This window comes from Myceligenerans salitolerans (genome assembly GCF_017349295.1).
GTDB lineage: Bacteria > Actinomycetota > Actinomycetes > Actinomycetales > Cellulomonadaceae > Myceligenerans > Myceligenerans salitolerans.
Genome location: NZ_JAFMPK010000045.1, coordinates 1 through 84758, shown reverse-complemented (window position 1 = coordinate 84758; position 84758 = coordinate 1). Strand labels below are relative to the sequence as shown.

The 84758-nt window shown below is 66.4% G+C and carries 75 protein-coding genes and 2 pseudogenes; 50 read left to right on the top strand and 27 right to left on the bottom strand.

The genetic code is table 11. From position 1 onward, the window contains the following. The first annotated feature begins 73 nt into the window (after positions 1–73). The 5 genes and pseudogenes from J0911_RS12810 to J0911_RS20455 all read left to right on the top strand — a co-directional run bounded on the left by J0911_RS12810 (position 74) and on the right by J0911_RS20455 (position 2799). A protein-coding gene (locus J0911_RS12810) for an IS3 family transposase (RefSeq protein ID WP_372434853.1) occupies positions 74–1308 on the top strand; the annotation gives its coding sequence in 2 pieces (ribosomal slippage) (positions 74–401 and positions 401–1308; 1236 coding nt in all). Between the two features lie 9 nt (positions 1309–1317). Further along, positions 1318–1974, top strand: a pseudogene (locus tag J0911_RS21355) (NsdA family TPR-like regulatory protein); the annotation flags it as partial. Between the two features lie 4 nt (positions 1975–1978). Beyond that, on the top strand, positions 1979–2296 hold the full coding sequence (locus tag J0911_RS12805) for a hypothetical protein (protein ID WP_207275855.1): 318 nt from the start codon (positions 1979–1981) through the stop codon (positions 2294–2296). Between the two features lie 176 nt (positions 2297–2472). Further along, a pseudogene (locus tag J0911_RS21315) lies at positions 2473–2625 on the top strand (NUDIX hydrolase); the annotation flags it as partial. A 9-nt stretch (positions 2626–2634) separates the two neighbouring features. Next, the gene (locus tag J0911_RS20455) at positions 2635–2799 is read left to right on the top strand and encodes a hypothetical protein (RefSeq protein ID WP_242636687.1); all 165 of its coding nucleotides are present in this window, start codon (positions 2635–2637) and stop codon (positions 2797–2799) included. A gap of 203 nt (positions 2800–3002) precedes the next feature. Here J0911_RS20455 and J0911_RS12795 read toward each other — a convergent pair whose 3' ends face one another. Further along, positions 3003–3350, bottom strand: a complete 348-nt coding sequence (locus J0911_RS12795) for a hypothetical protein (protein WP_207275853.1) — start codon at positions 3348–3350, stop codon at positions 3003–3005. A 78-nt stretch (positions 3351–3428) separates the two neighbouring features. Beyond that, positions 3429–3749 carry a hypothetical protein gene (locus J0911_RS12790; RefSeq protein WP_207275852.1) on the bottom strand — a complete coding sequence of 107 codons (321 nt, stop codon included), beginning with the start codon at positions 3747–3749 and terminating at the stop codon, positions 3429–3431. Positions 3750–3948: 199 nt separating this feature from the next. On the opposite strand from J0911_RS12790, the gene J0911_RS12785 reads away from it, so the two are divergent. The 7 genes from J0911_RS12785 (at position 3949) to J0911_RS12755 (ending at position 10029) form a co-directional block, all read left to right on the top strand. Next, positions 3949–5220 (top strand): HAD family hydrolase, encoded by a 1272-nt coding sequence (locus J0911_RS12785; RefSeq protein WP_307865064.1) that lies wholly within the window; start codon positions 3949–3951, stop codon positions 5218–5220. Then, the gene (locus tag J0911_RS12780; protein ID WP_207275850.1) at positions 5217–5624 is read left to right on the top strand and encodes a hypothetical protein; all 408 of its coding nucleotides are present in this window, start codon (positions 5217–5219) and stop codon (positions 5622–5624) included. Before J0911_RS12785 ends, J0911_RS12780 begins: the two co-directional genes overlap by 4 nt. Positions 5625–6092: 468 nt before the next feature. Continuing rightward, on the top strand, positions 6093–7319 hold the full coding sequence (locus J0911_RS12775; protein ID WP_207275849.1) for a cytochrome P450 family protein: 1227 nt from the start codon (positions 6093–6095) through the stop codon (positions 7317–7319). Between the two features lie 122 nt (positions 7320–7441). After that, a complete protein-coding gene (locus J0911_RS12770) occupies positions 7442–8716 on the top strand; it encodes a cytochrome P450 family protein (RefSeq protein WP_207275848.1) in 1275 nt (424 codons plus the stop codon). After that, the gene (locus J0911_RS12765) at positions 8713–8970 is read left to right on the top strand and encodes an HAD family hydrolase (protein WP_207275847.1); all 258 of its coding nucleotides are present in this window, start codon (positions 8713–8715) and stop codon (positions 8968–8970) included. Before J0911_RS12770 ends, J0911_RS12765 begins: the two co-directional genes overlap by 4 nt. A gap of 139 nt (positions 8971–9109) precedes the next feature. Then, a complete protein-coding gene (locus J0911_RS12760) occupies positions 9110–9640 on the top strand; it encodes a hypothetical protein (protein ID WP_207275846.1) in 531 nt (176 codons plus the stop codon). Beyond that, positions 9637–10029, top strand: a complete 393-nt coding sequence (locus J0911_RS12755; RefSeq protein WP_207275845.1) for a hypothetical protein — start codon at positions 9637–9639, stop codon at positions 10027–10029. Before J0911_RS12760 ends, J0911_RS12755 begins: the two co-directional genes overlap by 4 nt. Positions 10030–10571: 542 nt before the next feature. Here J0911_RS12755 and J0911_RS21310 read toward each other — a convergent pair. The 3 genes from J0911_RS21310 to J0911_RS12740 are packed head-to-tail and all read right to left on the bottom strand — an operon-like array spanning position 10572 to position 12319. Continuing rightward, positions 10572–11141: a DNA-methyltransferase gene (locus J0911_RS21310; protein ID WP_372434879.1), complete on the bottom strand. Its 570-nt coding sequence runs from the start codon at positions 11139–11141 to the stop codon at positions 10572–10574. 3 nt (positions 11142–11144) lie between these two features. Then, entirely contained in the window at positions 11145–11591 is a 447-nt protein-coding gene (locus J0911_RS21305) for a DNA methyltransferase (RefSeq protein ID WP_207275843.1), read from the bottom strand. A gap of 26 nt (positions 11592–11617) precedes the next feature. Next, positions 11618–12319 (bottom strand): hypothetical protein, encoded by a 702-nt coding sequence (locus J0911_RS12740; protein WP_207275842.1) that lies wholly within the window; start codon positions 12317–12319, stop codon positions 11618–11620. Positions 12320–12616: 297 nt separating this feature from the next. On the opposite strand from J0911_RS12740, the gene J0911_RS21155 reads away from it, so the two are divergent. Both J0911_RS21155 and J0911_RS12730 read left to right on the top strand, forming a co-directional pair. Further along, on the top strand, positions 12617–13540 hold the full coding sequence (locus J0911_RS21155) for a toll/interleukin-1 receptor domain-containing protein (RefSeq protein ID WP_207275841.1): 924 nt from the start codon (positions 12617–12619) through the stop codon (positions 13538–13540). A gap of 372 nt (positions 13541–13912) precedes the next feature. Then, entirely contained in the window at positions 13913–14575 is a 663-nt protein-coding gene (locus J0911_RS12730; protein WP_207275840.1) for a hypothetical protein, read from the top strand. Positions 14576–14725: 150 nt separating this feature from the next. Here the strand turns inward: J0911_RS12730 and J0911_RS12725 are convergent, their stop codons facing one another. Both J0911_RS12725 and J0911_RS21300 read right to left on the bottom strand, forming a co-directional pair. Further along, positions 14726–16738 carry an SIR2 family protein gene (locus J0911_RS12725; RefSeq protein ID WP_207275839.1) on the bottom strand — a complete coding sequence of 671 codons (2013 nt, stop codon included), beginning with the start codon at positions 16736–16738 and terminating at the stop codon, positions 14726–14728. Between the two features lie 696 nt (positions 16739–17434). Continuing rightward, positions 17435–18205: a TIR domain-containing protein gene (locus J0911_RS21300; protein ID WP_372434877.1), complete on the bottom strand. Its 771-nt coding sequence runs from the start codon at positions 18203–18205 to the stop codon at positions 17435–17437. Between the two features lie 850 nt (positions 18206–19055). On the opposite strand from J0911_RS21300, the gene J0911_RS12715 reads away from it, so the two are divergent. After that, the gene (locus tag J0911_RS12715) at positions 19056–19835 is read left to right on the top strand and encodes a hypothetical protein (protein ID WP_207275837.1); all 780 of its coding nucleotides are present in this window, start codon (positions 19056–19058) and stop codon (positions 19833–19835) included. An 82-nt stretch (positions 19836–19917) separates the two neighbouring features. Here J0911_RS12715 and J0911_RS12710 read toward each other — a convergent pair whose 3' ends face one another. After that, on the bottom strand, positions 19918–20358 hold the full coding sequence (locus tag J0911_RS12710) for an HNH endonuclease signature motif containing protein (RefSeq protein WP_372434878.1): 441 nt from the start codon (positions 20356–20358) through the stop codon (positions 19918–19920). A 284-nt stretch (positions 20359–20642) separates the two neighbouring features. Beyond that, positions 20643–21062, bottom strand: coding sequence for a DUF4259 domain-containing protein (locus J0911_RS12705; protein WP_278186807.1), 420 nt, complete (start codon positions 21060–21062; stop codon positions 20643–20645). Between the two features lie 506 nt (positions 21063–21568). Between J0911_RS12705 and J0911_RS12700 the strand changes: the two genes are divergently transcribed. Further along, the gene (locus J0911_RS12700; protein ID WP_207275834.1) at positions 21569–28279 is read left to right on the top strand and encodes a DNRLRE domain-containing protein; all 6711 of its coding nucleotides are present in this window, start codon (positions 21569–21571) and stop codon (positions 28277–28279) included. A 26-nt stretch (positions 28280–28305) separates the two neighbouring features. Then, positions 28306–28791: a hypothetical protein gene (locus J0911_RS12695; RefSeq protein ID WP_207275833.1), complete on the top strand. Its 486-nt coding sequence runs from the start codon at positions 28306–28308 to the stop codon at positions 28789–28791. A gap of 120 nt (positions 28792–28911) precedes the next feature. Here J0911_RS12695 and J0911_RS12690 read toward each other — a convergent pair whose 3' ends face one another. Continuing rightward, positions 28912–29466, bottom strand: a complete 555-nt coding sequence (locus tag J0911_RS12690; RefSeq protein WP_207275832.1) for a hypothetical protein — start codon at positions 29464–29466, stop codon at positions 28912–28914. Between the two features lie 1060 nt (positions 29467–30526). On the opposite strand from J0911_RS12690, the gene J0911_RS12685 reads away from it, so the two are divergent. The 3 genes from J0911_RS12685 to J0911_RS12675 all read left to right on the top strand — a co-directional run bounded on the left by J0911_RS12685 (position 30527) and on the right by J0911_RS12675 (position 32915). Further along, positions 30527–31393 carry a hypothetical protein gene (locus J0911_RS12685; RefSeq protein WP_207275831.1) on the top strand — a complete coding sequence of 289 codons (867 nt, stop codon included), beginning with the start codon at positions 30527–30529 and terminating at the stop codon, positions 31391–31393. Between the two features lie 11 nt (positions 31394–31404). After that, positions 31405–31872: a hypothetical protein gene (locus tag J0911_RS12680; protein ID WP_207275830.1), complete on the top strand. Its 468-nt coding sequence runs from the start codon at positions 31405–31407 to the stop codon at positions 31870–31872. 326 nt (positions 31873–32198) lie between these two features. Then, on the top strand, positions 32199–32915 hold the full coding sequence (locus J0911_RS12675) for a hypothetical protein (protein ID WP_207275829.1): 717 nt from the start codon (positions 32199–32201) through the stop codon (positions 32913–32915). Between the two features lie 46 nt (positions 32916–32961). Here J0911_RS12675 and J0911_RS12670 read toward each other — a convergent pair whose 3' ends face one another. The 6 genes from J0911_RS12670 to J0911_RS12645 all read right to left on the bottom strand — a co-directional run bounded on the left by J0911_RS12670 (position 32962) and on the right by J0911_RS12645 (position 37766). Then, positions 32962–33174, bottom strand: a complete 213-nt coding sequence (locus tag J0911_RS12670; protein WP_207275828.1) for a hypothetical protein — start codon at positions 33172–33174, stop codon at positions 32962–32964. Next, positions 33165–34151: a hypothetical protein gene (locus tag J0911_RS12665; RefSeq protein ID WP_207275827.1), complete on the bottom strand. Its 987-nt coding sequence runs from the start codon at positions 34149–34151 to the stop codon at positions 33165–33167. Before J0911_RS12665 ends, J0911_RS12670 begins: the two co-directional genes overlap by 10 nt. 119 nt (positions 34152–34270) lie before the next feature. Then, positions 34271–35455: a hypothetical protein gene (locus tag J0911_RS12660; RefSeq protein WP_207275826.1), complete on the bottom strand. Its 1185-nt coding sequence runs from the start codon at positions 35453–35455 to the stop codon at positions 34271–34273. Positions 35456–35712: 257 nt separating this feature from the next. Further along, a complete protein-coding gene (locus tag J0911_RS12655; RefSeq protein ID WP_207275825.1) occupies positions 35713–35940 on the bottom strand; it encodes an integrase core domain-containing protein in 228 nt (75 codons plus the stop codon). A gap of 273 nt (positions 35941–36213) precedes the next feature. Further along, positions 36214–37446, bottom strand: coding sequence for a type II toxin-antitoxin system HipA family toxin (locus tag J0911_RS12650; protein WP_207275824.1), 1233 nt, complete (start codon positions 37444–37446; stop codon positions 36214–36216). After that, the gene (locus tag J0911_RS12645; protein WP_372434876.1) at positions 37443–37766 is read right to left on the bottom strand and encodes a helix-turn-helix domain-containing protein; all 324 of its coding nucleotides are present in this window, start codon (positions 37764–37766) and stop codon (positions 37443–37445) included. Before J0911_RS12645 ends, J0911_RS12650 begins: the two co-directional genes overlap by 4 nt. A 174-nt stretch (positions 37767–37940) precedes the next feature. Between J0911_RS12645 and J0911_RS12640 the strand changes: the two genes are divergently transcribed. Continuing rightward, on the top strand, positions 37941–38663 hold the full coding sequence (locus tag J0911_RS12640) for a hypothetical protein (protein ID WP_207275823.1): 723 nt from the start codon (positions 37941–37943) through the stop codon (positions 38661–38663). 449 nt (positions 38664–39112) lie between these two features. Continuing rightward, a complete protein-coding gene (locus J0911_RS12635) occupies positions 39113–39658 on the top strand; it encodes a hypothetical protein (RefSeq protein ID WP_207275822.1) in 546 nt (181 codons plus the stop codon). Between the two features lie 431 nt (positions 39659–40089). On the opposite strand, the gene J0911_RS12630 is transcribed toward J0911_RS12635, so the two are convergent. The 3 genes from J0911_RS12630 to J0911_RS21350 all read right to left on the bottom strand — a co-directional run bounded on the left by J0911_RS12630 (position 40090) and on the right by J0911_RS21350 (position 43475). Further along, complete coding sequence (locus tag J0911_RS12630) at positions 40090–41184, bottom strand: hypothetical protein (RefSeq protein WP_207275821.1); 1095 nt, start codon at positions 41182–41184, stop codon at positions 40090–40092. A 357-nt stretch (positions 41185–41541) separates the two neighbouring features. Further along, complete coding sequence (locus J0911_RS12625; RefSeq protein WP_207275820.1) at positions 41542–42765, bottom strand: DUF6236 family protein; 1224 nt, start codon at positions 42763–42765, stop codon at positions 41542–41544. 407 nt (positions 42766–43172) lie between these two features. After that, positions 43173–43475, bottom strand: coding sequence for a protein NO VEIN domain-containing protein (locus tag J0911_RS21350; RefSeq protein ID WP_504739185.1), 303 nt, complete (start codon positions 43473–43475; stop codon positions 43173–43175). A 558-nt stretch (positions 43476–44033) separates the two neighbouring features. Between J0911_RS21350 and J0911_RS12615 the strand changes: the two genes are divergently transcribed. From J0911_RS12615 to J0911_RS12595, 5 genes are all read left to right on the top strand, one after another. After that, complete coding sequence (locus tag J0911_RS12615; RefSeq protein WP_207275819.1) at positions 44034–45272, top strand: histidine phosphatase family protein; 1239 nt, start codon at positions 44034–44036, stop codon at positions 45270–45272. A gap of 77 nt (positions 45273–45349) precedes the next feature. Then, positions 45350–45691: a hypothetical protein gene (locus J0911_RS12610; protein ID WP_207275818.1), complete on the top strand. Its 342-nt coding sequence runs from the start codon at positions 45350–45352 to the stop codon at positions 45689–45691. Positions 45692–45726: 35 nt separating this feature from the next. Further along, positions 45727–46212, top strand: coding sequence for a CPCC family cysteine-rich protein (locus J0911_RS12605; RefSeq protein WP_372434875.1), 486 nt, complete (start codon positions 45727–45729; stop codon positions 46210–46212). Between the two features lie 872 nt (positions 46213–47084). Then, on the top strand, positions 47085–48113 hold the full coding sequence (locus J0911_RS12600) for a hypothetical protein (protein ID WP_207275817.1): 1029 nt from the start codon (positions 47085–47087) through the stop codon (positions 48111–48113). A gap of 894 nt (positions 48114–49007) precedes the next feature. After that, complete coding sequence (locus tag J0911_RS12595) at positions 49008–50027, top strand: hypothetical protein (RefSeq protein WP_207275816.1); 1020 nt, start codon at positions 49008–49010, stop codon at positions 50025–50027. A 108-nt stretch (positions 50028–50135) separates the two neighbouring features. On the opposite strand, the gene J0911_RS12590 is transcribed toward J0911_RS12595, so the two are convergent. Continuing rightward, a complete protein-coding gene (locus J0911_RS12590) occupies positions 50136–50678 on the bottom strand; it encodes a hypothetical protein (RefSeq protein ID WP_207275815.1) in 543 nt (180 codons plus the stop codon). A gap of 750 nt (positions 50679–51428) precedes the next feature. Here J0911_RS12590 and J0911_RS12585 point away from each other — a divergent pair. From J0911_RS12585 to J0911_RS12575, 3 genes are all read left to right on the top strand, one after another. Beyond that, on the top strand, positions 51429–52529 hold the full coding sequence (locus J0911_RS12585) for a PIN domain-containing protein (RefSeq protein WP_207275814.1): 1101 nt from the start codon (positions 51429–51431) through the stop codon (positions 52527–52529). A gap of 868 nt (positions 52530–53397) precedes the next feature. Beyond that, complete coding sequence (locus tag J0911_RS12580; protein WP_207275813.1) at positions 53398–54126, top strand: hypothetical protein; 729 nt, start codon at positions 53398–53400, stop codon at positions 54124–54126. A gap of 212 nt (positions 54127–54338) precedes the next feature. Then, positions 54339–54956: a hypothetical protein gene (locus tag J0911_RS12575; RefSeq protein ID WP_207275812.1), complete on the top strand. Its 618-nt coding sequence runs from the start codon at positions 54339–54341 to the stop codon at positions 54954–54956. 556 nt (positions 54957–55512) lie between these two features. Here J0911_RS12575 and J0911_RS12570 read toward each other — a convergent pair. From J0911_RS12570 to J0911_RS12555, 4 genes are all read right to left on the bottom strand, one after another. Further along, complete coding sequence (locus J0911_RS12570; protein WP_207275811.1) at positions 55513–56079, bottom strand: hypothetical protein; 567 nt, start codon at positions 56077–56079, stop codon at positions 55513–55515. A gap of 1 nt (position 56080) precedes the next feature. After that, on the bottom strand, positions 56081–57175 hold the full coding sequence (locus J0911_RS12565; protein ID WP_207275810.1) for an ADP-ribosylglycohydrolase family protein: 1095 nt from the start codon (positions 57173–57175) through the stop codon (positions 56081–56083). 273 nt (positions 57176–57448) lie between these two features. Further along, a complete protein-coding gene (locus J0911_RS21150) occupies positions 57449–58384 on the bottom strand; it encodes a cold-shock protein (RefSeq protein ID WP_207275809.1) in 936 nt (311 codons plus the stop codon). 959 nt (positions 58385–59343) lie between these two features. Continuing rightward, positions 59344–60132 carry a hypothetical protein gene (locus tag J0911_RS12555; RefSeq protein ID WP_207275808.1) on the bottom strand — a complete coding sequence of 263 codons (789 nt, stop codon included), beginning with the start codon at positions 60130–60132 and terminating at the stop codon, positions 59344–59346. A 10-nt stretch (positions 60133–60142) separates the two neighbouring features. On the opposite strand from J0911_RS12555, the gene J0911_RS21145 reads away from it, so the two are divergent. The 12 genes from J0911_RS21145 to J0911_RS12500 all read left to right on the top strand — a co-directional run bounded on the left by J0911_RS21145 (position 60143) and on the right by J0911_RS12500 (position 75942). Further along, on the top strand, positions 60143–62020 hold the full coding sequence (locus tag J0911_RS21145; protein ID WP_207275807.1) for an RHS repeat-associated core domain-containing protein: 1878 nt from the start codon (positions 60143–60145) through the stop codon (positions 62018–62020). Between the two features lie 207 nt (positions 62021–62227). Beyond that, entirely contained in the window at positions 62228–62458 is a 231-nt protein-coding gene (locus tag J0911_RS12545) for a hypothetical protein (RefSeq protein WP_207275806.1), read from the top strand. Positions 62459–62468: 10 nt separating this feature from the next. Continuing rightward, a complete protein-coding gene (locus J0911_RS12540) occupies positions 62469–62912 on the top strand; it encodes a hypothetical protein (protein WP_207275805.1) in 444 nt (147 codons plus the stop codon). After that, on the top strand, positions 62899–63030 hold the full coding sequence (locus J0911_RS20830; protein ID WP_278186806.1) for a hypothetical protein: 132 nt from the start codon (positions 62899–62901) through the stop codon (positions 63028–63030). The genes J0911_RS12540 and J0911_RS20830 overlap by 14 nt, the downstream gene beginning before the upstream one ends. Positions 63031–63199: 169 nt before the next feature. Further along, positions 63200–64990 (top strand): RHS repeat-associated core domain-containing protein, encoded by a 1791-nt coding sequence (locus J0911_RS21140; protein ID WP_207275804.1) that lies wholly within the window; start codon positions 63200–63202, stop codon positions 64988–64990. Between the two features lie 3168 nt (positions 64991–68158). Beyond that, positions 68159–68395 (top strand): hypothetical protein, encoded by a 237-nt coding sequence (locus tag J0911_RS12530; protein WP_207275803.1) that lies wholly within the window; start codon positions 68159–68161, stop codon positions 68393–68395. Positions 68396–68627: 232 nt separating this feature from the next. After that, positions 68628–69926, top strand: a complete 1299-nt coding sequence (locus J0911_RS12525; protein ID WP_207275802.1) for an MFS transporter — start codon at positions 68628–68630, stop codon at positions 69924–69926. A gap of 270 nt (positions 69927–70196) precedes the next feature. Next, positions 70197–71582 (top strand): threonine/serine exporter family protein, encoded by a 1386-nt coding sequence (locus J0911_RS12520; RefSeq protein WP_207275801.1) that lies wholly within the window; start codon positions 70197–70199, stop codon positions 71580–71582. A 95-nt stretch (positions 71583–71677) separates the two neighbouring features. After that, positions 71678–72376 carry a FadR/GntR family transcriptional regulator gene (locus tag J0911_RS12515; RefSeq protein ID WP_207275800.1) on the top strand — a complete coding sequence of 233 codons (699 nt, stop codon included), beginning with the start codon at positions 71678–71680 and terminating at the stop codon, positions 72374–72376. Between the two features lie 23 nt (positions 72377–72399). Beyond that, a complete protein-coding gene (locus tag J0911_RS12510; protein WP_242636683.1) occupies positions 72400–73140 on the top strand; it encodes a creatininase family protein in 741 nt (246 codons plus the stop codon). Between the two features lie 106 nt (positions 73141–73246). After that, entirely contained in the window at positions 73247–74392 is a 1146-nt protein-coding gene (locus J0911_RS12505; protein WP_242636682.1) for an alpha/beta hydrolase family protein, read from the top strand. Beyond that, a complete protein-coding gene (locus tag J0911_RS12500) occupies positions 74389–75942 on the top strand; it encodes an AbgT family transporter (RefSeq protein ID WP_207275798.1) in 1554 nt (517 codons plus the stop codon). The genes J0911_RS12505 and J0911_RS12500 overlap by 4 nt, the downstream gene beginning before the upstream one ends. A gap of 157 nt (positions 75943–76099) precedes the next feature. Here the strand turns inward: J0911_RS12500 and J0911_RS12495 are convergent, their stop codons facing one another. Continuing rightward, positions 76100–76570 (bottom strand): MarR family winged helix-turn-helix transcriptional regulator, encoded by a 471-nt coding sequence (locus J0911_RS12495; protein ID WP_207275797.1) that lies wholly within the window; start codon positions 76568–76570, stop codon positions 76100–76102. 97 nt (positions 76571–76667) lie between these two features. On the opposite strand from J0911_RS12495, the gene J0911_RS12490 reads away from it, so the two are divergent. From J0911_RS12490 to J0911_RS12480, 3 genes are all read left to right on the top strand, one after another. Beyond that, positions 76668–77738 carry an LLM class flavin-dependent oxidoreductase gene (locus J0911_RS12490; RefSeq protein ID WP_207275796.1) on the top strand — a complete coding sequence of 357 codons (1071 nt, stop codon included), beginning with the start codon at positions 76668–76670 and terminating at the stop codon, positions 77736–77738. Beyond that, positions 77735–78394: an NADPH-dependent F420 reductase gene (locus tag J0911_RS12485; protein WP_207275795.1), complete on the top strand. Its 660-nt coding sequence runs from the start codon at positions 77735–77737 to the stop codon at positions 78392–78394. Before J0911_RS12490 ends, J0911_RS12485 begins: the two co-directional genes overlap by 4 nt. Positions 78395–78632: 238 nt before the next feature. Continuing rightward, positions 78633–79151 carry a hypothetical protein gene (locus tag J0911_RS12480; RefSeq protein WP_207275794.1) on the top strand — a complete coding sequence of 173 codons (519 nt, stop codon included), beginning with the start codon at positions 78633–78635 and terminating at the stop codon, positions 79149–79151. A 10-nt stretch (positions 79152–79161) separates the two neighbouring features. Here the strand turns inward: J0911_RS12480 and J0911_RS20825 are convergent, their stop codons facing one another. Both J0911_RS20825 and J0911_RS12470 read right to left on the bottom strand, forming a co-directional pair. Next, positions 79162–79788 (bottom strand): helix-turn-helix transcriptional regulator, encoded by a 627-nt coding sequence (locus J0911_RS20825; RefSeq protein WP_207275793.1) that lies wholly within the window; start codon positions 79786–79788, stop codon positions 79162–79164. 298 nt (positions 79789–80086) lie between these two features. Further along, entirely contained in the window at positions 80087–80710 is a 624-nt protein-coding gene (locus J0911_RS12470; RefSeq protein WP_207275792.1) for a helix-turn-helix transcriptional regulator, read from the bottom strand. A gap of 285 nt (positions 80711–80995) precedes the next feature. On the opposite strand from J0911_RS12470, the gene J0911_RS12465 reads away from it, so the two are divergent. The 5 genes from J0911_RS12465 to J0911_RS12445 all read left to right on the top strand — a co-directional run bounded on the left by J0911_RS12465 (position 80996) and on the right by J0911_RS12445 (position 84753). After that, a complete protein-coding gene (locus J0911_RS12465; protein ID WP_207275791.1) occupies positions 80996–81325 on the top strand; it encodes a hypothetical protein in 330 nt (109 codons plus the stop codon). A gap of 169 nt (positions 81326–81494) precedes the next feature. Beyond that, the gene (locus J0911_RS20395; RefSeq protein WP_207275790.1) at positions 81495–82046 is read left to right on the top strand and encodes a MarR family winged helix-turn-helix transcriptional regulator; all 552 of its coding nucleotides are present in this window, start codon (positions 81495–81497) and stop codon (positions 82044–82046) included. A 155-nt stretch (positions 82047–82201) separates the two neighbouring features. Then, positions 82202–82540 carry a nuclear transport factor 2 family protein gene (locus tag J0911_RS12455; RefSeq protein WP_207275789.1) on the top strand — a complete coding sequence of 113 codons (339 nt, stop codon included), beginning with the start codon at positions 82202–82204 and terminating at the stop codon, positions 82538–82540. Positions 82541–82899: 359 nt separating this feature from the next. Beyond that, positions 82900–83538, top strand: a complete 639-nt coding sequence (gene eda / locus J0911_RS12450; protein WP_307865063.1) for a bifunctional 4-hydroxy-2-oxoglutarate aldolase/2-dehydro-3-deoxy-phosphogluconate aldolase — start codon at positions 82900–82902, stop codon at positions 83536–83538. 108 nt (positions 83539–83646) lie between these two features. Continuing rightward, positions 83647–84753 carry a sugar kinase gene (locus tag J0911_RS12445; protein ID WP_207274452.1) on the top strand — a complete coding sequence of 369 codons (1107 nt, stop codon included), beginning with the start codon at positions 83647–83649 and terminating at the stop codon, positions 84751–84753. Positions 84754–84758: the final 5 nt, after the last annotated feature.

The window sequence follows — 84758 nt, the reverse complement described above, 5'->3', positions numbered from 1 at the left end:
GGGGCTTCCCCCTGAGTAGTGGACACGCGAGAGACTGGACCTGGTTTGGTCCGGAGGAAGCGAGTTCACCGTCATGGTGCGGAAGTTCTATCCGGAGGAGTTCAAGGCCGACGCTGTCGAGCTGTACTCCTCCACGCCGGGGGCGACGATCAAGGAGATCGCTGCTGACCTGGGAGTTCACGAGGGAACCCTGTCGAGGTGGTTGCAGGCCGCTGGTGTGACGTCGCCGACGGCGGCTGGTCGGGCCGATGACGGCGGTGGGTCGAGCGGGGCGGGGGTGCCTGAGACGGCGGCTGAGGAGCTGGAGCGGCTGCGCGCGGAGGTCAAGCGGTTGCGGGCGGACAAGTCACTGCTGGAGACCGAGCGGGAGATCCTGCGCAAGGCGGCGAAGTATTTCGCGGGCGAGACGACCTGGTGAGCCGTTTCCAGTTCGTCGCCGAGTTCCATGACACCTACGGGGTGAAGCGGCTGTGTGAGGTCCTGCAGATCGGCAGGTCTTCCTACTACAAGTGGCGTGATGGCGCTGATCGTCGGGCCGAGCGTGTGGCGGCGGACGCCGATCTGGCCGCGAAGGCGTCCGCGATCACCGCGCAGTTCGATGGGACCTATGGGTCCCCGCGGGTGACCGCTGAGCTGCGCGACGCCGGGGTCGTGGTGAACGCCAAGCGCGTGGCCCGGGTGATGCGCGAGCACGGGGTTGTGGGGGTCCACCTGCGCAAGAAGGTCCGCACCACGGTCCCGGCCAAGGACGCCCCGAAGGTCCCTGACCTGCTAGAACGCGACTTCACGGCCGACGCGCCGAACCGGAAGTACGTCGGTGACATCACCTACCTGCCGATCGGGGATGGGCAGTTCCTCTACTTGGCCACGGTGATCGACTGCTTCAACCGGCGCCTGGTCGGCTGGCAGATCGCCGACCACATGCGCGACACCCTGGTCATCGAGGCCCTCGATGCGGCCGCCCGCGAACGAGGCTCGTTGGCTGGGGCGATTTTCCACTCCGACAACGGCCGTCAGTACTGCTCGGACGACTTCCTCGCCGCGGCCGGGCGGCACGGGTTGACCCTGTCACGCGGCGCGGTCGGGACCAGCGCCGACAACGCGCTGGCCGAGAGCTTCAACGCCGCGCTCAAGCGCGAGACTCTCCAGGGTGAACGCCGCTGGAACGGGGCCCGGGAGTGCAGGAAGTCCGTGTTCCGGTGGGTCACCCGCTACAACACGCGACGACGACACTCCTACTGCGACTACATGAGCCCAATCGATTTCGAGAATACTCACCTCGCCACTACAATGCCGATTGCTGGTTAACACACCGAGGTGTCCACCATTCGGGGGGAAGCCCCGCTGTTCGATCCTCGCGATCACGACACGTCGCATCATGGTGCGCGGCGTGTCACGCCGGCCGAGGTCGAAGAACTACGCATACGGCAGGTGCAGTTCCTGGAACTCGATCGCCGTCACGGCGGAAGCCAGTTCAGGCATTCTTTGGCGGGGTGGCTGCACCGTAAGGTCGAGCCGATGCTCCACGGCACCTACGACGATCGCACTGGACGGCAGCTGTTCGCGGCTGCCGCCGAGCTGACCGGGCAGTTAGCCTTCATGAGTTACGACGCTGGTGAACACGGTCTGGCTCAGCGGCAGTTCGTCCAGGCGTTGCGCCTGGCCAAGGCGGGAGACCATACGGGATTCGGCGCGCATGTCCTGGCGAACATGTCGACGCAAGCCGTCTACCTCCAGCATCCCGGGGAGGCAGTACGGCTCGCGAGAGCGGCGGTCGACAGCTGCCGCGTCCTACCCGTCGTGATGGCTCGCCTCCACACCGCCGAGGCTGCTGCACACGCTGACGCCCGCGCCTGCATCGATGCGCTCACCAGAGCAGAGGACGCCATCGAGCGAACCTCCGACATTGATGACAGGCCAGCCTGGGCCGGCTACTTCACCCGCGGGCACCTCGCCGGGACCGCGATACGCAGTCTGCGTGACCTGGGCCGCACCAAGGATGCCCTCAATTACGCGGACCAAGCCCCTGGACCTGCGCGAAGACAGTGTGCGTACCAACGCCCTGCACACCGCGCTGATCGCCAGCGTCCACGCGACCGGAGCATCTACCGACCCCGAACGCGCCAGCCAGCTCGGCCACCATGCCCTCGACATCGCCGGAAACCTTCGCTCGCGCCGGGTCGGCGACCGGATCACCGATCTCGCACGCCGCCTGTCCAGCTACCGCAGTTCTTCTCCCGTGGCTGGCTTCCTCGCCCGCGCCCACGACTATGTCTCGCTGTCCGCCCATCGGTAGAGTCGCCACGATGACGTGGGTCGAGCCGGAGAAGTGGTACGCGCAGTTGGCGAGCTTCCATGCGGCCGCAGCGCTCTTCTTCACCGACGACGCCGGGCGCATCCTCCTGGTCAAACCCAACTACCAGTGACCACTGGGCGTTCCCCGGCGGATACGTCGAACAGGGCGAGACGCCACACCTGGCCGCAGTCCGCGAACTGTCCGAAGAACTCGGCCTGACGCTGCCCATCGGCGACCTCCTGGTCATCGACTGGGCCTCACCGGCAGGGCCACGCCCCCGGGCTCTGATCAACTTCGTCTTCGACGGCGGTCGGCTCCCCGACGCGCACCACATCCGCATGGACACCGACGAGCTGGAGACCTTCGGGGTCCACGACCCGGAGCACTGCAAGCGTCTGCTGCCGGCCCGCGTCGCACCACGTATCGATGCCGCGCTCGACGCCCGAGCGAAGAACGCGACCGCCTACCTCATCGACGGGGAGCCAACTCCGCCTAAGGGCTGATCGCCCGCCAACAACGTCGTCACTTCGCCGCTGCGCGACATCGTTGTGGCGGCGCTCGTCGGGCGTCACCGTCCGACGTCAGCCGGAGCTGGATGAGCGGGCGCATCTCGCCGAGTACCGCCCGACGTCGTGCTCCGGGACAGGCCTACTCATCGCGCGGCAACCGGTCCATGCTGCGCCGCCGTGGGATCAAGGCCGTGATCCTAGGCGAGGAAGTCCGTGACCTCGTTGATCACCGCACGGTAGGCCCCGTCGACGTCCCTGAACTCGGGGCAGAAGGCGTAGATCTCTCCGTCAAGCAGGCAGTCCACGTCTGCCCAACCGCCCGCCCAAACAACCATCTCGAACTCGTCGTCGAGGGCGTGTTTGCGCAGTCTGAGCCCCAGCGATTCCGGAACGATGACGTGTGAGCGATCTGCCGTGATCGGTTTTGGCCAGCCCGGCGCTTCGTCACGCCAGGTCAGCGGCCCCACGAAGGTCGTGCGTTTCCACTCCTCGACGACCGGTAGCAGCCGGTCAGCGAGGACATCGAGGTCGACGAGGTGCTCCACGGGCAACATCCTGCCCTGTCAGTGTCTGGGAGATATCGCTTGACGGAGCCGGGCCTCCATGAGGGTCGTCGTTGGCGCTCATCGCCACTGCTCCCACATCGCAACTGCCTCTGAGGCGGCTACCGCATCGCCCAGGCGAGTCGTCTCCGGCCACGGTGGCGACTCCACGCGGCTTGTCCATGTCGGGTGGACCAGCGCAAATGTGCCATCGATCAGGCTGACGATGACGTCATCCGATGGCCCGAATCGCGCTTCAACGCGCACGATCTGCCCCGCCAACTCGTGGTCGGGACTCAGCTTCAACTCGATCTCGTGAAGCATTACCGCGAAATTGTCATCAGCGTGCGGGTCCGAACCATCACGACTCCACCACTCGTCCGAGAGCTTGAGGAAAACCACGCGCCGATCATGCCATGGCAACGGTTGGGAGAAATGCTATGGAGCACTTCCCGCTCAAACGGCGGGCAACAGATTGCCGCGCACCGGTGCGTTGAATGCCCTCCTCGCACGCATCAGGCCGGGCAAGAGTGGAACGCATCAATCAGGCGTGCCGCTCTGACCTGAGCCACGGGTGCGGGCCGCGCCGAGAGGAGGAGCCATGAGGAAGCTCAAGCGGAGCTCCGAGTCGCTGGTTCGTGCGTTGGACGTCGTCGGTGAAGCGCTGGCGAAGGTCGGTCTGGATCGCGTCGAGGCGGTCACGTTGACCCGGAGCCGGATCAGTCTGTCCCCGGTCGACCTGGCCGACGGCGAGCAGATCGCGCGACTGCTGGGGTGCCCGTCCCCGCTGGACAACCGCTGCTCACTCCGGGCTTCACCAACTGGTCCGGCGACGTGGCCGGGTTCGAGGTCCACGTTCGCGCGCGGCTGCGCCGGCCGGGCGGGGCGCCAGCATGAACCGCGCCCACCGGCCTGGCCTCCTGATCCGGCTGTACCGGCGTCGTCCCCGACACGTCGCCGGTACAGCCCTGAGCTATCGCTACGACGACTGGAGTTCGACATGCTGACCAGCCCGCGTGAGTCCATCCCCCGCCGCCCGGTCAAGGTGGTGTTCCTCGACATTGACGGCACCTTGCTCCCGGCCGGGACGAGTAGCGTGCCGGATCGGACTCGTCGGGCGGTGGCCGACGTGATGGCCCGGGGGATCAAGGTGGTGCTGACCACGGGCAGGCCGGTACACAACGTGCTGCCCGTCGCCGAGCAGTTCGGCATGGGTCGGGGATGCTTCTTCATTGCATCGAACGGAGCGGTTACCGGGGTCATCACCGGCAACCGGCGGAACCCGTTCGAGCTCCTGGATCAGCGCACGTTCGACGCGCGTGGCGCATTCAGCGTCGCGATGGCTGCGCACCGCGAGGTGTGTATGGCTGTCGAGGTTCCCGGCGTCGGATGGCGGGTCAACACGCGCTTTGCGCCCGGGCAGCTCTCCGGTGAACAGGAGCTTGTGCCTGCGAAGCAGCTCTGGTCGGACGGTGAGGTCACCCGGGCGGTCGTCCGGGCACCGGGCGCCGCGGGCCTGGTACCTGACCTCGTGGACGCCGGATACACGGCGTATGCCGCGGGTCTGGACCACGTGGATGTTACCCGACGCAACGTGTCCAAGTGGACTGACGCCGACCGGCTGAGCAGGCGGTGGAGGATCGACAGATTCGACACCGCCGCCGCGGGGGACGGCGAGAACGATCTGCCCCTGATTCGTCAGGCCGGCTGGAGCTGTGCCATGTGGCACGCGCCCCGGCAGGTGCAGGAAGCCGCGAACTACGTGGCCGGGCCGGTTCAGGAGGAAGGCGTCGTTTCGTGGCTCGACTCCCTGGTCCTGTCCAACCGGGTTGCTCGCCCGCTGCCGGTCCGAGCGGGAGCAGGGGCATCATGAGCGTCGTCGAAGGCGAAGAGGACGTCGCGGCCGAGACCGCCGCTACCACGTCCGGTGAGAACGGCGCGGCGACGTCGGACCCGTGGACGCGACTGGTGGAGACGCTCTCGGCCCGCGTGGACGGATGGATGCTGCGCGGAGGCGTGGTGGCCGTGCGCGTCACGCTGGCCGACACCCGCTCGACCTTGGCCTCCTGCGAGATCTGGGCCACGTCCTCACCATGCACGGCGTGGGAACCACGCGGACCGATCGACGTGGCGGCCGGCTTCGCGATGCCCGACCTGGAACGTGCCGTCGTCGCGGCCGGGTTCATCTACCCCCAGACCGACGACTCCCGGCCCAAGTGGCGGGTGGACGGCAACGACAACAGCTACACGTTGGACGTGATGCGCCCATGCGAATGAACCGGAAGGTCGCGAGGCAGGTCGGGGACCTGAACGAGCAGATCCGTCTCGGTATGAGTGGGCTTTCGGCCAACAAGAACGCTCCGAGGATCCTTGTCCGTCGCGGCCGTAGTGCGGCGCTGGACGCGTGCGAGCTGTGGGGAATGGCCGGGCAGCCTCCGAGCCTGCGGCGACTGTGCGAGTTGCCCGCCGGGGTGGGCTTGGACATGCAGTTGATCGAACAAGCCGCAGCGAACGCCGGTTTCGCCTTTCCCACGATCGATCCGGGTCCCCGCGGACGCTGGCGCCGCATTCAGCCGCCCGGTTCGCCGACCGTCTGGTTCGAGCTGGACCTGCTGCCCTTCGACCCGCCGCATGCATCAGCCCGGGAAGCCAGGATGGACGGTGGCCGCGTTCCCTCTGGCCGTACGGAGCCGTACATGCCGAGTCCGCTCACACGACGTCGAACCCACAGAAGGTGACCCTCTGATGACCCCTTCACCTGCTCTCACCCTGGACCCGACCGGTGGCGACATTCACGGCGAGATCGAGCGCGTGCGCGCCCAGGGCCCGCTGGTCCAGGTCGCGTTGCCCGGCGGTCTCGCGGCGTGGATGGCCACGGACTACGCGGTGATCACCAGCCTGCTGACCGATCAGCGTGTCTCCAAGGACGCCGCCCAGCATTGGGCCGACCTGCGCGCAGGAAACGTGCCGCCCGACTGGCCGCTCATGCCGTGGATTGCGAAGTCGGGCATGTTCACCGCGCACGGCCGCGAGCACCGACGGCTACGACGGCTGGCGGGCGGTGCGTTCACCCAGCACCGCGTCAACGCGCTGAAGCCGATGATCCAGGACATCGTGACCGGCACCCTCGACGACGTCGCCTGCCGCCTCGACCAGCCCGGCAGCCCGACGGCGGACCTGCGCGAGACGTTCTGCTTCCCCATCCCGATCGAGACGATCGGTGCCCTGCTGGGCGTGCCGGACGACCTGCTAGCTCCGATCCGCTCGGGCGCCGACGCGCTGTTCGATACCGCGATCACGCCCGACCAGCTCGCTGAACGGTTCGGCGACCTCAACATGGCGGTCGCCGAACTGATCACCCGCCGACGGCACAAGCCCACCAGCGACCTGACCAGCGCCCTGATCCGCGCCACCCACGACGGCGCCGGCTACAGCGACGACGAACTGATCGAGACCGTGCGCGTCTTGGTGGTCGCAGGCTACGAGACGACAGTCAACCTGCTCGACCAGGCCGCCGTCGCGCTCCTGGCCCATCCGGAACATCTTGTTGCTGCCCGCGAGGGCTGCATCTCGTGGGAGGACGTGATCGACGAGACTCTGCGCTGGCGCAGCCCCGCTGCCAACCTTCCGCTGCGTTACGCCACCGAGGACATCGTCATCGACGGCCTCACCATCGCCGCCGGAGAGGCGATCCTCACCTCGTTCGCCGGCGCCGGCCGCGACCCGCAGGTGCACGAGAACTCGCACGTGTTCGACCCGACCCGAACCACCCGACAAGACCATCTCGGGTTCGGACACGGGGCACACCGCTGCCTGGGCGCACCCTTGGCCGTCCTGGAAGCCGCGATCGCGCTACCCGCTCTCTTCGACAGGTTCCCGAACCTGACCCTGGCCGAGCCCGCAGCCGATCTGCTCGCGAACCCCGGATTCATCACCGACGGGCACGCACGTGTCCCGGTCCGCCTCGGCTGACCAACCCCAACACACCGAAGATCCGCACCCCCAACCGCCTGCCCGAGTACTCCCTATCGAGCGCCCGGGCAGGTGCCCCCTGCCCGAAACCTCACCGATCGACCTTGCGAGGACGACGACTCGTGCACGCATCTCCCTGGACCGGCGTCCGCCTGGACGACCTGACCGGTCTGACGCCCCTGGCCGCCACCACCGCCTCCCACGACCCCGGGCCGATCTACGCTACCCTGCGCGAGGCATGGGGGCCGGTCGCCCCCGTCGAGCTATCCGACGGCGTCCCCGCGTGGCTGGTCCTGGACTACGCCGACGTCGTACGGGTCCTGCGCGACCCGGCCACGTTCACCCGCAACGTCGCCCGCTGGCGCGCGTTCAGCGATGGCCGCGTCCGGCCCGGGACGGGTCTACACGCCTTCTTCTCACCCCGCTCCAACGCCTACTACACCGACGGCGACCAACACACCAGACTGCGCGCCGTGGTCGACGACACCTTCGAGCGCGTCGACGAACGCCTCCTGGCACGCGAAGTCCGGCGCGCCTGCGATCGCATCCTTGACGACGTCGCCCCGCACGGCACCGCAGACCTGGTCCCCAGCTACACCGCACTCGTGCCGGCCCTCACCGTCGCCGCAATGTACGGACTCGGCCCCGAACGCGCGGCCGACATGCTCCACTGGGCCAGCGACATCTTCTCCGGCACCGAACGCGCCATGCCCGCGTTCCTCGCGCTCAACACCATGCTGCAGACCGAGATCGACTGCCGCAGGGTCCACCCCACCGGCGACGTGCTGTCCACGATCGTGCACCACCCGGCCGGCCTGAACGCCACTGAACTGCTCGACACCGCGCAGATGATCCAGTCCGCCGGGCACGAGATGTCGGTGGCCTGGACCACTACGACACTGGCCCACCTGCTTGCCGACGCGAACTTCGCCGGACGTGTGGCCGGTGGACGGCTCGGCGTCGACGAAGCACTCAACGCCGTCCTGGTCCATGTCTCACCCACATGGAACACCCCATGCCGGTTCGCCACCGCAGACGCCGAGATCGCCGGACGAACCATCCGTCGCGGCGACGCTGTCGTGACCGCCGTCGCCGAAGCGACGCACTCGGTGCATCGTGACGCCGACCAGATCTGGAGCGCCGACAGCCGAGCACACCTCGCATTCGGTGCCGGGCCGCACCGCTGCCCGGCCGACCGGCTCTCGAGGATCATCGTCAAAGTCGCCGTCGAGCAAGTGCTGATCCGGTTGCCCGGACTGCGGCTCACCGTCCCAGCAGACGAACTCGGCTACGGCACCTCACTGTGGTCACGATCCGCACCCCAACTCCCCGTCACCTTCCAACCCACCAGGTCGTACATGCACCCTCGTCGGTCGGAAGGCCTCTTCCAGCAATGACACGGCCTACCGCGAAGAACACCTCGAAAGCCGCCGCGCTGGAGCAGGGATGCCTCACAATCGGTATCGACCGCGACGCCACCATCGGGGTCGGCGACGGCCTGAACGACCTGCCCGCGTTCGCGTGGGCCGCCACCGCCGTGGCCATGGGGCAAGCAAGCGATCAGCTCCTCGCCGCCGCCGACCTCGTGACCGCGCCTGTCGACCAGCACGGCGCCGCCCACGTCCTTCACGCCCTGGCGGTCACCCGATGAGCACTCCACCCACGGGCGCCCCGACGCCCCGGACACCCGGCCGCTGCCTTCCTCTACCCTGGCGGCTCTGTCTGAGGACGGGCATCTGGTCACCCGGTCCACGCTGGCCGGGCTCCCTGCCACCGAGGTACGCGTCATCGTGACCCGAACCTGCGGCCGCTTCGACGTGGTCGCCTACGCCGACCTGTACGAGGCCGAGCCCGTCACCACGACAGGGACATGCACCGTGCAGGTCCAAGACGACCTCTACGCTCTTGCCACCCACGCCCGCCCGGCCCCAGCTCGCGCGTGGCTGACAGCGCTACGTACCGGGCAGGTCACCACCTGGACCAACGACGTCAGCGAGTACCCCCACCTGAAGAACTGGATCCTGGCCACCAACCCCGATGGCCTGTTCACCGCGACCACCGAGATCGGTACCGGGATCGGCCTCGGCGCCACCGCAAACGACGGCGACGGCGACGGGGCAGCGGACGTGGCAATGCTCTGCGGCACGCGACTGATCACACGGCCCCAGGCCACAGCCACCGTCGACCGTCTTCGGGCGCTCGAGACGGCATGGCGGGCCGCAGGAGCCCCACGGGCCCAGGACCTGACAGCCGTCCTAGTCCGCGACCGTGACAGCTTCCACGTTCGGCTCGACCTCCCCGACACGGGAACGACCCGATGACCCGGCCGGTCGACCTCCATGCGCTGATCGCTCAGATCCGCGCCGCCATCACCCAGATCCCACCCGGGCCCGACGTCGTCGTCCATGCCATCCACGGCGACGGGCATGCGCTGACGGCGTGCCACCTGTTGGCCGTCTCCAGCGGTGAGCGGCCGACCGCACGCCTGGCCGCGCGCCTTCCGGCGGCCATCGGGACAACGATGCGGCAGGTCGAACACGCACTGACCGCGTCCGAATACACCTACGCCACCACCGACCTCGGGCTCCGCGGCGCCTGGAGAGCCACCCGGTCAGGCACACACATCCTCCGGGTACACCGCGACGCTCCCGACGAGCCCCGCACAGCACCAACGGCCCACCGAGACGCGGAGCCGAACCCCGACATGTGAAGCCGTGGTACTCCGACCGCCGAACAGACGAACACCGAAGGAAGGAGACAAGAACCATGACACCCGAGTGGGCCAGATACACCGCAACGCATCCCGGGGGCGGACCGGCGGTCCTGCCGCCGTCAACCTTCCTGACCTACCAGACACGTTCGAACGTTGAGCCCGGCCAAACCGGTAGAGCAGGCCACAGCAGATCCGTGGGTCTACCGATGGTCTGGATGCCGTCCAGCCTGCTAATCCGGTGGATGTTCCGACGTCCCAACCGCGCCTGGGGCATGCCCGCCGCAGCCCTCGCGAGAACGTTCCACGCGTTGTGTGTCGTGCTTTTCGAGCATGCGACCAGCGGCAACGACATCTATATCCTCGGGATGCTCTGGGGGTTGTGGAACATGACCAAGTTCGCCATTGCCGGGCCTCTCAGTGTCGTCGCGCTGGTCGTCGGGCGTCTGATCGCACGATGGCGCCGACCGCGAACGGGCGCAGCCCGTGTGTGGGCTAGGCGCCCTGGCGGGGCGCAGCCAGATTCAAGAGACCTCCTGCCGTCACCACGTGCTCGTCCCCAGATCCAGTACTCCTTGCTGCAGCCGCGTACGCAGCGACAGCTTGAGGTAGTCCCGGTTCAGATCGATACCGACGAAGCGTCGGCCGCTCTCGGTCGCGGCCAGACCCGTGGTGCCTGAGCCGGAGAACGGGTCCAACACCGTGCCACCGGGTTGACAACTGGCGAGGATGCACCGCCTGGCCAGCGCCGGCGGCATCGTGGCGAAGTGAGCCTCCCCGTACGACTGGGTGGCTATGGTCCACACGTCGCCGGGATTGCGTCCGCGCTCGTGGACCGCGGTGTGCGCGACACCCGTCGCCTCCATGAGAGGCTGAGGCGCGGCGACGCCGCCCCAGGGACGAGCGATCGTGTTCGGCTTGTTCGCGTGACCGCTGCGGGCTCGCCGCGACGGCGCGCGGCCTCCGTCGTACTTCTCGCGGATCGCGTCGAGGTCGAACCAGTAGCGCGGCGCCTTGGAGAACAGGAAGACGTGCTCGTGCCGGTTGTTGAGCCGGTCGGTCACGCTGTGCGGCATGCCGTTGGGCTTGGACCAGATGACGTCGTTGCGCAGAATTCAGCCGTCATCCTGGAGCGCGAGCGCGACGCGCCACGGAATGCCGATCAAGTTCTTCGCCGACGGCATACCCGCCCGGATCGAGCCCGTGCCCGAAGCGCGCAGACGGTTCCCGCCACGCTCAGTGACCGTGCCGTGCAGACCCTGTCCAGCCTTGCCCTGCGCGCCCCAGGAGCCGGCGTACGAATCACCCAAGTTAAGCCACAATGTGCCATCATCGGCTAGCACTCGCCGCGCCTCGCGGAAGACGCTGACGAGCGCTGTAACGAACTCGGCCGGCGAGTCCTCGGCACCTAGCTGTCCCTCTACCTCATAGTTTTTCAACCCGAAATAGGGCGGCGACGTCACGATGCAGGCGGCCGATTGCGACTTCAGGCGGGCGAGTGTCGCTGCCGCGTCTCCGTGGTACAAGATCACGGTCGCGTCGGCATAGTACGGCTCGAGCATTCGCGGCCCCTTCGGTGCGAGTGAGTTCACAACTCCAGGCCGTCCGGACTCGGCTCGTCGGGCAGCTCGAAGAGGAACGCAGGTGTGCCGTCCACAGCCAGGGCCGCGGGGTGCTGGGCGGGCGCCGGGTCAGGTAGAGGTCGTTGTGTGCGCTCTGTGAGGCAGGAGGCTTTGGTTCCGGTGGCGGCGTAGGCGCAGGGCACGGGCTCCCCGTGGTGCATGCCGGAGCAGGAGATCTCACCGACGACGCGGTCCTTGCGTGCCAGAGTTCGCCTGCTGGTGGCTTCCAGGGCATCGATCGAGGAACCTTCGAGTGCCTCGTGGTGCTGGGTCAGGTCACTGGCCGGCGGCATGTCGGGAAACGCGGCCTCCCACATCCGGAAGTAGAGGCCAGCAGCGGGCGAGCTCAACGGAGTGGCCAGACTGGCTTCGCAGCACGCGCAGCACACCTCGGCCGCCGTACCGGGTCGGGTGTCCTGACCGGTCGCGAGCCGGTCCAGGAGCTCCCGGTAGTGCGAACGGCTCACGAACTCGGTCGCCATCAACCGATGCGTGGGTATCAGGAGCCCGAACCCGTGATACAGGAGATCACTCTGGTCCGGGTGTCGTCTGATCGCAGCGTCGATCTCGTCCTCGGCCCACTCGATCTGCTCCAGCGTGGTGCTGATCAGGTCGGCGGACGCCTGCAAGATCGCGGACAATGGATCGGTCGGACGAGCATCGGACATGACAGATCGACCTCTCGGAGCAGCGTCAGGGTGACGGCTGTGCCGGTCCGGTCCTGGCGCAGGGCGGGCATTGTTATCCCAGAGGTGTCCGCCCTGCCCCGCCGACCCGATCCGCGCTCTGGCCGAGCAGGACGAGCGCGTCGCGCCCCATCCGTGGATCGTCGAGATCTCGGCCCTTCGCGCGTTGCTGCAAGCCTTCGGGGGCGAGCGCGGCGCGGACGACGCGGTCCCTGCGGCAGTGTCAGTGTCCTCGCCTACCGTTGGAGCGGATCGTGACCCGGCGTAGGGAGGTCTGGCGTGGAAGACGGCAGTGTAGAGATGGCATCGGCGGGTGTTCCGCCCCTGGATACGTCGCAGGTGCCACGAGGCGAACGGGTTACTCGCGTGCTCGTCGATGCCATCGCCGCTGGCGACGATCGACTTGAACGCCACTACCTCGAAATCAAGGGCACGATCGACCTGACGGGTGCGCGGGATCGTGCCAAGCTCGCGGAATCACCCACAGAGAACTTCAAAGACGAGCCATTAGGAAAATTCATGCCAGTAAGGCGAGTTAGGGGCACGAGAACAGTTCGCGTCCAGGCGAAGGTTCGAGTGAGTCAAAGGCGAGTTCCCGCCCCACCCACGCCCGCGCAGCGTCGAGCGATCACGCAGGTTGATCAGGGCGTGAAGAAGTTGGAAAGCGCCAGCAGGGCACTGGAGGCAGCCGCTCGTCGCGCGCGTCCGAGGGTGACGTACACGCCGTCGGAACAGATGTCGCTAGCGCCGATCGCGCTGCAAGCTGAACAACAGGCGTCCAGGCACCCAGACCGTCGGGATGTATTCCTGTGCCATGCCTGGGATGACCGCGAGGGCGTCGCCAAGACCCTCCATGACCTTCTTGAGAGTTTTGATGTCGCGGTTTGGTTCTCCGAGAAGGACGTTGCTCTGGGGACGAGCCTGATCCGGGAGATCGACCGAGGCCTCAAGATGTCGCACATTGGCGTAGTCCTCGTCACACCCAACATGCTGAATCGTCTCGATTCCCAGGGCATCGCGGACAAGGAGCTCTCAGCCCTATTGGCGACCGACCGCGTGATTCCAGTCGTAGACGGGACATCGTTCGAAGCGCTCCGCGACGAGAGCCCTCTCCTTGCGTCGCGCTCCGGCCTCTCGACGGAAGAGAACACACTCGAACAGATCGCCATCAAGATCGCGGACGCGGTTCGACCTAGAATCTAGTGTGGTTGTGCACCTGAGCCTGTGCCGCTGGGCTGCAGCGCGGCCCTCCCGGCCTCCAGGAAGCTAGCCTTTCACCGTCTGATCGACTGCTCGGACACCTGCTCCTACGAGCGGCCTCCGCGATCGACACCTCACCGGCCAGTACCCACAACACGATCCGCTGTGCCTCGGCGAACCAAGAGGGGTGGTGGCCCTGGCCCGTGATGGATACGCCCGGCATCACGGGCTAGGGAACTTTCGTTGCGTCATCGCAGGTGTTCCGGAAGAGTCGGACCTCCAACGTCGATGGCCGAGGGAAGGGAGCAGATGGCGAGGTCTCGATCGGCGATGAGGCGGCTGTGGCGCGAGGTGCGGGGAATATGGGATGTCATCATGCGACCCAACTGGACCCTGTCGCTCGTAATCGTCGGACTCGCTGCGATCCTGGGACTCGGGGCACACATCGCTCTCATAATTCTGGGACTACTCGCCGCGATCGGCTGTTTCCTCGTCAGCTCCTCGGCACTGGGAGTGAACCCCTTCAACCCGATCACGGTATTCACCAGCATGTTCAAGAAGACGACCGTGACGCACTACGTCGTGTCGCTCGTCGCCCTTGCTTGCGGCATTGCGCTCATGCTTTTCGCGATGAGACTGCCCGGCGTGGCGCAATGGATTGCCAGCCGTGTTGACGGTGACCCTGATCTGATGACCTGCCTGCTCGTGTGCGGGGCAGCGCTGATCCTCTGCTCGCTCCAGTGGGCCTACTGCGGTCTCCAGGTACGCGTCCTGTGCCAGGCGCCGGCCGAGATGCTCGAAGAGTTTGAGGTCGACGCGAACGAGGGCTGGGAAGTCCGGCGCCGCTTCCGCTACTGGGCCTCCGCCGTCGAATTCCTCGCAGTCACCTTCGTGACTTTAATCCCGGCAGCCGTGCTGTCGAACTGGGCTTGGAACATGCTCGCGTCTGTCATCTTCCCGCTCTTCCTCCTGTCGCTCAAACACGCTCGGACTGAGCAAGCGAGTCGAGGCGAGACTCGGCTCAGCGCCCAGGGATGAGGGAGTTGGGTCTGCCCCCTGGTTCGAGATGCTGGGGAGGCACGTGGGTGGCATTTACATTCCAGCACCGGATTTGACTCAAAGCTCTTTGTGGTAGCAGCGCAGTCTTATCGAGCGTTCGTGATCTCGCGCCGAGCCGATGCGTGGGTCTCAAAGGGCTGGCACCTGTTGTGTGTCGACCCAGAGGTATCCGGGAATGGCACCGCCTCCCGGTGGTAGAGATTGCCACGCCCGCTCAGTACCGAGTCGTCCCACTGCCAAGGAGACGGCCTCCAACACGACGTTCAGGCCCTCGGGGGTGCCGTCGCCGAACTTTGCCTGTACCAGGGGATGCTGCAGGCCTTCGCGTCGCACCTCGGAGAGCAGCCATTCCACGGCGGGGGCGACACCGTGATCTCCGAGGCGCGAGGTGTACCGCACATGAGCGCCGATCACGTTTGCGAGGTAGGCCAACTTCTCCAGTGCACGGGCTTCGTCCTCCAGTGCCTCACGGAGCCGCTGTCGCGCATGCTCTACGTGATCGTTGTCGGCTTCCGCGATCTCTCGCCGTGCGTCGGCCACCTTGCGCCGCTCCGCCGCGAGCGTGTTTCGTCGGGCATCCAGTGATGCGTCGGCGCCCAGGCCTTCGACCATCGCGAGAACGTCGGCCAGTTCCCACGCTTCTTCGTAGGCGCGTTCACCCAGGCTGAGGTGCTCGACGAAGATCGGATACAGCGCCTTGAGTGCCCGCGCGGAGGGGGCATTGTTGCCGGCATGGTTCCTTGCCGCCAGCAGTTGCTGGCTCAGCGTCTTGTCCTGATCAGAGTGTCGTTCGGCTGTCGCATGCAGCAGTTGCCTCGACAACGCGAATCGGCCAGCAGCGACCGAGCCGACGAGAGCAGCCTGGTACAGCATCGTCCCGCACAGGCGAGGCAACGCCAGCAAACGCACAACGCCGTCCTCGGACCGGTCGGCGGAGAATCGGCGCATGTCGTCGAACCACCATCGGTCCGTCCGCTCATCTCCCCAGTACACCGCCGCTGCGACCAAGCCTGCTGGGATCAGGCTCGCCTCGATCAGTCGGCCGACAATCTGGGGATAGCTCTCTCGGCCCAACTCAGTGATCGGCCGGTGCAGGTCTGGATGCTCGCGCAGGCGGGTGAGTTCCTCGCGTAGCCGGTCGTGAGCGCTGATCGCGACCCGGTTGCCGCCCAGTTCGCGCTTCGCGGTCGTGACAGCCTCCGTCAGGCTCAGCGGGTGTCGCGCTTGCCGGTCGGCGATCGCAGCGACGGCATCTGCCAGGCGGCCGACCTTGCCATCAGCCGTCCCACGGATTCGGACGAACTTCTTGCGGTCTGCCAGCGCAGATGCTTCGTGCTGTAGCTCGGCGTAGTCGATCCAGTAGGACGTATATCGCTCCAGCAGGTGGGCATCGACCAATGCACGCAACGCCTTGTCGTACTCAGCGGACCAGCCGACGGCGAGTAGCGCGTGGTCGCGTAGGACGCGTGCGATGAAGTCGTCGAGGCCGTCACCGTAGACGGCGAGCTCGCTGTCAGTGTTGCGCATCGCCAGCGGCGAGAGGTAGTCGCCATGCAGGTGCACCACAACGGCTCGCAGCGTATGCAGCGGCGGCAGGCCGGCGAGGTCTTCGACCGTGCGCGCGACGACCGGTTCGATGCCCACCTCGCGCAGCGCCTTCTCCATCAGGTGGTCGAAGTTCAGGGTCAGGAATATGCGAAGCTTGCCGGTCTTGGCCAGACGTGCCAGGGAGCGGTGCGCCGAACTTGGCTTGGGCGCTGGCGCCTCTGGGTCGACGGACTCGGGCTCGAAGAACTCGCGCATGAGTGCCTGACGGGCATCCGGAGTCGACGCCAACATCTCCAGTAGCGGGCCATACTCTGCCTCGACACCGAACCGCTTCTCATACCACTGGTGCGGCTCTTCCAGCAGCTCGGCAGCCTCGGCGCGGGCGATGCGCCGGATCAGCTCCTGCTGCACCCCCCAGGCCGACGGCACGCCCGCCGAGATCGAAATCCCGGCCCCGAGCAACACAGCGTGAGAGCCGGGCGTCGCGTCCAGGACGCTCGCCAGAGTCAGGATCGAATCGAAACTCGTGCCACGCGCGGCCTCTTGCCCAGGCGCGGTTCTCTCGTCGCTGGCCGCGGCGGCGTGAGTCGTCATGGCCAACAGATAGCAGGTCACGCCCCGTGATGGCTGCCGACACTCTCAGCGTGCACAGGCCCGCCGAAACATCTTCGCGCTGGCGAGACCCTACTGAGACTCAACTGACTGTCCCGAGCACGCCCCCCATCTATGCGGCGGACGAGGGGTTACGCCAGTCTTCCCTGCCTCGGCGCGCTTCCCCTCGCGTCGTTCGTAGAGCGTTCCTTCCAGCTCCAATGCACGCCATTTCGCAGCCATGAACTCGGTCGGGGAAGGCTCAGCCAGCTGAGCGTCTCGGTCAAGACGATCCGTCGGCGTATCGCAGATGGATCCGTGCGCGCATAGCGCGTCGGCAGGTTGATCTCGATCGACCTGAACGAACTCCGCAGGGCACTGCTCGTCGTGATCGACAACCGACGGCGAGCAGGCTGACATTGGGCAGGGCCACCGGGTGGTCCCGCCCAGTCTCGCGGCGCGCCGGACAACGGTGATTCGCGTCGATCACGTAGGCTGGCTCCGTCGCAGAGCCATAGGTGGGCTTCACCGCCCAGGTGGCGGGTTACGGGGCAAGCGCCCTCACCACCTTCGGTGACAGCGAACGAGGCGCAGCATTCCCCTCAGGGGCTCTCGGTGGAGCCCGAGTTGGAGCGCCGTCCCCCTGCAGGCCAGGGCCGCCATGGCACAGCCAGCGCAGGGGGACACGCCGCCTCGGCGCTAGTGCGGCGACTCGTCCACGGGCCTGCGAACGCTGTCGTTCACTCGCAGGCCGTCCGCCCGTACTTCCCTTGCGAAGCGCCGCAGTGCTACGCGGGTAGCGTGCGGCTTCCCTTTCGTTAGCGTGTGAGCACGTCCCCGCGGGCTGCGGAGCCTCAGGGTCGTCGGACTGTTGGTCCGCACTGTCCAGCCCTGCGCCACGGCGCTGGCGCAGAGTAGGTCTACCTCCAGATCGAGAGCAACGGCGTCAGCTGTTCTGCTGGTACCACTGGCTCCACGGCTGGATCGCGTGCGAGGTCCTTGGACTTGGATCTGCTGCTCGATCTGTAGCACTGCAGCGTTGACAGCGGCGCGCTCGTTTCCGTCGCTCCGATTCTGGTAGGGCAAGTTCGTGAGTCCCAGAAGGTCCGAAGGGATTTTAAGGTCCCTGCTCGTCGCCAGTAGATATGCGCGCTTCCTACCAAGGGCCCCGAGGAAGATGCCTAGCTCCAGCAAGACGTTGTCCCGCATGGATGGCTCCTCAAGCCCGCGACTCTGCACCTTGTCGTCAGCCGTGGCAACAAGCACGGCGAAGTCAGCCGATTGGGCTTCTCGTGTTAGCGAATCCAGGGCGTACCCGCCTGGCTCGAACACGTTCACGTCCCAGCGAGTGACCTCGCAGGCGGAGTGGCTCTCCAACTCGGCTTGAAGGTTGCGTGCGATTGAACGCCCTTCGCTCGACGAACCGATGAAGAGACGGACAGGCTCATTGGTAGGCACAACACATACCATAGGGCCTCATTTCAGAACGACCGGGCACGGAGCTCGCGCCAGGAGATCACGGCGCTGGCCAGGTGCACGAGTCCGTGGTGGAGGTCGGCGGGGATGTCGCAGCGGGTGGGCACGCGTTTGAACTGGTGGGGCGGGCGAAGGCGCGTTCGACGCCCCAGCGTTTGGTGCCCAGTCCGGAGCCGTGGGCGACATCACGGGGGGCGATACGTGGGGTGCGGGCGCGCTGGCGGATCTGTGGCTGTACTTGTCGTAGTCATAGCCGCGGTCGGCGTACAGGATCTGGGGCATGCGCCAGGGCCCGCCGACCTTGTCCCGGATCGCGGGCAGGGAGTTGATCAGGGTCAGCAATTGGGTCACGTCGCGCCGGGGATGCCCCGTAATCGAAATGGTCGTCGAGCGGCTGAGGGTTGCGGTTCGAGTCGATCCACCATCCGTCCACACGGGCGGTCGCGGATGCCTGAGTCCACGGCAGATCCACACGGTCGTTGATCGACAACGCCAGTAATTGACGGCCAATGCCCGGTACGAAAGAATGGCTCTTGGAAGACCGAGATCCGCAGCATTCCGCGCTTCTGACGCTCTCACCAGAGACACCGTACCAACATGCCGTGATCCCGCCGGAAGGCGTGGAGATTCGACCCGGCCTGAGAAGGCTGGCGGTTCGAGGCACTGTGGAGCCCCGTCAACGGTTGACTTATGCGCACGATGCCCGTTTTACGTGGGCGCAGCGCCCCGCCGAAGCGCTCATCGGGTCACCCGGTGAACCGGGCCGGCCGCACCGGGTGCGCTGGCTCCAGCGTGCATCGGCGTCATGTCGGCAATGGGGTAGAACGGGCACATGTACTTTACGTTGGACGCGGAGACGTTTGAGCTCACCCCTGACATGGTTCGAGCCAGCCTCGATGGGCACGTACCCGGGCCGATCAGTGAGTACTGGGTCCAGATCGACGGTATGCGCTGGCCGGTCAAGGAGGTCATCTCGATCGCGACCGGTGTCGCCCGCACGCGGTTCAACTCCCAGGCAGCACGCCGCTGGCTTCCCCAACTCGGATTCACCGTCGGTAGCGACGTAAGGAGCACAGACACAAGGGGTGCGGCGCCGCGAATGCGGTCGGCGCGACGGGTGGGCGTCGATGTTGCTGCGCTGGAACCGCTGGACCAGGTCGACGTCGCGGCTCGGTTCACCTGGCTGCTGGCCGGAGAGGTAACGCTCGATGAGGACGGGATCCCTGCGTTCCCCATGCTCCCCGACCGGCCAGGGCTCTACCGCTTCGACTTCGGGCGGGACGAAGAAGGCACCCGGGTGATCTATGTCGGTGAGTCCGTCTCCATCCGCCGTCGCGCGAGCAACTACCGCAACGCGAAGACCGACCGAAGCCAGGAGCGTACGAGCCGCCGCATCCATAAGGAAATCGTGAGCCACCTCGGTCGCGGCGGAACGATCACCTTCGCGATCGCGGACGAGGTAGTGCTCGTCTACGGCGGGCCCGTCGATCTTCGCCTTCGATCCGGACGACGGCTGGCGGAGAACGCCGCGGTGCTGGCCTCCCAGCTCGACCCCGCCGTGGCGGTGCTCAACATCGACACCGACCTGACTGAGGACGACGGCCTGGTGGGCGAGACCCGTTGAGAGGACTCCGATGCTGTGCCGGTTGTCGGCATCGCCGACCTGTCGGCATGCTGAAATGGCCAAGCGCCAGCCCGCTGAGGACTCAACTGCTGCCGAGCGGCTCGGCGGCAAGCCAGCGTTGCACGAATACGCGGCCTTCGGCCGTAAGTCGGTATGGCTGTTCCAGCATCCCCGGGGTTACGAACATCGCGGATTTTCTGGGCAACGGCTCAAGGAGCGCGTCCTGGATGAGGTACATGAGCAGGATTTCTAGGTTGCCGAGTAGGTTGATCGTGTCCTCGTCAGGTCGATCCGCGAAGTGGAGCAGTACGCGGCGTTCCAGGTCTCCGTATCGTTGGTTGATGACGCTGAGGTTCGCCTTGTACTGCTTCATTGCTTGCCGATCGATCGGCGACTTGGGGGCGTCGTAGCGGGCGTGGCATGTGGGGCAGAGCGCAATGAGGTTGTCGAACGAGTGGTTATTGACGACTGACCACGGCACGATGTGTGCGAGCTCGATGGGCACCTGTCGGCAGGTGGGGATCGCGCATCGATGACCGGCCTCGACGAGGACGTCGCGGCGGAGCTGCGCGGGGATGTCGTCGCGACCGATCCGAAGGTATCCCGAGGTTCGGGCGCATGCGGCTGAGCACGGCATCGATCCCGCGCGGGTCGCCGTCGGGGTGAGAGTCTTCCCGGACGAGCGCGGAGTCCAGGCCGCCGAGGGCAACCTGGCAACCTGCAAGCGGGGCAGGTCCGCGTGCCTTCCGTCTCGCCACCTGAGCCCGGTCCGACGCCAGCCTGACGACCACCGCGTGGAGCACCTGATCAGAGCAGCGAGCCCTGGCCTTCGACGGCCGTCAGGATGTTGCGGAGTTCTGCCACCGACCTGATAGCTCGTTCGGCCCACCCGTTGAAGCTGTCCGACTCGGACCACAGCTCGAACTCCTCCGAACCAGGCCCGAGGACGCGCGGGGCGTGTTCGACGAGCCAAGCTGCCCTTGTGTCGTCGACCACCGCGCTGATCGACTCGGCCGTCAGCCCTTCGGTCACAGGCAGCTCGCGCAGGCCTCGGGTCGCGAGTGTGGCCTCTACGAGCATGAGGGCTTCGGCGCCGGCGTCGTGCTCGATGTAGTCGTCGTCGAACATCTCGACCAGGTCGTCGAACGAGTACTGGCCGTCGGCCAGTAGGGCGGCTGCGTCCATCGCGGTGTCGTTGTCATACGGTCCTGTTCCCCAAGCTCCCATGCCGCAGAACCTAGCGCGGCTGTCGGACAGGCAAGCCCTGCGACAGCGGCCGCCGGAGCTGTCCCGGCTGTGACCGTTCGGCGGGCGAGACCCTGGGAGAGGCAGGCCGAGCCGGTCCTTCCCCTCGGGCGAACGACCAGATCAGACCCAAGAATGCTGCGTACAACGGAAGAGTGCCTATCGGAAGTTGCTCCCGCCCAGGCTCCTGACCCGTTCAGTGTCACGCATCCGGCCGATTGTGATGGAGACCCTGCCCGGGTGGGTGATCTTTCGACACAGAATCGTTGAAAACTCTCGACTGGCGATCGTGCTGGCCGGGAATGTGAGTCATGGGGTGGTCTGGAGCCGGTAGGTTACGGCTCGCCAGCGCGATCCGCAGTTGGGCTCCCGGGCTGGCCCGCTCATGCGAGGTCTTTGTCGGGTCCGGCGTGTGGTGCCGGCCGGTGATCGGAGTCGTGCTGGTGTTCCTGACGCATGCTTTCGGTAGTCCTGACGGTTGGCGCCGTATGGCGCTGAGTACCGCGTTCATCGCCGTGGTCGCGGTGGGCGGCGGAACGGAGCTGGTCGCGACCCCGCGCGCGGTAGCCGCGGAGTCAGGCCCAGACTGCACCGGCATTGAGCGCACGGCAGCCGACGGAGTCTCGGCGATGCTGAACGCTCGGTTGTCGGGTTGCCGCATCGAGGACCTGTCCCAGCGCACCGAGACGTCGGCGACGTATGCGCGCCCGGATGGTGACTGGGATGTGGCGATGTCGATGTCACCAGTCTGGGTGCGCACCGGCGGGGATGGGACGCATGCGTCGGACTGGGCCGAGTTCGACGCCGACCTGCGCGAAGACGATCACGGCGTGTTCGTCCCACAGGCGCATCCTGCCCGGGTCGAGATTTCGGGTACGCAGCAGGCCGGGGCTGACGGTGTCTCGGTGGTGGCGTCGTTGACGGATCCGGCCACGTCGATCGTGTCGGAGCTGACGTTTCCGGGTGACCTTCCGGCCCCTGAGGTGACCGGTCCTCGGGCGCGGTACCGGTCGGTGAGCCCGGGTATCGACATGGTGATCGACGTGACCGGTGGCGGTGTGGAGCAGTACTACGTGTTGCACGAGCTCCCGGCTGACGGCGAGGATCTGCCGGTGGGGTTGCAAGTCAGCGGCGAGGGCGCCCAGGTCATCGACCCCGCCACCGAGGGCCCCGGGCCCGGGGCCTTGGTGGAGGTGCTGGATAGCACCGAGGATGTCGTGGCGAGTGTGGGCACGCCGGTGATGTGGGATGCGACCTACGACGCCCAGCTGGCCCACCCGGTCGCCGAGGACTACGACGGCAGCGCCGAGCCGGCGACGTGGGCCGGATCGGTCCAGGCGTTGGACGAGTCCGACAATGCCTCGGACGAGGTTGAGCGTGCGGGGCTGGGTAAGATGGCGCAGAGCGCGGGTCGGGCGATCTCGGACGCCTTCTCGGGTGGCCCGGAGCCGCTGGATCTGGGTGTCGCTGCAGAGGTTCCGGCGCAGGTGGATGTCCGGGAGGCGGGGGCGGACATCGCGATGGACGCTGACGCCGGGCTCGAGGATGCCGGTGTCGCGCCCGAGGACGTGGTGCTGCCGCTGGTGGTGGATCCAAGTGTCTCGCTGGCGTTGCCGTGGGACACGTACGTGCAGTCGGACTCGTCGGTGGAGAAGTCGAACGAGACCGAGCTACGGCTGGGGACGTTCGACGGTGGCACGACCAAGGCGCGCACGTACATGAACGTGTCCACGTCTTCCATCCTGGGCAAGTCGGTGCGGTCGGCGAGCTTGAAGTTGTGGGAGTGGCACTCCTACTCGTGTAATGCGCGTGAGTGGGTGGCCTACCCCGCGGGTCTGGCCGATGGTGGCACGGTGTGGTCGGATCAGCCGAACATCAACACCTCGTACTCGGGTTCCTCCACCGAGACCACGGGGCACTCGGCGTCGTGCGGGGACGGCTGGGTGAACATGGATGTCACCGACATCCTGCGCTACTTCTCCCGCGGCGCGGCGTCCGAGCGGGGGATCTCGCTGCGGGCGGCTAACGAGTCCGACTCTTACGGCTGGAAGCGGTTCAACTCCACGAACGCGTCCTCGGGCAAGCCCACGCTCACGGTCACGCTGAACACCGCGCCGGCCAAGCCCGGTTCGACGACGCTGGCGTCGGGTCAGTACGCCTGGTACCCGAGTAGCACTGATGCGAACAAGGAGTTGTACGTCAAGACGCTGACACCTACGTTCCGGGCGGTGGTCTCCGACCCGGACGGTGACCGGGTGCGCTCCAGCGTGAAGATCCTGGAGGGTTCCACCGAGGTCCTCACCGATGGTGTCGGCTCGTATGTGGCCTCGGGCGGCACCTCGAAGTACACCACCAAGACCAGCGTGGGCCTGGCCAACGGTCACACCTACTCGGCGAACGTGCGCGCCTATGACGGGCTGCTGATGTCGGCGACCAAGAGCCTGTGGAACTTCAAGGTCGACACCACCAAGCCCGCTACACCGGCGGTGACCGCGACCGGCTACACGAATGGTGAATGGAAGGACACCAAGCCGTCCTCCAACACGTTCACCTTCACCTCCACCAGTTCCGATGTGACCAGGTTCGAGTACTCCGCCGACGGCGGCCCCTGGACTTCCAAGACCGCTTCCGGCACCACGACCAAGACCGCGACCCACACATGGAACCCGGCCGAGGGCGCGCACACGCTCAAGGTCCGTGCCGTGGACAAGGCCGCGTGGACCAGCGCAGTCACCACGTTCACGTTCGGCGCGGGCGGCGCGGACATCACTGCTCCCACCTCGAATGGTACGAAATCGACCTCGACCGTCCCGGTCAGCGCCACCGCCCCCGCACCAGCATCCGGATCGGTCACAGCGGAGGTCCTGTGGCGGGTCGGCGGTGGGCAGGAACCGGCCGACTTCTCCCCGACGAACGGGTCTCGCACCGGCTGGACCGCCGTTGAGGGCGAACTCCCGGTCACCACGGCTGCCGGCGCGGTCACCGCGACAGGGCTGTTGGACGTGGCAGGCATTGCGTCCGAACTGGGCCGTGATCGGCAGGCGACCATGGTGAACGTGCAGGTCTGCTTCACTTACACCAGCCCGGCGACGACCCGCTGCTCCTGGACGAGCACCCCCAGCTCGCATGCCACGGCGACCTACGTGCCGCATGCGTTTGATGATGACTTCCCGACGGCCGCCGCCGGGCCGGGGCAGGTGGCGTTGTGGACCGGTGAGTACGCGATGCACGAGCACGACGCGGCGGTTGCAGATCTGGCGGTGGGACGGTCGTATGCCAGTTACGACAATCCGGCGGCGTCTGCAGGTGTGTTCGGGCCGGGCTGGACTTCGAGCTTTATCGGTGATCCCGTGGGAACGTCCGGACTGACGGCCAAGGATGACACGACGTTCGACGGCACGATCTCCTTCACGGACGGGTATGGATCGCCGATGGTGTTCATGCAGCCGGGAACCGGACGGGCGCCTCGCCAGCTGGGCGTGTATGCGGCCGCGGACGACGACACGGCTGCGCTCGGCGTGAGAATCGAGGTCCTCGCGCCGGATGCGCAGGACCGTGGCACGCGTCTGACGTGGACTGATTCTGATGGGTCCGTGACCACGTGGGCGTGGCAGAACGGCACGTGGCAGGCGATCTCGGTGGACGGCGTGGATTCGCCCGGCATCATGCGTCTGGATTATGACGGCGCTGGTCGCCTCACACGCATGGTCGCTCCGGTCCCGCAGGCAGCGACGCCGGTGACCTGCGACGCGGGTGCCGAACAGCGTGGCTGCCGGGTTCTGTCAATTGCGTACGGGAGTTCGGACACCGGCACGGACGCAGTGCCGGGTGACCGGGCCGGGCAGGTCAAGCAGATCTCCTACACCGCGTGGGATCCCGCCACGAACGCGGTGACGACGACTCCGGTCGCGGCGTATGCGTACAACTCGTCCGGCTACCTGGTCAAGGTCACCGATCCCCGCTCCAACCTGTCGACCACCTACGCCTACTCCGGTGTCTCGTCGGCTGGAGTGCCGCTGCTGGCGTCGGTGACACCGGCTGGCCTGGCCAGCTGGACGCTCCAGTACGGACCGACCACGGTCGATGCGAACGCGCTCGTCACTGTGACCCGCGACGGCGCGACGCTCGGTGCCTCGAGCGTGCGGACCAGCCGATACGTGTACGGGATCGACCCCGCCACGACCGTCGCTGGACTGCCGGCGATGACGGGGGCCGCCGTGGCGGTCTGGGGTCAGCCGGACGCACCGACATATGGGGCAGCAGTATTCGCTCAGGACAAGGCCGCCGATGTACCAGGCTCCTCGACTGGTGATGTGACCGCGGCGCTGTGGCCCTACGCGGACGTCTTCTACACGGACGACCAGGGGCGTGTCACGAACGCTGCCCAGTACGGTGCCGGTGACTGGCAGCTGACGTCGACAACCTATGACGAGTCCGGCCGGGCCGTGCGGACCCTTGAGCCCGGGGCGATCGCCCAGATCCGAGGCTCCACCACGGCCGGGGAAGAAGTCGACCCGGACACCTACGCGACCATCACGACCTACAACCAGGACGTGCTCTCCTCCGCCGCGGCGACTGGCCCCGACGGCGAGAGCGTGCCGGCTGGGACGGTGCTGCTTCCGGCCGGGACCCTGGCGACCGATATCTTGTACCCCGCCTCGGACGTGGTCGACCCGGCCACGGGCGACACGATTACCGCCCGCGCTCACGTCAAGACCGCCTACGACCAGAGCGCGCCGAACAACGGGGTCAACCCCGAGACCGGCTTGGGGTTCGGCCTGGCGACCACGACCCAGATCCTCCAGGAGCCGGTAGGCGAGGCCAGCGGTGCGGCTACGGTCGTTGCTGAGACGCGGACCGGCTATGCGCCGATCGACGGGGCGGACGAACTGAGTGAGACCTCGGGGTGGGTGCTCGGGTCGCCGACGTCGACGACAACGGAGAACGGAAGTACCGACATCACGTCCAAGGTCCGGTTCGACGCGCTGGGGCGCGTGGTCGAGAAGCGTCAGCCCAAGGGCAGCGGTGCCGACGCGGGCACCATTCTCACTGGCTACTACACCGCCGACTCGCAGGCCGGCCCGTTCGCGGACTGCGGTGGCAGGCCCGAGTGGGACGGCCTGCTGTGCCGAACCAGGTCTGCAGAGACCACGGCCACGATCCCGGTCGCCACGGTCGAGTACGGATACCTCCTGAACCAGACGAAGCTCAGCGAGGTCAAGAGCTCCGCCACCCGGACCACCACGCAGAGCTACCTTGCGGACGGCCGTGACGACACGACGACCGTTACGGCCAGCGGTCTGACCGATTCCGAGCCAGTGCCAACGACCAAGACGATCTACGACACCGCGACCGGCCTGCCGACCGCGACGGCGTCCCTGGACGCCTCGGACGCTGAGATCGCCAGGATCAGCCAGGCCTATGACCGGTGGGGGCGCCTGGTGACCTACACCGACACCGACGGGCAGGTCACCACCACGACCTATGATGCAGCCGGCGCGGTAGCGAGCGTCACCGACCCGGTCGGCACCACCACCTACACGACCGACTCCGCCACCGAGCACCGCGGGCTCACGGTAGGGGTCGACCTTGATGGCAAGGGACAGATCGACGCCACCTACGACGCGGCCGGGAACATCACGACCCAATCCATGCCCGGTCAGGTCACCATGACCAAGACCTACGACCAGGCCGGACAGCTGACCGGGATGTCCTACGACACCACCGATAGCATCGGCGACCCACTCACGCTGGGGACCTGGACTATCGGACGAGAGCTGCTCGGCCGGATCGCGACCCAGGACACCAACCTCGGTACCGGCGCGGACGGATCCTTCGGCAGGTCCCTGGCATACGCGTACGACAAGGCCCAACGCCTGACCGATGTCACCGACACCCTTGGAGCCTGTACGACCACCCGGACATACGGCTTCGACACCAACGGCAACCGGACCTCCCAGACGACCGTCGAACCCACCCTCGACGCCGGCGGAGCGTGCACGACCGCGAGCACCATCACGACGGCGAAGAGCTGGACGTACGACCCTGCCGACCGGGTTCAAGACGGTGCCACGCTCGGAGGCGCGACCGCAGGCGCGTACGGGTACGACGCCCTGGGACGTCAGAGGCTCATCCCCGCGGTGGACACTCCCGCAGGAAGCGCCGCCGGGAACCTGACGATCGAGTACTACGACACGGACGCCGTGCACACCATCACCCAGGACGGCGTCACCACCACCTACGGACTAGACCCCGCCGGTCGACGCGCCACGCAGTCGGTCACAAGCTCCGCCGGTGCGACCACTACGGAACGGCACTACACCGACGTCACCGACAATCCCGGATGGGCCAAGGAGACGACTCCAGACGGACAGTCCGCGACCACCTGGTATGCCCCGTCCGCTACGGGCGAGCTCGCTGCCACGGTCACCGACGGGCAACTGACGCTCGCCCTGACGGACCCGCATGGCGACGGCGCCTTGAGCTTCCCGGTCACCTCTACCGAGCGGGTCGCCATTTCGGCCCCACCGCTCGACGAGTACGGCAACCCGGTCGGGCCCACGGCGACTCCCGGTTCGAGCGAACCGTTGGGCTACCACTGGATGGCCACGGATGAACGAGCAACCAGCCACTCAGGCCTGAACCTCATGGGCGCCCGCGTCTACAACCCCACCACAGGAGCCTTTACATCGGTCGACCCCGTGACCGGGGGCAACAGCACGGCATACGTCTACCCGCAAGACCCCGTGAATGACTCCGACGTCAGTGGAACGATGTCCACCTCGGTGATGAAGAAGATCAGGGAACTGCGAGCCTGTCTCAACCTGGGTGCATCAAACTGTTACGTCGCGTATCGAATCACAGTCTTGGTCATCGGCTATGCGAGCGGATTCCGTAACAGGGACAAGCAGAACGGTATTCGCCACTTCGTGTGGAGCGCCCTTCTAGCGATGGCGTTCGGAGGCGGCAACGCAAAGAAACTCACCGACTCGCACGAGTGGCGACAGTACGGTAGGGATTCGGCCGTTGATCAACGCAACAACTACCTAGGGCGTCTGCGGGGTATCTGGTACCGAACGTCGTCGCGGGCATGGTGGGTTCGAAACAGCACGGCAGTTCGTGCCTACTGGCTCGGCGTCTTCGGAAATATGGGTAAAACGCTTTGGAAGAACCGCACACTCGCGCGAAGGGGTTGGTGAGGATGGGTCGATCGTCAGGACCGGGCATGGACGATTTCGGTACGGACCGTGCTCTGCACGCGCCGGGCTGGGCGAAGAAGCGAACGCTGCTGATATCGCTAATAGCGATAGTGGTGATAGTCGTCCTGGTATTTACCGTCCAAGCGCTCGGCGTCGTTGGTCGCACGATGGGATTCTTCGGAAGCCAGTGTGACCCTGAAGATAGCGCTGCCCTTCAGTCCGAGGCGGCATCAGTGAGGTCGGCTCTGGGCTCCGAAAAAGTGTCGGATGTGTACTGCGATGATTCCGGCGACGGAAAGCCGTACGTTGTCATCAGCCCGCCTGATGCCGAACGAGTCGCCTCGGTGGTTGACGTGCTGGCAGCACGCGGATGGAAGTGTGAAGATATCCGATACGGTGCGGAAGAGGGAATCAGCGTTTGTGCCAACGAGGTCAACGACCATTCCTTCGAAATGACTCTGGAACTGATGGCAGATGAGACAATCGATATCGGTCTGACCGCAATCGATTGAGAGAAATAGAAGCGATTCTCAGTCCACGAGGTGCTGCAGGCCACGCCAGTGCTGCAGGTCGCAGGGGGCGAAGCCTGGTATGTCGCGCAGAACATGCTCGCAGCAGCCCCGGAACCGGCGTCAGGAACTCAGCAGTCGGCGGAGCAAGGATCGGCGCCGCGCTCGTCCATCGTCGATGATTCCGGCGCCGGTCTCTGCCTGCTGCAGCCAGTTGAGGTAGTGGTCGTGGAAGCTGTCCGAGACGGGAAGGATCTCGTCGCCCATGACGCGAATGTGTCCTCGTTGGGGCCCGGAGACGACGAGCCATTCCTCCCAGCCGCAGCCCCGGTGCACGAGGGGGATGCAGCCGATGAACCGGCGTGAGTAGACCTCCTCCTCCAGATCCCGTAGCGACGCCGTCGCCGCGGCGAAGCCGGCATCGTCGGGGAAGTCCGCTCGTTGCGGTGGGGCCTCGGGAACTTCGCTCCAGGCGGCCTCGATCTGTTCAGCGGTCTGTGCGGGCCTGTGGATCTGGTCCAGGATCACGTCGCCGTGGCCCCAGTGCCACGTGCCTCGTTCGCTGCGCAGAACCTCCAGGCCGTAGCCGGGACCTGCGCCGCCTGCGCCCACCTCGACCAGGAACGAGCGGTACTCCTCCGGGAGAGCCACGCCGAACTGTGCCTCTGCTTCTCCCACTTGCGCCATGGTCAGCGGCGCTGCCAGAACGAATCGATGACCGCTGGCACCGAACGTCGCCAGACGCCTGTCGCGTCGACGGAGCTGTGAAACACGCTCGCGCACTCCTTGCCAGTTCGTCATCTCACCTCACTCCGGGTCGACATCGAAGTATCGCCGAAGTTCTTGGACGCCCGCGGGCCTCCGCGATCGTCTCGTCGTCGAACGCCGCTCGAGCGCGCCCACACGGGGGCGGGCGCGAGCCCTAGTGGAACCGAACACCACGGGCCGTCCTGGGACTAGCTGCGGCTGTGGGAGCATCGTCCCCATGATCGACATGACGAAGGGACATGCCGCGTAGACGCCCCTCCCGGCTACGCGCATCGAATCGGGCCAGAAGAGTCCGCACGCGTTCACCAAAGCATCCGCGGCTGTCCGGCGCGACGAGCGCCGCGATCTCCAGGCTCGAACGGTTCCCCGGCGAAGTACATGAAGCCCTCCTCAGGTGGGACCGGCACTCGCGCCAGCAGCGGCGCACCCCATGGATCGAGCACAGCTCGTGCCCGGGCTGCGACGACGTAACGGTACGAGATCTCCTCGCAAAATCAATCTCCAGACTGCCCCGCAAACCCGCGTATGAGCTTCGCGACCTCGTCGACGAGATCGACCAGCGGATCCTACGGCGCCTACCAGTGCCCGACATCGCTGGTGGCGCGACCTCCTGTACAGCGACCTTGACGGCCTGTTGTAGTCCGACCACATCATGCCGCACATCCGACAGCTGCAAGCACCTCCAACCGGGGGCGGCCGGTGGGTCATGGACATGCCGCCGCACGACATCCCGCGCAAGAACTCCACCCGACTCTCGGCCACCGGTTCGGTCGCCCCGGTCCGGTCGATCCGAGGAGACTAATCGCCGAGGTGATCCGGCCGCTGCTGGACGCTCGCCCGGCTCTCGGCGTGCAGGTTCTGGTAGGGATCCGGCGCACGGTTTAGCCCGGTTTGGTTCACCCGCAAGTTCACCCTGCGCCGAAGGCTGGTTCTCGCCCTTCGATGGCCGCCTCGCACTACGTTGAGTGGCGTGCATAACCGTGTGACTGCCCTCGTGCCGGTTGCCGTCGTCGTCCTGGCTCTGACGGGATGTGGCGGCGGCGCGGCGCCGGTCGAGGGTTCAGCTTCCAGCGCCCCGTCCTCGCCGGTCGAAGCGCCCACCATGTCGGATGCGGAACGCGTTGCCACGGCGGAGCGGCTCGTTCTCGATGACCTGCCTGATGCACCGATCTGGGATGGCCTGACGGTCGAGGGCGTCGTCATCGACGGCAGCGATGTGTGCGTGGACCGGACTTACGGCGAGGACGGAGGTCTCGATGGGCAAGGCGGCAACGCGGGGTATGTCGTGGTCAGCTTTCCTGGCGAGACACTGGGAGCGCCAGCTGATGGCACATGCTCGGATCTCCTGGGCAACGGCGCCATCGCGGAGGCGTCCACTGGTTTCCCGAAGTTCCACGTGACGTGCGAGGACGAGCGAGGCGATGGCTCTGGAGTTGTCGACATCAAGGACGTCACCCTTTCGAACGACGGTTCGCTGGTCTTCGCCTCGGTCGTGTTCACCGACCCGATCCAGGCTACGGACGTCGATGGGCTGAGCTTTCTGGTCACCGCCAGTTCGGCTGACGGTGATGGGGCCAGCTATCAGTTCGGGACGAAGTTCGGTGCAGGCGTCGAGACGGCCAACTTCGTGTTCGACCTTTCAACTGCCACGCAGGAGAACGTGACCAACGGTGCTGTCTTCGCTGACGGGCAGGTTGCAGTGCGCTATCCGGTCGAGCTCCTGGATCACCTGGGGCCGGCGTTCGAGTGGTATGCCGTCGTCACGCTCGATGGCCAAGATGTGGACTCCTGTGGTGGGCCAGGAAGCGACGGAATCGTCGCAGAACCTCAAGAGTAGGAGGGAAGGCTATGCCTGCAGCCCCTGCCGACGACCTCGCCGTCTGGCACGGCGGGCGCCGATGGGCGGAGGCCGTCCGGATGCAAGCGGCCCGACTTGAGGATGCCCTCTACGAGTACGCCTCCGCGCTGCAGGACGCGCACCTGCGCAGTGAGATGGCCGAGCCGGCCCAGGAAGCGGTCCGTGCCCAGCTGGACCGCGACTCGCTACAGCCCGTGCGCGTGCCTTCGGTGGCGCTTCAAATGGAGGTCTCGACCGACGCCGACTTCTTGGTCGTTGCCGTGCGCAACTTGTTGCGTGCGCAGAGGCGGCTACCAGACGACCTCAGGACGGCGATGGCGGGCGAGGAAGTCCTGGAGCTGTTGCGGAACATCGCGGAGCACTGGGACGAAGTAGGCGGTCGATCAGCTGAGAGGCTGGCAGCCGACCATCCTGGGGTCATCGTCGGGGCGATCATCTACACCAACAAGGAGATCTGAATCGGCAACGTCCCACTGTCACGGATCCGGGCCTGGGCTGCCCGAGCAGAGGCCGCACTCGACAACGCGATGACCCGCCACGGCAAGCCGCCATTGGACCACGACGCGTCCGTCGTTGACGGTGATGACGAGATCGCCTGGCCTCCCGATCGCCGACGCTACACCGTCTGGGCGGCGCCGAGGCGGCCGTCCGAAGAGTGGCCGACCGATCCCGCACCGCCAGAGCTGGTTGAGCTGCTTGCGCGCCGGTTCGCGAATCTTCGGGCTCGCGACGACGCGGACTGACGCCGGGTCTGGGCAGCGACTGACTTGGCTAGGCTGAAGTGGTGGATGACTTCGAACGAGCAGCGATCGGGGGTGAGGTCGCGGTCGCTCTTGCGGCAGCCGGTATGGCGATCGGTGATCCGGTGGCGGGAGTGGCAGTTGCTGGTGCAGTTCCTGCGCTCAATGCTATGTACAGCCGTTGGCTCTCTGGCCAGCGTCGAAAGTTTGAGCGGACGGTTGGCACCGCAGTCGAAGAGTCAGGCCTTGCCCCGGACGAGCTCGCCTCCAAGCTGACATCGACAGTGCCGCATGCCGCTCTCCTGGGTGAGGTCATGGATGCGGCGTCACGTACGGCACTTGAAGAGAAACTCGATGTGCTCGGGAGGCTGCTCGCCCGCGGCGCGTTGGCTGCCGACGGCACAAGCATCGACGAAGAGCTCATGTGGGTGCGAATCATGACGAGGCTTGAGGCGCCGCACCTTCGCGTACTCACTGCGCTGGACGATGCGCGGCCCACAGGTTCTGACCGCGCGTCCTGGATGTACGACAGGACGCGCGCCGCCTTCGAGGCGGTTGGCAGTTCCGATCCTGCCCTTCGGTCGCACGTGCTATCAGAATTGGAAGCCAGCAAGCTAGCCCAGTGGCGCTATGGAGACTCCTACCCCCCTTCATATGGGATCGGCTCTGGAACTTCGGCTGGCGACAGGTTCTGGAGCATTACCAAGCTTGGCACGGCCTGCCTCGACCGCTTCTACCTTCGCGGCGAACAGAGCACCTGACCGTAGGGACGGGCTGCGGCAAGGTTCAGCCCCCCGCTTGGCTGGTCTATCGTTCCGCCGCCTGCGCCATGTTCACCCACTCCTCGCACGCACCCGTGTCGTCGGACCTACTTAGCGGTGTAGCAGCCTCGGCCGCTGTGTGCTGCACGAGGGAGTCCGCATCTGAGGGCGGAATGATGCAGAGCACGCGATCCGTGATGGACCCGCTATCCAGGAACTCGATCTCGCCGTCGCTGCTCAGCCACGTAATCAGAGGCATGGCGGACTGGCGTAGGCGTCGTAGTCCGCGGTGTCCAGAAGCCGTCCAAGTAGTTCAACGGCCGACGACGCCAGGTTCGCGTCGATCGGCTGAGGGCAAACGGACCTCCGGGTAATTGAATTTCCGTCGATAAAGGAGAGAATCCCGCCTTCGTCTAGGATCTGCACCCCGGTGTCATCTACGGATACCAGGCGCCCGATTGAGTTCATCGCCCCACTCTCTGAGTGCCATGATATCGCCTCCCGAGGACCCCAGGTGAAATTAGTCGCAGCAGATGCGAGCGATACGACAAACATCCCAACTAGCGTGAGAATTCCGATCGCCCGGCTCTCACGCCGGATTTCGCTATGACGCTCCTTAGTCGACGCGAGGAAGACTATTGCCACTGCCAGGATGATGGAGACTATTCCAAACGTCTCGAGGGTGGTTGTTAGAGACGGTTGTCCCTTGCGGCCTATCGCATCGCGAATTATGAGGGCGATAGTTCCTGGAATGATCGTGAGCGCAACAGCCAGGTAGCCGCCTCGTGTATCCGCCAGTCGCTCGAGGAAATATTCGATCTTCCAACTTGCTCGATTCGCAAACGATGTCGTGTAAGATGAAATCGCGAGCGACGCGACGAGTGGAGTTGCAAGAGCAGGAAATGCAAGCATTCCAAGTGATGTTACCGACCAGAATAGTGTCGGGGAGAGCCTCACGCCTCGGAGGGTCGATGCTCCGAGTACGAACACGGAGAGCAACGCCAGCACCGGTGCCGCGGTCGAGGCGACGAGATTCCCGATCGGGATGGCACCAAGGACCGCGAGCGTGAGGTCCGGACTGCGACCAGTCACGAACCATGCATTCGTGACGGCGATCGCCCCGGGCGAGAACCCGGCGATCGCAAGTAGTGCTGGATCCGCAATGGCCCGTCGCAGCGTCCAACTGTAAGCGATCGGTACATCTTGCTCGACAGTCTCCACCGCATCGACAGGCACGGAGCAGAGACTAGTCGCTCCCCACGGATCCGGGTCAGAGGCGGGGCCGCACACAGTCGGGGCAGAGTGAGAGACGCTTCCATGTCTGTCAAGCGGGGAGGGCCGGGTATTTTCCCTGGTCAGGTAGCTCCGAGACGTCGGTTGATTTCGTGCAGGTAGAACAGGTCGTTGCCGCGCAGTTTCTCCAGCTCCCCGCCGCGCGCGGTTGCGGCCTTTACCGCGAGGCTCGTGGCGCCGGCAGCCGCAGGAACAGCGGCGGCGAGGGCGGAGAGGATCGAGTCGACGCCTGTTATCGCCTGGAACCCCATCAGGATTGCACCCGGACTCCCCACCCCTGCCACCACGGTCATGGGTTCCTCGCCAACCTGCTTCGCGAGGTGGCGGACGAACGTGTGCCGTTCCATGCCGTCACGCAGATCGTCAAGCGTCGGGGCGACGTCGTTTCGCCACAGGTCTTCCACTTCAACGGCGGATTCTTCGTCGAAGGCTTGAGACCGAAGCTTCTCTGACAGCGCCACTACCGCGCGCCGGTAGCGGCCTAACGGTGACCCCAGGTCTTCTCGAAGCATTAGCACGTCGTGCATACCCGAGTTCGGGAATGACGGTAGCTTTGCCACCAAACCACCCCCGACGGCAGCCTGTTTGGCGTGCATCAGTGTCAGCCGGTTCGGTTCGACATGTCCCTCCCGGACCAGTGACCGCGCCAACGAGGCGGACGACTCGTCGAACAGTGCATGCACGGCCGGGTCCTGCAGAGTTCGCTTGATGTGGTCGACGTATTCGGCAAGCATCGCGTCGGAGTCACCTTGCCCGGCGCCGACCTCGTTCACAGTAACTACCCCGAGCCGGATTGCCTCATCCAGTTCGCGCAAGCCCGAGGCATCCACCATGTCGGCCGCGACCGACCGCAGCCGTAGGGCGGAGTCGTCGAACCCTCGAACGATCTCGAACAGTTCGGCGAGCTTAGGGGACGCATCGAGAAGCTGTCGCTTCAGCGCTGGCGCCTGGTCTACCGCCTTCACGGTCTCCACGATCTGACGCCAATTGTCCGACAGCGGACCGCCGAGGCGCTGCAAGGTGTCGTGGTCGAACGACTCCAGGACGTCCAGCGCGTTGCTCGTGGTGGCGGACTCGAGCGCCCTTGTTGCGGCGATCATCGCGGCACCGGGACTGACGAGCTCGACAGTGTCGGCGTACAGGAGTGCGGCCTTCGTGAGGGCGAGGTCGGCGGCGAGGTCAACGCCCCCATCAGTGGCCTTGGGTTGCGTCGCAATCACGACCCGCAACCCCGAGCCGGCAGCCACGTAGCGGACACGCCTTGGCCGGTTACGACGGTTCGCACGACGCGATGGTTTGCCCACCCGCACAGTGTGTCGGCTTTGCGCCGAGCGGACTACCGCGGTCAGCGAATCGTCCTCATCGGCGCCGCCGTGAAGAGCCAGCTCGGGTCCCAGATGCCGGGCGACCGGCTCGCGAGTCCCACCGTCTCCACTGCCCTCACGGCTTCTAAACTCGCTTCTGTGGCGGTGACCTCTGAACCGCCCCGGGTTCTGTGGAGAGTTCAGTTGTTGGTGATGACTGGCTCTCTGGCCGGGGCTTGACGATAGTAGTCGGCCTCGATGGCGGCCGGGGTGGCGTAGTTGAGGGCGGTGTGGACGCGGCGCTGGTTGTACCAGTCGACCCATTCGGCGGTGGCGTACTCGACGTCCTCGAGCGTCTTCCACGCCCCGAGGTGGAACACGGTCGTGTCGATGCATGCGGCCTTGTACAGGCAGATGGTCGACTCCATGAGCCGTTGTCATAGGCATCCCCGACCGAGCCGATCGGTGGGGTCAGCCCCTCCAGACCGAGGCGCTCGGTGAACCGCACGGACGTGTACTCGGCATTCGAAGTGGTGGCTGTGACCGGCTGGGAGCGGGCTGCCGTCCAGTTGTTCAGGCGCGCCGGGCATACCGGCAGGTCTAAGGCCGAAGCGGTCTGGTGAGGCAAGGGGCAGAGGCGAGGCGTCGACGTGATCAAATGGGTCGCCTGGGGGCCACCGACTGTGAAGGGCGTTCGATCTTCAGACCGCCTTGACGACGGCATTCAGCCGTGCCTCGATCGACTCGGCCATCATGGTGATCTCGTGCTCCCTGATCCGGTTCTTGCGCGCCTGGTCGCGCCAGTTCGCCAGTGCTCCCGCGACGCGGCCCATCCTCTCGCGGGCCTGCTTGGACGTCAGGCCGCAGTCCTCGGCCAGGGCGAGTAGGCCGTCGACCTCGTCGGGCGGCGCGTCGGCTCCCATGATCGACGTCGAGCGGGACCGCCACGGATCCGGGTTCGGGTTCACGTCGAACACGGGGCTCAGCGTCCACGAGCCGCGGTCTGCGAGGAACCCGTGGTTGCGTAGGTGATCGTCGGTGTTGCCGAGCGCCACGCTGACCACGATGCGGTCGAAGAGCTCGTGGTGGTCCTGCTTCGGCGAGCGAGATAGGTCCCGCATCGCCTCGGCGATGTCGGCGTAGTCGCGTTGCTCGCCGTCGACGGAGCCAGTGGCCGTCATGGCGCTTATGTAGCCGACGCGATCCCCGGTCATCGTTCGGTCGAACCTGCGCAAGATCAACACGCTGCGCGCTCCCACGCGCGTGAGCCGCCGCTGCGGCGTGCAGATGCCCGCGCTCTCCATCAAGTCGAGCGTCGTCGCTTCCCAAGCCATGACGTCCCACTGATCGCTGCCGTGCGGGAACTTCGCTATCGCGAGGCTCCCGTCCTCGAGGCGCACGGAGGCCTTCGGCCGCGCGCCGCCCAGCCCCGTGGTCCCTGTGTCCAGGAGCTGCTTGACGGCCGCTGATGGGTCGTCGTCCGAGGAGAGCTCGTCGGAGGCGTGCAGCAGCTCAGGTAGCGAGACGAGCTGCGGAACGCTCGAGGGCTTCCCGAGGAACTCGTCGTGCCCGGGCAGGCGGAATCGCAGCGCACCCTGGCGTGTGTCGTCGCTGACCCCAAGGAGGAAGTCGAGGTCGTCCAGTCGCCGCGGGGCTCTGTTCTCTTCGCGGGCGCGCGTCCGCTCGGCCTTCTCGATGAGATTGCGGCCCCATCGGTCCGGGGCGCCGTCGGCAAAGGCGCGGACGAGCCCGGTCTGGTGTTGGGAGCCGGACACCAGGGGTAGGGCAGGGTCGATGGCCATGCCGTCACTTGTGAGGTACCCAGGGTCATAAAGGAACGTCGTAGAGATCTGGCCGCGCGTCCGGGTGAAATGCGCCTGGCCCACGAGCCGGGTGCGTCCCGCATCGTCGACGAGGACCTCGACGGTGGTCATCGGGCGCGCTTCTTCACGAGGCTGCCGGCCCGCAGGCGGCCGATGTCGCTGTTCAGCGGGTCGATCGCCTCGACGGCTTGGTCGAGCACGCCGAGCGCGCGCAGCACCTGGGCGACGTTGCCGAAACTCACGCTCGGGTTCCCGGTCTCGATCTTACGCAGTGTGTCCCGCGTGATGTCGGCGCGCTCAGCCACTTGCTGCGCCGTCAGACCCAAGACCATGCGCCAGCCCCGCACGTGCTCGCCGAAGGAGGCGATCTGCCGCTCAATCCTGTACCCAGCCATGCCTGCCCCTTTCTCTATGACGAGCATAGCAGCCATATAGTGTTGCTGTGGAGAACATGGTCGTCATAGCACAGTGCGCCATCTCCACTGGCAGTGTGGGCGCCATGCGGTTGCCGCGCAATGGAGAGTGGGCGCAGCACATGAGGTACCCGCGCTCTGTACTGGCGCGTCGGACCTAGATGCACCACAGCCGCGTGAGACAGTCCGCAGGTGGAGGACGTTGAGGACCTGGTAGCGACCGTTGGCGGCGTACTCGCGGGCCTCGCTTCGCTCGTTGCGGTCGTCGTTGCGATCGATCAGTTCACACTGCGCGCGAGGATGCGTCGCATCGTCACGTGGACGACCGAGTTGCTTGACATGGAGAAGAACCGCAACCGCCGCAGCACGCTCGAAGCGATCCGAGACCGTGCAGCCGGGTCCCTGGTCGCGAGCACGCTCGTGCCCATCCGGCACATCGCCGAGGGCGCGGTCTGGCTTGGGGGCGGAGCCGTGGTGATCGTCCTGCAGGTGACCCGTCGTGAGGACATGGGAAGCGTGCTTGCGTCCGCCGCAGTCGTGCTCGTCGCTGCGCAGCAGGGTGTGCGGCGAGCCGTGCGCATGTACGTCGAGCGCGAGCGAATCCGTGCCGAGTACGTCAAGCACGCGAAAGTCGTCCCGCCCCGGACCGACATGCTCGCGAAAATGGAGGGCGGTACCCGGTCCGAGTTCGGATGGGCCGCGCTGTTCGTTGCCGCGCTTATGGCCGTCGCGGCTGGTGTCGCCTGGGTCCTCGCCGACACGGACAACCTCTGGCCTCTGCTCGTCGTCGTTGCTGGTATCGGCATACTCGGGTTCGCACTCGACGGCGTGCGCAGGCTCGGGAGGCGAGCGCGCTCCATTCCCGCGCGCGCGGAGACACCCGAGCCCTCGTCCGACGGAGCGGCTGAAACCTAGCCTCGGGACATTGTCACTATGCGCGTGAGTGGCCGAAGACTGGCCCCGGTGGCGAGGGAAAGACGATGTCAGGAGACCCCGGCCGCTGTTCACTCAGCCAGCCTGCGCCAGCAGATCACGCCAGAGACGCCCAACGACTCCTTCGGGATCTGCCGCCGGCCGAGCCCGTGCCGCAGCACGAAGGGCGCGGCCACAGGGTCCAAGGGGATCTGCGAGTATGTCGCGGGCGCCGTTAGACAGCAGGGGAGGGCTCCGGCGCAGAGCCTCCTCACGGCATGCAATACCCGAGAGCTGGTTGCCGAAGTCCAGTCCAGAACCTCTTGGCAGGTGTGCTTTTTCGTTGCGTCCGGCGACCATGCGGCCCGACCGATCTCGATTTGCCGCCAGTCTCACGCGGGCCCGCGGAGGCCTTCCGCGTTTTCTGCCGGCCAGCTCCTAGACTGTCGGACGTGTTCGCTGACGACCTGCAACCGTTCTTTGGGCTCGCTGCCCAAGTTATTCCGGTTCTTCTAATCCTTCTCGTAATCGAGTCGCGCTACTTGGCCACCGGTGCCCTTGTGACGAGACTAAAGGCAGCTTCCAAGGATGGGGACGAAGTGGTCAATTCCTCCTACTACAAGATCGTGAATCTTCTGCACTCTAAGGAATTTCTGGCGCCAGAGAGTGCTGAATCCGCCGAGGTGAGAAAGATTGAGAAGGAGATCGGAGGCTACTTGCGGAGTGCGCAAGATGCCTTCCGAAAGCAGAAGCGCGATACCCGGGGGTTGCGCAGGAGGATACGGCTATCGAGTGGACTGGTAGGAGTTGCGATTGGGGTGGAGATTAACATGATTGCCGCCACGGTCTTTGACCTTTCTGCCAACGCCGAAAAAGTCTCGGCCGTCATTGCTGTTGCCGTCATAGCGGTCATGTGCCTTGTTGCTCTAAACGCCCTGCTTGGGCTCGATGACGAAAGTAAATCCGTTCCCGTCGAAGACGTCTCGGAACCGGAGTAGCGCACGAAAGCCCCGACCGCTCCCTCGCGGAGCAACCGTCGACGACACAGTCCGCTTGCTCCCGGAGCGTCGGCGGCGCATCGCACCTGCGGGGGTGCGAGCTGTACGGACTGGCGAGCCGTGCCGCCCATCGTCGGTTCGAGTCGGCGTTCTCCTACGTCAACCATCTGGACGGGTGGATCGCCTTGGACTCGGTGTCGAGCGGGAACGAGCCATGGGCTGGCGCGAACGCTTCCGCTGCGTTCTCGAGCAGGAAGGTCTGCCGTTGCTTGGGCAGTTGCGTTGGACCCCTCTCCACGGCCTCTCAGCTGTGGCCTTGGCTTCCTGGTAGGGGGCGGGTGGTCCAGTCGACGCCGAGGAAGGGGATGGGGAGCTGATGGTCAGGCTTGGGGTTGCGCTCGACGCGAATGGCAGGTTGGGCGATCGAGCCATCAGATGGCGGGGCGGAGACGTTGGACTGCTGTGACCTCGCCGTGGCGTTGCAGCCACTCGCGGACCTCGTTCGCCACCTCTGTATCGCCCAGCTGAAGCCGCGAACGCCCCAGGGCGCCGGTGATGTCGGCGTGAATGACGGCGGGCCGGTTTCCGGTGAACTGCGGCTTCGCCTTGCGCAGTTGATCCACGAGGATCTGTCCGGGATCGGGATGCGGCTTTCGACTGTCGAAGGCGAGGGCATGGAGTTTCCCGCTGTCCATGGTGCCTGAGCTTTCCACGATCGCCGATGCCTCGATCTTCAAGTGGTCTGCCTGCCCGGGAAACCAATGCGGGATGTCCCCGCCGAACCCGCTGCGGTCCTTGAGCCTCTTCGGTTGCTTCCGCATGTAGTGGTACTGGACATCGCCATGTGTCTGGCTCGCGCTAGGAGCGTCCTTGTCGGCCAGCTGCTTGACCTCGGCGAGTATGTCAGCGATGAGATCCTGATCCGGCAGGTCGGGCACCGTGGCGTGCACGTAGAAGACCCCCTCGTGCCGGTCAAGTGCCTTGCGGATCTGTCGGTCGAGCAGCGTCCAAAGACTGGCTGCCTGTAGCTGCTGTCGTGTGAATGGCGTGGCCTGCTTGCACTCGACCTCGACCGTTCCGTCGACCAGCCGGTCGAAAGTAGGCGTGTCGGTCTCCGGGACGAACTCGACCGAATGGCCTGTACTGACGTAGACCGCAGCAGAGATCAGCTCGAACTCGGTCGAGTAGTGGAGAGCGCCATCGCCTCGTGTCAGGTTCTTGACGCGCTCGTCCAGACCGGGGACGCCGGCGAGGGTCCGAAGAGCGTTCCCTGCCCTCGCGAGCCGGAGAAAGTTCTTTCCCATGCTCTTGTAGGCGGCTTCGCCATCCGGGGCGGCTTGATAGTTGCTCACATTGACGGCCAGTGGGTGAAAGGTACGCGATCCCTTCAGACGACCGCCGCTACGCTCCAGCTTGTCCTCGAAGCTACGGACGTTTGCCACCTGCTCGTCCACCCAACTCGGGTCCAGCGTGGCAAGCAGGAACTCGGCGTCGTCTGCGAGTTGATCCCAGATGGTCTTCGCCACGTGCCTTTCCAGTCCCGTCGACCGTTCTCGCGGACCGGCGTACCCCCCCCCTGCGATGGCTACCGCATCTCACGATAGAGGCCGCGGGGCCGGAGCGCCCCGCAGGAATCTTGGAGGCTCATGGACCCGTCGTGGAGCCGGTGATGAGCGCCTCGTTGCCCCTTCGGCCTACAATCTGGCCATTACGATGCATTCTGGGCCTACTGCTCCTTGTAGGTGGCGGTGAGCGACTTGCAGACAGAATCGCCTCCCTCGTCCCAGAAGACGTACTCCTCTCCTGGAAGCGCCTCGCTCGCCATGGCGTCCCACGAAGCCGCCAAGTAGCCCGAGCGGATCCCACAGCCTGTGGGCAGCAGTTCATCTGCCTCGTCGAAAGAGGCGCTCGAAGCGTTGTCCAGCGCTGGCTGGCGTGAGTTGGTGGCGTACGTCGAGGAGGAACCCAACAGGGGAGTTGCTGCGGATGGTGGCGCCCCCTTGGCGTACGTCCCACCATGCCTTGCCTATCGCTGCCGCTACTGATCCGGCCACTGTGGCGGCTGGTTCTGCCAGGTAGGTTAGGCCGGCGCCGATGATGGCTGGTGGTGCGTAGGTGGAGGTAGTAACGAGAGAGCGGACGGTCTCCAGCTTGAGCAGTCGGAGGTCCCGTTCAAGGTCGCGCAACGGCTGCTCGATCGTGCCTTGCACATGCCTGGCGAACTCCTCAAGGCGCCGGTGTTCCGCAGGGACAGCCGCGATCTGCCTGAGCTCGTCGACCTGGGCGTCCACGTGTGATCGGAAGGCTTCGAGCTTGGGCTGGAGTTCTTCTCGGCAGCGGAGGATCGCCTCGACTGGGACCTGGTCGAGGTTGGTGGGCAGGACGGTTTCGAGCGCCAGCATGACGTACGCCTCGGTAGCCTCAGGCTTGGCCGGGGCCACCCCGGTCAGTAGTCGCAGAGCGGCTTCGACGTCGGGATGAGGGATGGTCTTTCGAAGGTCATCCACGTCGGTGAGCGGCTGGAAGCGCCCCTGTCCGCTGACTTGGCTGGCAAGGGCTGTCATGTATGCACCCGCAACTGCACGATGGAACCCGACCCACTCGCGCCCGGGCGTGTGAGACCCCCAATCCCTCCCGGTATTCGGGTCAGGACGCCCTCGGATCGCGAACCCTCTGGCCACGAACTCGTCGACAAGCGACGGCGGGATCTTCTGGACATGGATCCAGCCCAGATTCTCTGGACGTACACCGATCGCCATGTTCGGTGACGGGACGAAGTCCGGATGGGGGACGTGCTCGGCGTCGTGGACACGAAAACGCGCCTCGAGCAGGTCGACGTTCCTGGCAAGCGCCGACTCGAAACTCGACTCCGCCTCGAAAACGTACAGGCCCGGGTTCTCATTGCGAAGCACTTCGGCGTCAGCGAACGCCCGCGCTGTTGCCGTGTCGTCGATCGGGTAGCCCGCAGGGACCAGGCGGTGGACCGCAGGCCAGTAGAGGGCCGCGGTCTTGAGCCAGTCCTCGTCCCGCACATGGATGTAGGGGTAGTACAGCGCCGGCGGGTGCATCCGCTTCTCCTCGATCAGCCTGAACTCCTGCGAATCCAAGCATCCTCCAACCCGACATTCGGGGCACGCCCAATGTGGATGAAATCCGGCTCAACCTCGGGGAGGCGGACGGTGACGTGCGAGGCTGACGAAGCAACCGGCCTCGTGGGGGCGCACCAGGGTCCGCGACTATGTCGGGGGTGCCGTCAGTCGGCAAGGGTAGGCTCCGGCGCAGAGCTACCTCACGGTTTGGAATGCCCGAGGGCTGGTTGCTTGAAGTCCAGTACCCCTCCTCAGGAGGTGTGCTCTTCCGTTGCGTCCGGCGACCTTGGGTACCGGAAGAATGCGATCTGTGTGACCTTGTACCTTCTCGCGGAGGAACGGAAAGTCATACCAGCCTGGCGACTGCGGGCGGTGCGAGGCACGCGAAGAAAGAGCGCAAACCGCGTCCCTTGACGGTGTGCTCGTCACTGCGCGCGCTGCCACCAAAAGCTGATCGGTGTCAGCTCGTCGTCGGTGGGGAGCCATGGGTCGTGAACGATGATCTGGCCGCCGTGGGCGACCAGCGTTCCCGAGCCGTCGAGTCCTGTGGTGATGCCGTGGACGATGATCATCAGGTGGTTCTTGTCGCTGGTGGCGACCTCGACCTCGCGGCGGGTCACCGCCACCGCATCCGCCTCGCCCGTGGTCCCCTTAACCTCGATCCGCCGCTCGACGCCGTCGACCTTCCCGACGATGTCGTACGACTCGATCGCTCCGACATCTCGCACGTCGGCCCAACCGTTCGTGCTGCACCAATTCAGGACGACATCGATCGCTCGCCGCTCGATGACCCGGCGCGCCTCTGCGTTGAGGAGGAAACCCGCACCGCGCGAACGCCCGCCGCGGGCGGCTTCCCCTTCTGCGTCCTGCGGCTCACCGAAAAGCTCGTCGTGATCGACGACCGCCCAGCCGTTGCGGCCGAACGAGAGATCGGGAAGGTCGGCACCGATCGCGCGGAGGATCTCAGCGCGCCAGACGATGACCTTTCCACCGTCGCCGGCGCGCTTCTCAGCGGTGTATGGCTCACTGCGGACCGCGCGAGTTGAGAATCCTGTTCGGGCTGCGATCGCCTTGGTGGCAGCCTCCTCTGTGTACGGTTGCGCCTTTCCTGCGACAAGAGCGGAAAGTCATACCCAGTCTGGCGCTGGGGGTCCCGCGTTGCTTGGCATGGAGGTGTACGTGGCGGCCACCGAGGACGCCGTCGCCCTCTACAACGAGCTTGCCGCGACCCGCATGGTTGCTGCGCTGATTCACTCGACCTGCTGAGGGCGTTCTAGGCTGGCGCGGTGGTTGTCTTCCTGGTCCGTCACGGGCGGCCGCTCCTTGATCCGGCGGTTCCGGCCTCGACGTGGCTCCTGGATCCCGACCACGAGCACGAGGTGACGGAGCTCGCGGCGCGGGCGCCGTGGCCGCAGGGCGCGGTCTGGTTCACCTCGCCCGAGCCGAAGGCGGCGCGCACCGCATTCCTGCTCGCCGGGCGTGAGGTTCCGATGGTGACAGACCTGCGGGAGCACGATCGCGGCGAGACGACCTGGCTGCCGGACTTCGCCGACGCCATCCGGCAAGCCTTCGCGCAACCGTACTCGGAGGTTCGGGCGGGATGGGAGTCGATCGCGCAGACACGGTCACGGGTGGTCGCGGCCGTGGGACGGATCATGGCGGAACACTCCGGTAGGGATGTGGTCCTGGTCGGGCACGGGACCGCCTGGACGCTTCTGGCCGCCGAGCTCACGGGCACCGAGCCGGATCTGGAGCGGTGGCAGGCCATGACGATGCTGGACGTGATCGTCGTGGAGAAGACGACACTGCTTCAACCGGATCCGGATGCTCCGGCGGAGGTGTGGCGCGAGCACCTGTGGGACCGGCTCGCCGTGGCCGCGCGCCGCCGCGAGACGTGGGCTGTCGAACTCGTGGCACGGTTGCGGAAGGACCCGCTCGTGGGCGGGTTGTTCCCGGTGTTCAGCCATTCGGTCTTGCACCTGCGGACGAGGCCGATCCGAGACCCTGAAGCTCGCCTCGTCGCGATGGCCGCCCCTGTGTCGGGTGGCCGGTTCGCGGCCTTGGTCCCGGCCGACGGCCAGGTGTTCGGAGCTTGGGGGGAGTACTTTCCTTGGCCGCAGTACCAGGGCGTGGAGGCGACGGTCGAGGCACTGCGTGAAGGGCTGGCGACGCGTGAGACCCGCGAACCAGTTGTGAACGAGTGGACACTCCACGACAACGGCCAGCCAGTGGCCCGGTTCATCGTGACCGGGATCGCACCTTCAGACGGCCTGTTCGGCCGGCTCGCCGTCGAGGGCTCCCGCCTCCTTGCGGGCGCGATCGCCGCAGCGCGTGCTGTACCGGTCGAGCGCGCAGACTTGGATGATGCCCCCGAGATGTGGACCCCGGTCGACCCCACCGCGCTCACCAGCCTGACGCTGCGCACCCACACCGGCCGGACGATCCATGAGTTCACCCTGCGAGTCCGTGATGACCGCACCTGGCTCGTGCCCGACATGAGTTCGGTCGCCTCTGCCGCCACCTGACCTGCGGTGTGGCACAGCAGGGTCGACCGCCGGGATTGGCCGTGACGAACGGGGAGGCGCACTGTCAGGATGCGCGCATGGAGACGGTGACGTTGTGGCGGCCGACCGGGCCGAAGGAGCTGGCGCTGGTGGAGGCGTCCGGGTGGCGGGCGTGGCCGCCCCGGCTACCGGACCAGCCGATCTTCTATCCGGTGCTGAACGAGGACTACGCCACCCGGATCGCCCGGGACTGGAACGTGAAGCACTCCGGCGCGGGCTTTGTGACGCGGTTCGACGTCGCCAAGACCTTCCTGGACGGGTATGCGGTCCAGCAGGTGGGTGGCGCGACGATCCTGGAGTACTGGATCCCGGCCGAGGACTTGGAGGAGCTGAACGAGAACATTCTCGGGCTGATCGAGGTCACCGCGGAGTACCGCTGAGCGACCGGTTCCCATGCCCGTGCTGCGGACACCAGGTGTTCGATCAGCTACCCGGCTCATACGAGATCTGCGGGATCTGCTTCTGGGAAGACGACGCGGTCCAGTTGCGCTGGCCCGACTATCGCGGAGGAGCGAACCGGCCGTCGCCCGTCCACGCCCAGGCAAACGACGCCAAGTCCTCTCAGCAGCGCCATACAACGCCACAAGTCAGGTGTCACCTACCCGTGCAGGAGACCCCTCCGGTGCTCGGGGGCAGCGTGATGTGGGCGTTGCGTCAGCGGTCCTCGTGGCCACGTCGGCAAGCCTTCAGCAGGCGTTCAAGGCGACGTGACCGTTCTTCCGACTGCAGGACCCAGGCAACGAACACAAGCGTGGCGATCAGCGCAAGGGTGCCTCTTGACGCCAAGGAGAGTGATTCGACGAATTGTTGCACGTCGTCTAGCTGCACGGCGTTCACCTCTCAGGAACGCCGCCCGGTCGGCGCCCCGACAGGGTCAACCGCAACACTCTTCGCCGGCTGAGTCGATCCCCGACTCGCAGCAAACGCCACATCGCGTCCCACGCGGAGCCCGGGAGTTCCCGCAGGGCAGCACGATGCAACGGTTACCGCCAGCGCGCGCAACGAAGACATCCCGCCTTCGTCGCGTGTCCGAGTATCCGCTCGGTCGGGTTCGCCGTAACGCTCAGACTTGCGGTCGCCCAGATAGAGGACGCTTTTCCTGCATCTGGAGTCAGCAAAGATGAACGGACGGCTGGTATCTCTACCGGCCAAACAGCTTCGAGGATACCTGGGAGCACGGCCTCGCGCTGCGATCCATCGCGACCGCCCTCCCCGAAGTCTTGGTCGACGTGGCGACACCTCCTGACTCCATGCTCGGAAGCTCGGGCCGGGCGGCTCGTGACCATCGCGACCTGGATGGCCGTCCGCCCAGAAATGACGGTTCAGACCGACGTGACCCTCAACGCATCCAGGACTGCCCGACGTGATCATCGGCGGTTGGCAGCCGCAGCATCGCGGTCGCTCCCGTTGAACAGGGCGTGTGCCTCGGCGAATCCGGCAAGGTGATCGACGAACGCGTCCGCCTGCGCCGATCCGCACACGAGTCGTGACGCCCTCAGGTTGGGGCCAAGCCGCCGCCGCATACAGGGCGGCGTTGCGGTTACGGTGTCGCGGCGGTGACCGAGATCGCGCACTCGATGGTGTCCTCTCCGGCGCCGTGCATGTCGAGGATCAGGTGGGGCGGCGTTCGGCCCAATTCGCAGCAAGGTGAGCCGGGCTCGCGCGCCGCGTTCAGGCATCGGAGCGAGCAGGTTGTGAGAACTCACGTTCGAAATGGGTGAGGTGAGAGCATGTTCGGTGCCGACGAGCCGGCGCTTCCCTCAGACTTGAGACATGGATGTGGATGCCTTGGACGCTCCCGGCGGACGTACGAGACGTGGCCGCGGCGCAGTACTCCTCCTCGCAGTGGTTGCCAGTGGCGTACTCGTCTGGGCACTGTTCAAGTACGTGATCACAGACCCAGATCTGGCACTGGAGTACCTCAAGGCTTTGGCCTGGCCGGCCGTTGTCGCCGCGAGTCTGTTCTGGCTCCGATCACCGCTTCGGGACAAACTGGGACAACTGCTGCGCGCCGAGGGCTTCGGCACAGCCTTTCAGTTTGGAGAGCGGACGCGGCAGCTGGAGGAGGGATTGGGGCCCGCCTTCCTGCAATTGGGTGCCACCGGTGACAGCCCGGCCAGCGATTCCAGCGCCGCTGCGGACCCGCCGGAATCAGATGCTGATTCGGGCGACGCGTCGGTTGCCGACGAGTACGCCACCTCGATCGAAGAGGAAGGTTCGGAGGCTCCGTCGATCGGAGGCGTGGCGACGGACCCTGAGGTCCCTCTGAGTGTCGAACCTCTGGACGACCTGGCGGCTATCGCCCAAGCACTCGGCGTTCCGCAGTCGACCGTTCTGCCAATTCAGCGTCGGTTCGACTCGGAGCCGGAGGCCGCACGGAAGCGTCTCCTGAAGACCGTTATCGAGGCTGCTCGGCGTGTCCATGCTGCCGACCATCGAACCTCGAAACAGCGATCGGACACCCGGGAGGGGATCGAAGATGTCATCAGGAAGAGTGCAGCCTGGGGATACGACATGGGCCGCGCTGGTGCACGGAGGGCGGTTCCCGATGTGGAGTGGAACGAGGACGGGACCTGGCGGATTGTCACAGAAGTACCCCGTCACCGATCTCAGCCGCAAGTCTCCGGTGACGCTCTCACCCGTCAGGTGAGGGCCTGGGAGGACGAGATCAAGGAACTGGAACGTGAGAAGTACAACCCTCTTGTTGTGTCTGGGGTGACACACCTTGGTAACCAAAAATGGCTGAGTGAACTGAAGCGCAAACTCGCCAGGGTTGATCCCACCAACCCCTGGGTTCATTAACTGGGGTCACAGCTGTTGATTCGTTCCGACTCCGTGATGAGCTTCGGCGCGCGGACGCTACGGAGCCTTGGCCCCGCCTTCTGGGCGAGGTGCTGGTCAAGTACGCGCTGAGGTCGCCGAGAATCGCCGTCGCGGGTAACACGGTGCTCTAGGGCAAGGCCGGGCTGGTTCGTCATCGTGGCCCGTGCCGTGGCGGCAGGGCGCCCTGGCACGATGTGTCTCGTGGAGCATGTGATGGCACTGGTACCGGGGGAGACTCGTCAGCTCTCGTTCTTCGAGATCGGGCAAGCGCGGAGGTGGAGTGCGCGTGTGCGCGCTTTGGCGATGGCGGATGGGCCGGCCCCTGTGGGCGTGGAGGAGGCGTGGCCGGTCGGAACCAGCCCAGCCCCATCCGTCCTGATCAGCGCGTGGCGTTGGTGGCGATCCCCCCTCTCAGCATCTGCCAACCGCGGCTCGATGAAAGGCGTGCACCACGCTACGAGTACCTCCCGCGCCTTGCTGTAGTGCGGCTGTTCATCGCGAGAGCCCGATCTCGGCTCGTGAGCCAGCTCACGGTGCACTTCCACGGCATGAGCATCGCATGCTTCCCGACCGCCCTCCCGGGCCACCCACCAAGTTACGGATCGAGGCTGATGGGAGGTGTGCCACCGGCAAGTCCGTGGGGCCTGCCTGCGTGCTCATGGCTTGGTGCCTTGGCGCGCACCGTGACCGACAGCCACTCGCTGACGGTCGGCTGGTTTGCGGGTCGAAGCCGAGCTGCTCGCGTGCGAACCCGGAGGCGGCCAGGACGTCGACGCCGAGCGCCGGCCCCAGCGAGCGGCTGTAGTGGATCCGCGGTGGGTTGAGCTCGCGCGAGCCTCGCCCTCTCGGCTGGTCTTCTGCAAACATGTCCGCGTGACGGAATCCGGAGCGGGTCGTGGGCGCAAGCACCGCGTGTGGTTGACGGTTGTGGTTGCCGTGATCGTTGCGGTTCTTCTTCTGGCGGGATCGTTCTGGGGCGACGCGCTGCTGTGGCGAGAGCGGGTGCCCGACTGGTGGCCGTGGCTGGAGAACCTGCTGGTCAATCTCGGTGCCGCGGTCTTGCTCGTTGTGCCGCTGGAATGGATCGCCGCGCGACTTCGACGGGAGGCCGATGCGGCCGAGGCACGGACGGCCGATGCTGTGGACCGCATGCGGGATGACTCGCAGGCTTCGATCCGAGACCTGAAACAGCAATTCGACGGCCTCGACGCCCGCGTGACCTCCCTGGCGGATCTGAGCGCGGTCGTGGCGGAAGCAGCGACTGGTCAGGCGCGCGCCGATGCTGACTTGTTCACAGAACTTGGGCACGCGGTCCCGACCTCAGACTCTGTGCGGACAGCCCTGCACAGAGCTGCTGAGCGGAAGCTCACTTCGGATCGGCCCGTTCGGGTTCCGGTCTCAGATGACGCCGATCTTCGGATCTCATTCGGGATACCGGATACGGCCGGTGGCGTGGAGATTCGGCTGGAAGCGATCGATGGCGAGATTCTCGAAGAGTGGCGGTGGGAGGAAAAGCCGGCCGCTATGACGTTCCAACAGGTCGCGGATGTGCTCGACGGCCAAGGCGAGCGGGAGCCGATTGACGTCGTGTTTGTGTTCACAAGGCTCTCTGAGACGCTCACGACGGCCGTCAGGCACGCCTCCGCGAGGCCCATCATCGAGTTGTTCCCCCCGCAATGGGCGCTGACGAACTTTGCGATTGTTTCTCTCGAACCCCTGTATACCGTCACTCATGATCGCAAGGATCGGGTTCAGATGGACGTGCAGGTCAAGCAGAAGCGCTGGCTCGACTACGACTCATACGACATGGCCCACTGGGTCGCCGCCGAGCTCTTCCCGCTGACACCGAGCCAGCGTGACGGGTCCTTCCGGGATGGTGCGCCGTTGTCCTGAACGCCCACAAGCCAACATGCCGGTCCTCGCGGGTGGGTCCACGATGGCCTCCGCCCGAGAGGATCTGTTGGTCAGCGGCCGAGGCTACTGTGATCGTTCGGAAGCTCGCTAGTAGCGCGTTACGACGCCAATGTCGGCGCCGTCGACCAGCGGTGCGTCCTCGATGTGCACGTCACCGGCCGCCTCCCGCCATGCGACCCGGATCGACTGGGGAAAGAGCAGGTCGGACATGTCGCACGTGAGTTGGATCGGCTCCGCCGCCCCGCTCTTGATCATGTCCCACGACGCTGCGCCTCGGAGTTCGACGTTTCCTAGCGGATCCGATTCTGCGGTGACGCCGAGGGCGTCGCCCTTGCCCACGTTGACCAGAACGCATCCAGTCGCGTTCGTCGTGGGGTCCACGTGGCCCTGTACCTCGAACCTTGCCGGGTGCACGAACCGGGGAAGGTCATCGACGTGGGCGCGCTCGCACGGCGTCGCATACTTGTCTCGCATCCGTTCAGCGTGACGGTTCCGAAGGGCCCCTACGGCCGCGGTCATCTTCTTGCGGCCTATCGCGAGTAGGGCAATCGCGGCGGCCGCGATCAAGGCGGCGATGACTCCGCCGGGATCGGAAAGCCACTCCCATGACATGAAGTCGGGCATCTGCATGGCGCCTCACTCTATCGGCGGCCGGACTCGGGCCGCCGTAGGGCAGTAAGGGCGTCAGTGATCTACCGATGCCGGGGCTCGAGGTGCTGCCGGCATGGTGGCGATCCAGGGGAAGGACACGGCTGGCCGACAGCCAGAACGACCACGTCGCGATCGTCGCCGCCCGTGTGCCCGATCCCGTGGGCGACCGCGCCCACCCGACCGACCGGGAGGAGTCGTCCTCGGTCTGTTCGGTGAATGGCCAGGTCAGATCCGAGATCCAAGAGACAACCCGGAAGAGTATCTGGCGGATGCTGGTCCCGACCGGGCTCCTGACGTCGGGATACGCGGGTTGGGGGCGAGTATGGCGATCTCGCGGCCCAGGGCGATTTGTCAGGGTCTCGAGCGGTCGCAGGTGGGTGAATCGGTTGGGAACGGGGAGATGAGGAACGGCGGTAGGGCCTGCCGCATGCATGGGTGGTCTTCACTATCTGGTCCCGGATTGGAGCTGCGCGGACGCTAGCATTCCAAGGTCCGAGGGGTGGTGATCGGCCGGCGCAGTTGTTCGGATCGGTCCCCACTGGGTGCGCGGGGCGCCGCGCGTGCGCGGGACGTGTGGGCGGACCTGCCGCCGTTCGTGCTCGGTGCCGGATCGGTCTTGCCAGCGGTGCAGGGGCCGTCCACCGGCGAGGTCGCGGTCCGCTGGCAGGGTGCTGGCCAGACATCGGCATCTGGGTGATGCGGATGGCTTGGTCTCCTATGCTGGCCGTCATGACACCGGTCGTGATCCTCGATACAAACGCGTTGCACGGCCGCAAGCCCTTCACTCGCGCAGATAGCAAGATACTCCTCGAGCTATCCAGGGGCGGTCATCTCCGGCTCATCATCCCTGACGTGGTCCTTCACGAGCTTTCGCGTCAGTGGGCCGAACGCCTGAGTGAGGGCATCGCGGACATGGATAGCGCACTCAAGCGCATCAACGACGCGCTGATAGAAATTGGCGCAGCCGAGTGCGAACTGACCGTGCCATCGCATCGCCGCGCCGTCTTCTACGACTTCGCTCGCCAGCTTCTCATCGCGAGACGTGTCGAGATTCCGGGCGTCCCAGATGTTGCAGTAGCCGACCTCATGGCTAGAGACCTCGATGTCCGCAAGCCCTTCGATCGAGAGGGAAAGGGGTTCCGCGACGCGCTGATCTGGGAGACGATTCGAGGGCTCTGCAATGAGCTCAGCGATCCGAGCATTCCGGTTGTGTTCGTGACGAGCAATCACACCGACTTCTGCTCACCGAAGAATCGCGAACTGCATCCTAACCTGCGCCAGGATCTGCATGCAGACCAGGTCTTCGACATTGTCACATCGCTACATGCCCTGAATGCGCATGCGTCGATCAAACCGCAAGTCGAGCAACTCCGTGTGCTTCAGAAGGCATTCACCCGCAAGCGAATCGAGGGCCTGGTCGATGCTGCGATAAAGGATCTGCACGGCGTTGATGTCGAGCAGGCGCTCGGCGCGTACGCGGGCGACGGCTTCTACGACGTTCCAATCAGCTCTGCACTTGATTCGCCGGCGTTCGAAGAGATCCTCCCCGACAACAGTTCGATCGAGTCCGAGATCTTCCGCTCAGGCGACGGCGAGTTGACGATCCGAGTCGTTGTCGTCTGCAACGTCAGCCTGGAGGGTTTCATTGACAAATCGGACTACTTGGTCTCTGACGACGACGTAACCCTGCTGGAAGACTGGAACAGCCACGTCTTTCACGCGAGCGATTCACATCGCGTCCGCTTTACGTTGAGCGCGGAGTTCGCTGAATCCGATCTGAATGATCTGGACGATGTGGTGCTCACAGTCGATGAGGCTGAAGAATTTTGAAGGGCCTCTGATACGTCGGGCGAATCACATCTAGCTGTCGCGAGAACGGACGAGTCCGCTTCCGCCCTGACCTGGGTCACCTCTGTCCACAGGGGAAGAGTCGACTCCTTGCTTGCTGCGTCACCAGAAGGTTCACCGGATGACAGGTGGCCGGAGGCAGCAGCGCCTGACTTGGCCGAAGACGAATCCAAGCATCCTCCAACCCGACATTCGGGGCACGCCCAATGTGGATGAAATCCGGCTCAACCTCGGGGAGGCGGACGGTGACGTGCGAGGCTGACGAAGCAACCGGCCTCGTGGGGGCGCACCAGGGTCCGCGACTATGTCGGGGGTGCCGTCAGTCGGCAAGGGTAGGCTCCGGCGCAGAGCTACCTCACGGTTTGGAATGCCCGAGGGCTGGTTGCTTGAAGTCCAGTACCCCTCCTCAGGAGGTGTGCTCTTCCGTTGCGTCCGGCGAGCGCGGTGTCCAGCAGTGATCAATAGCGCCAACAACCGCATCCGCGCCGGTCTACGTGAGGTCGCCGCTACCAGTGAAGCCAGGCCGTCCAGCGTCGCCGTGGCGAGTCGGGCACGCGTGGCCGGGAACATCTGGTGCGGGCAGGTCGCCTCAGCGATTCTGTTGCGCTCCAAGGGTCGGAGTCACCGTCGCGCCGTAGCACGCCAGGTGCTAGACGAGCCCATGCGGCGTCGTCGGCGTGCACGACGGCGCGAGCGGTGTGACGTGTTATATCGTCATTTCGTGGCGAAGTAGATGCTGGCCATGCTCAAATTGTGACGGACCTCGCCGCTATGGCGTGCCGTTGGCTGGCTAACCTGCCCGCGATGATGATGTGGGTCTGCCAACTTATCCCCGAGACGGAGTTGCCACGTGAGCAGTAGCGGACCGACTTCGAGAACAGTCGTCACGCGTACCACGTTGACCGCGGTCATCCTCGGCGTCCTCGGAGTCCTTGCAGATGCTGCTGGCCTTGTCTCGTTCTTCAGTGGCAAGGACATGCCGGGGCTGATGAACAGGGCAACACGGCAGCCAGCTGCCGAGTCGCCTACGAACGCGCCAGCCTCTCCCATTCCACCCCAGTCATCAGTCGCGCCGGACGCGCCTGAGCGGCGAGACGAGCCCGAACCGGAGGCGACAGAAGATGTGGTCACGCCTGCAACCGGGAACGACGCGGTCGACGAACCCCAGACTTCGGAACTCGAAGATGCACTCTCCGAGACAGCCCGCGCACCGTCGCGCGACCAGGATGCGGTACCGAACATGGGGCTCAGCCTCTCGCCGCCAGACTTTCCCGCATCAGATCCCCGCACCATTCTCATCGAGGTCGCGGATGCAACGCCGGATACCTACGTCGATGTAGAAATCGCCGACCCTGCGTCGGAGTGGGGTGGCGGATGCCCGGAAATCGAGCCCAGCGATAACTGCAACCTGCTCGCATCCGATGGCGAGCGGACCGATGCCGTTGGCTACATGGCCGTGGAGTTCGAATGGTTCGGCTATCCCGGACACGACGGGATCCACCACCCCGGCGAGTACACCGTTACGGTGCGAGACAGAGCTACGGGCGCCGTCCTGAGTCTCGAGTTCATCGCCTACTAGGGATCAGCGCGGCGATGACGGCGTCGAGGCGGCTCAGCTGGAGGCATGGCGTTCAGATCGACAGCAGGTCAGGGATCTTCTGGATCTCGTCGACGATCGCAGAGCCGAGCAGCGTTCCAGCGCCAGAGTTGACGGTCGCCGATCTTGGTGGAGGGCGACGATTGTTGCGTGTCAGACGTGACGTGCCACCGCCCCGCGAGCAGGCTTCGGCCATGACTCAATCGGCTGGACCGATCGCCTGGGACTTCATCTTCACGATTGCTGGCGCGACGACGGCCCTCGTAGCGGCAGCGCTGTCCGGGATCACCCTCTATTTGACAGGGCGAAGGGAGACGCGTCAGTGGTTGCGCGATTCGGTGCTCGATGCGTTGACGCAGTTCCTCGACGCGAGCTTCGCTCGTCCGAGCAGATCGGCCTACGAAGCACGGCAAGCGTCCGGGTTTGAAGGCGACCTCGATCGATTCAGGGCGCGATCAACGGCAGCACACCGCGAGCAGAACGATGCGCTGACAAAGCTCCGGCTCCTCGCCAACGACCCTGTCGTGCGTGCTGCCGAGACGCTTCATCTCGCGGACGACGCGATTGCGGATGCGGTGCTCGGATCGGGACCGGCGCCCGATCCGTCGGATTGGGCGACGCTGCGGTTGAGGCAGAAGCACGCGCGGGAGGCCTTGATCGTCCAGGCACGACGGCTCTTGGGTCTCCCTGGTGGCGTGCCAGTCGGAAGCCTTGATGCGACTGACGACTCTCGTACGCCTGGGGCCGCCGTGACCACGAGCAGCAGACGCCATCCGCATCGGATCCTGTTCTCGCTGATGTTCTGGAAGTAGCCTCGGGAGGTGTGCCCGTTGCGTACGGCGAGCGCGGTGTCCAGCAGTCGAGGTTGTGCGTTGCACTCCACCGTGGTCCTCCTGCTCATCGGTCGCCAGGGTCCCAGAGACCGGGTGTAGGAGGCGCTCGTCGCGATGGTGAACAGCTAGGTGTGATCGCCGACCTGTAGCCAGCCGCCGCTCGGAGAAGGAGACCCCCCATCGGCACCGCCCGCGCAAGAAGCCGCCACACAGCCGGAGACTGCGGCCAGCCACCTGAGCCGGCGCGATCGGTCACTTCTGGAAGGCCGAGGATGTCGCGGGCGTAGTCAGACGGCAAGGGTGAGCGTGGTGTCCAGCAGTCGAGGTTAGTCCCGGCACGCGAGTTTCCATCCAGTGCCGATAGATGGACCGGCCCCGGATGCGACGTTCGTCGACGCCGCGGCGCGTGCCGGGCCGACGGTGCTGGTGTCTGGCCAGACTCGGGTGGCGCGGTGACGGGCGAGGGGCGGGCGGCCCGCCCGCCGCCGCGTCGGGTTTGCCCCACAGTCTGCCCTCGTCAGGACGGCGCGGGTGTTCACCGTTGCGGCGGAGACTCGCAGAACCGTTCGAACGCCGCGATGACCTTGCTGCGGGGAGCGTCGATTTCGGAGAGGGGAATGACGACCGACTGGGCGCGGCCGCGCGTCTGGTCGAGCTCGACCCGGATCGTGTCGTTTTGAATGAACCAGCGGTCGATGTTCGACCAGGGAATCAGAGGGCGAGTAGGGCGTGCCGCCCAGTGCTTGAATCCACGATCGTCGAGTGACAGCGCCGCCTTGCGAGGAGCGTTACGGCGTGATCGATGCTCAGTCCGAAGGCGTGATCGCCGCCAAAGATGATTCACCAGGGCGTAGGTGAGCCCGACTGCCGTCAGTGCGAGCATGCCGCCGAGCCCGGCGAGGGTAACGTTTGACCGCTGGGTCCAGTCGATGTCGTGCGTCGCGATGTAGAAGAAGATGTAGAACGATCCACCTCCTGTGCCGACCATCACGGCGCTGAGTGTGGCAATGGCGCGGACAACCTGCGGGCGGGTCGGTGCCGGCTGGTTCGACCATCGGAGGCCTGTGCTCGGGCGGGTCCAGAACGTTAGGGAGTGGCTCATGTCAGACACCCTGCGAGAGTCCACGGGCCGGGGGCATCCAGTCAGGCAAGGGTTCACGTTGCGAGAGCCATGGTTCGGGAACGCCGATGACGTTGTCGCGTTGCCCGACGCCGGTGAAGGTGGCCACGATGCCGCCGACGATTGCTGCGGTCGTGTCGACGTCGCCGCCGGCTTCGATGCAGGCGGAGATCGCGGCCGGGTAGTCGTTCAGGCGGGTCGTGGCCGCCCAGAGGCAGAACGGCACGGTGTCCTGCGCGGACACGCGTGACCCGTTGCCCAGCCGCCACGCGGCTTCCTCCACGGAGACCTCGCCGAGAGTCAGCGCCTCGGCGACGCCCTTGGCAGTCGCGCCCGGCAGCAGGTAGCGGCCGACCGCGTCGAGGACGCCGCCAGGTGTCGGTACGACGCCGACCAGGCGCGACTGCGCGACGTACGACGACGCGACGGCTGTCACCACGGCTCCGGCGATGCCCTCGGGGTGGGCGTGAGTGACCTCTGAGGCTCGGATGGCCTGTTCGGCGACGCGGTCCAGGTCACCTGCGAAGTAGGCGCCGAGCGGTGCGATCCGCATGGCTGCGCCATTGCCGTACGAGCCGGTCGGGAAGGCGGCGACGGTCGCCTGCTGCCAGGGGACGCCGTCCCGGATCTGGTGGAGCACCTGAACTGCGCCGGCGCCGTAGCCGCGGTACGGATCACACCTGTGCGCGAAGTCGAGCGCGAGCCGGTCCCGATCGATGTCACCGTGTTGGACCAGTTCCGCCGCAACGGTGCAGGCCATGTCCGTGTCGTCGGTCCACTCCCACGGGCCTTCGGGCGCCACGCCGTCCTGCAGCAACCGCGCCGGGTCGTTGTCCGGCACGAAGTACTGCGCGCCTAGGGCATCACCGACAGACAGACCGTGCAGGCTATCGAGACACAGCGAAACGCGCTGCTCACGGTGAGAAGACGTAGGGTGCGGCCGCGACACGTACCGAATCGTCTCAGATGTGCGGCGCCGCGGGCCAAGCAGACCATGGGTGACGGGGCTGGTGACGAAACCCGGAGAGCACGGATCTCTGGACGTGGCACGTCGCCGGTCGGTGAGCCATGACGGCATTGTGATCGCAGCCGATCAGGAACCAGCCCCCCGTAGCGAGGTTCCCGACGGCGGACCGCACAGCGGATGCAAGACGGCGGGCTCGCAAAGCGACCGCGAAGTCCAGGGACCCGCGAGTATGTCGCGGGCGCCGCCAGGCAGCAAGGATAGGTTCAGGCGCAGAGCCTCCTACCGGTTCGCGAAGCCCCTGCGCTGGATGCCGAAGCCCAGCCCCGTCGTCGAAAGGTGTGCTGTTTCGTTGCGTCCGGCGAGCGACGGCAGGCCCATCACAGCTCACGCCAGTTCGACACGGTCGGCCTGCGGCCCCCGGTCGCTCTGGCGCACCTTGAATCGGACCCGCTCACCCTCCCGCAGGTCCTCGACGCCCTGCACGACCGACACGTGCACGAACAGGTCCGCGCCCCCGACATCGGGGGTGATGAAGCCGAAACCGCGCTCCGCGTCGTAGCGCGCGACGGTGCCCTCACCCGCGCGCACAGGTCCGCTCGATGCCGTGGGACGGCGCGACCGACCGCGGTCTGTGGCCGCGCGCGCACTCCCGGAGCCACGCACGAGCTGCACGTTGCGCGCATTCGGCCCTCTGTCGCCCTCGACGACGTCATACGTCACGCGTTCACCCTCGGAGAGCCCGGTCAGACCCGGGCCGAGCGCACGGACGTGGACGAAGATGTCCTCGCCACCCGAGTCGGGAGCGACGAACCCGAAGCCCTTGGTGTCGTCGTACCAGGACACCGTGCCGTCTGCGCCATCTGCGGGCACAGCATGCCGGGCGGCCTGCGCCCCGAGCGGTAGCAGGTGGTCCGCCTGCTGGCCCTTCTCTCCGTCGACGACGAGGAACGCCACCCGCTGCCCCTCCGAGATCACACCGCCGGTGACGATGGCCGAGCTGTGCACGAAGATTTCGACGCGACCGTCGTCGGGCGTGACGAAGCCGTATCCCTTGGCCGGCTCGTACCAGGCGACGGTGCCGAGCACACCCGTGGGCGCGTCGGCGGTCCGGTCGCCCGTGACACGGACGCGGCGTGCCTGCGGGCCACGGTCACCCTCGCCCACCTCGAACTCGACGGCCTGCCCCTCGCGGAGGAGCTTCGGTCCGTCGTCGCCGACGATTTCGGACGCATGCACGAACAGGTCCTCGGCCTCATTCCCGAGGTCGATGAAGCCGAACCCTCGGTCGGCGTCGAACCATCGGACAGTTCCCTGGGGCACCTAAGACTCCTCATCTCGGCAGACATTGCTGTTGTCCAGTGTCCCTGACAGAATCCCAGGCGGGTGGGTCCAGCCGTTTCGCGGTCTCCACCAGTGGTGAGGACGCAGGCGGCGACGAAGGCGTGCTGGCCGGCGAAGCTGACTACGTGTACACCGCCGGCGGGAACCGGCTGATCCGAACCGACGCGGACGGGACCACCGTGTTCTTGTCGGGTGGGCAGGAAGTGACGGTGACCGCCGGCGAGGTCACGGCGGTGATGTGGAGTAACCATGAGGCCTCGAACAGAATTGGATGCCCTGGCGGCCAAGTTGTCGAACCAGCTGAATGCCGGCGACCGCCCCAATATGGTCCCGTACGCGAACAACAGGGAAGCGGCAGCAGAGTTCCTAATGCGCCTCGAGTCCGATGGCCGCATCTAGTGGCGCGCATATTTCTCCAGGCAAAGCAGTCATTGAAGGTCGGGAAGCTCCCAATGCGGCGGTTGCCCCAGTGGATCAAGGCAGCCCTAGCTGGGCTAGACCGAGCACTGACCGCCTGGTAATCCTCGCGGATCAACCCAGCGCCACCATCTGCTCACTTCGAGAGGTGCTCGAACAGCAGAACCGGACTTCTCAGCGCTCCGGCACGCCTTGGCATCGAGCCGGCCACGGATTGAAGTGAGCGGTGGAGGCGGCCTGCCGCCTGCGGCCGCGAACCCTGACCGGCAGCAGCGATTCCAGGACGGCTCACACCTCGTCCGTCAGGTTCGTGCCAGCGGGTCCTCGTAGCGCGACCCCGATTGTGGGCTGGACAGCGGATGCGACGGCGGGCTCGCAAAGCGGCCGCGGGTCCATCGAGTTAGTCGACTCCCTGGGGGCGGGGCACAAATGCTACAGCGATACTCCACGCCTGCGACCTGCGGTGATGTGGTCCAAGTCGTCACGCGGTGCGAGTCCCGTCAGCGTCGGACGGCTCTGGATCAGGGGGAGTCCTGCAGGGCTGCCACTCTGCGACGCCAGTATGTGACAGCGTCCTGACCGGCCTGCATCGCGATGACCTCGGGAGTGCGCAACTTCAGGGCTGTCTGTGGCGGGCTGTTCTCTACGTAGGACTCGATTCCTAGCCTGAGTGCGCCGCTGCTCAGGAAGGTGGCGTACTCGCGCACGGATTCCACGATCGGGAAGTTCGTCGGGTTGCCGTGCACCAGGCCGTTGCGTGCCCGTTGGCGCCGGGCCTCAAGGACCGCAGCTTCAGCGGTGTACTCCTTGATCAGTTCTTCGTATGCGGCGATGTCACCGACGCTGCGCAACATCCGGGTGATCCATGCGCGTTCGTGCTCGAGGCGGCACACCGAGAGCAGGTCATCGGTGTGCTCAGCGACGAAGAGGACCCACGGGCGGGACGGCCCGGTTACCAACCAGCCCGTGACGAGCTCGTCTGTCAGGTGTGGGTGCGGGCCACCGCTCAGCAGGCACATGCCGACTGCCTGCTGCACGTCCCTCGCCCATCGGGCGTGTGGCCACCGTTGTCCCAGAAGCTTGAAGGCAGTCTTGGGGCTTATGCCTGCGTGTGCGGCAACGTGCTGGACGACTCGGTCAGCGAGCGGGACCACGCTGCGGATGTCGGCCTCCGAGGGCTTGCGCAGTGCCATGTCGCGGCCGAAGGGGTGGTCGGCGCTGGTCTGAACCTCGATTGCGGCGGCCAGGAATCGAGGCAGTTCGGCGCGGCCCAAGGCCTCGGCGACGCGGACGTACGACCTGCTCGCCAACGGCACCAGCGTGCCGGGGCAGCCGGCCTCCACCACCAGGTATGTCGGTGAGGGCACCGGCCGGGCCGAGATCGCGACGACCGTGGACGGGTATGAGGTCCACGGCCAGCCCACCGCGACTACGACGACGATCCCGCAGGTCGTGGACGGAACGGATCTGGGGGAGCTGGCCAGGTCGTGGACGACGACGTATGAGTACACGGTCTCGGGCCTGCCGGACAAGACGGGATACCAGTTCGGCGGGGGCCTCCCGTCCGAGACACTGAACCTTGCCTACGACAGTGCTGATCAGCCCAGCGCCCTGGGCAGTGACCGGCACGGGATCTACGTGGCCGCCGCGGACTACAAACCCACTGGGGAGCCCGCCCGTTTCTCTCTCGGCAACACGCATGCCTACGTGCAGGACTGGGACTACGAGTTCGGCACCAACCGGCTGAAGAAGACCACCGTCGTCGCCGAGGACCCCTCCGGTGTGGCGGTGGACGTGCGGCGCGCCTCGTACACGTGGGACCACGCCGGTAATCTGACCAGCGTGTTCGACACTCCCGCCGCCGACCTCGGGGGCCGCGCGCACGACCGTCAGTGCTACGACTACGACGGTCTTGGCAGGCTTGTCGAGGCGTGGACGCCGGCCACCGCCGACTGCGCCACCGCGCCGACCTCAGGGATCCTGGGTGGCGCGGCCGCCTACTGGCACTCGTACTCGCACGACTCGGTGGGCAACCGCACCAGCGTCGTGGAGCACGCCGTTGGATCCGGGAGTGACACCACCAGCACGTACGACTACCCGGCAGCGGGTGGCGCCGCCGGTACCCAGCCGCACGGCGTCACCCAGGTCGAGCACACCGGCGCGCAGACCGGCAGCAGCAGCTTCACCTATGACGACGCCGGGAACATGACCGGCCGTGAACATGCCGGAGAGGCCCTTCACGAAATGTCCTGGGATGCCGAAGGCGAACTTGCCACGGTCGCCGAGGACACCGACGGGGACGGCACCATCTCGACGGTCGAACAGGACGAGGCCGACGGATACGTCTACACCGCCGACGGAGAGCGCATCCTGCGCACTCAGGACGGCGCCACAACGCTCTACCTCGGGCACCAGGAACTCACCCTCGATCACTCGACGGGGACCGTCTCGGGCCAGCGGTACTACACGTTCGGTGGCATGACGATCGCCACCCGCACCGGATACGACTTCGGCGACGTGGACACGATCATCTCCGACCAACAGGGCACCGGCACGGTCCAGATCCCGAACGTCGACGGACCCGCACAGCGCGTCCACCGCTACACCGACCCATACGGCAAGCCCCGCGGCCCGCAGGCCGCCACTCCCGGCGCCGGAGGCGGCGCGGACGGCAACTGGACCGGCGAACACGGCTTCCTCGACAAGCCCATCGACAACACCGGCCTGACCGCCATCGGGGCACGCATGTACGACCCGATCCTGGGCAAGTTCATCTCCGTGGACCCCGTGATGGACCTGACCGACCCACAACAGTGGAACGGCTACGCGTACAGTCACAACAACCCCATCACCTTCACCGACCCCACCGGCATGCGGGAAATCTGCGACAGCGGCCACACCTGCAACTACGGCAAGGGCGGAACCATCACCAAACAAAAGAAAAAGAAGAAGCCGAAGCCAACCGTCAACGACATCCGGTCTCAGTGGCGAACAGATCTGCGGGCGCGGCATTCGCTAACCCCGTATCGGCCAGCATTTCCGGCAGTCGGCACTTACAGTTACGCCATGAATAGGCGTGATAGCACTCTTCCGCCCAAGCCGGATACGCCGCAACAGTTGATCAAGAATTTCTATACTGGCGCGGGCCCCCGGGTGAATGCTTATGGGCAGGGTGATTTCGTCACCCAGTCCTACTAGGCATCATCGCACTATTATGCAAGCAGAGCGCAGCTCGCGAATAGGATAATTAGCGGAAAGCTCGCGGTCGGTGGCACGTTCACTAGCTCGAGAAATCTCTACGAAGATGGAATCCTGTCTGCGACTGGTCAGTTGGTCCAAGATGTTTCGCTGTTTCAGGCGGGTGTAGCGCAGACAAGCACGATCCTCGGATCGCACAATCTCTACATGACGCCGACGGCGGCTCATGACGATGGTTCCTATACGGTCAAGTTCACGGTGAGTGAGACGACGCTCGCTGGTTCGGCGACGCGGGTGGGGTTCGGTGAATTCTATAAGGGCAATGTCGAGCCAGCGATCAACAGCATTCCTGGGAGTAGCGGACCGCTGTCTCCAATGCGTACCGAGATTGCTTGGACTGAGAGGTTCTATCCGTTCAATACTATCTCGCCGAGGTGAGCGAATGCGAATGGCAAATCGTGCGGTCCTAGTTGTTTTAGCATCTATTTTCCTGACTGGTTGTTCGCCGACTGTCGACTCGATCGAGTCGGGCGACGTGGTCGGGCATTGGGAATGTGAAAGTCGGGGCGAGGTAGTGATCCGAGAAGACGGGTCATTCTCTATTGAAGGCTTTCCCAAGGAGGTTGTGAGAGAAATATACCCCGAGTCCATCTTCGCGGATCTTGACCTCGAATCCCGTGGTGCGACGCTGGATGGCGTTGGGAATTGGGACATCATGTCTGGATTTACAGACTCTGGCAAGTTCCAAGAATTCAGGATGAACTTCGAGGGCGGAGATCTCAACGCCATTGATGACGTTCCTGTATGGCTTGGAGAAGAGCGGGGCGGCCAGCGGTTCATTAGCTTTACGATTTCGGAGGACCCCGTCCAGATCAAGTGTGTCCGGCAGTAGGTTGCCGCGCAAGAAGATCACCACGGCTCGGGGTGGCTTGAAGAAGTACGACGGGTGGCTCGACCAGGCCGGGGTGTACCTCGCACACATCCTCGACGGCAAGGACCAGGCGCCCTGAGGTCCGCTTCGGAGAGTGCTGGTCTTCTCATCGTCGCAGGTTCGGCGGCGATGAGAAGACCACCACTTCGCTTCCTCCACCGCATCGCCACGATGGCGGTCTGGCTGGCCTCGCAGTGGATGTGCGGCGCGCGTCCTACACGTGGGACCACGCCGGTAACCTGACCAGTGTGTTCGACAGCCCTGCCGCCAACCTCGGAGGCCGTACACACGATCGCCAGTGCTACGACTACGACGGCCTCGGCCGGCTCGTCGAAGCGTGGACACCGGCCACCGCGGGCTGTGGTACCGCGCCGTCCTCGGGAATCCCGGGTGGTGCGGCCGCCTACTGGCACTCGTATTCCCACGACTCGGTGGGCAACCGCACCAGCGTGGTCGAGCACGCTGTCGGCTCAGGTACCGACACCACCAGCACGTACGACTATCCGGAAGCGGGCGGCGCCGCCGGGACCCAGCCGCACGGCGTCACCCAGGTCCAACAGACTGGCGCCCAGCCCGGCACCAGCGCTTTCGAGTACGACGCCGTCGGTAACATGACCGGCCGCGACCAGGCCGGGCAGGCGCTCCAGGAACTGTCCTGGGACGCCGAGGGCGAACTCGCGGCAGTCGCCGAGGACGCCGACGGGGACGGCACCATCTCGGCGGCCGAGCAAGACGAGGCCGATGGCTACGTCTACACCGCCGACGGAGAGCGCATCCTGCGCACCCAGGACGGCGCCACCACGCTGTACCTCGGACACCAGGAACTCACCCTCGACCATGGGACGGGAACCGTCTCCGGGCAGCGGTACTACACCTTCGGCGGGATGACGATCGCCACCCGCACCGGCTACAACTTCGCCGACGTGGACACGATCATCTCCGACCAGCAGGGCACCGGAACCGTGCAGATCCCGAACGTGGACGGGCCCGCACAGCGGGTGCACCGCTACACCGACCCGTACGGCAAGCCCCGCGGCCCCCAGGCGTCCCAGCCCGGAGCAGGTGGTGGCGCGGACGGCGACTGGACCGGGGAGCACGGCTTCCTCGACAAACCCGTCGACGCCACCGGCCTGACCGCCATCGGCGCCCGGATGTACGACCCGACCCTGGGCCGATTCGTCTCGGTCGATCCCGTCATGGACCTGACCGACCCACAGCAGTGGAACGGCTACGCCTACAGCCACAACAACCCCACCACCTTCACCGACCCCACCGGAATGCGAGAGCTCTGCGAGACCGGGTACACCTGCAACTATGGCAAGGGCGGCAGCATCACCAAGGCCAAGAAAAAGCCCAAGCCCAAGCCAACCATCTGGGATATTAGGTCTCGAGTGCGATACTCATATACGCTGGCGCAGCCATGGCAACCTCTGCCATCGACGACTCCCTACTACGACGCAGCGGCGGCCCGTCGTGAGGTGGCCGCGGCGAAATTGGCGCTTGCCCGGGCAAATGCGGCAGCCGCGCGTGCCAGAGTCGAGCAGGCTAGGCAGCAAGCGAAAGCCGCTGCGGCGGCGCGCCTCAGGGAACAGAGGCGAATGCACAGAGGAACCCCGACGGGTGCGGCCCTTGGAGACTTGCCGTCGGCATTCATCGTGCACCAAAACGGTCCATATGTTGGGACTGGTATCACTCTCGATGATTACCCGGATCAGGTGAATATAGAGTTGTACGCTGGAGGATGCGAGGGCCTGTGTGTGGACGGGGCGGTCGGTTTTGATACTAAGGAGGGATTCTACCGTTCAATCGCACCAGGGTTCGGGATTGAGACCGGTTTTAGCGCTGGATTGACCGTCGGTAATGGAATTGTTCCCGGTATTTCGTACGGGGCCTCTGGGAGTGCGAACGTATATGGGCCATTTCTTATGACCGGATCTACCACCTTCACTAACCCACCCGGGATTTCAGGCGGCGGAGGAATCGGCGGTGGAATGCGCTACGGGGGCCATGTCTATGCGAAGTACACAAGGGCCCAATGACTATCAATTACGGGGTGATCGGATGACCATGGTGGGCTTGATTTTCGGCCTCGCCTTCGTCGTCGCAGGAATTGCGCTCATCGCATCCAGTCGCCGAATCGGAGAGGACGTAGATAAAGACGTCGGCCGCACTCTGCCTCGCTTCCTGGCTGACCTCGTACGAGAGGCCCCGCTAGGTCTTGACATGCGCAAAAGAGTGCTGGCGGTTGGGGTAGGATTCATATTGGTTGGGGTTCTTTTTGCAGCAGTCGACCCGCTGCTCACCTAGATCAGAATAAGGCGGCCCATGTGCCGGTTGACAGTGACCGCACCCGAACCGGCTGGCCTTATGGTCCTGCCCGTTTTGGAACCACTGGGAATTTGGCCTTCACTTACGTTGGATCGCACTATGTGCGAATGACTCCAATGACCGAGAATTCTGACGGAAGCGTGGTGTGGCGATGCACGGCCACCAATGAGTCTGACATCGAGTCAGCTACCCACCCTCCGGTGATTGGGTACACGCAGTGGTGGACCGATAACGTTGACACCCCGATCATGGACGCAGTTGGTGACTCGGGCCCGATGTCCCCGACTTACCAGACCGTTACCTTCGACGTAATCCTGGTGCGGCCTGAAGGTGGCTAGATTGACCGTGAAGATGGCGGGATGCGCGCTCGCTGTGTCAGTAGCGGTAGTGACAAGCGGGTGCGCGCATCAAGTCTCGGCTCAGGAGATCCCGGGCGTCTATTGGGACCGTAGTCAGACAAGCTGCCTAAGGCTAGATTCTGATGGGGGTTTCTATGCTCGCGATGTTCCGGGTGCGGCACTCGACGATGCGGTATCCGATTCGCCACTAGCGTTTTCAGGGACGTGGGAGTTTCTTGACAATTCGAGTTCGGCGGACTTCGTCTATGTGTCGGTCGAGGATGAACTGCCGGAGCAAATCGCAGGAATTCAGGTCTATCTAGGCGGATCGGACTCGCTGTACTTTCTGCCTGATACGGACAGTGGGTCATCGCTTACGTTCTATCGAGAAGGGTCGGACTCTGACTGTGCGATCGGAAGATAGGTTTCCCCTGTCTGCACCATCCAGGACCGACGGCATTGGAACTCGTTCATGACGTGCTCTCAGAAATCCGCGAGGTGTAATTTCTACGCCTTCGGTGGGATGACGATTGCCACGCGCACCGGTTATAACTTTGGTGACGTGGACATGGTCATCTCTGACCAGCAGGGCACCGTCACCGAGTCTGCTTGCGCTTCTGGCGGTACCAGTGCCAGTAGTGCGCGGAGCACATTCCGCGGGTCAGAACGGCCTCGTCGCAGTCGTTGATGCTGCAGTTTCTTTCGGCAGGGGTGGGCGTTCGCGACGGCGTGGGTGCCAGTCGGGGTCGAGGGCGTCGAGGCGTGCAAAGACGCGGGAGCGGCTTCCTTTGGCGTACTGGTCGCGCTGATCGGACAGCCAGCCTGCCGGGTCGCCCGTGGTGCCACGCAGGGTCCCGTGGGCGGCGTGGTGTGCGGCGGCGATGTCGAGCATCCGGGGAGCGCGACGTCGGCATCCTGGGCAGCAGGGTGATCTCCGCGGCTTGGGCACGTCTGCGGGCGGCGTCCGCGGAGGCGCCGAGCCGGGTGGCGATCTCGGGCCAGCCGACGTTGTGGTCCATCGCCCAGGCCACGGCGTCGCTCCAGGACTCCCAGCCGGCGGCCGCGAACCGCTCCCGCCACCTGGTGTCCGTGGTCGCGGCGAGTGTGGCGCGGAACTGGCCGCGCGCCTGCAGCGATCGTGGACCGCCTCGCTTCTTGAACAGCGTGCCGGTGATTCGGTGCTTGCTGCGGTACTCGTCCACTGTCATGCCGTGCGCGCGCACGACGTGGTGTCCCACGGAGGCGAATCACGCGGAGCACTCAAGGCACTGGGACTGCACGGCCGGGTCCGGGATCTTGACCGCGCGGGCGCGTCGTGGATCCAGCTTGACTGCAGGGTCGGAGCGCCCTGCTTCAAGGGTTCTCTTTTTGGGAGGGCAGTAGGTGGGCCGGTCGCTGGTTGCCGTGGGCGTCCGGACCGCGTTGAGCGACTCGGAGTGTTTCGTAGGTTTCGTGGGTAAGGATGAGGTCGCCGAAGTCGCGGCGTGCGGTGGTCAGGATGTCCGGGTCGGGCAGCTCGTTGGCGTACCAGGCTGCAGGGTCGGGATGCTGGACCAGGTGGCGGTCGTTCTCCAGGTCGGTGATGGTCCAGGCGGACAGGTCGTGGCCCTGTCCAGGTGGGTTCCGGTCAGAACTTGGATACCGGCGGCGTCCAGGACGTACTGGCGGGTGATGTCGAGGTCACGGGTCGAGACGTTCTCACCGGGTCGGACTGCTGGAGGGGCCTCTGTTGGGCCCGAGAGTGGGTGGCAGGTGTGGGCGACGCCGTATTCGAGGCGTGGGCCGTGCTGGGTGAGAATCTGGATGAGGACGTCGAGCCGTGCATGCCAGGGTTTGGTGGCAGAGGCAAGGGTGATGGTCGCTCTCGCTCCTGGGAAGAGCTGTGCTCGGCTGACTGAGAGCGCGGACTCGTTGATCGAGGTCAGGCTCGTGAATTTCGAGCGCGCGGCAGCGTCGATCCACGCGCTGCCGCGGCGCGCCTGTGGAGCGGGTGATCTGAAGATGCTCCGGCCGATGTAGGAAAGGGGCGCTGGGAAGCGGGCGTCGACCACGTCCGCGCTCTGGATCAGAGCGGCACGGTCCTCGGCGGCTGCGTCGGTTCCACAGGGGAAGGAGCCGGTTTCGGGTTGCGGGTTGAATCGGAGGAGGATTCCGACGGCGCTCCCGAGTTGCTCGGGTTCGTTGCTCCAGGCGGGAGGCTGAGGATTGTGGGCTCCGCGAATCTGGCCGGTCCACTACTGATCAGTCTGCCGCTGGGCATATTCGGTGAGCCAGGTACGTATCTCGGTGCCATCGCCAGCGGTATTCATCAGAGCGATGACACCTCCTGCTGGTGTATCGGCAGTGTCCTCCACGAACGGTGCGTCGTCCTCCCAGCGGTCCTCGCCTCGTCGTTGAGCTCTTCGATCAGATCCAGGCACGCGAGGAGGGGATCGAGGTCCGGTGGCGCGGATTCTGCGGCGGAGGGATGGAACTCGAAGGAGAACTCCGCCGGGTCGTCTCCCAGGCTTGCCGGATTGATTCCAGTGCACCTCAACGCCCATGCCGCCCATCGAACCCGATCCGGCCTGGCAGGTCCAGCCCGAGGCGGACTGCCCGATTTCATCCGTTTCTAACGTGGTGTCGGTCGGCAACGCGATGGCAGGGCTTGCGTTCCCTGCAAATACGCACCATCGTGACTGCATTGGGAAGGTCTCGCCAGCGTTGAAACGTCTCGGCGTCGTTGTGTTCTGGGTGGAGCAGGACCGGACGGTGACGGTGGACCAGACCATCTGGTAGATCACCACCGGTGGCGTCAGCCGTGGAGAGGGCCGCTGGCTAAGTTCGGCGACGCGGTGCATGGTGCTGCTGTGGCGGTCTTCGCGGGCGAGAGCCGCAAGGTCGGGGCCCCAATCCTGTAACACCACCAACGCCAGCTACACCCTTGTCCGAGCAGGCCCTCCGGCCGGACCGCACCAGACCGTAGATGACGCTCGGCCGAGCCGTCGTTCAAGGGTGGTTGACTTGCGCCGTGAATCGCGCTCGTAACCCGCTGTGGCGGACATTTCTGGAGCTTCGCGGCAATCCTCGTGCCTGCGTGTGGACTGAACCGCTGTGGGGTCTGTCCATGGCGTTGGTGCTGCCGTACGCGTCGGTGTTCATGCTGGCCCTGGGGTTGCGCGACGCGCAGATCGGGTTCCTCGCGACAGTCGCCATGCTGTCTCAGGTCGCTTTCGGGCTGGCCGGCGGGATCATCACCGACAGGTTCGGCAGGCGCGCCACGACGGCATGGTTCGACGTGATCGCCTGGGTGATCCCGTGCCTGGTGTGGGCGTTCGCGCAGAACTTCTGGTTCTTCCTCGTGGCCTCTCTCGTGAACGGCGCCCTGCAGGTCACGCAGAACTCGTGGGACTGCCTCTTGGTCGAGGATGCCGAGCGGAGCAAGATCACCAGGATCTACTCGCTGGTCAAGGTCGCGGCCGACTGCTCCGCCCTGTTCGCGCCGCTGGCCGCCGTGCTGGTCGCCCAGCTCGGGCTCGAGCCTGCGGTTCGCATCCTGTACGTCAACGCCGCAGTCGTCATGATGGTGAAGATCGTCTGGCTCTACGTGTGGTCGCGGGAGACGCGACAGGGGCGTATTCGGATGGACGCCACCCGGGGCCACACCGCATGGCGGCTGGTGGCCGGGTATCGCGGAGCGCTCGGGCTGCTGTTCCGGTCGCGCGGCTCGTCTCTCGCGCTGGCCGTGGCGGCCCTGACCGCCGCTGTCCTGCTCGTCAACGGCACGTTCTGGCAGGTGGTGGTCAGCGAGCGCCTGCACGTGCCGTACGAGTTCCTCCCGTTCTTCCCGATGGTCCGCTCGGTGTTGTCGGTGGTCTTCTTCTTCACGCTCATCCCACTCCTGACCACCGCCGTCGATCTCAAGCGAGCCACGTTGTGGGGGTTCGGCGCCCACCTCGGCGGGCAGATCGTGCTTGTGGCGATCCCCGCTGCCGACGGCACGGCGACGGTATCGACCTACGTGTTCCTCGGCGTCTGCCTCCTGCTGGACAGCTTCGGCGCCGGCATGCTGGCCATGCTCGCGGAAGCGCTCGTCGCGCTGCACGTCGACGAGGGGGAGCGCTCGCGGGTGATGGCTCTGCAGCGCACCTTCATCATGCTCGCCGCGGCGCCGTTCGGATGGATCTCCGGATGGTTGTCCGGGATCGACCGCACCTACCCGTTCGTGCTCACGTCCGTACTGCTCGTCGTCGGCCTCGTGCTGGCCGCGACGCGTTGGGTGCCGACGCGGCAGGACGCGGACCCCGCCCTGGTGGCCGACCCGGCGTAGCGCGGGTCACCGGCGTGATCTCCAGTGGAACACGCGCGAGGCGAGGATGATGGCGACGACTCAGGCGAGGGTCGGTGCCGGCAGGAGCAGCGACTCGGTGAGCGGGACCCCGCCGTCGGCCCCCCCGTCGGCCTAGGTACGGGCGTACTCACTGCCGCACCGTCCTTCGTGGCCGCACACCGCATCGCGCTTGACGGCCTCCATCCCCGACAGCCGGTGTGAGGTGCGCACAGCGTTCGCTCCGGTTGATCCCACCCGCAGAATGGGCGTATGCCCCAGGAACCCCACAGGCGCCTGTTCTCCTCGATACACAGGGTGCTGCGTACCGATCCACCGGAGGCGATCACCGAACCGATCCCGGTCCTCGACGACGCCTGGATGCTCCGGGTGCTGGACCTCGCCATGCGGATCGGGGAGTCGATGTTCGCGGTCGGGGCGTCGGCGCACGAGGTGACGCTGGCGATCATGCGAGTAGCAGGTGCGTACGGGCTCGAGGGTGTCCACGTGGACGTGACGTACAGCTCGATCGCCGTGTCGTACCACCGCGGTGGTGAGGGCTGGCCGCACACGCTGTTCCGCGTCGTGCGGGCGGCGGCACCGGACCATACGAAGCTGCAGCGCCTGCAGGCGCTGATCGTCGACATCACCGACGGCAAAGACCTCGAGGAGGCCCGCACCAGGTTCCGGGCCATCCGTCGCGTGCCGTTCAGGTACAAGCCGCCGGTCGTCGTGATCGCCCGCGCCCTGCTCGCAGTCGGCGTGAGCATCCTCTCGGGAGGCTCCGCGGTGCTCCTGGGGCTCACCTTCGTCGCCGCGCTGGGAGCCGCGGCGACCCAGGCGGGGCTGGCGCGGCTCCGGGTGCCCTCGTTCTTCAGCCAGATCGCCGGGGCGTTCGTGACGACGGCGGTCGCAGTGGCCGTGTCCGCTCTCATCACCGCGGGCTTCGAGCCGTTCACGGGGGTGCGTCCGTCCATCATCGTGGCGTCCGGGATCGTCCTGATGCTCTCCGGCCTCACGGTGGTCGGAGCGGCTCAGGACGCCATCGACGGGTTCGCGCTCACTGCGGCCGGCCGCATCCTCGACCTCACGCTGCAGACCGTGGGCCTGGTCGTCGGAATTCTGATCGGGCTCGAGCTCGGCAGCGTGCTCGGATTCCGGATGACCTTGCCGGACGCGCCGCCGGCATTCGGTGCGCTGCCGAACCAGCTCGCAGGGGCCGTCATCGTCGCGATCGCCGTCGCTCTGTTCAACGGTGCCGGTGCGCGCATCATCGCCGTCAGCGGTGTGCTGGGCGCGATCGCGATACTCGGTCACGCGTTCACGGTGACGCTGGACCTGCACGAGGCCGCCGCGAGCGGCGTCGCGGCGTTGCTGGCCAGCTTCGTCGGGATCCTGGTCGCGCACCGGCTGCACGTCCCGTCCGTCGCCGTCACGACGGCGGCCATCGTGCCGCTCGTACCTGGTGGTGCCGTGTTCTACGGGCTGCTCGGTGTGGTGCAGGCCGATGCGCCAGGTGCCGGGACGAGCTCCCTCGTCCTGGCGGCGACGGTTGCCGTCGGCCTGGCCGCGGGCGCTTCGCTGGGGATCTATCTCGGAACACCCGTCCGAGCCACGCTTGCCGGTGTAGCCCGCTCCCGCGCCCGCGTCCGGCACTGAGCTGCCCAGCAAGGCCCCTGCGCGGCCGGCCCTGCGGCCGCCGCGCAGGGGCCTTGGTCTTGACGCACACATTGATCAAGTGATTTAGTCACTTCATGACTCAGGGTAGAGCGCCGTTCTCGGAGCGGCTCGCGGATGACATCGTCGATCTGATCCGGTCGGCGGGTCTCGGGCCGGGGGATGTGCTGGAGTCCTCTCGTGACCTGGCGAAGCGTTTCTCGGTGACCACGCCTACGGTCCGTGAGGCGTTACGGCGGCTCGAAGCCACGGGAGTCGTCGAACTGCGGCATGGATCGGGTACCTACATCGGTTCGGGGATCGAACGGGCCGTCCTGGCGAACCCGCACCGGCCCCGCATCACGCGCGCGTCGGTGATCGAGCTGGTCCAAGCACGTCTGGTGATCGAGCCCGGGATCGCCGCCCTTGCCGCGCAGGCGCGGGACGCCGCCGGCCTGCAGCGCCTGGAGGCCGCCACGGCCACCGCCCTGCAGCCACCGGTGCACGGCTTCCGCCCGGCGCTGAACTTCCATGTCGAGCTCGCCGCGGCGTCGGGCAACGGCCTGCTGCGCGAGACCGTCGAAGCGCTGCTGCACGTACGCGCCACCGAGCAGACCGAGATCCGGTTCCGCTACGACGACCGCGCGCGTGACCATGCCGAGCATCTTGAGATCTTGGACGCCGTGCGTGCGGGCGACACGACCGCGGCCGAGCGGCTGACCCGCGCCCACCTGACCACGATCCGTGAGTCGGTCGAGGCGGCCGACTTCGGCGACGACCCGGGGCAGACCTCGTGACCGGGCCGGACCGTCTCGCGGAGATGACCACGGTCGAGGCCGCCGGCGCCGCCGCACGGGGCACGGTCGTGCTCATCCCTGCCGGCGCGCTGGAGCAGCACGGCCCCGCCATGGCGCTGGGTACCGACCTCGTGCGGGCCGAGGCCGTGGTGGCCGAGGTCGCCACGAACCTTCCGGGCCGGGTCGTGGTCGGGCCGTCGATTCCCGTGGGCGTGTCGCCGCACCACCTGCGGTTCCCCGGCACGGTGACCCTGACCACCGGTACGTTCGCCGCCCTCGTGCGGGAGTACGTGACGAGCCTGCACCGGCACGGGTGGACACGGTTCCTGGTCGTGACCGGGCACGGCGGTAACAACGCCGCCCTCACGACCGTGGCGCAGGACCTGCTGGTCTCCCACCCCGACGTCCAGTTCGCCTGGTCACCCCTGACGGCGCTGGCCGGGGACGCCGTCGCCGCCCTGCGCCCCAGCGCCGTCCACGGCCACTCCGGGGAGGCGGAAACCGCGCAGATGCTCTACCTCGCACCCCACCTGGTCCACACCGACCGTCTCGAGCCCGGCACCACCACTCCCGACCAGCTCGACGACGTCTCCCGAGTCGCGCGTCACCACGCGCAACCCACCCTCACCCTTCCCTACGACCGCCTCAGCCCCAACGGGGTGCTCGGAGACCCCCGCCGTGCCACCGCCGACGACGGGGCCGCGATCGTGAAGGCCGTCGTCGGCCGGATCACCGCCTTCCTCGAGGACTGGCCGGCTTCCTAGTACCGGCACCCCACCACCACTTCCACAATCCTCCACGCACCTGGCCCGCCAGGTGTCCGTCTCGTCATGCCCGCGTCCGCGAACGGACGTCGAGAAAGGAACTCGCATGTCAACGACGACAGCATCACTTCACCGACCCGGCGCGGGAGGGGCCGTTCCCCGCCGCGCCGCGTTCCTGACCGCACTGGCAGTCGCGGTCTGCGGCCTGGCCGGCCCGATCGGTGGCACGTCGGCGATCGCCGCTCCGGCCGAGTCCGGTGGCGCCGTGTCGGGACCGTCGGACGTCACGACCTCGCCGGTCGGCACCAGCCGGGCCGTGTCCGGCGGCGGGGCTGGCTCGGCCGGCTGCGGCAGCGATCCGGACCAGGAGCCGGGCACCAGCGTGCTGCACCCGCTCACCAGCGACGGTCGCGAACGCACCGTCCAGCTGCACCTGCCGGACGACTACCGCCCCGACCGCGCCTGGCCCGTCGTCCTCGTCTACCACGGCCGCGGCAACACGGGAGCGGGCACGGAGGCGTTCTCGGGGCTGGACACGCTGCCCGCGATCGTGGCCTACGGCAACGGCGTCGTCGGCACCGGCGACGGGGAGCGGCAGGCATGGGAGGGCGCGCCCTACTCCGCGCCCGGGGTCGACGACGTCGCCTACACGAACGACCTGCTCGACAAGCTCGAGTCGGAGCTGTGCGTGGACACGCGCCGCGTGTACGCGACGGGCAAGTCGAACGGCGCGGGGTTCACCGCGATCCTGGCCTGCGAGCTCTCGGGCCGCATCGCCGCGATCGCGCCGGTGGCCGCCGCGCTGTACGGCACCGGGCACCCCGGCTGCCTCCCGCGGCGCCCGGTGCCGGTGATCGAGTTCCACGGGACGAACGACGTCACCATCCCGTACGTCGGCGACGTCGACCGCGGCCTGCCGGCGGTCCCGCACTGGGTCGGCGGCTGGGTCGAGCGCAACGAGTGCGCCACCGGTCCCGCCGTCGAGGCGACCGCCGCCGACGTGACGACCTATCGCTGGACCGACTGCCGCCGCGGCGCCGAGGTCACGCACGTGGCGGTGCTCGGCGGTGGGCACACCTGGCCCGGCGAGGACAGCTACTCCGGCGGCGGGTACGCCACGCACAGCATCGAGGCCCACGAGGTGATGTGGGACTTCCTGCGCGACGAGCGGCTGCCGGTGCGGTTCCTCACCGGAGATGGTGCGCACGGGTACAGCACGCACGAGGTCCGGGAGCAGGGGGAGGACGCATGACCACCACGTCGAAGCAGGCCGGCCCCGAGGCCGCGCCGGACCGCCTGCCTCGCGTCCTGCGCGCGCTGGCCGTCGTCGAGCGGCTCGGCAACGCTCTGCCGCACCCGTTCTGGCTGTTCTGGATCCTCGCGGGACTCCTGGCCGTGGCCAGCGCCGCGCTCTCGGCCGCGGGAGTGTCCGTCGTGTCCCCGGCCGACGGCGAGACGGTGGTGGTGCAGAACCTGCTCAGCGGTGACGGGCTCGCCATGGCGGTCTCGACGGCCGTCGACAACTTCGCCACGTTCGGCCCCATGGGCACCATCGTCGCCGTCATCATGGGCGTCGCGATCGCCGAACGCACCGGCTTCCTCGCCGCGCTGATGAAGGTCTCGGTGTCGCGGGTGCCCGTGTCGTGGGTCGTGTTCGCCGTCGCTTTCGCGGGCACCGTCTCGCACGTCGCGAGCGCCGCCGCCTACATCATCCTCGTGCCCCTGGGTGGTCTCGCCTTCCGGGCGGTCGGTCGATCGCCGATCCTCGGCGTCGTCGTGGCCTACACCTCGATCGCCTCCGGCTACGACGCCAGCCCCGTACCGACGCCGAACGACGCGATCTTCGCGGGCATCACCACCGAGGCGGCACGGATCATCGACCCGGCGGCCTACGTCTCCCCGGTCAGCAACTGGTTCTTCAACATCGCCTCCTCGCTGCTGCTGGCGACCGTGATCACCCTGGTGACGCGGCTGGTGCTGGCCAGGCGTCCCGATCTGGACGCCGACCCCGACGCCGACCTGGACGACGTCGCCGGGCTGGAACTGTCCCCGCGCGACCGGTCCGCGCTGCGCGTCGCGCTCCTCGCGGGTCTGGCGACCATGGCTGCGATCGCCGCCGCGGTGCTGCCGCCGTCGTCCCCGCTGCGCGGTGCGGACGGCAGTCTCACCGAGTCGCCGTTCCTGGACGGGATCGCGGCCGTGGTCGCCGTCCTGTTCGCGGTGGTGGGCATCGTGTACGGGTGGCGGTCCGGCGCCGTCTCGAAGGCCTCCGACGTGCCGCGGCTCATGGCCGAGGGCGTGCGCCAGATGGCGCCCGTGCTGGTCCTCTTCTTCGCGATCGCCCAGTTCCTGCAGTACTTCGACTGGACCCACATCGGCGACGTCGTCGCTGTGAACTCCGCGGAGGCGCTGCGCACCAGCGGCGTGCCGATCTGGGTGGTCTTCCTCGCGATCCTCGCTCTGCTGTCCGTGGTGAACGTCCTGGTCACCAGCGGTTCGGCGATGTGGGCCATCGCCGCCCCCGTCGTCGTACCGATGCTGATGCTGCTCGAGGTGCCCGCGGAGACCACGCAGGCCCTGTTCCGCATCGCCGACTCCGGGTCCACCTCCATCACGCCGATGAGCCCCTACTTCATCATGGCGCTCGGCTTCCTCCAGCGATACCGCAAGGACGCCGGGATCGGCACCCTCGCCTCGTACACCCTGCCGCTGGCCGTGTGCATGACACTCGCGTGGACCCTGCTGTTCTTCGCCTGGTGGGGGCTCGGCATCCCCCTCGGCCCCGGAGCACCCGTGCGGTAGACCGACAGACCGCGACGGGCGGGTCGGAGAGAGCTTCTGACCCGCCCGTGCGCCCGCCGCAGCGCGTCGAAGGGCGTGGCGACGTGGTACCGCGGACCGGTCTGCTCCCGCCTGTACCCAGGCGAAGGTGAGAGGCGCCTCACGGCATCGATGCGCGCTACGGCTCGAGGTGCAGGTGTCGGCGTAGCGCCGTGGTGAACTCGTCGACCCGGGCAAGCTGTTCCGCGGTGAGCGCCTCGACGAAGAGTTCGTGCACGTCCCGCAGATGCGGCACCGAGCCGCGCCGGAACGACTCCGCACCGAGCGCGGTCATCCGCACGTCGATGCCGTGGACGTCGTCGGGGCACGGGGCGCGGTGCACGAGCCCGCGCTTCTCCATCCGCCTCAGGTGGTGCGACAGGCGGCTGCGTTGCCAGCCGATGAGTTCGGCCAGCTCGGAGGAGCGCAGCGTGCTCCGGTCGGCCTCGCTCAGCGCGAGCAGTACTCGGTAGTCGGCGGAGGACAAGGACGACTCGCTCTGGAGGCGTCCCTCCAGGACGGCCCGCAGTGTTTCGGTGGTCTCGATGTAGTTGCGCCAGATGCGTAGTTCCTCGCGCGTGGGTATCGCGCGGCGCGCCGTCTCCGTCATGGCACCTCCCGGGAATTGACACGTCAACTCTGCACGTTACAGGATTGACACGTCAATCCTTATCCCGGCGTGGCCCCGTCCCACGAGGAGTGAACCCATGACCGACAACACTGCGGTCCAGTTCGGCATCGACAGTTTCGGCGACCTTCCCCGCGGTGACCGGGGTGAGATCGTCTCCCACGCGCAGGCGATCCGCGCCGTCGTGGAGGAGGCGGTGCTTGCCGACCAGACCGGTGTGGACGTCGTCGCGCTCGGTGAGCACCACCGCCCCGAGTACTCGATCTCCACCCCCGAGACCGTGCTGGCGGGCATCGCCACGAGGACCGAGCGCATCCGTCTCGCCTCGGGCGTGACGGTCCTGTCCTCGGACGACCCGGTGCGCGTCTTCCAGCGCTTCGCCACGGTCGACGCGCTCTCGGACGGGCGCGCCGAGGTGATCCTGGGCCGCGGGTCGTTCACCGAGTCCTTTCCCCTGTTCGGGTACGACCTGTCGGACTACGACGTGCTCTTCGAGGAGAAGATCGACCTGTTCCACAAGCTGCTGGACGAAGGTCCGGTCACGTGGGAGGGCACCACGCGCGCTGCGCTCAGGGACGCCGAGGTGTTCCCCAGGACGGAGTCCGGCCGGCTGACGACCTGGGTCGGAGTCGGCGGGACGCCCGAGTCCGTGATCCGCACCGCGCGGTACGGGTTCCGGCTCATGCTCGCGATCATCGGCGGTGCGCCCGACCGGTTCGCTCCCTACGTCGACCTGTACCGCCGGGCCGCGGAACAGTTCGGGACCACCGCCTACCCGGCAGGGATGCACTCCCCGGGTTTCGTCGCGCGGACGGACGACGAGGCCAGACGGCTGTTCTGGCCCGGCTACAGGGAAATACGCGACCGTATCGGAGCCCTGCGCGGCTGGCCGCCCGTGCGGCGTGAGGAGTTCGAGGCCGACGTCGAGTACGGCTCGCTCTACGTCGGCTCCCCCGAGACCGTCGCGCGCAAGATGGCTCGCGCCATCCGCGCACTCGACGTCGGACGCTTCGACCTGATCTACTCGGCTGCCGGCGCCGTGTCCGCGAGCGCTCGCCTCCGTGCCGTCGAGTTGTACGGCACCGAGGTGATCCCGATGGTCCGCGAGCTCCTCGCGGAGAAGGCCGGCACTCCCGAGGCGGTCCGATGACCGCGCGCACGGCCGCACGCACCATCGGCATCCTCGGGGCGGGCAAGGTCGGCACCGTCCTGGCCCGCCTCGCCGTCGCCGCCGGGTACCGGGTGCTCGTCGCGGGGTCCGGCGACCCGGCGAAGATCGCCCTGACCATCGAGGTCCTGACGCCCGGCGCCACCGCCGTCCGGGCCGTGGAGGCCGCACGGGAGGCCGACGTCGTGATCCTCGCCCTCCCGCTCGGTAGGTACCGCGCGCTTCCCGCCGACGAACTGCGCCACAAGCTCGTCGTCGACGCCATGAATCACTGGTGGGAGGTGGACGGGCCGCGCGAGCGGATCCTCGATCCAGGCGTCTCCTCCAGTGAGTTCGTGCAGGGATTCCTCGACGGGGCGCGTGTCGTCAAGGCCTTCAACCACATGGGCTACCACGACCTGGAGGACGAGGCCCGCCCCGCCGGGGCACCGGGTCGCAAGGCGATCGCGATCGCCGGTGACGACGACGCGGATGTCGCCGAGGTCGCGACGCTCGTCGACGACCTCGGCTTCGACCCCGTGCCCGTCGGAGCTCTCGCCAACGGTGCCCGGCTCGAGCCCGGCACCCCCGCCTTCGGCGCCAATGTCCAGGCCGCCGAGCTTCAGGCTCTGACCCGAGCAGACGTGCTGGACCCGTAGCAGACCTGAACTGACGGCAGACACGAACCGACAAGGCGAGGCGCTCCCGGTCCCGGGCCGGGGACTCTTCCGCGAGGAGTGGAGTGGTTGAAGCCGGAGGGTAAACGTTCTGCGAAGAGTATCGTGGTGGTATGTCCGATCTGTGCATCGTGGTGGCTGCCGGTCCGGCGCGTTCGGCGCAGGCGATCGGCAGATCGGTCCGAAGCACCGTCATGCTCGATGGAGAGGACGTGTACCAATGAGGATCAAGTCATCGACGAGGCCGGCCGCGGGGCTGGCGGCTCTGGCGCTGACATCGGCCGCGGTCGTGGCGGTCGGGGGAGCGGCGCAGGCCGCGCCGGCGGCGCACCGCGTGGCATCGCAGACCGCGAACCCTGTCGAAGTCACGATCGAGTGGGGCGATGCGCGGGCGTTCGCGGGAGGAATCTCCGGCGTGCCCGGTAGCGGAACCGACTGGTTCATGCCGATCACCGCGAACGTCTACCCGGCGAGCGCCGAGGGGACCGTGCGTTTCGTGGCCACCGCCACGGCCGACGGGGAGGTCTCCGACCTCGGTGCGCAGCCGGTGACCGACGGGCGGTCCGTCGCTCCCACCTGGGCGCTCCCCGGCGGCCCGGTCGTGGACGGCACGCCCCGTGCCCGGACGTACACCATCACCGCGGAGTTCGTCCCTGACGACCCGGCCACGCACCAGGGCGCGGTGCCCACCCGCGACTCCTTCCTGCTGTTCCAGCTCGCCACCGATCCGAGGTCTTGACCCGGCACACCTAGTAGGCGCCGATTCGGGCGCCGTAAGCCACTGCCTCGATCCGGTTCCGCAGGCCGAGCCGCTTGACGACGGCGTGGATGACGGCCTTGACCGTGCTTTCGGAATAACGGAGGCGAGCAGCTATCTCGCCGACGTCATCGCCCTCGGCGAGCATGCGCAGTACCTCGATCTCGCGGGGCTCCAGGCCTGACCGCCGGGCGATGACGTCGGTGTCGCGTCGCTGCTCCCGGATCTCGTCGGTCAGGGCTCGCGTCAGCGCCCCGGACAGTCGAGATCCGCCTCGGGCCGCCTCCACCAGCGCTTCCGTGACCTCCACCAGGCTCGTCGAGGAGTAGTTGAGAAAACTCACCACGCCGTGTCCGACGGCTTCCAGGAGGCAGTGATCACTGATGTGCGGAGCGACAAGGACTTTGGGGATCTCGCAGATTCCTGTGACGCCTGAGGAACGGCGAAGGAGCCTCATCGGGTCGTCCTTGGACCGAGCTGTGAGGTAGAGCAGGACACTGGCGTCCTGAGCCTTCTCCTGGGGCAGGAGCGTGGTTGCCGGGTGAGCTCGCAGCCATGCGCCGGCCAGGTCCGCCGAGATACGGTCAGCGGCGAACACGGACACTGCGGTGTCTGACACGGGGTGGGGCGCCAGACGTGAGTCGTGCACGTTCTCGTCGGTGGCCGACCGCTCACGCCCGCCAGACGCCTCAGTCTTGTCAGAGGGTGCCGGTGAACCTGTCGTCGAACCGGGGGCAGGCGGTGCGGGTGGGCGTGACCGGGTTGGTGCGAGAACCACGAACGTCGGAAACGTCATGGATCAAGCGTAGGACGGGCCGTTCTGGTCAAAGCGGTTCCGCAGGCCGTAGGCGCACGTTGCGTGGACGCGACGACTGCACTGACGGACAGCGCCGTCCGCCCCGGGGGGGGGGGAGAGATCAGAGTGCACCGATGCGGACACCGTATGCGACGGCCTGTGTCCTGTTCCTGAACCCGAATCGGTGTACCACGCCATGGACGATGTTCTTGATCGTGCGTTCCGAGTAGTTGAGCCGGGCACTGATCTCAGCGATCCTGCTCCCCTGCGCGAGCAGGCGAAGGACCTCGATCTCGCGGGGGGAGAACCCGGTCGCGAGGTGGTCGTCGCCGGCCGGGGGACGCGCTTGGCCACCTCGTGGGTTCGGCCGGCTCTTCGCTTCCCGAGCTTCGGCGTCGGCTTCCGCGGCGATCAGGGCTTCTGCCACCTCCGACATGGTGGTCATGCCGTGGTCGAGGAAACGTGCCATGCCCCGCGCGGTCGCCCGTGACACCTGACGTGGGGTGAGCGGCCCGTCGGTGACGAGTACGGACGGGAGCGTGAGAGCCCCTGCGGGCGCGTTCATCGCCGCGAGCGCCCGCTCGGCCGCCTGTGGCGCCAGGAACAGCAGCACCTGTGCGTCGGACCGCTCGCGGAACGGCAGGCAGACGAACCGCGGGTGCTCGTCGAACCACATCTCCGCGCCCTCGTCGGAAACCCTGCCGGAGGTCCACAGGGCAACCGCGACCTTCCCGAACGTCGTCATGACAGGGCATGCCTCCCAGCCTCGCAGAGAGTGAGGTACGAACTGCCGAAGCGTAACCGGCGGGGCTCATCGGATTCGGTCCGCCGTGATCGGCCCTCGGTGCCGGTGGCGGGCCGCCTTTCAGAGCCCGTGATGCCGTGAGTCGCCGTGGGATGCGCATCTTCGGACGGAGTCGCTCACCAGAAGGGCAACAATGGACATATCGGATGACGGTTCGCGTGGCAGGTGATGAGGTGAAGTGACCGCCACGTGCGCGGTCGTGTTCCGTCTTCAGAGGAGAGCATCATGATCCGAACCAAGAAGCGTCTTGCCGCAGCGGCCCTCGTGTTCGGCGGGCTGCTCGCCGTCTCGGCACCGCCGGCGTCGGCGACCCCGTTCACCGAGGGCATCAACTTCTTCTCCGGCGACCTGACGGGCGAGTCCGTGACCTACCCCGGCACGGTCGAGGGCTGCGTCGTCCTGCCGTTCGTGGCCCACTCCGAGCTCAACTACACCGACACCGGCATCCGCGTCTACGAGAGCACGGACTGCACGGGCCACGCCAAGACGTTCCCCGGCCGCGATCTGCACAGTTTCCTGCGGTTCGACGCGCGCAGCTTCGAGCCGGTGCGCTGACCCGCACGGAGTGACCCCACCGCCCGAGCTCTCGGAACGTGACTCTGCGAGAGGCTGCCGAGAGCGGCCACGCCGACGTCCGGCGGCTCGGGCGGTGCCGGCACAGCCGGCTGTGCCAGGGAACCGTGTGTTCCGGTCGTCGCTGGTTGCCGCCGCGTAAGATGTGGGCGTGGTCGAATCGGGAGGCGCGTCGTCACGCAGGCTGCGAGTGGCGCACGACTTCCCCTATCGCTCTGAGCTGCTCGCGAGCTTGAGCGCACTGATCCTGCTGTGGGAGTCGCCCGGGCTGCAGAGCGAGATCCTGACGTCCAGTGGTGAGCCGATCGACCAGCCTGCCCACCAGGCGCTCCGTCACCTGGCCGCGGGGCAGCCCATGCGCCCGAGCGATCTGGCCCAGGCCATGGGGACGGGGGCCTCGAACGTGAGCAAGATCGTGAAGCGCCTCGAGGCCGAGGGCTTGGTCGCCCGCGATCGAGACCCCGGTGACACCCGCTCGACCCTGATCACCTTGACCCCGCAGGGCGACTCGGCCGCGCGCCACATCTACGACCTGGGTGACGAGATGATCGCTCAGGTGCTGGCCACCTGGTCCCCCCGGGACGTCAGCCGGTTCACGGAGCTCGCCAAGCGCTTTTCGGCCGACGCGATCGCCGCTGCCGAGGAGATGCGTCGCAAGGGCCTCAAGAGGCCGTCGGGCGAGCGTCCGACGTTCGCGGACTGAGGGCTCGTGGCGTAGGGCTCCCTCCCGCGCCGCATGCCGTTCGAAGTTCTCTCACCCAGGCCGGTGCCGCGGCCGACCGCACCGGGAATATTCTGTCCTGCAAGACAGGTTATGTTGTCGCCAACGACAGTAAAGTCACTCGAAGGGCGATTCTCATGACCGTGCATGTCACCACCTCACTCGTCAACTCCTTCGTCGATTCCGTGAACCGGCGGGACGTGGAGGGCGTGGTCGCGCTGTTCGACGACCGGTCGGTCGTCGTCGACGACGCGACCGAGCATCGTGGCCGGGACCAGATCCGCCGCTGGATCGACGACCAGATGGTCACCCCGAGGATCACGATCGCCGTCACGGACTTCGAAAGCTCTGGGTCCGCCGCGCGGATGACGGCCGACTCGGACGGCGACTTCCCCGGTGCGCCGCTGCCCTTCCGCTACCGCTTCACCCTGGGCGACGAGACCATCCACCGACTCGAGGTGGAACTGGCCCGGTGACCGGTCCCCCCTGCCCTCGGGGGGACGACGTGCGGATTCTCCGCATGGCCCGGCAGGTCTCCCGGGTGATCCCGGACGTTACTGACATTTGAGTAACCACGCATACCGGAGCGGTGGGGCGTTCGTCGTGCGCGCGGGCCTCTCGGAAATCCCGGTGAGGTGATGGACGCCGCGGCATGACGCGCGGTACCGTCGTTCACGGTAATGAATCTGGGTCGCATTCGTGAACACGATGCGTGGCGGAGCGACTCGACGACGAAGTGGGGAGTGGCGTGATGTCGGTGGAGTCATCGTCTGTGGCGGGGCCTGGAGGGTCGGCCGGGTCGAGCACGTCTCGGGGGCCGGTGGAACCTGCCTCGGTGGAGCGTGTTCTGGGGCGTCTCGGGCGCGCGGGGGTGGTTCCTGTTGTTGTTGTCGATGATGTCGGGCAGGGGCTTGGTGTGGCGGGGGCGTTGGATGAGGGTGGTTTGCCGGTGGCTGAGGTTACTTTTCGTAGGGCTGGTGCGGGGGCTGTCATCGAGGCGATCGTTGACCGGCATCCGGGCATGTTGGTGGGTGCTGGGACGGTGGTGGATGCGCGTCAGGTGGACGAGGCGGTGGCGGCTGGTGCTTCGTTCGTGGTGTCGCCGGGGTTGAGTGTGTCGGTGGTCCGTGCGGCGCAGGAGGCGGGTGTGCCGGTTGTGCCGGGTGTGGCCACGGCGTCGGAGGTGATGGCCGCGCTGGAGCTTGGTATCTCGACCGTCAAGTTGTTCCCGGCCGGTGTCGTGGGTGGGCCTGCCGTGATCAAGGCGCTGTCGGGGCCGTTCGGGCAGGTGCGGTTCGTGCCGACCGGTGGGGTGGGTGCCGGGAACCTGCCGGACTACCTCGGTCTGCCGTCGGTGCTGGCGGTGGGTGGGTCGTGGATGGTGGACAGGGGCTTGGTGGTGGCGGGTGATTTCGCGGAGATCACTCGTCGTACGGCGCGGGCTGTGTCGATCGTGGCGGGGTCGCGTGCCTGAGGTGTCGTGCCTGTGTCCTGTTGCTCCTGGCGTGCCTGTGCCTGGCGTGTCTGGTGTGTCTGGCGGTGTCCGGTGGCCTTGGTGGCCTTGTTCTCGTGAAGGAGTTCGATGATGAATGCTTCGTTGTCTGTCCGTCCCGCGGCCGAGTGCCGGTATGACGTTGTCGCGCTCGGGGAGGTCATGCTTCGTCTGGATCCGGGTGAGCGGCGTGTGCGTAACGCGCGCCGGTTCGATGTGTGGGAGGGGGGTGGTGAGTACAACGTGGCTCGGGGGTTGCGGCGGTGTTTCGGGTTGCGGGGCGCGATCGTGACGGCGTTGGCGGACAACGATGTGGGCCGGCTGGTGGAGGATCTGATGCTGGGGGGCGGGTTGGACACGTCGTGGGTGCGGTGGCGGGAGTTCGACGGGATCGGGCGGCGGGTGCGTAACGGGTTGAACTTCACCGAGCGGGGGTTCGGGGTGCGTGGGGCGTTGGGGGTGAGTGACCGGGGGCATACCGCGGTCTCGCAGATGCGGCCGGAGGATGTGGACTGGGAGGCGTTGTTCTCCTCGGGGGTGCGGTGGCTGCACACGGGTGGGATCTTCGCGGCGTTGTCGGAGTCGGCCGCGGATGTGGCCGAGGCGGCGATGGCGGCCGCCCGCCGCCACGGCACGGTCGTGTCCTATGACCTGAACTATCGGCCTTCGTTGTGGAAGGGGATCGGTGGGGTGGCCCGGGCGCGGGAGGTCAACCGCAGGCTGGCGCGGCATGTGGATGTGATGATCGGGAACGAGGAGGACTTCACGGCCTGTCTCGGGTTCGAGGTGGAGGGCGTGTCGCAGGATCTGACGGATCTGGACACGGGCGCGTTCCGGGCCATGATCGAGCGGGCCTCGGGCGAGTACGACAACTTCCAGGTCGTGGCGACCACGTTGCGGGGGGTGCGGACCGCGACGGTGAACGACTGGGGTGCGATCGCGTGGTCGCGTCTCGAGGGGTTCGCCGAGGCGACCCACCGGCCGGGTCTGGAGATCTTCGACCGGGTGGGTGGGGGTGACTCGTTCGCCTCGGGGCTGGCGTACGGGCTGATGGAACTGGACACCCTGGAACAGGCCGTCCAGTACGGCGCCGCGCACGGCGCCCTGGCCATGACCACTCCCGGAGACACCACCACCGCCACCCTGCCCGAAGTCACCAAACTCGCCCGCGGCGGCAGCGCCCGCGTCGACCGCTGACGCCG

Coding starts and splice junctions, on each gene's coding strand:
- J0911_RS12705 (WP_278186807.1), bottom strand. CDS start 21,062: ATGGGAGCTTGGGGAACAGGACCGTATGACAACGACACCGCGATGGAC.
- J0911_RS12470 (WP_207275792.1), bottom strand. CDS start 80,710: ATGACGACGTTCGGGAAGGTCGCGGTTGCCCTGTGGACCTCCGGCAGG.
- J0911_RS12655 (WP_207275825.1), bottom strand. CDS start 35,940: ATGGAGTCGACCATCTGCCTGTACAAGGCCGCATGCATCGACACGACC.
- J0911_RS12570 (WP_207275811.1), bottom strand. CDS start 56,079: ATGAGCCACTCCCTAACGTTCTGGACCCGCCCGAGCACAGGCCTCCGA.
- J0911_RS20455 (WP_242636687.1), top strand. CDS start 2,635: ATGGACACCGACGAGCTGGAGACCTTCGGGGTCCACGACCCGGAGCAC.
- J0911_RS12505 (WP_242636682.1), top strand. CDS start 73,247: ATGTCAACGACGACAGCATCACTTCACCGACCCGGCGCGGGAGGGGCC.
- J0911_RS12495 (WP_207275797.1), bottom strand. CDS start 76,570: ATGACGGAGACGGCGCGCCGCGCGATACCCACGCGCGAGGAACTACGC.
- J0911_RS12510 (WP_242636683.1), top strand. CDS start 72,400: ATGACCACGGTCGAGGCCGCCGGCGCCGCCGCACGGGGCACGGTCGTG.
- J0911_RS12490 (WP_207275796.1), top strand. CDS start 76,668: ATGACCGACAACACTGCGGTCCAGTTCGGCATCGACAGTTTCGGCGAC.
- J0911_RS12465 (WP_207275791.1), top strand. CDS start 80,996: ATGATCCGAACCAAGAAGCGTCTTGCCGCAGCGGCCCTCGTGTTCGGC.
- J0911_RS12610 (WP_207275818.1), top strand. CDS start 45,350: ATGGAGACGGTGACGTTGTGGCGGCCGACCGGGCCGAAGGAGCTGGCG.
- J0911_RS12785 (WP_307865064.1), top strand. CDS start 3,949: ATGAGGAAGCTCAAGCGGAGCTCCGAGTCGCTGGTTCGTGCGTTGGAC.
- J0911_RS12645 (WP_372434876.1), bottom strand. CDS start 37,766: ATGGCTGCTATGCTCGTCATAGAGAAAGGGGCAGGCATGGCTGGGTAC.
- J0911_RS12775 (WP_207275849.1), top strand. CDS start 6,093: ATGACCCCTTCACCTGCTCTCACCCTGGACCCGACCGGTGGCGACATT.
- J0911_RS12500 (WP_207275798.1), top strand. CDS start 74,389: ATGACCACCACGTCGAAGCAGGCCGGCCCCGAGGCCGCGCCGGACCGC.
- J0911_RS12520 (WP_207275801.1), top strand. CDS start 70,197: ATGCCCCAGGAACCCCACAGGCGCCTGTTCTCCTCGATACACAGGGTG.
- J0911_RS12680 (WP_207275830.1), top strand. CDS start 31,405: ATGCCTGCAGCCCCTGCCGACGACCTCGCCGTCTGGCACGGCGGGCGC.
- J0911_RS12530 (WP_207275803.1), top strand. CDS start 68,159: ATGCCGCCCATCGAACCCGATCCGGCCTGGCAGGTCCAGCCCGAGGCG.
- J0911_RS12455 (WP_207275789.1), top strand. CDS start 82,202: ATGACCGTGCATGTCACCACCTCACTCGTCAACTCCTTCGTCGATTCC.
- J0911_RS12485 (WP_207275795.1), top strand. CDS start 77,735: ATGACCGCGCGCACGGCCGCACGCACCATCGGCATCCTCGGGGCGGGC.
- J0911_RS12515 (WP_207275800.1), top strand. CDS start 71,678: ATGACTCAGGGTAGAGCGCCGTTCTCGGAGCGGCTCGCGGATGACATC.
- J0911_RS12765 (WP_207275847.1), top strand. CDS start 8,713: ATGACACGGCCTACCGCGAAGAACACCTCGAAAGCCGCCGCGCTGGAG.
- J0911_RS12780 (WP_207275850.1), top strand. CDS start 5,217: ATGAGCGTCGTCGAAGGCGAAGAGGACGTCGCGGCCGAGACCGCCGCT.
- J0911_RS12725 (WP_207275839.1), bottom strand. CDS start 16,738: ATGACGACTCACGCCGCCGCGGCCAGCGACGAGAGAACCGCGCCTGGG.
- J0911_RS12600 (WP_207275817.1), top strand. CDS start 47,085: ATGGATGTGGATGCCTTGGACGCTCCCGGCGGACGTACGAGACGTGGC.
- J0911_RS12480 (WP_207275794.1), top strand. CDS start 78,633: ATGAGGATCAAGTCATCGACGAGGCCGGCCGCGGGGCTGGCGGCTCTG.
- J0911_RS12540 (WP_207275805.1), top strand. CDS start 62,469: ATGGCAAATCGTGCGGTCCTAGTTGTTTTAGCATCTATTTTCCTGACT.
- J0911_RS12545 (WP_207275806.1), top strand. CDS start 62,228: ATGACGCCGACGGCGGCTCATGACGATGGTTCCTATACGGTCAAGTTC.
- J0911_RS12695 (WP_207275833.1), top strand. CDS start 28,306: ATGGACGATTTCGGTACGGACCGTGCTCTGCACGCGCCGGGCTGGGCG.
- J0911_RS21305 (WP_207275843.1), bottom strand. CDS start 11,591: ATGCTCGAGCCGTACTATGCCGACGCGACCGTGATCTTGTACCACGGA.
- J0911_RS12445 (WP_207274452.1), top strand. CDS start 83,647: ATGATGAATGCTTCGTTGTCTGTCCGTCCCGCGGCCGAGTGCCGGTAT.
- J0911_RS12755 (WP_207275845.1), top strand. CDS start 9,637: ATGACCCGGCCGGTCGACCTCCATGCGCTGATCGCTCAGATCCGCGCC.
- J0911_RS12670 (WP_207275828.1), bottom strand. CDS start 33,174: ATGCCTCTGATTACGTGGCTGAGCAGCGACGGCGAGATCGAGTTCCTG.
- J0911_RS12575 (WP_207275812.1), top strand. CDS start 54,339: ATGACTCAATCGGCTGGACCGATCGCCTGGGACTTCATCTTCACGATT.
- J0911_RS12730 (WP_207275840.1), top strand. CDS start 13,913: ATGCGACCCAACTGGACCCTGTCGCTCGTAATCGTCGGACTCGCTGCG.
- J0911_RS12740 (WP_207275842.1), bottom strand. CDS start 12,319: ATGTCCGATGCTCGTCCGACCGATCCATTGTCCGCGATCTTGCAGGCG.
- J0911_RS12565 (WP_207275810.1), bottom strand. CDS start 57,175: ATGCCGTCATGGCTCACCGACCGGCGACGTGCCACGTCCAGAGATCCG.
- J0911_RS12585 (WP_207275814.1), top strand. CDS start 51,429: ATGACACCGGTCGTGATCCTCGATACAAACGCGTTGCACGGCCGCAAG.
- J0911_RS21300 (WP_372434877.1), bottom strand. CDS start 18,205: ATGGTATGTGTTGTGCCTACCAATGAGCCTGTCCGTCTCTTCATCGGT.
- J0911_RS12590 (WP_207275815.1), bottom strand. CDS start 50,678: ATGCAGATGCCCGACTTCATGTCATGGGAGTGGCTTTCCGATCCCGGC.
- J0911_RS12650 (WP_207275824.1), bottom strand. CDS start 37,446: ATGACCACCGTCGAGGTCCTCGTCGACGATGCGGGACGCACCCGGCTC.
- J0911_RS12700 (WP_207275834.1), top strand. CDS start 21,569: ATGGCGCTGAGTACCGCGTTCATCGCCGTGGTCGCGGTGGGCGGCGGA.